Genomic DNA, 115,343 nt, shown 5'->3' on the forward strand with positions numbered 1-115,343 from the left:
TGGTGATGTTCCTTTCCTTGGTTTCCGGCCCGACCATCGGGCCTTACGGGAGCGATCCATCAGCCGCAAAGACGGGCTTCAGCCCATCGGCGGCATCGTGCCGCCGGTGCGCGCCGCAACCGTAAAAACGGAAGGTTCACACCTCGGGCAAACAGCGTTTGTGAAAGCCGTTTTTCCGGTTGCGGCGGGCGGATGCGGCTGTAGGTTCGCGGGAGTCAGGCCGTGGGCGGGGTGGATTGGTGGAGAGGAATCTCCGGCCTCAATGGGCACGGAGGCGATCGGCCCGGATGGGACTGGAAGCACGCGGCAAGCGGGAAGTCGCCACGTCATGCTTCCTGGCTGCCGCAATTGTGAAGAAGGAAGGCGGTGGGGAACCAGCGAATAGTTCGGGCCGAATGTCGAATCGGCGGGCTCCGTGCGACACGCCTGCCTGATGTTGCGCAGGCTGAAGCAGGCTCCGACAAGGTGGGTTACAAGCTCTGACAAAACCCCCTTGGCATAGGTTTTGCGCCATAGGCCGATAGCCCTTCACCGTGAGGACTATTGCTGTGGCCACCGCACATATGCCGGACGAATTCTTCGGCGCCGTCGCCCACCACTTGCCACCGGAACAGCCCGTCGGCCCCAAGGGCGGCCGACCCCGGGTCGGCCACCGAACCGTCCTCCAGGTGATGTGGTTCGTCCTGACCGCCGGCACCCGATGGGAGGACGTCCCCGAGGAACTGGGCTGCTCCGGCAGTACCGCCCATCGGCGGCTCCGAGCCTGGGAGGAGGCGGGCATCTGGGATCGGCTCCACGCCGACCTGCTCCGCCTCCTGAGGGAGGCCGGCGATCTGGAGTTGGACACGGTCATAGTGGACGGTGTGACGGTCCGGGTGTTCGGCGGCGGCGAGGCCACCAGCCCGAGCCCGGTGGACCGCGGCAGGAAGGGGACGAAGCACACGCTGATGGTCTACCCGTCTGGCGTGCCGCTGGCGATCCGCACGGCGAGGGCGAACGCCAGCGACCGCCACAGATCCTCCCGGTGGTGCTCAAGTTCCCGGAGGTCGGCGGCAATCTGGGACGTCACAAGCAGATGCCGGACGAGTTGTACGCTGACTGAGGCTACGACAGCGAGGATGCGAGGACGTTGCTGCCTTGGCTGGGGATTGAGCCGCACATCGCCAAGCGGGGTATGCTACACGGCAGCGGGCTTAATAAAGTGCGCCGGATGGTGAAACGGACGATCGGCCGGCTCAAGGGCCCGCGGCGGATGCGGGTGCGTTACGAGCGTTTAACGATCGTCCAGAATGCATGGACGACTCTGGCGGTCAGCGTCATCTGCTACCGCATTCTGCATCATGACACTATGTAAAAAACCATGGTTTTGTTAGGGCTTCTTGGGTTTTGGTCCAAATCCTTTGCCCTTAAAGTTCTGAGAATCTCGTCGCTGATAATCTTTCAGCCTAAACATCAAATCTGACAACTGTTGAGATGTATCCGAGTCGTCCATGGATAACAGATTCACAGATGTATCATCCAGTGACTCATCGTCGGTAATTACTACAATACCGTCTTCACGCACATAGAATTGCAAGCCAAAATGGCCTAAAACGAATCGAAGATAGGTACAGACCTCAACTTCAATTAGTCCTGATTGCAGTGGAAATTGGAGTGATTTCTTATCCTCTTTAAACCCAGACTCCTCTACCATAAAGAGAAGTCCACGCCGATTACTTCCAATATTCGCTACTGTGTCTCGAATAAGGGTAAGGAAGTTTGAGAGCGAGACTTCTTTTGGAAAGTCAAGTGTGATTTTCTCGCGAAGTAGTAGCCAGGTTTTTGCCTCCTCGAGAGTAACGGCTTTCGGAGATGAGCAGTCACTGCATCCAGAACTAATTATTACAATATTATCGCGCACGGTACAATAAAGAGACATCTGCCCAAAGAGAAGTTCCATATAAGAATAGACGCTCAATGGTTCGCTGCCAACGAATGGACTGCGGATCGGAGACGTCAAAGATATTTCCAGTGCGGAAAGGCTCGAGTTTTCTATAATTAAATTGATAGCATGTCCTTTAGTGTTTTCTTTGAGGCCTTTTTTGATTGTATTGAGAATCTCTTCAAGTGGAGTCTTGTCGGGCAAAGGTTTAATCTGAGTTTCCTGTAGTACAATCCATGTTGTTGCCGACCTAAGCGAAAGTGGCAGATACTGCCGCCAAGATGAAGATTGGGCCTTTGCGCTAAGAGTGGGGTTCTCTTTATCTTGAGCATTGCTTGGAGTGCATTGCAAGAAAATGAGGATCACAGCAAAATGTGTAAAGAAAAGCAGTTTTTGCATGCGATAATTCCTATTGCTTGAAAACCTGAATTATGACGAAAACCGCGTACACTTTTTAAAAAAATCATTTTTTTAAATTATATGTTTCCTCCCTGTCTTGTTTCGTCGCGAAGCTCGAACCTTTTTGGAAACACGAGCAGAAAATCTGTAATGCCTGCGTTCCGAGAACTAGCGTCTTCAGCAACACATGAATTGAGCCTGTAATCTTTTTCTCAATCTGACAACTGATAGAATATCCCTTCAATGTCCAAAAGAGCGTACCAACACCGAAACAATTTCTCAAATTTGTGGCATTGCCTTCCATAAAGGACGAACTCGCTTTAACCCTGGTGTCCCGAGTTGGAAGTTCGTTTAAGAAGTATTTTGCCCTCGGCCTCCTTGGGTTAGAGTTTTCCCGAAGAAGGCTCGCCATGCCCCGCGGACGATCCAAGGCCGAACTGATCCTCACCGACGACGAGACCCGGATGCTGAAGACCTGGGCTTCGCGCCCCAAGAGCTCGCAGCAACTCAATCAGCGGGCCCGCATCGTCCTGGCCTGCGCCGAAGGCCGAGCCGACCTGGTGGTCGCCGAGGAGCTCGGCATCACCACACAGACCGTCGGAAAGTGGCGAGGCAGGTTCCTTGACTATCGCCTCGACGGCCTCGTCGACCGGGAGCGGCCGGGAGCCCCCAGGACCGTCACCGACGAGGATGTCGAGGAGGTCATCACCAGGACCCTCGAGACCAAGCCCAGGTCGGCCACCCACTGGAGCACCCGCGGCATGGCCAAGGCCACCGGGCTCTCGCAGTCGACCGTCGGCCGCGTCTGGCGGGCCTTCGGCCTGAAGCCCCACCGCTGCGACACCTTCAAGCTCTCCGGCGACCCTTACTTCATCCAGAAGGTCCGCGACGTCGTCGGCCTCTACATGGCCCCGCCCGACCGGGCCATCGCCCTCTGCGTCGACGAGAAGAGCCAGATTCAGGCGTTGGACCGCACCCAGCCGATGCTGCCGATGCGACCGACACAGACCGAGCGGATGACCCACGACTACGCCCGGCGCGGCACGACCTCGCTGTTCGCGGCCCTGAACGTGGCCACAGGCGAGGTGATCGGGCGCTGCCTTCGCAGGCACTGGCATCAGGAATTCCTCAAGTTCCTCGGAGAGGTCGACGCCCGCGTGCCCAAGGCTCCCGGTGTGGAGATCCACCTGGTGATGGACAACTACGGGACGCACAAGGCTCCGGCGGTGAGGCGCTGGTTCCTGCGTCATCCCGAGTACCGCGTGCACTTCACGCCGACGAGCGGCTCGTGGCTGAATCAGGTGGAGCGGTTCTTCGCCGAGATCACCGAGAAGCGGCTCGGCCGGGGCGCGTTCCGGGGCGTGGCGGCTCGGGCGCGAATGATCAAAAAATGTCCGAATGTTCATAATAGCAATCCACGTCCGTTCGTGTGGACGGCGAGTGCCGACCTGATCCTGGGCCGGATCAAGGCAATTTGTCAACGAACTTCCGACTCAGGACACTAGCAGAGCAGAACGACGAATTCCTCATCACCCCGGAATCCGTTCTTGATCCTGCTCAGATATTCCGGCGCAAATATCCAAAGTTATGGTTACAGCAACATTGATACACGCGGGCCTAGCGTCATCTGCTTCCCTATTTTGGATCATGACATCATGAAAAAAACATAATGTTGTCAGGGCTTTTCGGGTGGATCATCAGGTATATCAAGATAATCTTCCATAACCCCGGGTCCATATTGATATGCAGACAGGCCGTCTGGGCCGATTACAAGGCCCGGCCACCCATGGCTTCTAGCAGTTCTTCTATCAGCAGGACTAGGAGTTCTGTTTCCAGGATTGGGATGGATATGATATGTGCCATAAACGATATAGCAAGGCAAAGGTTTCCCTTGATCGTCTCTAAAATCTGATGACATTGTTGGAGGTTTGGCTTCTAGGTCATATATCCTTGGTCCGCTTGCCCTAAAGGAGGTTTGAGCTCGATCGTCTCCAGATCGCCAACGGAAAAAAGATTTTCCTCCATGAGTTGGTTCTTTTGGAAAAGCTTCGTTAATTCCTTGATGTGATACAATGTAATCTTTTGTACATGGATTATAAAGTATGAACCCTCCGATCTCTTTTTTCTTGTTTGTTACTGGGATTTTCCTGTTCTTCTTTTGTAGCTCCCTATAGTCTTGAGTAATGTTGTCAAAAACATCTGGGTCGTTTATCGCCGATTGAAAGTTTGGTTCTTCATCTTGCGTTCCTTCGGGATCCACAAGGTTGACGGGGTTGTTTCCGACGTACCTGTAGAGGTTGGGGTCGCCGCCGGCGAAGCCGATCGGGTCCCGGCTGAGGAACCGCCCCGACGCAGGGTCGTACCAACGCGCCCGCAGCGAGTACAGCCCCAGGCCCGCCTCCTGCAGGTAGCCCGCCCCCCCCACGAACTTCAGCGGGTTCGCCGTCGTCCCCGTGCCCGCCACCACCTGCCCGAACCCGTCGTACGTGTAGGCGTCCGTCGCCGAGCCCGACGCATTTGTCAGGTTCCCCGCCGAGAGCAGGCCGTCGTAGGCGTAGAACGACGAGGCCCCCCCGGCTCGCCGCGACACCGCCCGGCCGAACTCCAGCGGCTGCGACGTGTACGAGGCCCGGATCACCCCCGAGCCGTCCGTCTCCAGCAGCAGGTCCCGGCCGTCCAGCACGTACTTCGTGGCCCCGGTGGCCGCGTCCCAGCGCTGCACCAGCCGGCCGTCGCCGTCGTACGTGAACGTGGTGATGACCCCCGCCTTGTTGTACGACGTGAGCCGGTCCTCGATGTCCCACAGCAGCGTGTCCACCTGCGACGCCGGCCCCCGCACCCCGATCCGGTCCCCGGCACCGTTGTAGGTGTAGGTCACGATCGACGCGCCCGTGCGTGCCCGCGTCATCTGGTCCCCCGCGTCGTACGAGTACGTCGTGATCGCCGCCCCAGACCTCTTGGACGTCCGGTTGCCCGCCGGGTCGTAGGAGTACGTGTTGGCGTACGCCGCCGCCCCGCTGCGGCGCTCGGCGATCAGCTGGTAGGCGGCGTCGTAGGCCCAGGTGACGATCGCCCCGCCCGCCTCCCGGACCCGGGTCCGCGTCCCGGCCTTGTCGTAGGCGTAGGCGTAGCTGGAGAGGGTCGCCAGGGTCGGGCCCAGGTTGGCCAGCCGCGTCAGGCGTCCGGCGGCGTCGTAGGCGTACGAGGTGCGCACCCCGTTGGCCATCCGGGCGCCCGTGACCCGGTCGGCGGCGTCATAAGACCAGGTGGTGGCCTCGCCGGCGGCGTTGGCCAGCCGCGTCATCCGGCCGGCGGCGTCGTAGGCGTAGGTGATGCGGCCGGGCCCGGGGTAGGCCAGCGAGGCACGCCGGCCGGCCCCGTCGTAGGCGTAGGTGGAGCGCAGCCCCGCCGGCGTCGCCGTCGCGACCACCCGTCCGGCCCGGTCGTAGGCGGTGGTGGTGCGGCCCGTCCAGTCGGCGATGGCCGTCCTGCGGCCGGCCCTGTCGTAGGAATACGTGACCCGGGTGCCGTCGATGTACCTCACGAGGGAGAGGCGGCCGGCGGCGTCGTAGGAGTACTGGGTGCGGAGGCTGCGGCCGTTGACGCGGTTGTTGAGGCGGTCGTTGGCGTCGTATCCGTAGGTGGTGCGGACGTTGAGCGGGTTGAGGACCAGGACGGCCCGGCCGGCGGCGTCGTAGGTGGTGGTGGTCCGGCGGCCGTTGGCGTCCACCACGGCCACCGCCCGGCCCAGCGGGTCCAGCACCAACGTCGTGCGGGCCCCAAGCTGGTTGATCGCACCCACGGCCCGGCCGGCCCGGTCGTAAATGGTGGTGGCCAGGCGGAGGTTCGCGTCCTTGATCGCGACTTGCCTGCCCGCGGCGTCGTAGGAGTAGCTGGTGCGGTTGAGCAGCGGGTCCACCATAGCCACGACCCGGCCCACGGGGTCGAGGATGTAGCTGGTCCGGGCCGCGAGGGCGTCCACCGTCGCGACCCGCCGCCCCGCCAAGTCGTAGGTCGCCGTCGCGATGGCGTTGAGCGGGTTGGTGGCCCGGACCGGGAGGTTGCTGGGGTCATAGGCGTAGGAGGTGCGCCGATTCAGCGGGTCCACCCGGGCGACGACCCGGCCCGCCCGGTCGTAGATCGTCGTCGTGATGCGCCCCGTCGCATCCTGGACCCGGACCGCCCGCCCCGCCCGGTCGTAGGCCACCGTGGTGCGCGAGGCCAGGGGGTCGATGGCCACGACCCGGCGGTCGGCCGCGTCGTACACGGCGGTGGTGACGTTGAGCAGGGGGTCCACGGTGCGGACCGGCCGCCCCGCGAGGTCGTACGCCGTGGTCGTCCGCGCCCCCAGCCCGTCCACCCACACGACCCGACGCCCCGCCGCGTCGTAGCCGTAGTTGTCCAGGTGGTTCAGCGGGTCCATGACGCTCACCAGGAAGCTGGCCGAGTTGTACGTGTAGCTGGTCCGGTTCAGCAGCGGGTCGATCGTCGCCACCGGCCGGTTGGCCGCGTCGTACAGCATGGTTGTCACGTTCAGCAGCGGGTCCACTGAGCGGACCACGTTGCCCGCACCGTCGTAGGCCACCGTGGAGCGGTTGCCCAGCGGGTCCGCCGTCGCGATCGGCCGGTTCTCGGCGTCGTACGACCGCCCCCAAGTCCGATCCTGGGCGTCGGTGGTCTGCACCAGGAGGCTGGCAGCGTCGTAGGTGTACGTGGTGCGGTTGAGCAGCGGGTCGATCGTCGCGATCGGCCGATCCGCCGCGTCGTAGATCGTCGTCGTCACCCGCAGCGCCGCGTCGGTGACCCGGACCCTGTTCCCGGCGGGGTCGTACCCGAAGCTCGTCCGGTGGCCCAGCGGGTCGATCGCCGCCACCAGACGCCCGTCACCGTCGTACACGTTCGTCGCGACGCCGCCCTCGGGGTCCTTCGTCGCCACCAGCCGGCCGTTCAGGTCGTACGCGAAGCTCGTCCGATTCCCCAGCGGGTCGATCGCCGCCGTGAGCCGGTTCATCAGGTCATACCGGTACGACGTCGCGTGGTTCAGTGGGTCCGTCTCCTGCGTCAGCTGCCCCTGCGCGTTGTACGCGTACGACGTCCGGCGCCCCAGCGCGTCCACCCGAGCCGCCACCTGCCCGGACCCGTCGTACACGGTCCTGCGCGTCCGCCCCAGCACGTCCGCCACCTGCGTTATCTGCCCCCCCGCGTTGTAGCTGTACGTCACCCGGCGGCCCAGGTTGTCGATCAGCCCCGTGCGGTTCCCCGACGCGTCCCACAGCAGGCTGGCACGCGACCCCCGCTGGTCGATGAGCCCCACCACCCGGTCCCCTGCGTACACGTAGGTGTAGCGGCCCGTGACCGGCTGGATCACCGCCGCCAGCTGCTGCGCCCCAGCGTGCTCGTCCTGTAGCGGAACGAGGTCACGTTGCCCTTGGGGTCCGTCTGCTGCACCAGCGCCCCCGACGACCACTGGTACTGGAACGTGTTGTTCAGCGGGTCCGTGACCGACGCGATGTTGCCGTCGGCCGTCTTGGTCCAGGTCGTGCGATGATTCCGCGGGTCGATGGCCACGGTGCCGCCGGCCGAGTAGATGAAGGTCCGCCGCGCCCCCGTGGGCGAGACCATCCCCACCACCCGGCCCTGCGAGTCGTAGGCGTAGCTGGTCCTCGCCCCTATCGGGTCCTCCCAGCGGACCAGCCGGTGCGAGGCGTCGTAGGACAGCGAGGTGACGCAGAGCTCGGGCGTGGTGATCCGCCGCAGGTCGAGGGCCGAGTCGATGGAGAACGTGGTGATCCGCAGGCCGGAGTCGGTGATCCTGACCAGCTTGGCCTGGGGCCCGGAGGTGTCGTAGGTGAACGAGGTGCGGCGCAGGAACGGGTCGACGAGCGCGACGTTGATATTGTCGACGTCGTAGACCATGGTCCAGAGCCGGCCGGCGGAGTTGGCCATGCGGGCCAGGTATCGGCCGCCTCCGGCCTGGTAGAGGAAGCTGAAGCCGTCGGGCTGGGTCTCGGTGAAGGTGCCGTCGGGGTTGCGCACCAGGGTGTTCTGGCTGCCGCCCGGGGGCGTGTAGGCGCCGCCGCCGGCGGAGGTGTAGCGGTAGCTGCCGCCGTCCCCCTTGTAGACGGTGACGGTGGAGAGGTCGGGGGCGACCGAGAGCTTGGCGGCGTAGAGGCCGAGCCAGCCGGCGCCGAAGCCGCTGGGTGCGGTGATGTCGCTGCGGTAGGTGAGGACGGGCCTGGGGTCGAAGGGGCCGACGAAGGGGGTGCGTACCCGGGCGACGAGGTTGCCCTTGATGGGGTCGACGCGGCAGGGGGCGCCGGCGTCGCCGCAGCCGCCGTCGGCCTGGACGGCGGGCGAGCCCTGTCCGGCGAGGACCTGGGCCATGGCGGCGGCGGCGTTGAGCGGGTTGAGGGCGTCGAGCTCGGCGGCGTCGGTGCCCGGCGAGGCCGTGCTAGCGGCGTAATAGAGCAGGCCGGCCGGCGAGCGCGGCGGGCAGGACGCCGGCTTGGTCTGGCCGCACGGGTCGGCCGGGGTGTGCTGCGCGGGGGTGCTGGAGCTCGAACTCGAGGTGGTATCGCAATCGCACGGGTTCTTGCTCGAGCTTGAGGTCGTGCAGAAGTAGCCGGTGCCGAACTGGGGCAGGATCGGGAAGGGAGGGAGGCTGCAGGGGCCGTCGTAGGGGGGGACGTAGGCGGAGGAGGACGAGGAGGATCCGGCCGAGCTGCCGCGGGACGAGGAGCCGGACCGCGACGACGAGCCCGACCGCGACGACGAGCCCGACCACGACGACGAGGAGCTGGACGACGGCCGGCCGCTCGCCGAACCGGAGCCCGAGGAGGAGCCCGACGACGGCGGCGGCCCGCCCGAGGAGCGAGAGGACGAGGAGCGAGAGGACGAGGAGCTCGAGGAGCCGCTGGGCTGCGCCGAGCCGGAGGACTCGAGCATCGCGAAGGGGCGGGGGCGCTGCGGCTCCATCGGCAATTCTCCTCGGCTGCGTTATATTAGTTAGCGAGTTAACGGATGCTCGACCGGCTAGGCGGCGGGACAGGCCCGCCCAAATCCCCGGCCGGGCGGATCAAGGGCATTCGCCTTGGCTGCGTCGGGGTGTCGAATGCTCAGATGCCATACGATATGAAGTTGCAGGGCCCCGACGGCCGGCGATCATGGTCTCGTCGGAGGGTGCTCGGATGCTCATCACACAAAAAAAGCAAGAAATATACGAGGGACATATGAATGGGGGGATAGCATTCCGGACGGAGATGACCTCCTCATCAAACACCATAATTGAGCGGAAGGCCGGGCGAAGTCAAGCATGGGGCCTGGATTTTCCGGCCCACACCGCAAGACACGGTGAGGTGCCTCGACTATAAGTAGCATGTCCGCAGAGGGTTTGCTGGAGGTCCTCGACGGGATCGGGCCCGACTCGGTTGATCGACAACCGGTAAACAATTCCAGCCCGTCGACCAAAGGGATACGACCTCATCGACTCGGCAGGATGACTTCTGTAACCCATGTCCGCGGTGTCAACTGCACCTGATGCATACCTGCTTATCGCAAATTGGCCCGTACAATTATATCCCTTGGGATGATGGGGCACCGAAGAGAAACCCGCGACTCCGGGCCAAGTCCCCCGGGGCCTGCGAGGGGGCGGCACTCTTTCGTGCCGCGGAGCTCGGGGCGGCGGGCTCCGGACCACAAGTGCGCTCGATACCTCGCGGAGACCTGCAACGCGCCCGAGTCGCCCGCATTCTCGCCGGATCGCACTGAGTCCGCCCCGCCTCTGCTCGAGTCCTCGTCCGGACCGGCCAATTGATGATGGTGCCCTTGCGGACGTAATGGCCGTTGAAAAATGTCATCGGGGTCGGCATGCCATCCCGACGATGCCTTCAATACGAGGCGATGATTGACGCAACAGTTCGAGCCCAGCGTGAACAACAGGAGTTGCTCTCGGATTTCTTCGGCCCAACGTCTTGATTCGATGAATTGGCCGAGGACATCATGTTTGGAAATTGCGACGGCCGCCCTCCCATCAAGATCTCGCCGACTCCGTCCTGAATACTGGGTGGAATCTTGAAAGTAAATCACGAACACACCCGGATCGGTGACACGATCCTCATCGAGCCGGCACTCGCCGCGTGCGCCGAGGCGGCCGGGCCGATCGACCTCTACGTGACGCCGAGGTATCGCGAACTCTACGAGGGCAACCCCGCGGTCCGACTCGCCGGGATCCCCCACGATGATCCCGACGTCGTCCCCTCCGCGGGCGAGGCGCTGGCCTACGCGATCGACAGGAACGTCCCCTTCGCCGCCGTCTACTTCCCCCAGTTCGGACTCGAGCCCCGGGGCCGGCTCCATTACGAGATCCACGGCGGCCCTTTCCAGGAGTCCCCCGAGCCGCTCAGGCTCAGGCGCATCCTCATCGCCCCCTACGCCCGCTCCTGCCATCGCCACGAGGGATCGGCGCCGAATCTCGAGCCCGACCCCGGGTGGTGGGACCCGATCCTTAGGTGCCTCCCGCTGCCCGCCTTCACGCTCGGGGAGGAGCACGACGCCACCCTGCCCAATACGCAGCCCATGAAGGGGCTGCCTTTGCGCGACGTCGTCTGGGAGATGAGGCGGTCTTCCCTCCTGATCTCCGTGGAGACGGGAATCTTGCACCTCGCGGGCGCCGCCAGGATCCCGAGCGTCTTCCTGAGCTCCGCGACGCCCGAGAACGTCTCGAGACCTACTTCAGATTGTCAGGTCATCAGGGCCCCGAGTCCGTCCTGGGATGCGGACGAGGTGATCGAGGCCGTCGAGAGTGCTTGCCGAGGGTGATCGCACACGGATGGGCAACAAGCAGGCTCATGACGTTTCACAGGTAATATATTAAGGATGTCGCATAGCGTCAGGATACATGGCACGGATACAGGCCCGAGGATCTCAGCTCGACTGATGCCGAAAGCTGACCCCTATGCCGCCGGGGCGAGGGCCCGGCAGAGCAACTCGCGTAGAGGGGCGGGGAGTTTCTCCGGGCCCGAGCCGAGCCCGGCCTCTCGAAATACCCCCTCGGACCACAACCTCAGCCGCACGGCGCACAGGGCATCCGAGGACGTCACGGACTCCTTGCCCGGCCGGTCGATCCCGCCGACACGGGCCGGCGTCGGCAGGGCGTCATAGAGCAACGCCACGACCGAATACACCCCGAGCAGGCACGGGGTGGCCCGCAGCACCGTCCGCCGGCCCTCAGGTTACCGCCGAAGCGGGCCCGCGAAATCGGCATCAGTCGAGCTAAAGTTGTATAGGTTCGGATGCAGCACCGAGATGGACTGGATTCTGCGACCAATCGGCCTTGATCGTCCAGCCTCGCTTCCTCAGCCTCGCGCAGTAGGCGATGTCATAATCGGGGGATTCCCCCGGGCCGCTCCCGAAGAGCTCGTCCCTCAGCGCCGCCCTCCGGATGAGGGTGCAACCGAACCCGGAGCCGCCGATCTCCTGCAGGCCCGAGCCTTCCGGGAGGTCGCGGGCCTCGTCGTCCCAGCATACAAATCCGCGGTGATAGCGGGAGACGTACGGGGCGACGACCATCGCCGTCCAGGGATCCATCCCCCGGAGCAGGCGTCCGATGACGTCCGGCTCCGGGATCACGTCATCCTCGACGATCATGGCCCAGGGGGTGGATAGCTCTCGGGCCATCGCCGCATAGATCCGGGAGCAGGCCAGCCGGACGGCCCCGGCATTCTCCGCCCTGGGCATGTCCGCAAGCCCGGGCTCGCCGACGCCGGCGGCGAAATATCGGGCGTCGGGATAGTCGAGCGAGGCCAAATCGCGGCGGACCATGGCGCCGAAGTCGCGGTCGCCGGAGGTGTCCATCAGGACGAGGCGGCATTGCCCGCGGGGCCAGGCCTGCCCGCGCAGCCACCCGAGGTAGGGTTGCCAGGCCGATCGCCGGCCCGACAGCGCCGTGAAGATGGTCACGGGCGCGAGCCGGAGCGTCGCCTTGTCGAAGTAGGCCTGATCCGCCCCCCCGGCGAGCATCGACCCGCCGTGCTTGCGGTAGCGGTAGGCCGCGGGCTGCTTGGCCCCGATCCATCCCCGGTCGGCCAGGAGCCTCCAGACGTACCAATCCGCGTGCGAGGGCGTCGGCGACGGCCCCCGGTACGCCCCGGACTGAACCAGGGCCGATCGCCGCGCGAGCGACCCGGCGTGCACGTAGTTCTCGCATTCCAGGTAGTCCGGGTCCCACTTCGGGAAGCGCACGGGGCCGGACTGGTCGCCGAACATCTCGAGGTCCGAGTAGGCGAAGCCGACCCTGCGGTCCTCGAACGAGGGCAGGCCGGACGCCAGGTAGTCGGGGGGGAGCATGTCGTCAGCGTCCAGGAAGCAGAGGAATTCCGACGCGGTGGCCGCCAGCCCCGCCGCCCTGGTCCTGAAGACGTCGCGGTGCTCGACCCGCAGGTAGCGGACCCCGCGCGACTCGTAGCCCCGGGCCACCTCGGCCGTCTGGTCGGAGCTGGAGTCGTCGACGACGACGACCTCCGCGGCGCGTGCCTCCTGCGCCAGGACGCTCTCGATCGCGTCCCCCAGGAACCGGCCGTAATTGTGGCAGGGGATCACGACGGCGACGGGCGCGGCGGGGGCGATGCGGGCGGGGGCACCCCCCGAGGCGCGGCCCGGCTTGATCCAGCACCCCAGCCCGTTGTGCTCGGGGATCTCCCGCTTCTCCCCCTCCAGGTTCTCGAAGAACCGGCGGACCCCCTCGCAGGACCGGGTGTCGTGGAAGAGCACGCACCCGCCCGGGCGCAGGGCGGGCAGCCAGGCGTAGAAGTCGCGCGCCACCGCGTCGAAGGAGTGGTCGTCGTCGATGTGGAGCAGGTCCACCGGGTCGCGGAAGAGGCCGCCGACCTTGGCGGTCGGGCCCTTGACGATCCGGGCGTTGGGGAAGAGGTGCAGGTGGGCCCGGACCCAGGCCTCGGCGTCGTCGTGGAGCGCGAATGTGCTCACCCCGAGCACCTCGGCATCGGGGAAGTCCTGGGCGAAGCGGAAGGTCGTGGCGCCGTAGTCCACGCCCAGGTCGACGACCCTCCGGATCGGGCCGATGTCGCCGATCAGCCCGCGATAGGCCCCCTCGAGGCCGGCCCACGCGCTCGGCTTCGCGTACGGGTCGTCGCTGGGCCAGGGGAACCCGAAGGCTCGGACGCCCGGGTCCGACCCGATCCAGAACTCCGCCTCGTACCGGTTCGCGGCGGGCAGGAGCCGCGGCGGCGTGAGCCGCCGCAGGTAGCTCGCGTTGGCCCACCAGAAGTTCCCCGAGAAGTGGGGGCGATGCTCGTCGAAGCCGATCAGCTTCCAGTCCCCGCCGCAGGCGTCGTGGCCCTCGAGGAGCTCGAGGCAGGCCTCGTGCTTGTCGAGGACGATGGCCTCCATCCTGTGCCTGTGCCGGTCGCCGGCCTCGATCCTGTGGGAGACCGCCTTGGTGTGGATGTAGAAGCAGGCGAGCCCCCCCGGCCCCCGGAGGGCCTCGTCGTGGAGCCACTGGAGCGTGGGGAATTCGTAGAGCGAGAGGGGGCCGAGGTGGCGGATCTCGGCGCGCCCGCCCAGCCAGTCGGCCAGGGGCGAGAGGTCCTCGCCGGGGTCGCCCACGACCCCGACCAGGATCCGGCCGGCCTTGGCGAGCAGCCCGGACTCGCGGAGGCGGCGGCACTGGGCCTCGGCCACCTCGCGCCAGGTGGGGAAGAGGGCCACGTGGTAGGCCCCGAGGATGTCGCGAACCCGATTCTGTCCCATGGCCTACACCCTGATTTCGGAAGACGGACGTTCGCTGAGATGGCCGCGCGTCCCGCATGCGGGCCCACGGCCGGACGACTGGCAAGGGCCGCGAGGGTCAGCCCTTGCGGAGCAGATATCCGCCCCCATTGAAGCTGAGCAGGAGCCGCTCGCAGTGCGGGTCGGCCTCCCAATCCGGGTTCCCGGCGAGGAAGTCGGCCACGGCCTCGAGCGGCCCCGGGCCGAAGTCCGGGAGGACGGGGTGGCCGTTGATGTTGGTGTCCTCGCAGATCATGTAGCACCCGGGGGTCACGAGGGGGGCGTAGGCCCGCAGCTCGGCGGCGACGTGGGCCTCCCTGTGGTCGGAGTCCAGGATGACCATCGTCCGCAGGCCCTGGCAGCGCCGCGCGATGCGGCCGACGACCGCCGGGTCGATCGAATTCCCCTCGATGAGCGTGACCCGCGGGTGCTCGGCCACCCGCGGTGGGACGAGGCCCAGGGTGACGTCGCAGGCGACGACCTCGCCCCGCCCCGCGAGGTCGCACAGGCTCGCGAGGTAGAGCGTCGAGCCCCCCTGGTTGACCCCGCATTCCACGATGACGTCGGGCCGGGTCCGGTGGACGATCTCCTGGTAGACCCAGAGGTCCAGGGGGCATTTCTGCACCGTCACCCCCAGGAATGTGGTCGTCATGAAGAGGTGGTTGCCGTCGAGGCCGTGGTAGAACATCCGGTGGAAGTCCCGGATCGTCGCTTCGTCGTCTGCCATGGGTCCCTCCCGGGTTGGGGCCCGCCCTCGGGCGGCCCTGTCTGTGGGCGAAGTCGCGTCAAACGTCCGGGCGGGGGCCTCCGCGGGAGCCGGCCCGCCGGCCGCGTCCAAAGGGGCCGGGCCTCGCGTGGCGCGTCCGCCCCGGCCCGCCGGCGGCCGCACGGGGGTCGCCCCGCTCGAGGGCCGCTCGCGCCATCCCTTTCGCCTCCCGCCGCGCGTCCGGCAGCATCGCCGCCGGGTCATCCCGCGGCCGTCGCGGGGCGACCGGCCTCAGGTCCCATCGCCGGCGCCCTGGTTGGGGTCGAGGTAGTCTGCGAGCGGGTAGGGCAGGCCCCAGGAATGCCCGAGGCGATGGTAGTCCTCGGGCGTGGCGGAGTCGTGCCAGAGGAAGCCCGGATACCTCGTGCAGCGGTCGGTGCCCATGAATGGCCAGGGGGCGAAACCGTCCCGGTCGCCCGGCCTCGGGCCGTGCTCGGCATCCCAGGCCGCGGCCCGCTCGCACCGTGAAATCGCCAGCCGCCTGGCCATGTTGTGCACGGCCCCCTCCACGAACGGCATCCCGGGGGCCGTCGCGAGGTGCGCCAGCTCGTGGTGGATCCGGTGCCCCAGCCAGGGCCGCACCGCCATCCCGACGCACTCCGAGCGGAAGCCGAAGCCGAAGGACTCGGTGTGGCTGCAGTAGGTGGGGTACTGCGACTCGAGGGCCAGGGCCGACAGGCCGGCCCCCCAGTCCTCCAGCGGCAGGAATCGCCGCGACATCTTGACCAGGAGGTCGACGCCGGCGCGGGGGGCCCAGAGCAGGCCGCCCAGGAAGGCGGAGACGTCGCCGATGCAGGGGGGCTGGCGGCGGTCGTTGACCTCGAACTCGCAGCCGTAGTCGTAGCAGAGGCCCCGCAGCTCATCGCCCCCGGGGCTGCCGTCGTCGTGGACCAGCAGCGGGATCCCGGGGTAGAACCTCCGCCGCGCCTCGAGCTGCAGGTGGACGTAGGGCACCGAGGCGAACGTGCCGATCACGAGGCCCGGGCTGGGCGGCCCCGGGAAGGGGGCCTCGTCCCGCTCGATCACGCCGGAGACCCGGTATCCCCCGCCCGCCGTCAGGATCTGGAAGTCATCGCTCGACATCTGGGCCCAATCCTCCGGAATCCTGTCGCCTCGTTCCGCCCCGCCGGGCACGCGCCGCGGCGTCTGCTCAGCCCCGCTCGCCCCCGCCCGTCATGCGGAGCGCGCCCCCCTCGTAGTACTGCTCGATCGCGCGGATGACGTCCCGCGACGCGATCATGTCCATGCACCTGGGGATGACGAGCCCGGGCCCCGCGGCCACGGGCAGGGGGCAAAGTTGCTCGGGGTCGTCCTTCTCGTCGCCGTCGCCCACCGGCTGGCAGCGCGACTTCCAGCAGCCGCCGTTGTCGCAGCAGGGCAGGGCCCCGTTGGTCTCGAGGAACCGGTGGTGGCCGTACTTCTCCCAGGTCGAGGGCTCGCGGCCCCCCGCGACGACCACGCAGGCCCGGTTCTTGGGGCGGCCGGGCCTGACCTCGACCGCGGCGGCCAGGTGCATGGCGAACGTCACGGGGCAGACGACCCCCGCGGCGTGGTACATCAGGCGCACGAACTCGCGGGCGTCGGTCCTGCCCACCAGGTCGATCGTGCCTCGGAGCCTGGGGTGCCAGTGGCCCGCGTCCCCGCACTGGACGAATCGGATCTTCCCCTCGAAGTGGTCGACGACCTCCTGGTATCGCGCGGGGCTCCACCACTTCGCCGTGAAGTCGTACTTGCCGCCGGCGATGATGATCCAGAAGTCGTCGCGCCAGCCGATCGGCTCCTCCTCGACCTGGGACATCCAGGACTTCTCCTCGCCGGAGAGGTGGATGTCCCCCTTGAAGCGGGTCACGGGGATGCGCACGCCGAGGGCGTCCTCCAGGTGCTGCACGTAGCCGTGGATGAAATGGTAGGCGCCCTCGTTGCTGCCCTGGATCAGGTCGTACTTCATGTCGATGACCTCGACGCCGGGCGCCCCTTCAGAGAGCGGGGTGATGTACGGGTTGTTCTCCCAGAGCGCCGGGACCGGGGTCCGCACGTCGGTGCGGAAGTAGCCGGGATAGGCGAGGTGGAGGTCGCGCACCGCGGCCGTGAGCATCACCACGTCGCCGGGGCTGAGCGGGCAGCGGAGGATCAGGTCGTAGGGCATCCCAGGTCGGCCCCTTTCGTCGGGCAATTGCGGCTGCTGGACGGCATCGGAGTCCCATGCGGCGGAGAGTCGCGGCCCTGGGCCCGCGAGGGCCGGCCGCGAGGGCGTCGCGCCATCGCGGATGGATACACGCCCGCGAGTCTCATCGGGTCGCGGGCCCCCGGCGTGATCGGGCCGCGGCCGCGTCGCGGAGCCCCTCCTCGGCGGCGGGGTCGCCGGGCGCGAGCGCAGGGCCCGCTCCCAGGCCGCGACGGCCTCGTCGAGGCGGCCCGCCCCCTCGAGCGCATGCCCCAGCTGGATCTGCGTCGCGGGCGAGTCCCGGCGATGGAGCAGCGACGCCTCGTAGGCCGCGACGGCCTCGCCGAAGCGCCCCGCACGCAGGTGGAGCGTGCCCAGGTTGTGGTGCGCCGACGCGTCCGCGGGGTCCGACGCGATCAGGCGCGAGAGCGCGTGCTCGGCCTCCTCGGGGGCGCCGTGCTCGAAGAGGAACTGGCAGAGAGAGTGGCGGGCCTCCGGATCGTCCGGCCGCCGCAGGACGGCGTGCTCGAAGGCCTCCCGGGCCGAGGTCAGGTCGCCCAGGGCGAGGCAGAGCCGGCCCGCCAGGATGCCGGCCTCGCACCCGAGCGACTCGTCGCCGCGCGCGTCCTCGGCGAGCCCGCGGAGCTCGCGGAGCTTCCCCTGGCGCAGCAGCGCGTCCCCCAGCCCGAGCCAGCCCGGCCGGTAGCGCGGGACCTCGGCCAGCACCAGGCGCCACTCGCGCTCGGCCGCCGCGTGGTCCCCCATGCCGGAGAAGGCGACGGCCAGGTTCTGCCTGGCCTTGAACCCGAAGATGCCGCTGTCGACGCTCGAGAAGTGCCGCCCCTCGCGGTTCTCCAGGACGTCCCGATAGGCCCGCACGGACTCCTCGTGGCGGCCGAGGTCGTGCAGGAGCACCCCCTGGCGGAACCGCAGCTCCGCGTCCTGGGGGAAGAGCGCGCGGGCGTCCCGGCAGGTGCGCTCGGCCTCGTCGAGCCGCCCCAGCTGCATCTGCGAGAACATGAGCAGGGCGTAGGCCTTGCGGAGGTGGGACTCGCCGGGCGACGCCGCCGCGATCCCCCGCGTCAGGAACCCGACGGCCTCCTCGTGACGCCCTCCGTCGCTGCAGGTCATGCCCAGGTTGAAGAGGGTGAAGGGATGCTCCGGGCGCTCCTCGAGCTCGAGGCGCAGGATCCGCATGTCGCGCCGCCTCTTGCGTTCCATGGCCTCGCGGCCGTGCTCGGAGCCGGAGTGCACGACGTGCAAATCGGTCCAGGCGACCTCCCCGCCGGCCTCGCGGATGGCCGGCAGGATCTGCTCGTGGATCCGGCCGTCGAAGCGCAGGTCGGGCCGATTGCGGAACAGCTTGACGTGGTCGACGGCGGTGAAGTCGTCGGCCCCGTCCTCGCCGCTGCCGGGGCAATGGACCCGGACGACGAAGCCCAGGATGGCCGGGTCCGCCTCCCCGAGGGCCAGCTCGCGGAGCCGGCGTCCGCAGTCGGGCGTGATCGTGTCGTCCGAGTCCATCCAGAAGAGCCATTCGCCGCGGGCGTGCCGCAGGGACTCGTTGCGTGCGGCCGAGAAGTCGTCGCACCAGGGGAAGCGGAAGAGCCGGCCCCCGAACGACTCGACGATCGCCGGCGTGTCGTCCTCCGAGCCGGTGTCGACGATGACCATCTCGTCCACCCAGGGTCGGATGCTCTCCAGGCAGGCCGGGAGCGTGCGCGACGAATCCCGGACGATCATGCAGAGGGACAGGCGGATCCGCCCCCGCCGCAGCAGCAGGCCGCCGCCGGGCGCCATGGCGACGGAGAATGGCCCTGCGGCGGCCTGGGGGGATTCGGGGGGGGCCGGGGCGTCGACGGCGGGCGGGGGGCCTTGCGGACCCCATTTCTCCCGGAAGCGACGCCCGTTGTCGCGCATGATCGCCCCGAAGTCGGCCCCGATGCCCAGGAACGTCCGGCCCCCGAAGTGGTGCACGAACGCGTCGCGGGCGATCACCGCCCGCCAGCCGGCCCGGCTGGCCCGCAGGCAGTAGTCGTCGTCCTCGAAGCAGCCGATGCCGAAGCGCTCGTCCAGCGTCCCGATCGCGTCCACCACGGCGCGGCGGATCAGCAGGCAGAAGCCGATCAGGCGGCCCGCGTCCTCGACCACGCGGTCATGGGCCTTGCCCCACTCCCAGGCGAAGCCGTCGAGCTCGGCCGGGTCGTCGTAGCCGGCCTGCACCTCCTGGTCGCCGCTCACGCGATTGGAGCAGGGGCCGACGAGCCCGATCCGGGGATCGCCGCGCATGGCCGAGAGCATCCGGTTGAGCCACCCCGTGGTCACGATCGTGTCGTTGTTGAGCAGGAGGATCTGCTCCCCTCGCGACGCCGCGATCCCCTGATTGACCGCGGCGGGGAAGCCCCGGTTCTCCGCATTGTTGATCAACCTCGCGCCGGGGATCGTCCTCAGGTAATCGGCGGTCCCGTCTGTCGAGGCGTTGTCGACGAAGATCAGCTCGTAACGCTCGTCGGTGAGCCGGCGGATGCTCTCCACGCATCGGAACGTGTACTCGAACTGGTCGTGGACCGCGATGACGATGGAGGTCAGGGGGAAATCCGGCCCGGCCGCCGGGGCCGCCTCGATCCGATAGCCTCGCGTGAAGAATTCCTCCGCCTCGCCGGGCGGGAGCCCGCCCACGCTGAGCGGCCCGACCTCGACGCGGCCCGGCCGGCCGTCGCGGGCCCATGCCTCGTGCCCGGGGCCCGGGGAGGGCGTCAAGGCCGGGGCCGAGAACCCGGCGCGGAACAGGAGCTTCTCGATCTCGCGCCGGGTGTAGAACCGGCACGGCGGCCGGCCGGCCTTCCCCGCGCCCCGACCCAGCGGCCCGAGATCAAGCCCTCCACCACCTCGAGCCGCCTGGCATTGGAGGCCGCGGCCAGCAATTGGCCCCCCTCGGCGAGCCAGCGGCGGAACCGCCTCAGGAGCCGGAGCGGGTCGCGGACATGCTCGAGGGCATCGGGGCACAGGATCGCGTCGAACGCGCCGTCCGGGAACTCGGGCCCGTCCCCCTCGTCGTCGGCCGCATGCACCTCGCCGATCTCGCGGGCCGCCGGCCCCCGGAGCGTGCCGTCCAGCTCGACGCCGACGAGGAGGGCCGGCCCCCGGCCGCGAATCGAGGCGCCCAGGCCGGCGATGCCGCGGCCGAAGAGCAGGATCCGTCGCCCGGCGAGCTGCACGCCGGAGAGGAATGCTCGCTCGTCGCCCGGGCCCGCATCGGAGGAGCCCGGTTCGAGGGATGGGCCTGCGGGGAGCGCCCCCCCCTCATCAACATCGCTTGGGAATCCGCCCGTTCCCGGGGGAGCCCCCGGCATCGCGGCAGCGGCCTCCTGGCGGCGATGGTAGGGCAGCCATCCCGCCGCGATCTCCGCCCGCACGATCCGGCTGCGCTCCTCCAGGTGAGTCGGCTTGCGTGACAGGGCGAACGCGTCGTCGCCCAGGGTCGCGCCGCGCAACGAGCCCCACAGGCTCCGGTCTCCCGGCGGATGCGGCGGGCAGAGGCTGCGAATCCCGGCGAGACGCCAGGCCCGGGCCGACAGCTCAATGTCCTCCCCGTTCGTGCCCGTGGCCGCCGGGGAGGCGAACAGGTGGCATGCCCATTCCCTCCGGAGGAACCAGGCATGCCCGACGAGGTCGACCTCGACCGCCTCCGCCCGGGGATCGTGCCAGCCGTGGACCGAACGCCGGCCGTAATCGGGGCCGCGGAGCCGCACGCCCGCCGCGCCCAGGATCCCGGGGGCCTGATCGAAGGTCGACAGGCAATTCTCCAGCCATCTCGGGCCGGGAACCGTGTCGTCGTCGAACACCGCCAGGAACTCCGTGCCGGCGGCCAGCCCCAGGGCGAAACGGGCGTGGACGTAGGCGTTGCGGTCGGAGGTGACCACGCGGTCCACCCCGACGCGTCCCAGGGCCTCGCGCATCGCCGGCCCGGGATCGTTGGCCCAGATCCAGATCTGCCGGGGGAGACGGGTCTGGGCGCGGATCGCCTCGACCTGCTCGGCCAGTACCTCAGGGCGGCGATAGGCCGTGAGGATCACCGTCACTTCGCTCATGCCCGCAAGTCCTCCGCCGCGTCCCGAGCCTGGGAGGGCCATCGCCCGCCGCCCGATGCGTCGCCGGCGATGCCGGCCCGGGGACCGGGCGCCGTGGCAAGGATATCCTCGCGCCCCCGGACCGTTGATCCTCCCGCGCTCGGCTCGACCGAGGCCTCGGGGAGGTCCGATTCGCGAGATGGCCTGTATCTGTTTTTCAATAAACCATTCATGGATATTGCCGAGATTTGCGGGACCTCGATCCGGGCAGGGGACGGGCCGCGTGAGTCTCGATCGCGGCTTCCGCCGTGGGGTCCGGGCATACCTGCTCCGCTCCGAATGGTTCGAGGGACGCTTCCGGGCCGGCGGATGATTGGACCGGAAGCCGAATTGCCCGAGGCAGGCGGCGCAAGCCCCGGGCGAAGGGCACCGCACGCCTTGGCCGCGGCGGAGGATGGGCCTCTCGACCGGCTACGGGGCCTCGTCCTTGCTCACGGCCCTCGCCGTCCAGAGGTATTGATAGACGAAGAACTCCTCGGCGTCCTCGGGGGGCATCTCGGAAATGTGCAGGGGGCCGGCCCGCACCTCGCCGGGGCATCCCTCGCTCCGCCACTCGTCGTGCCCCGGGCCCGGCACGATGCCGACCCGATCGACGCGGAACCCGGCCTCGCGGAAGAGGTCCTCCATGTCGCGACGCGTGAAGAATTGCAGGTGCGTCTCGTCCAGCAGCCCCGCGGCCTCATACGTCCAGTTGCCCCCGAGCAGGGCGTTGACGACGCTGTGATGGCGGGCATTCGGCAGGCTGGCGACCAGGACCCCGTCCGGGCTGAGCCAGCCCCTGGCCCGCCCGAGCATCCCGGCGGGATCGCGCAGGTGTTCCAGCACGTCGCCGCACACCACGCAGTCGAACGGGCCTTGCAGGGAATCCGGCTCGAGCCGCTCCGCGTCCCCCACGATCACCCGGTCGAGCCGCGGCCGCGCCGCGCCGCGGCCTCGGCCGAGAGCTCGATCCCCACCACCTCCGCCGCCTGCCTCGCCTTGAGCGCCTCCCCCAGCCGCCCGGCCCCGCAGCCGACGTCCAGGATCCGCACCGCCGAGGCCGGGATCAGGGCCATGAGCTCCGGGCGCGCGAACTCGTAGTAGCCGCCGGCGGGGCCTGGCCCCTGCACCCCCTCCGCCACCGCCGGATCGGCGTCGGCCGCCGGGCCCGCGGGCTCGACCGGCCAGCGGGCCGGGCCGACGCGGGCCGAGGACGCCAGCTCCTCCGCCCGCCCCAGCACCAGCTCCATCCTGAGGCGGTACGTGTGCTTGGCGAACGCCAGGGCCCGACCGGCCGCCGCGACCTTCTCGCGGGCGGCCTCGTGGGCCAGGTAATAGGCGACCTTGTCGATCAGCTCCTCCTCGCCGCCGTACGTCGCGAGGTGGATGCCGTCCCGGAAGAGGGTCGCCTGCCCGTTGCCCTCCAGGTCGTTGGTCGCCAGCAGCGACCCGCAGGCCAAGGCCTCGAAGACGCGCATGTTGACGTCGTCCCCGAGGCTGCGGTTGAAGACGACCCGCGAGGCGGAATACGCCCGCGCCATCTCCTCGAAGTAGGCCCTGCCGATCAGGGTGTCGGGGAATCGCCGCCCCAGGGCGGACAGGAGCTCGGAGCGGGGGCCGGGGAAGACGTTGCCGATGAAGGTGACGTCGCGGGACTTCTCGACGGCGAACTTGCGATGGATCTCCGGGTCGCAGGCCAGGGGGAGCCACTCCGCCGTCTCGACCCCCTCGGCCCGCAGCCGCTCGGCCCCGTTGCGCTGGGCCGCGAAGACCAGGTCCGCCGATCGGGCCCGCGACAGGCACCTGGCGAAGTCCAGGTGGGTGTCGATCGCCCACCAGGCCAGGGGGCGCAGGCCGTCGTCGAGCCGGTAATCCAGCCCGTCGTCGACGCCGAGGTAGAGGTCGAAGCCCCGTCGCGGGATCCGGCCCAACTGATCCGGCCGGAAGTGCACGACCTCGACGAGCGCCTCGAGCGCCCGCCGGCAGTAGCCCCCGGTCGTCTCCGGGCGGTCCCGGTCGTCATAGATCACGGCAACCCGACTTATGGTCATAATGTTTTCAAATTACCGATTAAATAATTATTGCCGTAGATCTTCGTCCGCGTGGCCTCGATCGCCCGGGGCGGGCGAGGGCCGAATGCGTCATCTCACGGGGGACGGCTTCGCGCGGGTGCATCCAGGAGCGGACGGTAGTATCGCTCGATCACGCCGCCCCAGGTGAACTCCTCCTCGAACCTCCTGCGCCCCGCGAGCCCCATGCGATGCCGGAGCGCAGGGTCGTCGAGCAGAGTGGCGACCTTGCGGGCGAGGTCCTCCGCGTCCCCCGGCTCGAAGAGCAGCCCCGTGGCCCCGTCGGCGACGGTGGACGGCAGCCCGCCGATCCGGCTGGCGACGACCGGCAGGCCCGAGGCCATCGCCTCGACCGACGTCCGGCTCAGGCCCTCCTGGGCGATCGTCGGGACGACGCAGATGTCCGCGTCGCGATAGTGGCGGGGGAGGCCCTCCTGCGAGGCCCAGCCGACGGAGCGGGTGAACTCGTCGATCCTCCCCGGGGGGTCGGACGTGACGACCAGCTCGAAGTCGTCGCGAGATCGACGTAGCAGGCGGCAGGCCTCGTGCAGGACGTGGGCCCCCTTGATGAACTCCTCCGCGACCGCCGCCATGAACAGGGTCGTCGGCCCGCCCCCGGGCCGCCCCGCCGGCCCGCGATCGATCGGCCCGGGGAATCGCGCCGGATCCATGCCCCAGGGGACGACCCGCACCCGGGCCGCGTAGGGGCCGAGCATCGCCTCGGTGAGCGGGTTGAGGACCAGCACCGCCTCGGCGTCTCCCAGCGCCCGCCGCAGGGCCCGGTCGTAGTCCGCCGTCCCGACCCCCGCCAGGTCCCGCTCGAGCCGGTGCAAGTCGCCCGAGGAGTGCCCCCGCTCGCGGACGCAACGGCGGCAAATCTCGGGCGAGGCCAGCTGATTCCGCGGGCACTGGGCGACGTCGTCGGGCCCCGTCGCCAGCAGCCGCAGGTTGTTGAGCGGGCAGAGGCACTCGAGGGCCTGGAACCGCAGGAAGTAGGGGTACCCCCGCATCGCCTCGGCGAGGTGGGGCTTCATGTTCCAGGAGTCGGTGATGAGGACGTGGCCGGGGGCGAAGGCGTCGATCGCGCTTCGGAACCGCCGCCGGATCTCCGGGACCTCCCAGCCCGGTCCCTCGAACGCGATTGCCTCGGCCGGGATCGGGAGCGTACCCGTCACCCGCCCCAGGCCCCAGGCGGGGAAGTCGGCGTAGAAGACCCGGGCCTCGTACCCGGCCTCGTTGAGGAACCGGCAGAGCTCGACCGTGTGGACGATCCCGCCGCCGGTCGAGGGCCAGTTGAACAGGAAGCTGAGGATCGCGACCTTCGGCCGCGGGGCGGAGGCGAGCCCTACTCTAGGAGGCCCTGGGATGGCGGCGACCGGAGGATCTCCTCCCGTGACGCCGGGGAGGGCTCCCGGGCCGCCGTAGGCGTCCTCAGCCTCCTCATCGGGAAGCATCTCGTGCCCGTCGGCGCGTAGCAAATCGGCGTTGAGCCGGGCGGGCTCGCAATGGGGATCCGCGGAGGCGGCCCGGCGCCAGGCCCGCAGGGCCTCGCGGTAGTCGCCGGCGATGGCGGCCAGCGTCCCGAGGTCGTTGGCGACGAGGGCCCGCAGGCGGGGCGTGTCGGCGGACCCCGCCAGCCCCTCGAAGGCCCGGCGGGCTTCGCCATATTCCCCCCGCTCGGCCATGCGGCAGGCGTGGAGGTAGGACGCGGGGAGTGCGGACGCCTCGCCGTCCATCGCACGATCATCGGACGGACGCGGCACGATCGGGCCGGGGCCTTCAGGCATCCTTCGCCTCGTTTCCCCCGGAGAGGGCGTCGCGCAACGCCAGGATCGCGAGGTGGGGGCCGTGGACCTTGTCGGGCGGGACCCCGTCGAGGGCCTCGATCAGGTCGGCCTCGGTCAGGGCGAGGCACTCGGCCACCGTCCGGCCCGCGACCATCTCCGTCAGCATCGACCCGGACGCGATCGCCGCGCCGCAGCCGTACGTCTGGAAGCGGGCCTCGGCCACTCGCCCCCCGTCGAGGCGGAGGTAGAGGATCAGGAACGGCCCCCGGCCGGGGGCGCCGGAGTGGCCGGTGAGGTGGGGCGCATCTAGGGTCCCCGAGTTGCGGGGCGAGGTGAAATGGTCCATCAACGTGTCGGAATACTTGCCCACGCCGACATCCTCGAGTTGACCTGCGATGAAAGAATCCCGCCCGGGATCGGATATAGCACTCAGGCGGCGTATCGGACCGTCCCTGGTCGAAGCCCGAGCCACCGCCCCCGGGAATGATATCGTCTCGGATTATCCACGGGAACAATCTCGCGGCCGATCCGCATGACATTTCGCCAGCGGTATGATTACCGGGTATGGTACGACACCACTACGGGCATCGCTGCAGATATAGCCGGACTCATCATAAATACAAAATCCGCCCGAGGCAACATGTCTCTCATGCCACCAAGTGATCCAGCGATTGGATCGACGGTTACATCCTGCACGGGCGGCCAAAGCCCGCTCGGAGGTGAGGATTACTCTATCGTGCCTTGCAACCCCTCCAGGATCCTCGTCGTGCTGCGTCCCTCCACGAGCGGGATGATCGCGACGCGGCCGCCCCACGACTTCACCAGCTCGCCGCCGACGGCCTGAGATTCCTCGTAGTCGCCCCCCTTGACGAGGACGTCGGGCCTGAGCCCCTCAATCAATTCGAGCGGGGTCTCCTCGTCGAAGAGGACGACGGCGTCGACGCTCGCGAGGCCGGCGAGCACCTGGGCTCGGTCTCCCTGCACGACGACGGGGCGGGTCGGGCCCTTGAGCTGCCGGACCGAGCGATCCGTGTTCAGGCCGACGACGAGCCGGTCGCCGCAGGCGCGGGCCTTGGCGAGCAGCGCGACGTGGCCGGCGTGGAGGAGGTCGAAGCAGCCGTCGGTGAAGACGACGCGATCGCCCAGGCCTTTCCAACTCCGGATCAGGTCGGCCAGCTCCGCGGCCTCGTACACCTTCCCCGTCTGCCCCGGGAGCTGGCCGTCGCGGACGGCGTCGCGGAGGTCGCGGCCTTGGATGGGGGCGGTGCCGACCTTGCCGACGACCACGCCCGCCGCCACGTTCGCCAGGCGCACGGTGTCGCGGAGGTCGAGCCCGGCAACCACAGCGGCCGTCAGGGTGGCGATCGCGGTGTCGCCGGCGCCCGAGACGTCGTAGACCTCGCGGGCGAGGGCGTGGAACTCCGACCAGCCGTCCTCATCAAGCAGCCGCATGCCCTCGCCGCCGCAGGTCACGAGGAGGAACTCGAGCCCGAGCCGCTCGCGGAGGTCGCCGCCGGCGCGACGGAAGGCCTCGGAGTCGTAGCCGGCCTCCAGCCCCGCGGCGACCTCGAACTCGCGGAGGTTCGGGGTCAGGGCGGTGGCCCCGGCGTACTTCTGGAAGTTGAACCCCTTGGGGTCGACGATGACCGGGATCCCCCGGCGCCTCGCCTCGGGGATGACCGCCCCGCAGACCTCGGCCGTGACGACCCCCTTGGCATAGTCGGAGAGGATCAGGGCCGACGCATCGTCGAGCTGCCCGAGGATCGCGTCGATCAGGCGCTTCACGTCCTCATCGGCGACCGGGCCGACCCCTTCCTCGTCGAGCCTGAGCATCTGGTGGTGGCCGCTGACCACTCGGGTCTTGGTCGTGGTCGGGCGATCCGCCAGCGTGACGCATCCCGACGGGGAGATCCCCGCCTGCTCGAGCATCAGGACGAGCTGCCGCCCGCCGTCGTCGTCCCCCACGAACCCTGACGCCGTGGCCGGCAGGCCAAGGCCGACGAGATTCAGCAGCACGTTGCCCGCGCCGCCGAGGGTCACGGTCTTGCGATTCAGGCGGACCACGGGGACAGGCGCCTCGGGGGAGATTCGACCGACGTCGCCCCAGAGGTAGGCGTCGACCATGAGGTCTCCTACCACCAAAACCGGCCCTTCGAGAGGGGGGCCTACAAAATTACTTTTGCACAAAAAACTGATAAAATTATTATAATTTTTCATATCAAAAATAAAAATATTCTCTCGACTGGAAGTCGGCGGGTTCGCGAGTCGGCTGAAAGCCCGATCATTCCACGAGCCAAGTCCTTCATGATCAAGCCTTCCTCGGCTCTGCCCCTTGATGCAGAGTTACTGGAGGGGGTTCTTATTCTGGCAGGGTTAGGATCGCTTTTCGTCGATTCGATGGCTCACGCCACGTATTGGAAGTGGCCGCCTGCCGTCGGGGCATCTTAGCTCTACGCCTACGGCTTCGTGCACCCGGCCAGCGGCCGGAACCTCGAGCTGCTGCTGCCGTCGGCGAACGCGGACTGGATGGGCCTGGCCCTGGAGGAGTTCGCCCGCTGGGCGGACCCCTCGGGCGAGAAGCTGCTGGCCGTGCTGGTGGACAACGCGGGGTGGCACGTGGCGAAGCGTCTGGTGGTCCCGGCGAACGTGGTGCTGCACCGGCTCCCGGCCTACACGCCGGAGCTGCAGCCGGCGGAGCCGCTATGGCCCCTGTTGCGCGAGGCGGTGGCGAACCAGGCGTTCGACGACCTGGACTCCTTGCAACAGGCCCTCGGGGAGCGATGCCGCTGGCTGTTTGACCACCCCGAAAAAGTACGCGGGGCTGTCGGGTTCCGGGGGGCCACCGACCACAATGCTCAATGATCCACAGGATTCGGTAAAAGACGGTGTACCAGGAGAGGGACGAAAAACTCGGGACGAAGACGGCGACGGCTTCTATGAGGTCCACGTGAACATGATGGAAGGCTTCTGGTCACTCTGGTGGTGTTCGCTCCGCCCGCACCTCAAGCTCCCGCGCGGAATCGCAGCCGGTCAATCTGGCTTTCTTCCGGTTCAGCCATAACGCCAGGGACTGTGAGAGAGCCCTCCTGGGGCACTATCGCCCATCTGCTCGCACCACCCTGGAATCGATCTTGAGCCTTCATAGTTTTACTCGCTTACTTGATACCAAGTAAAGGTGGAGGGCGTCGGCACTGACATCATGCAAGGTCACATTGACTTGTAATCATAAACAAGTGCAAAATCGCGTTCAAGAATATCAACGAATTTTGACAAGAAGCTATCGAAAGACGGCTCGAAGATCCGAATACGATCTTCCACAGCTAATGGTAAAACGGACCAAGCCAATTGGCCAGACGAATTCAAAAGAATTGAAGCCCCAGCTCCATCAGCATAAATAGGCACCGATTCCAACCATTCTAATTGTTTAGAAGAAGCATGTGCCATGTCATTCCAGCCATGGTCCTTGAACGGCTCCCATCTCGAAAGGGACCAAAAACCCTGCCCAATAAAGGGGTCTTCAAATCGAAAACCGTGGAAGAAGCGAAAAAAATCAAGCAAAGCTTCTTCTGACTTGATGTTAAAACGTTCGAAGGTCATGCGAAGGTCGTTTGACGAAGGAGGGGCCAGCAGATACAGGTTTGTATTGCAAAAGTCGGAGTTAGCAATCTTAAGAAGCCATTCGCCATTGGTATAAACGAGGGCCTCAGGGCGATATTGAAGCACAATGTCGCGGAGTCTAGCAACGACTGGTGATCGCACCGCATCCAAGCTTTGAGCGAACCAAAGGGTCAGTTCCTCGATTGGCTTGTTGATTGTCGCATCAAAAAAAGCGGGCAGATCCGAATGCCTGGGCAAGGCGTTACGCCCGACCGGGAATGGATACACGTCGATAGGTGGGCCGAACATTACCAACTCCTTATACTAGAGATACCGACATCCTGTGTTATTGCTAACAGTCTGATGAAATAACATATCTAGGGCAGGTCTTCCTTCAACAGATCGAATTTTTAGCGAATCCTGATTTAAGGACAAGGCATTTCAACGAATGGGTGCGCGTGGTTGTACGCGTGTATTGGCTCGCATCGAGTTGGCACTTCGAGCTGTCCTACCTGATGACACGTTCCTTCCGAATGGTGATGAGGTTCCCCTAAACATGCTTCCCCCTAATGCTCCGCTAACCAGAATTGGGAGGACGACATCATTCAATTCGTCTAGAAGTTCAGGGCCTGGGAGATCCATCTGACGCCGTCTGAGCGGAGGCACATCAGTTCGTTTGGGCGCCTTAATAGTACACTTCTCAGAACCGGAATATGGGCCTGACTCTCCACTCCATCCGTTGGTGAAGTATGGTGTTGGCGGACGACGACGGCGTCTTTTCTTGTCGTCGCAGACCCTGCTTTGAAGTCCCATTGGCATATCGCCTAAGAGATCGAGGGTGGTATCCGGCCGCGGCTGGCCAGGGCATTGGCGGTAAAGTGGAGGAATTTTGTAAAAGTCCGGAAATCTCTGTGCCTGTCTCCATGGTGTTGTTTGAAACTGGACGGGCATTTGCCCGTAAAACAACCCTTGCTTGTTGAGATTATTCCAGGTTATGGCAATCTGCTTAATCACCGCTCTCACTAGGCCACAACAAGCATCTTTGTCATTGGGACGGTCGAATTGATTAACAAGAACTGCAATTTCATAATCGTAAGTCGATCTATTGTGAATATAATCATGAGGCGTGCCTTCCTTGTTTGAGTTCATAGGAGTTGTATACATGTCAATGTTCAATTCTCCTTTACAAATACGATCGAACTCGTCTCTATGCTTTTGAGGAAACCAGTGATGATCCTGAATATCCCAATGTATACCCTTGCCTGCAAGGCCACTGGGATCGATGAAGTTAACAACGTTGTTTTCGGTATACAAGTAATAGTTCGGGAAAACATCATAGGCACGAATAGGATCCACTGACAAGAACCGCCCCGAAGCCGGGTCGTACCAACGCGCACGCAGCGAGTACAGCCCCGGCCCAGCCTCCTGCAGGTACCCCGCCCCGCCCACGTACTTCAGCGGGTTCGCCGTCGTCCCCGTGCCCGCCACCACCTGCCCGAACCCGTCGTACGTGTAGGCGTCCGTCGCCGAACCCGTCGCGTCGGTCAGGTTTCCCGCCGAGAGCAGGCCATCGTAGGCGTAGAACGACGAGGCACCGCCCGACCGCCGCGACACCGCCTGGCCGTACTCCAGCGGCTGCGACGTGTACGAGGCCCGGATCACCCCCGAGCCGGTCGTCTCCAGCAGGATGTTCTGCCCGTCCAGCACGTACTTCGTGGCCCCGGTGGCCGCGTCCCACCGCTGCACCAGCCGGCCGTCGCCGTCGTACGTGAACGTGGTGATGACCCCCGCCTTGTTGTACGACGTGAGCCGGTCCTCGATGTCCCACAGCAGCGTGTCCACCTGCGACGCCGGCCCCCGCACCCCGATCCTATCCCCGGCCCCGTTGTAGGTGTAGGTCAGGATCGACGCGCCCGTGCGCGCCCGCGTCATCTGATTCCCCGCGTCGTACGAGTACGTCGTGATCGCCGACCCAGACCTCTTCGTCGTCCGGTTGCCCGCCGGGTCGTAGGAGTACGTGTTGGCGTACGCCGCCGCCCCGCTGCGGCGCTCGGCGATCAGCTGGTAGGCGGCGTCGTAGGCCCAGGTGACGATCGCCCCGCCCGCCTCCCGGACCCGGGTCCGCGTCCCGGCCTTGTCGTAGGCGTAGGCGTAGCTGGAGAGGGTCGCCAGGGTCGGGCCCAGGTTGGCCACCCGCGTCAGCCGATCGGCGGCGTCGTAGGCGTACGAGGTTCGCATCCCGTTGGCCATCCGGGCGCCCGTGACCCGGTCGGCGGCGTCATAAGACCAGGTGGTGGCCTCGCCGGCGGCGTTGGCCAGCCGCGTCATCCGGCCGGCGGCGTCGTAGGCGTAGGTGATGCGGCCGGGCCCGGGGTAGGCCAGCGAGGCACGCTGGCCGGCGGCGTCGTAGGTGTAGGTGGAGCGCAGCCCCGCCGGCGTCGCCGTCGCGACCACCCGTCCGGCCCGGTCGTAGGCGGTGGTGGTGCGTCCCGTCCAGTCGGCGATGGCGGTCCGGCGTCCGGCCCTGTCGTAGGCGATCGTGACCCGGGTGCCGTCGATGTACCTGACGAGGGAGAGGCGGCCGGCCCTGTCGTAGGAGTACTGGGTGCGGAGGGCGCGTCCGTTGACGCGGTTGTTGAGGCGGTCGTTGGCGTCGTAGCCGTAGGTGGTGCGGACGTTGAGCGGGTTGAGGACCAGGGTGGCCCGGCCGGCGGCGTCGTAGGTGGTGGTGGTCCGGCGGCCGTTGGCGTCCACCACGGCGACCGGCCGGCCCAGCGGGTCCAGCACCTGCGTTGTACGGGCCCCGAACTGGTTGATCACTGCCACAACCTGCCCCAGCGAGTCGTAGACGGTCGTGACGAGGCGGAGGTTCGCGTCCTTGATTGCCACTTGCCGTCCGGCGGAGTCGTAGGCATAGCTAGTGCGCTGATTCAGCGGGTCCACTTGTGCGATCTGACGACCTGCCTGGTCGTAAATATAGGTAGTATAGTGGAACAGAGAATCCGCAACTGTCACGTTTCGCCTGGCGGCGTCGTAAGTATAACTAGTGCGATTGCCCAGTGGATCTGTTATGGCGATGCGATTGCCTACCTTATCGTAGGCATAGGTGGCGCGATTTCCTAATGGATCCGTAGTGCTAATTAGTCGACCGGCTGCGTCGTAGGAATAGCTGATGCGATTGAGTAGCGGATCTGTGACGCCGAGTTGATTATTCGCTTTGTCGTAGGAAAAACTAGTGCGATTTCCTAGAGGATCCGACTCGCAAATCAGCCGACCCACGGCGTCGTAGGTGTAGCTGGTGCGGTTAAGCAGCGGATCCACCACCGCAATCTGACGGTCAACGGGGTCGAGTACGTAAGTCGACCTTGCGTTGAGAGCATCGACCTTCGCGACAAGGCGCCCCGCCTTGTCGTAGACGTTCGTCGTAACAAATCCAAGGGGATTGGTGGATCGGATATGCAAGTCACTGGCGTCGTACGTATAGCTAGTGCGATTGAGCAGTGGGTCCAATTCGCCGATGATCCGACCAGCCCGATCGTAGATCGTCGTAGTAATGAAATTCCGGGAATCTACCGTCCGAACTTGTCGGCTTGCTCGGTCGTAGGCGAAAGTCATGCGGACGCCAAGAGAATCCACGGACACAATACTTCGATCCGCAGCGTCATAAATAAAGGTGCTGATACTCCCCAGCGGATTAATTGAATGAATGTACCGTCCCGCCAAGTCATAGGCCGTTGTAGTCCGTGCTCCGAGCGCGTCTACTGAGACAACGCGCCGCCCGGCCCAGTCGTAGCTGTAGGTTTCCTGATGGCTTAACGGGTCAGTGATCGTGGTTAAGCAATTACCTGTGTTGTAGGTATAACTGGTGCGGCGGCCCAACGGGTCAATGGCCACGACACGCCGTCCGGCCCGATCGTATATCATGGTGGCGACGTTCAGCAGAGGGTCCACCAGGCGGATCAGGTTGCCCGTCGCGTCATAGACCAGTGTGTTGCGGCTGCCCAGCGGATCCACCGTCGCCACCGGACGGTTCTCGGCGTCGTACGCACGGCCCCACGGTCGGCCCAGCGCGTCCGTGGTCTGCACGAGTTGGCTGGCGGCGTCGTAGGTGTACGTGGTGCGGTTCTGCAGCGGGTCGATTGTCGCGATCGCGCGATTCGCCGCGTCGTACACCGTCGTCGTCACCCGGCCCGACCCGTCGATGACCCGGATCTGATTCCCCGCGGGGTCGTACCCGAAGCTCGTCCGGTGGTTCAGCGGGTCGATCGCCGCCACCAGACGCCCGTCACCGTCGTACACGTTCGTCGCGACGCCGCCCTCGGGGTCCTTCGTCGCCACCAGCCGGCCGTTCAGGTCGTACGCGAAGCTCGTCCGATTCCCCAGCGGGTCGATCGCCGCCGTGAGCCGGTTCATCAGGTCATACCGGTACGACGTCGCGTGGTTCAGTGGGTCCGTCTCCTGCGTCAGCTGCCCCTGCGCGTTGTACGCGTACGACGTCCGGCGCCCCAGCGCGTCCACCCGAGCCGCCACCTGCCCGGACCCGTCGTACACGGTCCTGCGCGTCCGCCCCAGCACGTCCGCCACCTGCGTTATCTGCCCCCCCGCGTTGTAGCTGTACGTCACCCGGCGGCCCAGGTTGTCGATCAGCCCCGTGCGGTTCCCCGACGCGTCCCACAGCAGGCTGGCACGCGACCCCCGCTGGTCGATGAGCCCCACCACCCGGTCCCCTGCGTACACGTAGGTGTAGCGGCCCGTGACCGGCTGGATCACCGCCGCCAGCTGCTGCGCCCCCAGCGTGCTCGTCCTGTAGCGGAACGAGGTCACGTTGCCCTTGGGGTCCGTCTGCTGCACCAGCGCCCCCGACGACCACTGGTACTGGAACGTGTTGTTCAGCGGGTCCGTGACCGACGCGATGTTGCCGTCGGCCGTCTTGGTCCAGGTCGTGCGATGATTCCGCGGGTCGATGGCCACGGTGCCGCCGGCCGAGTAGATGAAGGTCCGCCGCGCCCCCGTGGGCGAGACCATCCCCACCACCCGGCCCTGCGAGTCGTAGGCGTAGCTGGTCCTCGCCCCTATCGGGTCCTCCCAGCGGACCAGCCGGTGCGAGGCGTCGTAGGACAGCGAGGTGACGCAGAGCTCGGGCGTGGTGATCCGCCGCAGGTCGAGGGCCGAGTCGATGGAGAACGTGGTGATCCGCAGGCCGGAGTCGGTGATCCTGACCAGCTTGGCCTGGGGCCCGGAGGTGTCGTAGGTGAACGAGGTGCGGCGCAGGAACGGGTCGACGAGCGCGACGTTGATATTGTCGACGTCGTAGACCATGGTCCAGAGCCGGCCGGCGGAGTTGGCCATGCGGGCCAGGTAGCGGCCGCCGCCGGCCTGGTAGAGGAAGCTGAAGCCGTCGGGCTGGGTCTCGGTGAAGGTGCCGTCGGCGTTGCGGACCAGGGTGTTCTGGCTGCCGCCCGGGGGCGTGTAGGCGCCGCCGCCGGCGGAGGTGTAGCGGTAGCTGCCGCCGTCCCCCTTGTAGACGGTGACGGCGGAGAGGTCGGGGGCGACCGAGAGCTTGGCGGCGTAGAGGCCGAGCCAGCCGGCGCCGAAGGCGCTGGGTGCGGTGATGTCGCTGCGGTAGGTGAGGACGGGCCTGGGGTCGAAGGGCCCGACGAAGGGGGTGCGGACCTGGGCGACGAGGTTGCCCTTGATGGGGTCGACGCGGCAGGGGGCGGCGGCGTCGTCGCAGCCGCCGTCGGCCTGGATGGCCGGGGAGCCCTGCCCGGCGAGGACCTGGGCCATGGCGGCGGCGACGTTGAGCGGATTATAGGCGTCGAGGTCGGCGGCGTCGGTGCCGGGCGAGGCGGTGACCGCCTCGTAAGAGAGCAGGCCGGCGGGCGATTGCGGCGGGCAGGACGGCGGCTTGGTCGGGTCGCACGAGTTGGCGGGGCTGTGCGGGGCAGGGGGAGTGGTCTTGCAGGTGGTGCACTGGCCCGGGGGGGGGGCGGTCTTTATCGGCGGGAGGATCGTCTTGCAGAAGTTGCCGATGCCGAGTTGGGGCAGGACCGGTGATGCCGAGGGCGTGCAAGGCTTATTTGACGGGGGGACGGCGTCGGAGGAGGAGGACGATGAGGCCCCGGCCGAGCTGCCGCGGGACGACGAGCCCGACCGCGACGACGAGCTGGACCGAGAGGAAGAGCCCGACCGCGACGACGAAGAACTGGACGATGGCCGGCCGCTCGCCGAGCTGGAACCCGAACCGGAGCTCGAGGAGGAGCCCGACGACGGGGGCGGCCCACCCGAGGAGCGAGAGGACGAGGAGCTCGAGGAGCCGCTGGGCTGCGCCGAGCCGGAGGACTCGAGCATCGCGAAGGGGCGGGGACGCTGGGGCTCCATCGGCAATTCTCCTCGGCTGCGTTATGTTAGTTAGCGAGTTAACGGATGCTCGACCGGCTAGGCGGCGGGACAGGCCGCCGGCCCGGGCATTGCCAGCATCAAAGGCCATTCAATCGGCAGGGCGAGCGAACCCGACGGCGATACAGGATCTCGCCGGGGCATTCGAAAAGTCGTTCACTAGAAGTACGGGAAATGCGAAAGCATATGAATAACGAGGATGACTTTCCCCGGTTGGAGACGACATCCTTCGCCGAAGGACATAATTAGGAAATCGGCCCGGCGGAGTCAAGCGCGGGCCGAGATTTTTCCGGACCCGCTCGGATTTATCGTACGGTGAGCCAATCGCAAACGACGCATCGGCAGGAAGTTGTGCTGCGAAGTGCAACCGAGCCTGGTCATCTCAGTCGCCCTCTGCGGAAAGCGATCCTCCCGCGATGTTTTCGTTTCTGCCGAAGAGACCCTTGGTTCGATGATAATCAGCTTAATTATGGCGGGAATGAGCAGCAGGGCGATTGCACCTTAAGTCATCTCGACAGAAAATCTTGCTCGAGGCATGCATCAGGGCCATCGCTCACAGCTTTGAGGACTGGGCGGTCTGGCGCGACTCTCTTCGGCTTGATATCCTGATATCGGCCGCTGTCGATGGCCTGTCTACCCTGGCTCGCGACGGCCGAGGCGGCCGATCTCGGGACTTCTCGCCATGCCCAAGCCCCTCGACATCGGCAACCTGGACTCCTACTTCGAGTCGCTCCGTTCCACGCCACTCAGGCAATCGCAAGCCTCTGCTGGTCGATATCGCCGTCTGCGGCGTCATCTGCGGCTGCAATGGGCCCACCGCCCTCCATCGCTGCCCTGCATAGTCGGCCGGTCTGTCGGATGCCACATCCGTCGGCCAGGTGCTCCACGACCCGATGGACTTCTCGTCCGCGATCTTGGAGTTGAATAATGGGGTCCCCTTGAACTCGGAGGAGTGGGCCTTGTACGCGCCGAGGCAGAGGAGCCTGTGGCCCTCCCTGGCGAAGCGGTCGCAGGCGGAGAGGTTGCCAGCCGCGCGTTTGCCGTCGTGGGTCCAACCGGATACTGGCAGCAGAAACGGCTGAGGTTGTCCGTGGGCATGGTTCACGCTGGCTTGATCCTCCTTGATGCTAGAATTTAGATTAAAACATGTTAATAAATAATAAATTACAATAATTGCCATTTACACAAGTTTTGTTCATGCTTCATCGTATTGCCTTGATTGCTCCTTTGGCTCTTCAGATTGTAGTCTTTTGAGATTTCCATTGCCGACTCTGGGCTCACGCTCGCGCCTCAGAGTTGGGAATCGTGGCGATTGGCTTTGCAGCCTCGCATGCCGTGAGACGTTTGCGACTCCGGACCTGGTTGGAGTTAATGGGGGTTGACCGCGCCGCCGGCCTCCGACTTGATCCGCTCGAGGGCCAGGGCGATGCGGGGCATGTACATGGGCGGCCAGTATCCGGTCGAGATCGAGAAGATCTCGCTCTCGGTCTCCAGTGTCCAGAGCGTGAGCGTCTGCCCGCCCAGCGAGGTGAGGCGCCTGCCCGCATCCAGGAAGGCGAGGGCTTCGATCCGCCGGCCCAGGTCGTTCATCTCCCGCACGAGGTGCCGCGATCGCATGTCCCACACTTTGATCCGCTTCCCGTCGACGGGGACCGCCAACAGGTCCTCGTGGAGGGCCCAGAGCGGATGCTTGTCTTCGGCCTGGAATTCCGCGGCGGCCTCGCCCGTCTCGGCGTCGTGGACGCTCACCCTGCCGCCCAGCTCGCCCGCGATGATCCAGCGGCCGTCGGGGCTGAAATCGATCCGGGCCACGCCCTTGGTCCCGAGCTTCAATTCGCGGATTTCCCTGCCTTGCTCGACGTCCCACAGGTGAATCGACGGTTCATTGCCCGCCGCCGAGATCAGCCGCTCGCCCCGGGCGTCGAAGGCCATGGATGCGGGGGAATGCCTGCCGCCGACCAGTGCCCGCACGGTTTTACCCGTCGCGATGTCGAGGAGGAAGATCACGCCCTTCTGCCGAAAATCTTGCGGGGCCGCCTCGGGCGGGCGCGTCCGGTCGCCCGCCATGTAGCGATCCATCATCTTATATGTCGGGTCGTCGGGCCCGCTGATCGCGAGGCGGGTGCCGTTGGGATTGATCGTGACGGCGCCCACGGGCATGGGTGAATCGACCATGCGCGGCCTCGCGTCGGGCCGGGCCAAGTCGTGGATTGCGAACGAGAATTTAGGGGGCACGCGTATGCCGGGGTGGCCGATCGGGGTCATCGAGACGCGGCATTCCCAGCGGCCCGCCGCGTAGACCGGCCCCGGCGCGGCGACCGCGGCGTACGAAGCCGGGAGGCCGGTGTTCTGCTCGCGGATCGGCCGGAGCTCCTGCGGGTCGAGCACGGAATCCCACACGGTGACGGCGTCCGGGCCGGCGGCCACGAGGCGGGGGATTGTCGGGCAGAAGGCGAGGCAGGTGATCTCGCCCTCGTGTCCGCGAAGCGGCATGCGTGCCCCGAGCTCCCCGGTGGGGAGGATGGCGGCAGCCGTGGCGCGGCCACCCTCCTGGGCGACGGCGAGCATCCTGTCGGCGAGCGCGGCGACCTTGACGTCCCCTCCCTCGAATGCAATCACCGTCATCGGGTTGGCGGCGGACCTGGCCCTCGGCAGTAGGCTCGGCCCGAAAGGCGACCGTCGCGACCGGTCCTCGAGGCCCTTAATGTTGAGGAGGCGCACCGCCTCCGGCGAGTCGTCCCTGGCCAGGGCCCACTTGCGATCGGGGCTATGGGCGAAGGGTATGTCGGCATCGGGCGTCCCGGGATCGGCCCCGGCGACCGGGCCTTCTCCCGGGCCGCCTCCGGAAAACGCATCTCCCGGCGGCCCCTCTGCGTCGATGGGATAGCTATGGGCGCCGGCGAGGACGTGCCTCCCGTCGCGGCTGAAGCTCACGGGACGCTCCCCGAGCCCCGCGTCGCTCGCCTCGAAGATCGGCTTGCCGGTCCCGACCTCCCAGACCTTGAGCAGCCCCTCGTGCCGCCCGGGGCGGATGAGCACGCAGGCCCCCGCCACCTTCGACCCGTCGGGGCTGAAGGCCACCCCTCGCTGCCCGGCCAGGTTGGCCGATTTGAGGATGGCGGATCGGTCGAGCTCGAGCAGGTTCGTCTTGCGCCCCAGGATGAGCGTGCGTTCCGGTCGGGATGCCGGGTACTTCCAGATCCTGACGCAGTACTCCTCGCCCTCGGTGAGCCCCAGGGCGGCCACCCTCGAGCCGTCGGGGCTGAGGCAGGCGGCGATCCCTTTGCCTTCGAACGAGAGCGAACGCACGCCGACGCCGAGCAGCCGGTCGAGGTAGAACCACTCGACGCCCCGCGTGTCGGCCAGGCCGGGGTTCGCCCCCGGCAGGTGCTGGGCGAGCAGCGACCGGGCCTCCCCCGGCCGGTCCTCCTTCCAGGCCTTCCAGGCGTCCTTGATCTCGACCAGGTATCGCGTGTGCAGCTCGCGCTGTTTCCGCGTCTCCGCCTCCTTGGACTTCCGATCGGCGAGTTCGACCGCTTTCCGCCTGCCTCCCTCGGAATCGCGGGACTTGGATCGCTCGAGCGAGACGACGATCCAGGCCGAGGTCGCGACGGCGGCGGCCAGGAAGAGGGAGGCCGAGGCGAGCCGCACGAGCGGGCGGTTGCGCCGCGCGAACAGGGCGATGCGGCGGCCGAGGGGCGGACGGCGAGAGAGGATCGGCTCGTGCCTCAGGAATCGCTTCAGGTCCTCGGCCAGCGCCGCGGCGTCCTCGAAGCGGTGATCGGCGTCCTTGTCGAGGCAGACCAGGCAGATCGTCTCCAGGTCGCGCGGGAGATTCGGGTTGACGGAGCGGGGCGGGGCGGGGCTCGCGGTGGCCACCTGCAGGGCGATCGCCTCCGGGGATTGCCCCGGGAATGGCTGTCGCCCGGTCAGCATCTCGTAGAGCACGACGCCCAGGCTGAACAGGTCGCTGCGGCCGTCGACGTCGCCGGGGGAGGCGAATTGCTCGGGGCTCATGTAGGCCGGGGTGCCGGGGGTGCCGGCCGTCAGCGCCATCCGCTCCTCGACGACGTCGATCGCGCGGGCCAGCCCGAAATCGGCGATGCGCGCCCGGCGTGAATTGCGGTCGAGCAGGATGTTGGCCGGCTTGATGTCGCGGTGCACCAGCCCCGCGCCGTGGATGGCGGCGAGCCCCGCGGCGACGTGCAGCGCGATGCCCGCCGCCTCGCGCGGCGGGGTCGCCCCCTTGCGCCGCAGGCGATGCTTGAGCGTCTCCCCCTCGATGAGTTCCATGACCAGGTACGGGAAGGGGAAATCCGCCGCCCCGGCCGAGACGTGGTGGATGGCGACGAGGTGGTCGTCCTTCACCCGGGCGGCCGTGTGGGCCTCGCGCTCGAACAGCTGCTTGAAGCCGGGCAGGGCGGCGAGCTCGGGGTTGATCACCTTGATGGCGACCGGGCGTCGCAGGCGGGTGTCGTGGGCGCGGTACACCGTCCCCATGGCGCCGCCGCCGAGCTCCTCCAGGACATCGAAGCAGTCGAGGCGGCCGATGGCGCCGGGCGCGAGCGGGGGCGGCAGCGTGGCCGTCACCGGCCGGGCGTTGCGGGCATTATGCCGACGCCACTCGCCCGCCTCCGTCGTGTCGCCCAGGCGCTCCAGGGCGGCCTGGCAGGCGCCGCAGGTCTCGACGTGGGCCTCGATCGCGGCGAACCGGCCCTCGGGGAGTTCGCCGTCGACCAGCTTGAGCAGGAGGTCGTCGGCCGGGCAGGCCCTCATCGGCCCGACTCGCCGTCGTAGGAATCGCCGAGTTCCGCCATCCGCTCCTGCATCCGCTTGCGCACGCGGCCGGTCGCCACGTGCACGGCGGCGATCGAGCTCATGCCGAGCTCGTCGCGCACGTCCTCGGCGGGCCGGCCTTCCAGGACCCGCCGGGTGAATACCTGCCAGTCCCTGGGCGACACCCCGGGCCTCACCTGCGTCATGGCCAGCTGCCGCAGGTCGTGCATGGCCAACTCCTGGAACTGCCGCTCGAGGTCGTCGCGGGCGGGGATGTCCTCGTAGAGCTCCTGGAAAACCTTGGGGGGTTTTCGCCTGTAGAAGTCCATGCAGGCGTTCCTGGTGACCGTCTTCATCCACTGCCGGAACGGACCCTTGCCGCGGTCGAAGCTCGTCGCCTTCATCGTGGTGCAGATCGCGATCAGGAGGTCCTGCGCCAGGTCGTCCGCGTCGGCTTCCTGGAGCCCGTATTTCCGGCACCATCCGGAGATGGCCTCCCCGTAGCGGATGAAGAACAGCGTCCGCGACTCCGCGTCCGCGGCATCGTTCAGGAAGCTGAATACGAGCAAGGTCGTGTCCGGCACATCCTCGGCCACCGCATCACCTCCGCTGCCCAGGGCCTGCGGGCCGCGCCGCCCGCCGAATGAATCGGGAATGTACTTATCTTGCGCGCGGACAGGTGGTCAATCCACGGCCATGCCGGAAATTTTTCTTGGGCGTCTTGTTAGTGGAGTCGGCCCCGGTGCGTACCCTCTCTGTAGCCCGGACTCGAGCCGAGAAGCTCGAGAGAGATCGAACAACATGGTCGGGCCGGGCTGCTCGAAATTCCCGCTCCCGGCGGCTTCATCGCCGACCGTCATCCCCCCTCGAGGGCTGGCCCAGGCCCTCACGCCGGGCAAGCACCGCGGCGGGCCACCAAGGCCGGCGGGAGATCCGCCGCCTTCGGGTTCGACGCCGGAGAGGCTGCGGAGGGACGATCCGGTGGAGGCTAATCTTATGCTTGCAGAATTATGGCCCGAGGTCGATCGCTTGATGTCAGCGGGACCGCCTCTCTTCCTCATCCATCCCGAGGGCCAAAGTGATCAGCCTGGCCGCGGCGTATTCGGCGCCGATTCGCCCCGCGGAAGTGTCCGGGAACGAGCACACCCAGCCGTGCCCCTTGTCCCGATCGATCCTCAGGCCCGAGGGCTTGCCGTCGATCTCCTTGAAGAGCTTGACGATCGCGAGGGCCTCGGGGTCGGGCCTGCTCTCGCCCGGGGCGAGCTCGAACTTGATGAAGACGCGCCCCCGGCCGCCCGCGTCGAGGCCCGAGAAATGCCTGAACTTGATCGGGAACCGGACCCGCTCGCTCCAGGTGCGTCCGGCACGCTCCCCGACTTCGGTGCCGCGATCGATTTTCGCGGCACTATGGCCTGCCTTCGCGTGCTCCTCATGATCCTCCGGCATAGCCACTCCTGCGATTTCAAGATTCAGTGCTCAATATTAAATGCTTTTATTTAACAAATCGTTAATTCCTTAACACCCGTCCCCTGCAAGCGTCACGCGGGCATCCTGCCCGCATCGCCCCGGCCGACCCGCGTAGGGCCGAGCCGCTTCGTCGAAGGTACGCCCCTTTCATACCGAGGAGATTTCCATGCCCGCCAATCACCGACAAGCCGGAACGACGGATTCACACGAAGGCGACGACATCCTCGCGCTGCTCGATTTCCTGCGGCAGCAGGGGCCGGAGGAACGCATCAGGATGCTCGGGGGCGGGGCGGAGCCCCGCGGATGCGGCCGGCCATCCGCCGCCCCGATCGAGGCCGCAACCCTCGAACGGGCGGTGTGCTCGGCCCTCGCGTCCCAGCCGCGTCCGGCGTTGGGGAGCCTCGTGGTGATGCTCAGCATCTGGACGGGCCTGGAGCCCAGGCGCAAGGCCCTCCTCCTCAGGACTTTGATGCCCGAGCTCAAGGACGGGATCGTGGCGGCGGCCTGCGGCGTCAACCGCAGCACGCTCTTCAAATGGCCGGAATATGCCCGCCTCAAGGCCTTCCAGAAGCATCCATCATCCGTCATGAGGGGCGAGCAGGACGAGGACGGCAACATCGAGGCCTGGCTCGACGCCGCCGGATGAGGACGGGCGGGCTCCGCTCGGCGGCCGCGGCCCCCATCAGGCCCGGCGGCGGCCGAGCGGAGCGGGCGGGGCGCATCGCGCCCGGGCCGAACATGCCGCCCGGCATGACGGGATGACGACGATGACGCGAATTCCGCCGTAACTCCAACCGAGAGCAGGAGACGACCGTGACGCAGCACCGGGACGATCACCATGACGCGAGGCCCGCTTCGCCCCGCACGCCCGTCGCCCACGGCGACCCGGATGGCGAGGGGGGATCGGAGCCGGTCCTCTTCAACGACCAATACGGCACGCCCTGGGCGCGGGTGCCCCACGGCGACCGGCTCGAGAATCTGCAGCTGCGCGGCCGAGCGTTCCGCAACTGGCTGATCCGCGGGATGCTGGACGCGGGCGAGCGGCCGACGCGCGGCAGGATCGCCGAGCGGCTGGATGAGTTCGAGGCGTACGCCGACCAGGATCGGAGGGCCCTGCACAACCGGAGTGCCTGGCACGAGGAAGGGCGTTCGCCGTGCATCGACCTGGCCGACGAACGATGGCGTACCGTCGTGGTCGGCGAGTCCGGCTGGGAGGTGGCGGCCGACCCCGGCGTGCTCTTCCGCCGGTTCGCCCATCAGATACCGCTGCCGGATCCCGACCCGTCCGGCGACCTGCGGGACCTCCTCCCATTCCTGCCCCCGCTGCGATGCGAGGCCGACCGCATCCTGGTGCTGACCTATCTCGTCGCGGCCCTGGTCCCCATGCCTCGGCCCATCCTCATGCCGGTAGGCCCCCAGGGGTCGGCCAAGAGCACCCTCTGCTCGCTGGTACGCCGCCTCGTCGACCCGTCGCGGGCCGAGCTACTGGGCCGCGACGCCCGGGCCGACCTGGTCCAGACGTTCTACCGCCACGCCGTCCCCGTCTTCGACAACGCGTCCGATTTCACGCCGGTGGAGGCGGACCTGTGCTGCCAGGCCGTCACGGGCCGGGCCATCGACCGGCGGCGGCTCTATACCGACGGCGAGGAATACTTGCTGAGCTTCTTCCGCGCGATCGTCGTCAATGGCATCCGCCCGCCGACGAACCGGCCGGACCTGCTCGATCGGAGCCTGATCATCGAGCTGGAGCGGCTCACCCACGACCGGCGCCGCTACCCGGGGCGGCTCGAGGCCGAATTCCGCGAGGCGAGCCCGCGGCTCTTCGGGGGACTGCTCAACGCGCCGAGCCGGACTCTCTCGCTATTGCCCTCGGTGCCCGAGGACGGCCTCTCCCGCATGGCCGACTTCCACCGCTTCGGCAGGGCGGCCGCCCTGGCGCCCGGATTCACCGTCGAGGCGTTCGACGCGGCGATGCGCGAGGCCGAATCCCGGCGGCGCCGCAACGCCACCGACAGCCCGCCGGTGGCGGCGCTCCTCCCGTTCGCCCGCAAGCAGGGGCGGTGGGCGGGCGACCCGACGACGCTCCTGGAACGCCTCGCCGACACCGCCCGCGCCCACCAGGTACGGCGCACGCCGGAGAGCTGGCCCGACACCCCGATCGGCCTGGGCCGCCAGCTCACCCGGCTGGCGGTGATACTGGCCGAGCACGGCGTCGCGCTCGCCCGCCCGCGCAAGGCCCGGGAGCGGCTGGTGAGCCTCGAATACGACCCGGCGGCCGACCTCTCCCTCGAGGGGTGACCTCGCTTAGGACGCTACCCGGTCTCCGGCATCCGGGGCCGCCCATCCGCCCCCGCAACGGCCCATGTGAGGCCCGATGCGGCAATCAGAGTCGCGCTGGATTTTCCTGAAATCATTTCCCGCCAAGTATTTCCGTCTCAAGTTGCCGGCGACCCGTCGCGACAGGCGTCCCGATCTATTGAGCGGCCGCGGGGGAGCCACCTTCGCGGCGATGCGACCGCCGGGCCTGGGGAACCGATCCCGCGTCCGGCAGCAACGCCGCCTCGCTCGGCGGCGGGAGGGTCTCCGCCCTCGCGAACCGAGGGCCGGTCGACTGATTGGCCAGTCAACTGATTGCAAGGAGTGATGGCATGAAGAAAATTCCGAGATTCGAGCCGCTCATCGAACTCGCCGGGAGGTTATTCCCGCGGGGCGTCCCCCATGCCACCGGTGGGGGGCGTGACGCGGGGGGGCGCAGGGACGCGGGACCGGGGCGGGGACAAGTCGGGCAGGGGGGCCGCACGGCGGAAAGCCCGGGCTCCACTTCGACAACAGAAAGGGGGTGCCCATGACGGGCCGCCTGCCGGATGTCACGAACGAGCCCGTGAGCCGATTCGCCGACCATCCGGAGAATGCCCGCAAGCATTGCGACCTCGACTCGCTCCTGCCGTCCATCGAGAGGGACGGGATCCTGCAGCCGATCGGCGCGATCGAGCTGCCGGATGATTGGCTGGGCCCGATCTGGGGCAACCGGAGGCTGGGCTGCGCCCGGATCCTCGGGCTCGCGACCGTCCCGACCCGGGTCTTCCGGGGGCCGATCCGCGCGGGCGACGTCGAGCGGCTGGCCCTGACGGAGAACCTGGCGCGCCTGGGCCTGCGCCCGTCGGAGGAGGCCAGGGGATTGCACGCGGCGATGACGTCGGGCCGGCTCACGGGCACGGAGCTCGCCACGCTGTTCGGCTTCAGCGACGCCAAGGTGAGCCGCAAGCTCGCCCTGCTCAAGCTGGTCGAGCCCCTGGTCGCGCTGATCGACGGCGGGACGATCCCCGAGTCCGCCGCGCCGGACCTGGCCAGGCTGGGCGAGGCCGAGCAGCTCCTCCTGGCGGAGTCGACCACGGGGCCCGTCGGCCGCGACGAGCTGAAGCGGGCGCTGGGCAGGCGGCCGGCGGGGCGCAAAGCCCCGAAGCAGCATCGACTCAGACGCGGGCGGCTCAGCGTCGTCTCGGCGAGCGAGGACCTCTCCGAGCTGCTGGGCGAGCTCGAGGAGATGAAGAAGTCCGTCCGCAAGGCGCTGGATCAAGGCTGGGACTTCCCCACGCTGGCCCGGGTGCTCGCGGTCTCGGCCCAACCGTAGCCCGCCGCCCCCCCTTATTGCAGTCCGATCATCCCCGCCGGGCGCCCGCAACGTGCGGGCGTCGAGGGGCGGGGGTACGCAAGCGGGATGCGGACTCGTCCGCAGACCGAATCCTGGCCCGGGGCCATCCCGGCCCCCGGGCACAACCCGAGGAATCGCCATCATGTCCAAGATTCGACACTGCGTCCGACGCGGATTCACCGCCCTGCTGTGCGCGGGGGCGTTGCTCGCTGGCCCCTCGCACTCCCTGCGTGCCGGCGACGCGGCCCCCCGGCCGCGGGGACCTCGCCCGCCGCCGGGCGGCCGGAGGGTGGCCCCGCGGGGGTCGGGGCGACCAAGTTCCGGCTGGAGAAGGCACTCGATCAGTATCTGGAGGAGACAGAGGAGAGGCTGCGCATCAGGATGGACGGCCTCAAGGGCTTCTTCGAGGCGCGCAAGGAGGGGGCGCCGCTCTTCGCGTCCGCCGTGCTCGACCTGGGCGCCAAGGGGCGGCTGGCGGGCTCCTTCCTGGAAAGTTTCGCCACGCAGGCCGGCCGGGCGCTGGGCCTGACCTCCGGCGGCGACGGGCCCGACGGCTTCACGCTCTTCGTCCGCCGGGCCTTCAGTGAGAACGTCCTCGACCGGGGGGCGGCCGTGCGGGAGATGCAGAGGGCGCTGGCCGGCTTCCGCGAGGACCTGGTGGAGTCGGAGGCCCGGCTGCTCGTCTCCTTGGGGGTCGACGTCCCCGACGACGCGATCGCTCGCGGCCTCGCCATGCCGGACCTGCGCCATGAGCTCGCGGCGCTCGATCTCTGCGATGCCATGATCGCCGAAGGGGTCGACGGTGCGAGCACGGATCTCGGCGCGTCGCTGGGCATGTTCGTCGTCTCGAACTTCCTCGGCGATCAGCTCGCCAAACGTGCCACGCCGGAGGATGCCTCGCGGCCTCGCCAATTCGGCACCAACATCGCGGCCGGCATCGCCGTGGAGGCGGCGCTGGGCGAGGGCGTCAAGGCTATGGGGTACGACCCCGAGAAGGCCCTCGCCAATCGCACCAGGGCCGGCATCGATAACATCTGCACCGCAGTCATCGAGGGCGATAACTCGATGGGCGCGATATACCCCACGCTCTCGATCTTCCGGAGGAGTCACCCCGACGCGGCGGTGCGACTTGCCTGCCAGCGGGCCGATGAGGCCGTGACGCGAGCTTCCAATCTCGGGCTGCGTGAGCGTCTGCGATGGATGCGCAACGAGCGGTACCGCAGCCTGTGGAAATCGCTCATGACGCACCTCATCGGGCCGGAGGCCGCGAGCTCTCCCTTGCTCATGTACATCCCATTGGACGCGGGCCGGTGCTCGCCGCCCGACCAGATCATCCGCTGGGCCGAGTCCATCGTCGGCGCGTTCGGGGCCTCGAACTGACATCTGGCCACTTCGATCCGGAGGGACGCCATGAAGAGGATCCTGTGGGCATGCATCCTGACGTCGATTCCCGCCTTCGCCACGCCGGCATACGCGGGGCTCGGCTCGCGGGCCGTGCGCGAGACCGCGGAATTCCTGATCGGGAAGTTCGGCCGTGAGGCGGCGGGGGAGGGCGCCGAGCGGCTGGCCGGCCGATTGGCCTCGGCGGCGGCCCGGCACGGCGACGGCGTCCTGACGGCCGTGCGCAAGGTCGGGCCCGGGGCGATCGGCGTGGTGGAAGGGGCGGGGGCGGAGGCCCCCGGGTGCTCCGCCTGCTCAACCGCCACGGCGACGACGCGCTCAGGCTGCTGAGCCGGCCCTCGGGCCTGGCGATGGTCTCCCGCCACGGGGACGACGCCGCGGCCGTGCTGATCCGGCACAGGGCCGTCGCCGAGCCGGTCCTGGAGGCGCTCGGCGAGCCCGCGATCGGGGCCCTGGGCGCCCTCGGCCCCCGCGGGGGCCGCAGGCTGGCCATGATGGCGGGCGAGCTCGCGGGCGGCGGCCGCGCCCCCGAGCTGCTGGCGGTGATCGCCCGCCGCGGGGACAGGGCGATGGATTTCGCCTGGGAGCACCGGGGCGTGCTGGCCGGGGGCGTCGCGCTCGCCGCCTTCCTCTCCGACCCCGAGCCCTATCTCGACGGCACGGCACGGCTGGCCGGCGCCGGGGGTGAGGCCGTCGCCCGGATCGCGGGGGCCGTGGCCGAGGAGGCCGTCAAGCCCGTCGCGAAGGCGGCCGGGGGCGTCGCCGCGGAGGCAAGGACTCACCTCGCCCGGGCGCTCCTCGTCGCGGGCCTCATCCTGGCCCTCGCCGCAGTCCTGCTCGTCAGGAGCGGCCTGCTCGGGTGGCTCCCCGTCCGCGTCGGTATCAAGGTCGCCGGCAAGCACATCGTCGCCGCCATGGGCAAGGGTCGCTGAACGAAACGCCCGGCGGCCCTGGGCACCGCGCCCCCGCCGGGCATCCCGAATCCTCGGAGGTCCCGCATGGAGACTCTGCTGGGATGGTCCTTGCTGCTCATCGCCGGATGCGTCGGCGGGTGGGGCAGCGGGATGCTCTACCTGACGCTATCGGAGGCCTGGGAGCGCAGGAAGCCCAAGGCCCGCCCCGACCACACGCTCACGCTCACCGGCCCGGACGGTTCGCCGCTCCGGCAGCAGAAGATGACGGCCGCGGGCGCCGGCCGGATCATCGCCGAGCTGGACCGCAGGCCCCAGGGCTACCGCTGAGCGCCTCGACCCCCTCCCGCGCGGCCGTCGGTCGGGCGGGAGGGACCCGGCCATGTCGCATCACCCCGGCCGGATTCCATCACGGCCGATCGGCACGTCGCTCGAAATCCCTTACCTAAACCGAGAGGTGATCATGCGACGCTTCGTCGCGCCGGCTTGCCGCCTCGCCCTGGGGCTGGCCCTCCTGGCCTTCGCCCTGCAGGCCGTGCTGCTCGGCCTGCGTTTCCCCTCGGTCGGGGCCGCCGCCCTGGCCGGGATCGCCTGGCGCATGAGGCGGCGGCGCCGCCGCCCCTCCGACGCCTTCGGCACGGCGGCCTTCGCCGGCTGGGGGACCTGGCCCGCGGCCGGCTACTGGGCGATCGCGGCCTGATCCTGGGCAGGCTCGGCAACATGCCCAGGCCGACCAGGATTCAGGCCGCCCGCGCGCTGATCGACCCGCGCGTGGGCTCGCAGAAGGCCTGCCGCGACTGGTTCGCGGCGTTCTTGGGCCGGCGGGCGGACGGCTTCATCCGGGTCGAGGACTTCGTCGGGCTGCTCACGGTGAGCCCGGCCGGCGGCGGCAAGTCGGTCAACAGCCTCGTGCCCAACCTCCTCTCCTACGGGGGCAATGCCGTGGTGGTGGACCCCAAGGGGGAGCTCTTCGCGCTGACGCACGCGCATCGCAGGGAGCATTTCGGGCACGAGATCGTCCGCCTCGACCCGGGATGCCTCTACGACGACCGCCACGGGCCTGGGGATTGCCTGAACGCGCTCGACTGGATCGACCCGAATTCCCCGCGCTTCATCGACTCCTGCCGGGACCTGGCGAATATGATCGTCGTGCGCTCGGGGATGGAGCACGAGCCGCACTGGAACGACTCCGCGGAGAACGTCATCGCGGCCCTCACGGCCTTCATCTGCGCCTGCGAGGGCAACCCGGACGAGCGCAACCTGCGGGGCGTTCGCACCTATCTCGCCTCGCGCCAGCTCTACGGGCAGGCGCTCTCGGCCATGCAGGAGCGTGAGGACTTCCGCGGCGTCCTGCAGCAGCTCGGCCACTCGCTCACCTGGCACGTCGACAAGGAGCTGGGCAGCGTGATGTCGCACACGCAGCGCCACACCAACATCTTCGACTCGCCTCTGATCGCCACGGCCACGCGGCGCACCACGTTCGACCCGCGCTCGCTCCGCGGCGGCAAGATGACCGTCTACATCATCATCCCGTCGGACATGCTCGCGGTGTGGGCGGCCGTGCAGCGGCTCTGGCTCGGCACCCTGCTCAGGGTCGCGACCCGCGGGGTGCCGACCGAGGAGAATCCGGTCCTCTTCATGATCGACGAGGCCGCCCACATCGGCCAGATGCGCGCGCTCGAGGACGCGGTCACCCTGATGCGCGGCATGGGGGTGCGCTGCTGGTTCTTCTTCCAGTCGCTCGACCAGCTCAAGCGGACCTTCGGCGACCACGCCTCCACCATCCTCGATAACCTGGCCACCAGGCAGTATTTCTCGATCAATTCCTACGAGACGGCCGAGGCCCTGAGCAAGGAGATCGGCGAAGAGACGATCGCCGTCCGGTCGGACAACGAGAGCGACAACACCTCGATCCCGATGGGGGGCGGCGGCCAGCCCCAGCCCGGCAGCCGCTCCTGGGGCCGCGGCAGCACGATTTCGGAGCAGGGCAGGGCCCTCCTGAAGCCCGAGGAGGTGCTCCGCCTCCCCGGCCACGTCTCCCTGCTCTTCCACAAGAATATGCGGCCGATCCTGGCCGAGCGCATCAGCTATTACTCCGACCCGGCCTTCCGACTCGGGCGGCGGGGCTACGGGACGGGGCTGACCCGGGGCCCGGGTCTCGGCAGCCTGGCGGGGGCCCTGGCCATCCTGCTCGCGGCGACGATCGGTGCGGCCGTCGCCGCGTGTCTCCCGCCCGCGGTCGAGCCCCGGCCGCGGGCATCACGCCCCGCCTTCGCCCCGGCATCGCCGGGCGACGACGACGATCCCTACGACAGCCGGCGGAAGGCCTATCGGCGCCCGGTGCGGCCGCGCTTCTGACCCGGCATTCAGGGTTCCAATGATGCATCCCGGCATCGTGCCGGGATGCCGATGACGCGGAGTTTCGACGAAAGGACGAGCGACATGGCAGCGGGGCAGGATCACACCCGGCAGGACGAGGTGATTTCGACGGCCAGTCCCGATCCGGGCGGGCGTTCGATGCTCGGGGCGGCCGCGGGGGCCATCGGCAGCGTCCTGGCCGCGGCCGCTTCCCTCGTATCGTCGGCCTGGGACGCGGCCATGGCGGACGGCACGCTCGCCGCCGCCGGGCGGCAGGGGATCGACGAGCTCGGGGAGGCGCTCAAGGCCTTCCCCGACGCGATCCAGGTGCAGGAGAGCGGCGCCCTCTTCAACCCGACCCAGGGCGAGATCGCGTCCGCGCGTTCGGAAAGCCACGCGGGGATCGCCGGCCACTCCTCCTATACCCATTCGGCGGGATCGCGCGAGGGCTGGCCGAGCGAGATCGCCAGGGCCGGCCGCTCGATTGAGGCGGCCCAGGATCACGGACACGACCACGGCGACGGGCACTCGATGTGAGGCCATGATCGAAGCTTCCCCGAGGGAGACCGGGCATGAAAGAGCCTCAGGAACCATCGAAGCGGGTCAGCTGGAAAGGGGCGGACCTGCGGGGGGTGAACTTCGCGTCGGTCGACCTCGAGGGGGCGGACCTGCGGGCGAGCGACCTGCGCGGCACCAACTTCACCGCCAGCAATCTCCGCTACGCCGACCTCAGGGGCGCCTAGCTGCAGGGGGCGAACTTCCAGAACGCGAATCTCTACGGGGCGAGGATGCAGGGCGTGGAGGCGGCCGAGGCCGACTTCCGCGGCGCCGACATGCGTCAGGCCAACCTCGGAGGCGCCTACCTGCTGGGCGCCGTCCTCCCGCCGCTCGCGGCCGGGCCGCCCAGCACCTGGCCGTCGGAGATCGCCAAGGCCGGCAGGGGCGCGTCCGCGACGCAGGAGTCGGTCAAGGGCGATGGGGCCGAGCAGGGGCAGGACGACGGAGACGGCCACTCGATGTGAGCATCGGGCGTCCACTGCCATCGCCGAGGGCGAATCGGTTTCAAGCGGATCCCACGAGTCAAATCAGAATATTAAGGGATTCTGACATGCCAGAACGAGGCGGAGAGGACCGGGCGCGCCGGGGCCCTCAACCGGCGAACGACGCGCGAGATACCGGCGAGTCGGAGGACCCGCTCCCGCCGGAGGGGCTGCAGCTCCTGCGGCTGATCCACCAGGATTTCTCGCTCCTGCGGGCGTGCGCGAGGGATCTCGTCGCGCCCTTCGGCGAATACGACGATTACGAGCTCCTGCGCCCTCCGCCCGATGAGCCCATCACATGGGGTTATTTCGACGGGGAGATCGGCAAGCTATTCGAAGCGATCCAAGGTCAGATCGCGGGCTTCAACGAGGTGGTGACGCGGGTGGAGGCGGAAGTGACCCGGCTCGCAGCGGCGTACGCCCACGCCGCGGGCCCCGAGCGGGTGCGTGAGCAGGGCTATGTCCGCATCATGGCCGACGGCCGCGAGGATTGGGAGGGGCCGCTGCTCGCCGAGCGGGCCGATCCCTACGGCGGCAAATACTGGGCCGAGCGGATCGCCCCGAGGGACGATCCGGACTCGGTCCGCGTGGGCGGCGTGCAGCACCTCCTCCTCGGGGAGCACGATCCTCCGCCGGGCACCCCGGGCGACGGAGGCGGGGATTATTACATCCGCTTCGACGACGGTCGATTCGTCCACGCGAAGAATGTCGAGCTGATCGGGCCGATTCCGCGGGAGCACAGGTTCACGCTCCGCGACAATGCCGATTTCCTCGACCGGGCATCCTGGGATGCTCTCCGCGTCGGAGGGGAGCGGCAGGCCACGGAATCCCGGGAACACGCGGCATCCGCCGGCCCGGCGCATCCCCGGCCGAGCGAGATCGCGCGAGCGTGCTCCCATCATCCTGCGGGAGGGGAGGAGACGGAGCCCGCCGGGCCGTCGCGCGGGGGCGACTATGGCGATAGTCATTCGGCCTGATCTCCGCCATCACCGACGCAGGGGAGGGTACGGTACGCATGAACGAGGACTTTCGTTACGACTGCGTCCTGGCGGCGGCGCTCGCGATCATGGACTTCCTGGACGCCTCGCCGCACGCGCCCAAGCACGAGCTGCTGTCCACGATCATCTTCTCGATGCTGCACGCGATGGACCGCTACGAGGCGGGAAAGGAGGCCATAAGTGTCGGATTCAGCGCCAACTGACGCGACGATCCACGACATGGCGGGGCGCATCGCCGTACGGTGCCGGCGCGTCGTGCAGGCGTGCCTCCGCGAGGAGGAGTGGGCCGACGCCGACCGCGAGTTCTACCTGATCATCCGCGAGGAGCTGCTGCGATGGAGGGGATCGAGGACACGCTGAGGCGCATGGAGGCGATGCTGCTCGTCCTGGTCGAGCGGCAGACGGTGAAGGATTTCTACACCACCGAGGAATTCGCCCGGCTGGCCGGCCGGGCGGAATTCACCGTGAGGGAGTGGTGCCGCCTCGGCCGGATCCACGCGCAGAAGCGCAGGTCCGGCCGGGGGGCCTTCCCCTCCTGGGTGGTCAGCCACGGCGAGTTGCAGCGGTATCAACGGGAAGGACTGCTGCCGGAGGTCAGCCGGGGGCGCCTTTGATGGGCTCGGGGCTGGACCGAGGGATGAGGGTGCCGGTCTAGCGGAATTGAGTCATCGGACCGGCGATTCACGAGATCGTCGATCATCCCTTAATTGAGCCCGAGTCCCGGCCGCTGCAACGGCTACTGCTTGATGCCTGCAATCGGCCAAGCGGCGGCGTCGGAGTCGCTGAGCAGGACGATTGCCGGGCGTAGCTACGCCCGGCGGCCTCCAAGGTCGGCCCGGTCGTACACTCGGCCTTTGCGCCGAGGCCCATCTTGGGCGGCAATCGGGCCCAACGCTCTCGCTTCATGCCCGGGCTGCGTGACGTCCGCAAGGCCTTCGGACGGAGGCCATCGCCGGACATCCGCTTGTCAATTGCATTTACTTATGTTATATTGGAGTATAATTTGAGAGTGTCCTATGCACCTTTCCACGTTACGCAGCGTCGGCGGCTCGGTCATGTTCGCCATCCCCAAATCCCTCCTGGAAGGGCTGGGCCTGGCCGCCAATTCCCGGGTCGGGCTCTCCGTGTCCGAAGGCCGGCTCATCGTCGAGCCCAATCCCAGGCTTCGCCACACGCTGGCCGAGCTGATCGCCGAATGCGATCCCGCCGCGCCTTTGACGGCCGAGGAACAAGCGTGGCTGGCGGACCAGCCCACCGGCCGCGAAGCGCTGTAATGGAACGTGGCGACATCTATCACGTCGATCTCAACCCGATCCAGGGGAGGGAGCAGGCGGGCCGTCGCTACGTCCTCATCGTCTCGCCGCGCGACTTCAATCGCCCGGGCACCCCGCTGGTCTGCCCGATCACCCAGGGCGGCGAGTTCGCCCGCAGCAAGGGTTTCGCCGTATCGCTCAGCGGCACCGGCACCAATGCCCAGGGCGTGGTGCTGTGCAACCAGCCGCGCGTCCTCGACCTGCAAGGACGGAAGGCTGCCTTCGTGGAAAAGGTGCCGCAGGCCGTGACCGATGAAGTCATCGCCAGGCTGCTCACCCTCCTCGAATAGCCCGGCGACGCGCAACTGGCCCCGGGTCGAGAAGCGGCGACGGGCTATTCCTCGTGGTGAGCCGAAGTAGCATCCTCGCCACCGAGTCTTGCTTGATCCGTCGGCCGCAACTTCCGGCTCGGTGCCTTTACCGCCTTACTGATCGGATCGCGATGAAGATTATGTCGGCTGTAGCAGAATCGAGGGCTGGAGCCGTACCCGAGCATCCCGCCCGGACGTCGTGAGTGGCGTGGATTTCGCGGCCTGCGGTTCAACTCCTGCCACACGGGCCATCCCTAAAACAGCCTCAACTGCGTCTCGTCCTCTCTCCTGCGTTTCGTCACCGCCTTCGCGTGGCCGCTCACCGGCCTCGCCGGCGCGGGCATCTTGAGGACGAGCGCGTCCTGCTCGGGGATCGGCTCCGGCTTCGCTTCGACCGGGGATTCCACCGCCGCGATTGGGGCGGCTTCCTCCGCCACCTCAACCGGCCGCAGCTTCCCCAACCGCTCCCGAATCCTCGCCGTAACCGGCTTCTCGGCCCTGACCGCCTTCCTCACGGCCCGCTCGGGCGTGGCTTCGACCGTCACCGACTCGCGCAGCGCCTTGATCTTCTCGGCCACCTCGGCGACCGGTCCGCATCCTTCCGGCGGCTTCTCCGACAGCCCGTGCCTGAGCTCATCGCGCAAGTCAGCCAACTGGCTTGCGTACTCTTCGTGCGCGAATTTGGTCCCCAGGCGGCTCTCATAGTCGCGAAGCTGCCCTTCCTTCAGGGCGATGTCGGCCCTCAGGTGCCGCATCTCCCACCCGTACCCGTCCGCCAGCCGTTCGAGGGCGTTCAGGACGGCACGGGGGCCGGGATTGTCCCGCAGGAGCTGCTCGCGGCACCGGACGGAGCCGTCGAGGTAGACTTCCGTGCCTCCGGGCGGATGCAGGATGATTCCCGCTTCCAGCCCGCGATAAGTCCCGAGCCTCGTTCGGTAGGTCTCGCTGACCTTCTCTGGCATGCGTTTCATGCGTTCTGCAATTCCCTCGACCGTCAAAGTGCCTGGATTCCCGGCGATGGTCGCCATATCGGCCATGAGACCCTCGACCCGTTTGGTCAGATGCCGGATCGAGTCGGGCAGATCGCGCAGATTCCGCCGGGCCAGATACTGCTCGTCGTGGTGGTTCTTCCTGAGGATGGCGAGCCGTTGCAGCTCGGCGTCGGACTCGGCCAGCGTGAGCACGGCCGGATTGCCCGAGGCGATAGACTTCACCTCGGCGTAGCTGAGTTCCTGATCGCCCACGTCCTCGGCCTTCCTGACCGCGCAGTCGCCGGACATGACCTGGGCGATGAACCGTGCCTTCGTCTCGAGCGCCTGCCACATAAAACTATCGAAGGACCCGGTGGTCACGTAACGATAGATCGCCACCTCGGGGTTGTCGTTCCCCTGGCGGAGGATGCGTCCGTCACGCTGCTCGACCTCGGCGGGCTTCCACGGCGCGTCGAGATGGTGGAGGGCCACCAGTCTTTTCTGGACGTTGGTGCCGGTGCCCATCTTCTGCGTGGAGCCGATCAGGACGCGTACCGTGCCCTGGCGGACCTTCTCGAACAGGGCCTGCTTCTTGGCGTCGGTGTCGGCGTCGCCGATGTCGGCGATTTGCTGCCGGGGGATGCCCGCCTCGACCAGCTTGCCGATCACCTCGTCGTAGGCCGAGAAGCCCCATGCCGTCGGGTTGACGCCCATGTCGCCGAAGATCATCTGCGTGCCGCGGGTATCGGCCGTGCGTCCCCAGATGCGGCGGACGTTGCGGGCGAGGGCGTTGATCTTCGACTCGGCGAAGTCCGGTCCGGGCCGGAGCATCCGGCCGTCGAGCGCCAATTTGCGGCCGTCGGTGGTGATCGCCAGGGCATTGTCCTCGCGAGGATCGACCTTCTCGTTGCGGAGCCGCTCGTAGCGTTTGACCAAGGCCGTCTGGAGATCGGCCTGCTCCTCCGACATCGGGCAGGCGACGGTGATCGGCTTGCCGCCTTCGAGCTTCGGCCTGGGCAGGTCGAGCATGTCCGCCGTCTGCACGTCGGCGAAGGAGCGGAACATCTGCACCAGCTCGGGCAGGTTCACGAATTTGGCAAAGCGGCTGCGGGGACGCAAGGAAGCTCCGTCCGGCGAGATCTCCATGGCCTCGACCACTTCGCCAAAGGTCGCGGCCCAGGCGTCGAAATGGTCGATGCCTCGGGAGCGGAGGCCCTCGGGGTCGAGGTAGCGGCATTGTGTGTACATCTCGACCATCGAGTTGCTGATCGGCGTCCCGGACGCGAAGACGACGCCGTGGCCGGGATGTCCCTGGCCTAGATAGCGGGCCTTCATGTAGAGGTCGAATGCCCGCTCGGAACCGCCGGTTTGGATGCCCGCGACGCGGTCCATCTTGGTGGGAGTCTCGAGGTTCTTGCCGGCCTGGCTCTCGTCGTAGAAGATCTGGTCGACGCCCAGCTCGTCGAAGACCAGGCCGTCGTCCTTCTTGTCCTCGGCCAGGAGGCGCTTCAGCCGCTCCTCGCGGTTGGCCTTCTGCTTCTCCAGCGTCTTGATGATGTTGCGGCCCTGCGACGCCTTGTCCACCAGCAACGACTCATATTCCTCGATCTGCTCGCGCAGGAACCGTTCCCGATAGCCGCGGCTAATCCCGATCCGCTCGAAGCTGGAGTGCGTCACGATGATCGCGTCCCAGTCGCCCGTGGCGATCTTGGCCGTCATCATCTTGCGGCGGTCCTTGCTGAAGTCCTCCTTGCTCGCCACCAGCAGCTTGGCGTTCGGGTAGAGCTGCATGAATTCGCGGCTGAACTGCTCGAGCATGTGGTTGGGGATCGCGATCAAAGGCTTCTTGATCAGCCCGGCCTGCTTCATCTTCATCGCGCCGGCGGCCATCTCGAAGCTCTTGCCCGCGCCGACGCAATGTGCCAGCAAGGTATTGCCGACCGTCATGCACCGCCAGACCGCGTCGACCTGGTGCGGCTTCAGCGTGATCGCCTTGCTCATCCCCGGGAAGTCGAGGTGCGAGCCGTCGAACAGCCTCGGCCTCAGATTGTTATATGTGTCGTTGTAATCGCGGACCAGGCGCTCCGTGCGGTCCGGGTCGGAGAAGATCCAGCCCTTGAACTTCTCCTTGATCAGCTTCTGCTTCTCCTTGGCCGACGCCGTCTCGATGGGGTTCAAGACCCGCTCGTCGCCGTTGGGACCGCGTACGATGTCGTAGATGACGGGCGATTTGAGGTTCAACGCCTGGGAGAGCAGCTCCGTGCCGTTGATCCTCGACGTGCCGTAGTCGGCGGTGGCCGCGACGGAGTTGATCGCCCGGTAGTCGGGCTCGACGCTCCACACGGCGTCCTTCTTCAGGTGGCCGACCTTGAACGAGTCGACGGGCACGTTGAACAGATCGGCCGCGAACGCCCGTATGTCTTGCTCGGGTATCCAAGGCGCGCCCAGGTTGGCGTCGATGTCGCCCGGCAGCACATCCTCGGGCTGGACCAGCCGCAACGCCTCGGCATTCCGTGCATACTCCGGCCCGGCCTTCTCAGCGGCCACCCACTTCGCCCGGACGTTGCCGGACAGGTACTCATCGGCGGTCTGCCACTCGAGGCTTTCCGGATCGCGGTAGATCAGGTCGCCGAGCTCGGCCACGATCGCAGCCTCAGGCTTGCCGTAAAGCTCGGCAATATAAGAAAGATCGATCACACCGCGATCGTTCAGCGATACGAGCAACCCCTCCTCGGCGCTCGTCACTCGCGTTATGGGCGGCTTCGGCCCGACGACATCCCGCAGGAGGATCGGGGCTTTCCCGGCCATGCCGGTGGCCTCGTCATACTCCTCGAGGGCCATGACCAGCATGGCGTCGGGGTCTTCCTTGAACTTCACCAGGTTCGGCATGCGGCGGATGGTGCCCGTCTTCGTTTCCGTGAATGTCGTCTTGTTGATCGGGCCGTGCTGGAAGACGAAGAGGTCGTAGGCCCGGTTCAGGTCACGGCGGGCGTCTTCGCGGTTCGCCTCCGGCCAGTCCTCGTTCTGCGATTGGAGGACGCGGCGCGCGAGGTCGCGGAGCTGGATCAGGGAGCCGATCTTGCGGGCCAGGGGCGTGCCGTCGGCCTTCAAGAGCACGCCGCAATAGGTGACCGGCTGGGCGTTGCCGTCTTCGACCTGGCGGATGACCTTGTCGTCGCCGACGAAGAGGGAGCCTTCGGTGATGTGGCGGAGCGGGGGAGGGGGCTGGAAGGCCGGCGGCGATCCGTGTTTGTGGGCAGGAATCGGCGGCGGATTCGGGCGCTCGGCCTCGGACTGGGTCGTCAAGGATTCCTTGACGCCCGGGGCCGCGATCCGCCCCACCGCGTCCTTGAGCTGGCTTGCCAGGCCGCCGTTCGACTTCACCGAGAATCCCGAGCCGTACAGCGTGTCCTGCCGACTCCAATCGCCCAGGACCATCTCGTGGTGATTGCAGAAATAGCGGTTGACCGGCAGGTCCGCCCCCTGGATGCCGAGCACGGAGGTTTCGAGCCATTCGGGGTCGGCATGATTCGGCTCCTGGCCCGGCGTCCGCTTCCGCAGGAACAGGATGTCGGTCGTCACCTGCGTCCCTTCCCGCTTGAACGCATCGGACGGGAGCCTGATCGCACCGAGGAAGTCGGCCCGGGCAGCGAGACGCTCGCGGACCGCCGCGTCCTGCTTGTCCAGCGTGTAGCGGCTGGTGACGACGGCGAGGACGCCGCCGGGCCTCAGCGAGTCGACTGACTTGACGATGAAATAGTCGTGGAGGGAGAGCTTATCCCCCTCGTATTCGAGCTTGATGTCGGCGAAGGGGACGTTGCCGATCACGGCGTCCAGTGGCGGGAGCCTCGAATCGCGGAAGTTCTCGATGCGGATATCGGCCCGGGGATGAAGCACGCGTGCGATGCGGCCGGAGATGGAGTCGAGCTCGACGCCGATGAAGCGCCGGCCGGGCTCGCCATGGGAGAGGAAATTCCCGACGCCGCAACCCGGCTCGAGGATGACGGCATCGTCGGCGACGCCGAGACGCGACAAGGCCTCGTGCATGGCAGCCATGACGATGGGAGGGGTGAAGAATTGGGAGAAGGTGGTCCGCTTGGCGGAGTCGTACTCCTCGGGGGTGAGGAGGGATTTGAGCTCGTCGCCCAGATATTCCCAGCCGGGGTCCTTGTACTTGCCGGTGACGGGGTCGGGGAAGATCGACAGGGCCACGGCACCGAAGCCGCCGAAGCGTCCGAGCTTCACGCGGTCGTCCTCGTCGGCGGGTCGATTCTCCCGCTCGATGGATTTCAGCGTGCGGACGGCCGCGAGGATGTCGCGGGCCTCTGCCTTCTCGCCGGTTGATGATGGTGATGATGAAATTTGGTCCATGGATTCTCCTGGCGTCCGAGGCCCCGCCGATCGGGGCCTTGCCTCGGAGCGATCAACCGACCCGGCGACGGACGGGTCAATCGAAGATGGGGATAGGGGCCCCGTCTGCAAGATTGAAGCGGACGGCCGGGGAGGTACGGTCGCGGAGACAGGCCCCGGCGGGGCCGACGGGAGGGGATGGACCGTGTGAGGAGGGGGCTCCGCGAATGGGAGTAGGGCCTGATTGCGAGCGGGCCGAACGCGCTCGGCGTGGGAAAGGGAGCGGTCAGGGGGGCGGAAACGGTCGGAAAACCTGCGGTCGGAAGCCATGCGTCAAGCTAGCAGGGCTTTATCCGAGAGGCGAGGAGATTTTCGCGGGTGATGGCGAGGAGGCGGATGCCGGGCGCTCCATGCGGCCCCGGCAAACGGACGCCGTCGGCAGTTTCTCGAGCCGGGTAGTTATTCATTGGCTGACGGCAACCGCTCGGCGAAGGAACTCGTCGTTCGTGATCGCCCGCAGCACCAGGTCCGCCACATTGGCCCGCGTGAGATCGCCGACATGGGGGAGGGTGCCGTCGTTGCCGACCCGGCAGTGCCCGGTGAGATCGCCATCCGTGAGACGGCCCGGCCGGATGACGGCCCAGTCCAGGCCGCTGCCGCGAATGACGTCCTCCATCGGCTGCATGTCGGCGTACTTATGACGGAGGAGGGACCTGAGAAGCCAGCGGTATCGGATGGGCGCCATCGGGTTCCTGAGGACACCCACAGACAACAGGACGACGAGCCGTCGGACTCCGCCCCATTGCATGGCGGCGACGATGGCCGCGGCGCTGTCGCGGTAGAATGTCATCGGCCGGAGGGACGCCAGGATCCCGGCGACGCCGAGGCAGGACAGGACGACGTCCTGCCCTGCGACACCGCGGTCGATGGAGCCGGCGTCGGACAGGTCGACCTGGGCCGTCCGGAATCGGCCGCCCGGACGCCCGAGGCGAGATGGCCGGCGGGCTGCGGCCGTCCCCTCGTGCCCGCCGGCGAGGGCCCGTCGGGGATGTGGGGCTCGATCGGGCCCCACTGCGAGTCGGTGACGTCACTGGGGTATCGGTGCGTACTCATCCCATCCTCACGACGTCCTGTGTCCTGGTGTTCACATTATGGGACAGGCTCTAAAAATCCGACACGCCAAAGGGCAAGATGTTCCGCGATCTTCTGCAATTCTTCTGCACTTGCTGGCCGAGCCAGCCCATCTCGGTTATAAGGCGACCGAAGGCAAGGATCAACGTAAAGCTTTGCCAACACTCAGAAATCAACGTCACTTAAGCCTCAGACCAACATGTTTTCTTGGCAGACGCGCCGGACTCAGAATCAGCAATCATGATGGATCCAAGCAACTATACCGCAATAGTTTAGGTCGTCTCGTGGCGAAAACTCACTCCGCTGGCAGACGCACTAGACATTTTTTTAGGACCGTGCGACTAATTCGATTCGAGCGCGGTCAGTGTCCAAGTCACTAATTCTTGTACTTACTCGACAGCGTTCGACGTTTCGGTCGACTAGACCGAAGCAGGTTACGACGTCTCGAGGCATGTGATCGAAGTTGGCATTCTGACTACAGTAATACGAGGTGCCGACATCGGCTCACGATGACATCTGTTGCCCCTCGTCTCGAACAAGTCTGCAACGCGTGGCCCGCGCTGCCGGAACACATCGTCCTCGCGATTGTCGCACTCGTCGACTCGGCCGGCGTAGTGGAGGCGGATCGCCTCCAACCTTCGTCTTGAAACTCTCACCGACTTCGGCCGCCGTCAGTTGCCCTCCGGACGGCCCAGATCCACGGGCGTTAGAGAAGATGAAGTTGATCGAGAAGACGCTGCGCAAGAAACAGTGAGCCACCTACACGAAGATGCTCGGTGAGCCATACGATGTGACCTCGATCAACGGGTGCCGTGGTGTGGAAAGGATGCCGCTGCGGAGCCGGCTGAGCGGAGTCCTGCGGGCACTCAGGCCAAGAAGTAGGTGAGCCGCCGCGGGAAGGTTGGACCGCCGAATAACACGCTTTGGTGGATCGCGTTCGATTTGTACGTGTCTGCGAAGGTCCCGGTACCTCCGGCGTGGGCCACGACAGCGACAAAGCCACTATCTGCTCAAGCTGGGAGACCGGTTCCGATCCTCGTTTCGAGAACTCGCACGGGTCCCCCCGAGCGGCTCAGGACGTCCCGGAGTATGCGTTCTCCGCGAAACCTTGTGCGCTTGCCGGACGGGCGAGCGGGATGGCTTACGTGGCAGCGATTTCATGAACTCGCGCGGAAGGGTGAACCGCCGTTGCCAGATCGACCACGTGCCGGTGATGGGTGAATAGTAACACCTGCGTTTTCGTCGCCAGCTCTCCGAGGCATTGCAACGTAGTGCGTGCGCGGTAGTCGTCGAAAGTCACGAGCACATCGTCGATGATTAGCGGAACCGGCTCACAGCTCTGAAGGTGCTGCTCGATCCCTGCGAGACGCAGCGCCAGGAATAGTTGATCGCGAGTGCCATCGGAGAGACCGCCGACCCGAACACTCGGAGTCCGATGTCCGGGGGCGCGGACGGCTGTGAGCACATCCTTGCCTTCATCGTTGTCGATATCGAGCGCCGCAAAGGCCTCATCCGTGAGCGTTTTGAAGAATGAACCAGCTCGATCGAGCAGCGAGTCCTGACGCCGAGCCCGATACCTCTCCTTGGCTCGGTCGAGCGCAACGCGGGCGAGATGTAGGGCTGCGTATTCGACAACTTGGCCATCCAGCCGAGCGAGAACCAACTCAGCCCGCTGCCGGGCTTCAGCGGCGGAATCAGATGCTTGCTGAAAGGCAGTTAGAGCTTGCCCCGCCCGAAGTGCCTCGGCCTCTGCGGCGGTGACGTCTGCATCAAGTTGTTGGGCTCGCTGGTCGAGGGAATCGATATCCCGGTCGAGCTGGCCTCTGTGCTCTAGCGCCGTGGCGATGAAAGCATCCAGCGACTCGCCACGGGTGTTCTGAGCGAGTGCCTTCTCTTGCTCTTCGACCTGTTGGGCAGCCGCGATTCTTTCGTTAGCTCGTTGCACGACGACGCTAATATCCTCGATTTCGACAACTCCGGCCTGCGCAGCAAGTGAATTGAGGGATGCCTTCGCTTCTTGCAAACTCTGGCTTACTGTTACGAGATCCGCCTTGATCCTCTTGAGTTGCTTGACACGATCCTCACGTTGTGTACGGGCGACGCGGGCGGCAGATACGGCGGCATTGACTTCATGGAAATCGGTGTCGAGCGTGCTGTCGTCGGAGCGACGTGCGGCTGGATTGAGGCGCTGGCGCACGGCGGTGAGGCGCTGCAACAGCAAAGACCGATAGTTCCTCCAGGAGGGCGGCCTCCCCTTCGCCGACGTCCTCACCGCCGACGGCCTCCACGAGGCCCTCCGCGAGGTCAAGGCGGCGTGGAAGGACCGGATCTACAGCCCGCTGGTGACCCTCTGGGTCTTCCTCGGTCAGGTGCTCAACGCCGACCAGTCCTGCCGCGCCGCCGTCGCCCGCCTGATCGCCCACCGCGCCTCGCAAGGGCTCGAGCCGTGCAGCTCCGAGACCGGAGCCTACTGCCAGGCGAGGGGACGCCTGCCCGAAGGGTTCTTCGCCGCGGTGGCCCGCCTCGTCGGGCGCAACCTGGACGGGTGGGTCGATCGGCGGTGGCTCTGGAAGGGCCGCCGCGCCTGCCTCTTCGACGGCTCGACGGTCTCCATGCCGGACACCCCGGAGAATCGGCGTGAATACCCGCTGGCCTACAACCAGGTCCCCGGGACGAGGTTCGCACCCGCTCGGATCGGCGCGATCATCTCGCTGTCCTGCGGCGCGATCCTCGACCTGGGCGTCTGCCGCTACGCCGGCAAGGGCCAGGTGGAGGTCAGCCTGCTGCGCCAGCTGTGGGACGTGCTCCGCCCCGGCGACGTGCTGCTGGGCGACCGCCTGATGTCGGGCTGGGTCGGGATGTATCTGCTGAAGCGGCGCGGGGTCGACACCGTCAGCCGCCTGGGGCCGCTCCGCACGGCCGACTTCCGCAAGGGGACCCGGTTAGGCAAGGACGATCACCTGGTCGTGTGGAAGAAGCCGACGTCGATCCGCTCGGTGGACCGGGCGACGTACAACGCGTTGCCCGACTCGATCACGGTCCGCGAGGTCCGCTTCCGCGTGGAGCAGGCAGGGTTCCGGACCCGATCGGTCGTCGTGGTGACGACCATCCTGGACCCGGGCAGGCGAGCGCGGCGGAGCTGGCTTCGCTCTACCGGGCCCGGTGGAACAACGAGCTCGATTTGCGCTCCATCAAGGTCACGCTGCAGATGGACACGTTGCGGTGCAAGACGCCGGAACTGGTGCGCAAGGAGATCTGGGCCCACGTCTTGGCCTACAACCTGATCCGCACGGTGATGGCGCAGGCGGCGGCCCGCGAGGGCGTCGAACCGCGGTCGATCAGCTTCAAGGCGGCGCTGCAGGTGCTGGAGGCGTTCCGGCCGGTGATCGCCGCCCAGGCCGACCGCGGCGTGGGGCGCCTGGCGGCGCTGTACGAGGAGCTGCTCCGGGCGATCGCCCTGCACCGGGTCGGCGACCGGCCTGACCGGTTCGAGCCCCGCATGACCAGGAAGGGGCCCCGGGGGTACGAAGAGCTGAAGAGGCCGCGGCGAGAGGTCAAACTCCAGGTGCTCAAACGAGCTAGCAAAATCTAAGTGCCATTCGTCGACCACACCGACGCGCGCAACGGCGACCTAGATTTTATGGAAATTCAAATCCATCGTTTTGGCCCGATGGTGGAACGTGCATTTCAACAGTCAAAGGATCCGACGGTCCTCCCGCAGAATCCCGATCACCTATAATGCAAGGGCGTGAGATCTTCACCACCCTATGAAGCAGTTGCCCCTGATCGTTGATAAAGACTGATCGCAAAACTCTATATCCTGAGTTTGGGATCACCGCAGCCAATGCTGGAGCGTCGGCGCATCGTCTGCATTTAAATTCGTCAAATTGATCGTTTGCCCACGATCCTTGTTGCCCTTGCAATACATTCTCGGCAATGGCATTCCACATCGTAATATTTGATGTGTGGTCGTCCTTGTCTACCTCCAGCAATGGTTGCATCTCCTTCTGGACCTTGGGCTCTTTCTTAGGATGCCCTTGAAGCGACCCCGACCTTTCAACGGTCGGGCCGACAATTTCCATCTCATCTACTTGATCTAGGTCTGCCAAGACGCCGGAGTCTGATAGGAAGCCAATCTCGACCTGCATTCCCATCTGGGAATTGGTTGGCTCGGGATAAGGATAATATTCCGCATGGCATTCAGGGCCGTTCGTGACGGCGCAGGGATGTGCGCAAACCGAGAATCCCTGCGAATCAACCGTCAAATCTTGAAAACGAGCACGAATTCTAAGTTGGCCGCTATGACTCGGCCGAGTTTGGGAGTTTCCTCGGAGCTGGATTTGGGCCGTTTCATCCAGCGAAACTGCCCCCTCTAGGATTGCTGAACCGTTATCATTCGATGAGTTGATCACCTCAATTTGGACCGGGCCGGGCAGGTCTAGGGGATCGCGGTTGATGGTCACTGTGATTGGGGTCGATTTGCGATACGGGATGCTGGGTGCCAATCCGGGTCCACGATGTGGAATTGCGATCTCGATATGCATGACGAGCGTCCAGACGTAATGCGAAGCCTCAATATGGACAAACAGGAGGATTGCCCAACTTGAATCGACTTGGCTGAATAGATTACCACCCGCCTCCGGGATAAAGACCGGATGGTCCTGGACCTTGCAGGTAATTCGATTGCCCCGGCGATTGGCTGGTATCGGTTTGAATGACGTGGCCACGAAGTTGGCCGAAATAATCAGAAATTTGTTTTACTTCTTTGAGTGACTTGTTACTGGTTTGCGGCTTCTTGACATCGTCCAGGAACGTCTTCGCAGCCCACCAAGCCGAGGTCAGGGATTGCACTGCCTCATTCCACAGTCCTTCGTAAGAAGCGTCTAGATCAGACGGAGATTTGTAGTCTAATGACCAATTCGTTTCCGCTGGAAGCGTCGATCGATGCTTTCCGTCGAGATATCGAGTATCAGAAACAGGATAGCCTTGGTCGGTGCCTATAGGAATGACGCGAGAGTGAATTAACTGAGTGCGACGCCCGTAAATATAAGAAATATATACGTGCGAACTAATTAGAAGTTCAATTCCCGCATCACGGCCCCTCAACGTGCTTCCTGGAAATTGTTCGAGTGCCTTGCCAAGGTTATCTACTGCAGCGCCAAGCGACCACCAAAACGCTGAGGTGGACGCTTGCAGCTTCAAGAGTGTCTCGCCGTCCTCCTGTGGGCCGCTTTCCGCGCAGAGGTTGTGGATCGAATGGCGAAATTCCAAAGCGTTATAGAGCCTAACAAGTGCCGTATAATGGCTCGCCGCGAACTTCAGAAGAAACTCGTCAACAAACTCGCCTGCGCCAATCCGGGCATGCAGAACGTATTTTGCCCAGATATGCGAGTATGGGACGAGCACGGACTGAAGCGCTTCCCCGGCGAGGCGGATGACCGCTTTTTCGAGTGGGTCGCCTGAGTGTGTGAGGTGGTCGAGGTCGCTCATGCCGGGTTCCTATCGCATAAAGGGCGTGGCCGCGACGCTACTTCCCCCTGATCTGCTTCGCGGACTCGGTCAGCAGATGAAGTACCTGCTTCCACTCTTTCTTTTGTTCCTTGCCAAAGCCCAGGCCAAACTCCGCCACAGAGTGGATGCGGACGTTGCTTGCGTTCCAGACTTCAAGGGCGGACATCCCCAGAGCGACTGGCGTCAAACTTTCTTTACCAGGCTTGCGGTCGGGTGGGTGAAGTATTCGGCTCTCGAGGTAGTCCCTGATCCGATAGCCCTCGTTGTCCCAACTGAAGTGGAAGAAACGGCTCGGCTTATCGCCCGTCATTCGTGAGTCGTCACTCAGGATCACGTAGACTTTCGACTTACCCGGAAGGAACGTCTTACGAAGTTGCTCCTCCGAAGATGGATCGTCGAGCGTAGCAATCCTGGCTGCGACCGCCACTTCCAGATCTATACGCTCTTCGCCTGTAACCGCCCGACCAGCTCCTGCGATTACCGTTTCCACCGCCTCGGAAACCGCAACTGTATCGGCCGCTTGCCTCTGGGCCTCTGCCAGCTCCCTGGCCTTGTCGCGCTCCGCCGCCCAATCCTGGAGCATCTTATCAAGCGCGTCGGTCCGCGTCTCGCCGATCAGCTTATCGAGGGCCACCTTGGCCGCCAGTCTTAGAAGTTTATTCGTCAGGCTCATGGCGGTCTCCTCGCTGCCCGTCATTATCGCCTCTGGCCAATCTCGGGGCAACGGAGGTCCTCGCACGCTTCGGTCCGCCAGACCGACGCTCTTTCGTCGCACCGAGCTCGAATTTAGCGGCGTGCAGAATGGTCCGTCATTCGGCGCGGCGGGATACAACGATCTAGCACTGGGTCCACCTCTCATACTCTTGACCCTGAGAGGCCGGGCTTGGGTCACCGTCCAAGCCCTCTAGCACTGGACGACGACAACGGACTCCGCCTCCCGGGACACACGCCACTCGTGGCGACGGCAGGTCCATTTCTCGACAGATGACCGCTTCGCCCTCGCGCTCTTCCGCCTCTGATCCATGGCTAGGAAGGCGTGGTCGAAGACCGAGAGCTATGGTCCGGCTCCGCCTGGGCTACCGCTATGCATGCATCCATTTAGGAACAATTAGGAACATAGCTGGCGAGATTAACCCAATGCGGCTACAATACTGGGAGAGAGCAGGACGGTGTAGTAAGTGACTTAATATCAAGGCCCTTAAGCGTCACCGCAAGTTGTTTCCAATATCCCGCATATGGCACACGTAGCGGACTCAAAATCCGGTGAGCTGACCACAGACAGCCCTTCGCTCATGCGACTCGCTGGTTAGGTTTGATCTCAAACCGACACTCCATCTTACCCAAATACGCTCTTGATCGCCTCGGCCTGCACGCTGGGGTAGAGGTGCATGTACCGCCGCTGCATCTCCGGACTCATGTGTCCGCACCACTCCTGCAGCATCCGCAAGTCGACGCCCTTTGAGGCGCAAGCGCTCACGAAGCTGTGCCGCAGGACATGATACCCCCTGACCACCTCCCATTCGCTGCCGACGAGCGTGTGCTTCATGTGGTGTCTGGCCTCGTCCTCGGTGAGCGGCACGATCTCCGGACGCTCCCGCACCCGGATGACCGCACGCCGGGCCTTCTCAGTCGTCGGGCGGTCCTTGCTCTGGTAGCCCGTCTTGGCGCTTCGCTTCTTGCTCCCTGCCACCACTACGGCCTGGGCGAACAGGTACGGGCCTCCGGGGTGGACCTTCAGCCATTCGGTCAGGATCGCCGTCAGCGCGGACGAGAGCGGTACGCGGCGTGTCGTCCGGCTCCCTTGGACTCGCTTCCTCTCGCGGATACTCACCACCCCGGCACCGAGGTCGACGTCGCTGACCCGCATCCGTAGCAGCTCGCCTCGGCGCGCCCCGGTGTGGGCGGCGGTCGCGATCATCGGGTAGATCCACGGATGGCCCGCGGTCGCCTTGACGTAGTCGAGGAGCCGTCCCACTTCATCGAAGGTCAGGTAGAGCACTTCCCAGAGTTCGTCGGCCTTGGCCTTCGGCAGGCCCGGGAGTTGCCGCTCGATCTCGGCCCGCGATTGGAACGGTGGCTTTTCATCCCCCTTGGCATAGCGGAGGCCGTCGACCGAGCATCGTCCCTCGACGATCCCCATCCGCACGCCCCAGTTCCAGGCGCCGCGGAGCGTGATGATCTCCTTCTTGATCGTGGCCGGGAGCAGGGGGCCCCGCCGCCCCTTGGCCTTGGCCCGCATGTCGACGTAGCTCTGTAGGTCGACAAGCTTCAGGCCCCGGATCGGGAAACCTTCGCCCAGGGCACGGGCGAGGTGGCCGAAGTGGCGGCGTATTCCCTTGAGCGTGTGGACCTCGAGCGTGCCGTTACCGTGCGTCTCCAGGTAACGGTCACGAAGGACGCCGAGGGTCGGTTCGGGCGGTTTTGGCGTGGCCGGGCCACGCTCTAGGGACGGGGCAGGAGGGTTGCCGTCATACCGGAGGAAGGTGACGATATCGACGCCCGCTGGCAGGGCGATCAGGCCCTGCTTGAGCCGCATCAGCAGGTAATCGACCTGGGCGGACTTTGCCTTGGCTTCCGCCTCGCCAACGCGGCCAAGGATGAGGACGTGCTGTTTGCCCTCATATCGGAATACCAATCTGTAACTGTGGTTTCGTTCCTGGACTGCGGCCATGTGGCTCTCCCCTCTCGGGCAATGCCACCGCAATGCGACATCGGGCCTGTTACCTTTTTGTTACCTCGGCGAGGTCACTCGGGCCAAACGGCCAAGTGGACACTTTCCGTATATCGAGGCCTATTTTTGAGATGCGAGAGGAGGGACTTGAACCCTCACGCCTTTTGGGCACAGGAACCTAAATCCTGCGCGTCTGCCAATTCCGCCACTCTCGCGATGCGGGGGTGAGATCCTTCAGAGGAGATTCGACGGATCTCATCCGCATTGATCTTAATCGACGCTCGTAATTCGGTCCACAACTCTCGGGTGGGTTGCAGTCCGATTCTGCAAATCCTGGTCGCGCAAGGACTTATTCGGCGTCGCGGAGTTCGGCGCGGAGCTTCTTGAGCTGGCGCTTCTTGGCGCTCAGGTCGGAGGAGCTCTTGAGGAAGGCATCCTCGGCGGCGGTGAGCTTCTCACGCACTTTGCGGAGCTCGGCCTTGGTGACGGTGCGGTCCCTGCGGGAGGCGTCGGGGGTGATGTCCAGGCCGAGGTCGGCGCTGCGGATGGCGGACATCATGGCCTGGAGGGCGTTGGCCTCGACCTTGTGGCTCAGGGTCGCCAGCTCGATCTCGGCCCGGAGGCGATCCGCCTGGGCATCGAGTTCGGCCTTGGGGCCAGGCGCGGAGCTAGCCTTCGCCTGGGGCTTGGACGGTTCGACAACCACTTCGACCTTGGGAGTCGTCGCCGGGGTGTCGGCGGGCTTGTCCTGGGTTTGAACCTTCGCGGCGGGCTTGTCCTGCACCTCGCCTCGGGCAGTGTTGTCCTGGGGCTCATCCTTGGTCTGGGGCTTGTCTTGAGACTCGTCAGGGGCAGAGGGCTTGTCCTGGGACTCGTCTCGGGAGGAGACCCTGGCCCGGAGCTTGGGCCTGAGGACGGGGCGGGCCGGGGACTCGTCTCCGGCAGGGGGGGTGTCCTGGGCCTCAGCGCCGTCCGCTGGAGTGTCCCGGGCGTCTTCGAAAGCGACCGACCGACGAGAGGGCTTCCATTTGACGGTGCCGGCATCGTCCCGGGCGGCGGGGAATGCCTGGGCTTCGTCCTGGAAGGGCGTCGCCTGCCTCGTCACGTGCAGCCAGGCTCGTTTGCCGGGATGCATCGAGGCCTGGACTTGCTCGAGTTCGACCTCGGCCTCGCGGAGTTGCTTGCGGAGGTCCTCGACCTTCCATTTCACCAGGGTGATCGTATTCTCCTTATCATCCTTCAAGCGAGACTCGCCGCGAAAGGCCCTGCTCAGGCCGTCGTCCGACGGCGCGAGCACGTCTCCGTCGATCTCGCCCGCCAGGGTCGACCCCATCGCCAGGAAGATCAGCACGCCCACGCCCGAGATCGCTCGCCGAACCATGATGGAGATCCTCCAAGCAAGATCCTTGAACCCGTCCGGTCCAACCCACGGAATTCGGATCAGGCGCTCAATCTAGCAGAATCCGACCTCCATGTCCCATGTCAACTTCCCCTAGGATGGGCCACCCGGCAAGATTTATGCGCAGCACTGTTCACAGCTCAACTTGATCATCTTCAAAGACTCTTCTTCAGGCATTTGCCCGGCTCACATAAGTGTGTCGTAACATCCTTGCCCTCGGCGGGGTGTCCGCCGATCGACCGCGCCTCGCGACGTTGCAGGCCGCGCCGATCCCCACTAGGTCGCAGATTCATCGAGTCGCCGCCAATGAGACGGTCCCCCTCGTCCCAACAACGCGCCGCGTTCACGCTCATCGAGCTCCTGGTGGTGATCGCGATCATCGCGGTCCTGATCGCCCTGCTGCTGCCGGCCGTCCAGGCCGCTCGCGAGGCCGCCCGCCGGATCCAGTGCACGAACAACCTGAAGCAGCTCGGCCTGGCTCTCAACAACTACGAGAGCACCAACGGCGCCTTGCCGCCGCAGCAGACGATGAAGCAGGTCGGGAACTCGCAGCCGACCTCGTACACGTCGTGGGGCATCAGCGCCCGGCTCGCCCCGTTCATCGAGTCGGGCCCGTTGTACAACGCGATGAACTTCACCCTGAAGTACAGCGACCCGACGAACACGACGGTCAGCTCGATCACCCTGAAATACCTGATCTGCCCGAGCGAAGTGAACACGGCGCCCAGCGGCACGGCCCCCGCCAAGCTCTTCGGCGTCTCGAACTACGGCTGGAACGTCGGCGACTGGTACGTCTTCGGCGGCGTCTCGGCCCCGCCGAACCGGGGTGCCTTCTGCGTCAACATCAGCCGTCCGCTCTCGGCCTTCACCGACGGCCTCAGCAACACGGTGGTCAACTCCGAGGTCAAGGCGTACCAGCCCCTGATGAAGTCGTGCGTGGCCGACGGCAGCGGCGGGACCTTGCCCGGCCTGAACAACATGAACGCGATCCCGAGCCCGACCGACTCGCTGGCCATCGTCATCGCCGCGGCCTCGCTCGGCTGCAAGATCGACACCGGCCACGTCAAGTGGTCGATCGGCTCGGCCTGCTACGACGGCTTCACCACCGCCTTGCCCCCGAACACGCGGACCCTCACCGGGACCCCGCAGCAGGACTACGACCTCGACTCGATCGACGAGAACAACGGCGGGCCGACCTTCGCCGCGATCACCTCGAGGAGCTACCACCCCGGCGGCGTCAACGCCCTCTTCGGCGACGGTTCGGTCCACTACATCAAGAGCAGCATCAACGGCGTCACCTGGCGAGCCCTCGGCACCATCGCCGGCGGCGAAGTCATCTCGGGCGACTCTTACTGAGCCATCGGATCGATACATCATCGATCGCCACGACCACGGCTCCTCGTCAATTCCAGCGAATCGGCGGGGAGCCTCGACTATTTCCCCCCATCGATTGCATCTCACACCATCCCACCGTCAGGACACCAGTCGATGTGCCTCTCGTCGCGACGGCTCGCCTCGATCGCCCCGGCCCTATTCCTCTTCATCGCCCCCGAGTCGACTTTCGCCGAAGGGCCGAAGCCTCCGGCGATGAGCCACCCCACCGCCAGGCGCGAGACGCCCGCCGTCCCGACGCAAGGGGACGCCGCCGATGACCCGGCCATCTGGATCCACCCCAACGACCCGGGCCGGAGCCTCGTCCTCGGCACGAACAAGAAGGGGGGACTCCATGTGCACTCGCTCGATGGCTCCGAGAAGCAGAGCCTCTCGCCCGACTCGAAGCCGAACAACGTCGACCTGATCTACGGCTTCAAGCTCGGCAACCGCGTGGTGGACCTCGCCGTGGCCTCGTCGCGAGCGGGGGGCAAGGGGAAGACGGGCTCGGGGCTTAAGGTCTGGACCATCGACCCGGCCAGCGGCCACGTCGATGAGATCGCCCCCGGCGTCACCGCCCCGACGTTCGGCGGCAGCGACGCCTACGGCCTCTGCACCTACCGGAGCCCCCGCGACGACAAGGCCTACGCGATCGTCACGAACCACGACGGCAAGGTCGAGCAATATCGGCTCGATGCTGGATCGAAAGGTCCCCTCGAGGTCGTGAAGGTCCGAAGCTTCGAGCTTGGCTCGCAGGCCGAGGGGTGCGTCGCCGACCGGGAGACCGGCAAGCTCTACATCGGCGAGGAAGACATCGGCATCTGGGAATACAGCGCCGAGCCCGACGCCGGCGATGCCCGCACTCTCATCGCCAAGGTCGGCGAGAACGGCCTGGCGGACGACGTCGAGGGCCTCTGCCTCTACTACGCCCCCGAGGGCAAGGGCTATCTGATCGCATCGAGCCAGGGGAACAGCCGGTTCCTCGTCTTCGAGCGATCCGGCCGACACGAGCACGTCCTGACCATCGACCCCGAGGCCGGCTCGTTCGGCGACATCGACGAGACCGACGGCATCGAGGTCAGCAACGAGGCCCTTTCTGGCCTCTTCCCCGACGGCCTCTTCGTCGTCCAGGACGGCAAGAACGACGGCGGGCAGAACTTCAAGTTCTTCGGCTGGAAGGATGTCGCCGGGGGCAAGCTCCTCATCGACACGACCAGCTCGGCCCGCAAGCCGAGCCCCACTCGCTAAGCCCAGGGCATCCAGCCCCTTGCTCGACGCGGACGCCACGCCTACATTCGATCCGAGTGGATGGCCGTGATCCTCTCCCTGCACAGGGGAGAGGGCCCGGCGGCAAGGCGTGAACATCAGCGAGGGGCTTGATCGGATGCGACGACGCCGGTTTCTGGAAGGTTGCGGCGCGGGCCTCGCGGCCCTGCTGGCGGCGAAGGATGGACGCTCCCTCGCGTGGGCCGCGCAGGGGCGCGAGATCAAGGCCGACCTCGCGATCGTCGGCGGAGGGCTCGGGGGATGCGCGGCGGCTCTCGCCGCCTTGCGGACCGGCAAGACGGTCGTCCTCACCGAGCCGACAGACTGGATCGGCGGCCAGCTCACGCAGCAGGCGGTGCCCCCCGACGAACACCCCTGGATCGAGAAGTTCGGCGGGAATGCCTCGTACTTCGAGCTCCGCCGGGGCATCCGCGACTATTACCGCCGCCACTACCCGCTGACCGCCGAGGCCCTCGCCCGACGCGACCTGAACCCGGGCAACGGCAGCGTCTCCAAGCTCTGCCACGAGCCGAGGGTCGCGCTCGCCGTCCTCACCGAGCTGCTCGCCCCCTTCGCCTCATCGGGGAAATTGCTCGTCCTGCTCGAGACCGCCCCGGTCCGCGCCGAGGTCCAGGGGGATCGGGTCCAGAGCGTCACCGTCCGCGACCTGAGGACGGGGGACGAGCGCGTCCTCCTCGCCTCTTACATCCTCGACGCGACCGAGATGGGGGACCTGCTGCCCCTGGCGGGGGTCGAGTTCGTCACGGGCTTCGAGGCGAAGTCGGAGACCGGCGACACGCACGCGCCGGAGGTGGCCCAGCCCGAGAATCAGCAGTCGTTCACATGTTGCTTCGCGATGGACTACCTCGAAGGCCAGGACCACACGATCGACCGCCCGGCCGAGTACGGATTCTGGCGTGATTACGTGCCGAAGCTTTCTCCCCCCTGGTCAGGCAAGCTGCTGGGCCCCGAGGCGACGCACCCCGTCACGCTCAAGGGGAGGCCGCTCGAGTTCGACCCGACCGGGGCGGGCAAGGGGTTCTGGGTCTATCGCCGGATCCTCGACACGAGGAACTTCGCGCCTGGGAGCTTCGCGGGGGGAACAACCCTGGTCAACTGGCCGCAGAACGACTACTGGCTCGGCAACCTGATCGGCGTCCCGGCCGAGGAGGCCGCGAAGCACGTCGCCAGGGCCAAGCAGCTCAGCCTCTCGCTCCTCTACTGGATGCAGACCGAGATCCCTCGCCCCGACGGTGGCAATGGCTGGAAGGGGCTCCGGCTCCGCCCCGACCTCGTCGGCACCTCCGACGGCCTGGCAAAACATCCTTATATCCGCGAATCCCGACGCATCCGCGCCGAGTTCACCGTGCTCGAGAAGCACGTCGGCACCGAGGCCAGGCGCAAGGCCCTCGGCCGCGAGGACGTGACGGCCGAGGCCTTCCCCGACTCCGTCGGCGTCGGCAGCTATCGGATCGACCTCCACCCGAGCAGCGGCGGCGACAACTACATCGACGTCAGCTCGCTCCCGTTCCAGATCCCGCTCGGAGCCCTGATCCCGCGCCGGGTCGAGAACCTGCTCCCCGCCTGCAAGAACCTGGGCGTGACCCACATCACGAACGGCTGCTATCGCCTCCACCCCGTCGAATGGGCCATCGGCGAGGCCGCGGGGCTCCTCGCCGCCTTCTGCCTCGGCAAGAACCTGACGCCCCGGGCCGTCCGCAACACGCCCGAGCGGCTCAAGGAGTTCCAGGGCTACCTGACCTCGCGAGGCGTCGAGATCGACTGGCCGCACCTCTCCCCGCGCTAGGATCTATGCATCGCCAGGGTCAGGGCGACCCAGACGACGAGGCTCGCGACCGCGAAGGCGTACAGCCCTCGCGTGCCCGGCCTCGGACTCGAGGGCTCGGGCACCGACCAGACCGGGCGCCATTCCTTGACGATGACAAACACGGCGGAGATCAACCAGAAGGGGAAGCTGAAGGTGGTCAGCATCAGGACGGCCTTAGCGACGTCGGAGATGAGCCGAGTCTCGGGAGCCAGTTCCCCGCCGCTCATCACCACGATCAGCGGGACGGGCGAATAGACGATGGCCGACCAGGCGATCGCGTCGAGCACGACCATCAAGACGGGAAAGACCGCCCAGGCCCTGAGCCCGATCATCAGCAAGGTCGCCCGCACGATGATGGCCACTCGCCAGGCCGAGACGATGGCCAGAATCCAGATATTCGCCTGAGTGGCCTGGAACGGGCTGAGCATCTTCTCGACCGGGAGCCCGTACAGCCAGGCGAGCGGGGCCGTCGTCCAGTAAATCGTCAGGAAGGCCAGATACGCGCGGGGGATACTCGGCACGCGTATCTTGCGGAATTCGGCGCACATGAGGATGAGGACGAACAGTAGGCCACTCGTCACGAGCGACGCCACGAAGGGGCCCACGAGCCGCCAGGGTTGCTGCCAGAGGATCGGCTTGTCGTAGTTCCTGGCCAGGCCCGCCGTGAAGACCAGGATCGCCATCGCGCCGATCGCGGAGGGCGTCGAGGCGATCTTGAGGATCGCCTCGCGACGACCGATCAGCAATCCGCCGAGCGTCAGGACGCTGATCGACGAGCGTTGGGCCTCCGCGATAACAGCCCCTTGGACGTCCTTCGTCGGATCATCGGGAGCCAGGAACGAGGCATCCATGAGTCACCCGCTCCGCATCGCCGGCCTGAATTCGCGGCCGCACGACAACTTCTTCCGCGACGACCCCTCCGGCAACCGTATGGTCGGCATCTCCTGCCAGGACCACATTGCCAGCCCCTTGGACATTTTCTCGCGATATATCTGGACGGATAGTATCCACCCCGTCTTCGCCGGCTTCTGTGACTACGGCGACCACATCGGCCACGCCATCCGAGACTGGCTCTATCTCTCCGACAGGGGATCTGGGTTCGACGTCAAATCCAGGTCGACTCCGATGACACATGGATGTCAAGCCCCTCATCACTTTCGTGAATAGAACACACGAAAATAACGAGAACCTTGACACCTACCATGCACTCACAGATGATTCCAGCCGTATAGAGGCAGAGGTAATCACCTCGTTGGCAAACCATATCCCGGGATCTTTCGGATTGATCGAGCGTGATCATCCCGATCCGACGGGGTGGTTTCGTGGTTGGGCCGGATCGACGCCTGCCTTCGTTGTCGCGCGACGGGTATGAACGCGCCATCGTTGCGCGCCGAGTTGCAGTGCGGGCCGCCGTCGATTGAATTCGAGATTCATTGAACTCAATAACTGTTTCGCTTTGCGCTCATGGCGCCGGCAGGCCGGTCCCAGGAGGATAGGCCGTTTGCGCGCCGAAGCAAAGCTTCTGGATCCTTCCCCCCTTTCGTTTCGTCGCTCAGGCGAGAGTCGAGTCGAGGTCAGCAACACGAGAGGACATCGCATGTCGACCATCTCAGGCTGGAAAGTACTACGTCGGGAAATTTTCGGGTCGAGCCGCCGTCGAGGCCGTCGTCGGCCGGGGTCATTCACGCCCGGGTTGAGCGTGCTGGAAGGGCGCATCGCGCTCAGTACGTTAGTTGTCACCGATACGAACGATAGCGGCGCGGGGTCGTTCCGCCAGGCCATCATCGACGCCCATGGCGGCGATAAGATTACGTTCGCGAATAGCCTGCGGGGGCACACGATCACCCTCACGAGCGGCGAACTCGAGATCGACAGGAACATCGATATCGAAGGCCCAGGCGCGGGACAGTTGACGGTCAGCGGCAACGGCGCAAGCCGGGTCTTCTTCGTCACGCCAGACGCCAGCGCGACGATCGCAGGGCTGACGATCACCGACGGCAAGGCGGGCGAGGGGGGTGGAATCCTCAACTACGGCAACCTCTTGTTGCAGAAGGCCACGGTCACGGCGAACCAGGCCCTCGGTGCTCTCGATGATTATCATTGGGCTCAGGGCGGCGGTATCTCGAATGGCGGGATATTGACGATCGTCCAGAGCACGATCACCGGCAATAAAGCGATCGGAAATGACGACATCGACGTGGGAGGACAGAGTTCGGGCGGTGGGATCTTCAATACAAACCTTCTCTCGATCACCGGCAGCACGATCAGCAATAATCTGGCGATCGGAGGTACCGGCAGCCAGTTTTCTGGGAGCAGCCTAGGCGGAGGAATCGCCGACCTCAGCGACCCGTCCCTCCCTGTAGCCTTGCGCATCGTCAACAGCACTCTGAGCAACAACCAGGCGATCGGGCAGGATGCCGGCGGGGGAGGCCCGTTCGCTTCGTCGGGCACAGGATCGGGCGGAGCCTTATTCCTGGGGAACGAGACCGCGATCATCTCCGGCTCATCCTTCATAGGGAACCGGGCAGTCGGAGGGGATGGAGGTATCAGCGGCGCTTATGGTGGCGCCATCGATGGTTCGGGGGTCCTCACCATCACCGGCAGCGCTTTCACGGCGAACCAAGCCATTGGCGGAAAAGGTATTGATGCGGCGCCCGGCTCGTTCAGCATTGGGGGGACGGCCGACGGCGGGGCCATCATGGTCTCCTCGCCCGCATTGACGATCACCGGCTCCACGTTCACGTCCAACATGGCGATCGGCGGGGATGGCGGGACGAGCGATACCTTCAGCTTCGGTGGGAACGCCAGCGCCGGAGCCCTCAGCTACGCGCAGGTGGGCGACACGGCGCCGGGTGCGACGATCACGGGCAGTCAATTTACGAATAATCAGGCAATAAGTGGGCGAGGCGATGAGGGCCAGGGGGGCCAGGCGAGCGCAGGTGCGATCGAGGTGAACGGGAGTTACGAGATCTCGTTCGGTTTCACGGGCTTCACGCTCCACCCGACGAACATGACGATCACCGGAACGACGATCACCGGGAACCTCGCCAGTGCAGGGGACGGGATGACGGGGGGACCGGCGTTCGGCGCCGGGGTGGCGGCCTCATTCGGGAACCTCGCGATCACGGGCTCGACGCTGACCAGCAACCTGGCAATCGGCGGGGATGGCGAACAAGGAGGCCTCGGCGGCCAGGCGCAAGGAGGCGGGCTCACGACGATAGGCGGCAACGCCACGCTCACCGGGACGCTCGTCGCCAATAATCAGGCCATCGGCGGCGCCGGGGGCAGCGGCGTGTCGGGAGGCGGCGGCGGAGGGGGCTCTGCTCAGGGAGGCGGCATCAGCATGGCACCGAGTTCCCTGGACCTGTTCGCCGGGTGGTTCGGCTTGTCCGTGCCCGTCTCCACCCTGACGATCAACGGGGGTGCCTTGACCGGCAACCTGGTTGAAGGCGGGGCGGGCGGCAAAGGCAACGGCTCAGGCGCCGGAGGCGTCGGCGGCACGGCGAGCGGCGGTGGCGTTTCCACGACCTCCAACACCGTCCTGACGATCAAGAATAGCCTCCTCTCGGGCGACGCGGCTCTGGGAGGCCTCGGCGCCCAGGGGGCTGCCACGGGAGGCGCGTACGGCGGCGCCATCTTCGTCGGGAACCCCCTCAGCTTTTCGCTCCCGCCCGGGACCCTCAACATGACCGACACCCTGGTGGTCGGGAACCTTGCCGACGGCAATCAGGGCCTCGGCGGCGGGATCTACTTCGACACCGGCAGCGTCTCGAACCTGACCCGGACGCTCGTCATCGGGAACCGGGCCTCGACGGCGGGCAACAACACGTACAACGCCTGACCTCGAACCTGTTGATGCGGACGAGTCCCCGGCGCCTGTCCATCGGGACGGGACGTCGGGGCCTTCCGCACTTCCCGGTGGGATCGCATTTCTTCAGAGAAAACAGTTTCAATACTGCATATGCAGCTATGACGTTGAGGGGAGGCCGCGTAGTGTCCGACGGCTGACCTGGCAATGCCGCGCGGGCCGGGGCGGACTTTGGCCGCGACCACGAAGTATTCGTCGCCGCGGTCGCGGATCACGTCGCGGATGATCGTCCGCGACTCGAGTCGGATCCAGGCCTCGAGCGAACTCGCCCGGTCGCCCCTCGCGTCGATGACGAAGCCATGATCGGCGGCGAACGGCCCGAGGAAGCCTCGGAGCCGCTGCATCAGAGTTTCGGCGGGCGGGTCCATGCGTCGCCACCTTTCCGGCTCGGCTCGAGCTCGAGGCCGGGGCATTGGCCGGGCGGGTGGCGTCAGGCTCCGCCGCCCGACGCGAGGTATCGGTCGTAGAGTTCCCCCGGTGCAGCTTGCTCGGCTCGGGCTCGCCGGAGGGGCCCTCGATCTCGTCGATCGACCCGACCTGGGCCTCGACGCCGAGGGAACGCAGCCAGTCGCTCAACTCGGCGAATTGCTCGTCGTCGAAGGTCATGGTGAGGACCGCCTCGGCGAAGGTACGGGCGATGATGAGGAACTGCCCCTCGTTGTCCAGCCTGACGATGGGGGAGTCGGCGAGGGGAGAGCGGTCGGGGCCACGCCAGTAGCCGTAGTATTCGCCGTCCTCGGTCGACGCGACGAACGCGATGAGCGCGCAAACGTCGGCGATCGCCCGCACATTGGCCATGATGTCCGGATTCTGGCGATCCGATTCGCTGAGATAACTGGTGTCGAGCCAGGGGGCCCAGCCTTCCTCGCCATTCAGTTCGAGGCCCGTATGCTCGATCAGTTCGCCCGCGTGCCCCAGGAGGATCTTCAGGTCGTCGGGGAGGGGGTCGCCCCCCAGGCGGTTGGCGGAAAACGTCTCCGACGCGATGTCGCTGCTCATCGATCTCGCCTCCTGTTTTCATCGCCGCGGGCACGAACCGACACCCGAACAATGGCTTCTCAAGCCTTGATTTAACCACGTCATCATTTTACGGCAGCTTGCCAGTCGTCAACCCCGCCCGGATGTGACCCCGGCCATCCGGCGCAGCATAAATCCTTCACATTCGAGATCCGGAGCACAGCAGGCGAGGCCGGGTCAGTTGCGCCCGATCTCGGCCGCAGGTGAGGAGCGATCGAACGTGATGCTCTCCTGGAGGTTGAGCCACCTCTGCAGGTCCGTGTCCGACGGGACGCTCATCGCGACGAAGGGCAGATCCGGGAATCGGTCGCGGATGGTGAGCTTGAGTCGATTCAGGCTCAGGGCGATCGACCTCGGCTCCTCGCCCGAGCAGGCCCTCTTCACGACGAAGAGCCAGCCTCCCCAGGAGGGGCCGAACATGCCGAGCTTGACGTGGTCGCGCTGGCGCACGACCCAGGCGGAGAGGAGCCCGGCCAGCAGGCTCCTCTCGCTCTCGCTGATGGAATCCATGGGATGGTTCTCATGACCGCCCGCCCCACGACGCCAATCCCGGGCTGTATGCGGAATCTTGTGCGCATGTTTTCAAAAATTCAGCAAACTCCGGGATACGGCGATCGGGCGAGGCGAACAGCATACAAGGGGGGGGGGGAAGGATTTTCAAATGCTCACATTCGCACCTAAATGGTCACGCTTCCGGCGGGGGAAACCTCGGGACGTTGCCGTCGATGAGAATCCCTTCCGTCGACCCGGATCGCGGGGAGCGGCCCGACTCGCAGCGCCTGGTTGCGGCACCCTCGAACGAATTATAAGCCGGGGTCCAGTCGTCGATCGATTAGCCGAGGCCACGAGTGACGTGAGCGCGGCCCATGAGCGGCTGCAGCGACTGCGGATCGAGCCATCGGGTCTTGCTCATTCCCCGATCACAGGATCCGAACCTAGCCCACCATCTGGTTGAGCTTCTCCTCGATCTCGCCGCGTCGGACCGAGATCTCCCAGGGCTTGCTGTTGGGCCCGCCCTCGATGGTGATCGTGACCCATGCGGTCTCGATGGCGCAATTTTTGGGGTTGCGCTTGATGGGCGTGACGCCCGCGATCTGGAAGCGGTGAGGCTGGATGGCCTGCCGGAATTGCTCCAGGGGGACCACGATCTCTCGCTTCGATTCCGAATCCGGATCCAGGTCTTCGTTTGTCGGGATTCGCATACAAAGATGGGCCTTGTCGCCCCTCACCGCGATGTCGAGGAGTCGAAGCTCGCCCTCGTAGGATTCCCCGTCGATGGTCTCGATCCTCATGAGCCCTCCTTACTTATATGACGAGCCACGTGGGACGAACGCCCAGCATCCTCGATCTGCGCATGCGTAGGCTCGTCACCTGGATCCGACCTTCCCCTTCGGAGGCCGCTCGGCCTCGGTGCGTCGGGCATAGCCCTCGTCGATGTCCTGCTTGGCGACGGCCCGCATCCGCTCGCTCAGGTACTCGGCCAGCGACATGCCGGAGAACGCGGCGGCGATCCGGCATTCGCCGACGGCGCCGGAATCCATCTTCACCGAGACGTCGGTGCGCTTCCCCATCGAAGCCTCCTGCGTTCCATTCGCATCCCCCGTCGCCAACTTCGGGGGCCATCGTAAAGGCTTGGTTCCTGGGTGTCAAAAACGCAATTCCTGACGAAGACGCAATTTCGCCCTATCGCCACTCAGTGGCAAGGGCGACCGAGTCTTCACCGTCTCCATTTGAGGCTCGTGGGGCGTTCGTCGATGGGTCGACGTGAGAAAGAAGAGCGGCGCGGGATACAACTCGCGTCGGCCTCCGGCCCCGAGTCGTCAAAGCGGTTCGTCCTCGACATAGCCCAGAAGATCCGGGAACTCCTCGAGGAATTTCGGGTGGACGTTCCTCAGCCAGATCGAAGTCTCGTTCATCTCCCGGGCGACGACCGTATGACTCACCGCCGCTCCGGCGAAGACGGCACCCGATAAGAACGCGAGGGCGGGGAAGAGGGCGTAATTCGACCAGGGTTGATTCGTGGGCGAGGCGGAGACGTAGAACATGAGCGCCGAGAGGAGGCCGAACAGCCAGGCTGCCCAGATCAGGTGTTTCCTGCGGGCTCGATGTTTCGGGCAAAGGCCGATGTCGATCTTCGCGGTCCAACCCTCGAGGGAAGCGATGAGGAAATGAGCCATTCGCATCAGGGCGAACGATGGCACGCCGAAGGTTGGGCGGTACGTAAGCCGGACAGACCGGCTGTATCCACGGGCCGGTTCGTTGCAGCTCACGCAGCGGTCCGGTAGCACGGCGAATCGCTTCATCCCCAGGATCGGGCCTTCCCGCCAGATCCGGCAGAGGTTGTCATCCGTCATCGCCTCGAATTCAGGAGGATCCAAGTAAGATTTGGACTTCGACACGAGGATTAATCGCATTGAGAAATAAAGCAACTTCTTCGGTATCAAAGGTGATCTTAGGTATTGATCCGCATCTCTTCGGACTTCAAGGGCGCATCGGCCGCGCGATGGGCCGGAGATCGAGGTGGCAGGGGGGCTCATGACGGATTTAGAATGGGGTGCGGTCCGACCATCCTTAGGAAAGACCTCAACGTCTCGAGTCGCGTCGATCCCGATCGGAGCCCGAATGAAGATCAGCCGAACCCACCACGTTGCGATCATCAGCTCGAACTACCAGGCGTCCAGGGCCTTCTACACCGAGACGCTGGGACTGGAGATCCTCTCCGAGGTCTTCCGCGAGGAGCGCAATTCGTACAAGCTCGACCTGCGCATCAACGACGGGGTCCAGATCGAGCTGTTCTCGTTCCCGAACCCGCCGAAGCGGCTCAGCTATCCCGAGGCCTGCGGGCTCAGGCACCTCGCGTTCGAGGTCCCCGACATCAAGGAAGCGGTGGCCCACCTGGAGAAGTGCGGGGTGAAGGTCGAGCCGATCCGGATCGACGAGTACACCGGCAAGCAGTTCACGTTCTTCGCCGATCCGGACGGCCTGCCGCTCGAGTTGTACGAGGCCTGAGATTCGGCCTGGGCGGGAATGAGGGTCGAAGGGCCTGTGGAAAAAGAGAAGGACCGCGTCCCGCCGGAATTCCGGCGGGACGCGGTCCTTGATTTTTTCGATAGCGATCGACGATCAATAGGGGTTGATGCTGGCTGTCCCCGTGACGTTGTTCAGGCTGTAGTTGCCCGAGTCGTTGCCCATGAGGGACAGGCCGTCGATGTACACCGTCTTGCCGGAGCCCTCGGTGATCGAGTCGAAGCGACCCGAGACGCCGTAGGTGTAGAGCGAGACGTCGTCACCGGGCAGGACGCCGACGAGGGACGCTCCGCTCGCGTCGACGGCGGCGTTGTCGAAGCCATCGAAGGGCTTATCCGCCACGAGGATCCCGGTGACGCCCAGCGCCAGCTGGGTGATGTCGGCCGTGGCGTAGCCGGCCGCCACGACGTAATTGTCCTTGTCCGCCCCGGTCAGGCTCAGGCCGCTGATGGTGACGGCCTTGCTATTCGCCGCGTTCTTGTCCGCGAACTCGCCGGTCTGGTTGATGTAATCGACCGTGACGTCGTCGCCCGCGATGAGGCCTTCGACCGTCGCGTTGGAGCTATCCAGGAAGGCCAGGGTGGTCCCGTCGTAGACCTTGTTGGTCGCGAGGATGCCATTGACGGTCAGAATGGCGGCGGTGATCTCGCCCGTGACGTTCGTCGGCTGGACGAGCGTGTAATTCTCCGCGTCGGCCCCGCCCAGGGCGAGCCCCGCCACCGTCACCGCCTTGTCCGCGCCGACGTTCTTGGAGTCGAAGGTCGCCGTCGTGCCGGTCGCGACCAGGGTCACCTCGTCGCCCTCGACCACGCCCGTCAAGGTGGCTTCCGTGGTGACGAGCGTGGCGTCGGTCGTGCCGTCGTACGTCCTGGAGCCCGCCGTGAGGCCGGTCACCTGGAGCGTGGCCTTGGCGATCACCAGCGAGCCCGTCGCTGTCCCCTGATAGTTCGAGTCGTTCACGGTCGCGGTGACCTGATAGGTCCCGGCCGAGGTCGGGCTCGCCACGACGTTGCCTTCCGCGTCCTTATACGTCAGAGCGACGGCCAGGTTGGGGGTATCCGTCGTGGCGGAAGCAGGCTTCGCAGTGCCGTCGTAGGTGTGTTCCAGGTCTCCCAGCGTCACGACGGCCTGGGCCTTCGCGATGACGAGGGTGCCCGTCGCGCTCCCCAGGTAATTGGGGTCGGTCACGGTCGCCGAGACCTGGTAGCTCCCCGCCGCGGTGGGATTCGCGACGGCGTTGCCGTTCGCGTCGGCGTAGGTCAAGGCGACGGCCAGGCCGGGGGTGCTCGTGTTGGCCGAGGCAGCCTTCGCCGCGTCGCTGTACGTGTGGTTCAGGTTCCCCAGCGTGACGTCGACCTGGGCCCTGGCGACGACGAGGTTCCCGACGGCGTTGCTCGCCTGGTAGTTCGCATTGCCGTCGAAGCGGGCCGTGACGACGTTGGCGTGGTCGCCGGCATTGATTCCGGTGAGGCTCACGCCCGAGAGGGTCGCGACGCCCTGGGCATTCGTCGAGGCGCTGCCGACGACCTGATTCTGGACGAGGAAGCTGACCGTCTGGCCGGCGAGCGGCGAGCCGTTCGCCTGGAGCCTGGCCGAGAGCGTCCCGGTGCTGCCGAAAGTGCCCGTGCCCGACACGGCGCTCATGGCGGTCGAGGTCTGGGTCGGGGCAGGGGTCTGGCCGACCGTCAACGTGCCCCGGGCGCTGCTGCGGCCGTTGCGAAGGTCGCCGCCGAAGACGGCCTGCACGGCGTTGGGGTAGGTCCCGTTCTGGAAGTTCCGGAGCCTGACGTTGCTGGCGACGGCCTTACCCTGGGCGTCGGTCAAGGCCACGGCGACGATCCGGCCACGGACTTGGAACCGGACGATCTTGCCTGACAGCGGCGAGCCGTTGCTCGAGAGCGTCGCGGTGAGGGTGGCCTGGCCGTTCGGCGTCGCGGTGCCCGAGACGTTCGACATCGCCGTGGGAGACCGACGGAGCCGGGCCGCCGCCGCGCTCACGCCCCCCTGCGGGGAGCCGGTCCGGAGCGCCTGGAACTGCGCCGAATGGACGACGGCCGCGCCTTCGGCGAGCGACTTGAGCGGGACCGTGCTGAGGAGCACACGCTCCTCGACCGCCTCGAGGATGGGAGACTTCTGGGCCCGGCGGCGACGCTTGACGGCCTCATTCAGGGCGGCGCGTCGCTCACCACGCTTGACGAAAGGAGTTTGCTTCCGGGACTGGAGCCACTCGTTTGCGAAGTCGAAGATCCGCGACATACCAGGCAATCTCCAAGGACATCAACCGTGGTGGGGGGAGCGACGGCGGTCAATGCGCGCAGAATCGACGCGCGTGCCGTCGAGCACGAGAACATCCCGATGGGCCTTCCGGCCATCGGCGTTCGGATACCAGAGATTCGCTCAAGGCCCGACAACCCGCGGACGGGGCCCCGACGCCGGAGCCCGGTTCTCGACGAGGCGATGGATCGGACCAGGAGCCCTCGTCCCGCGACCAATCCCGATGGCGGGCTTGAATTCAGAGGACTGCGACCGACCGCACGGAATCAGCCCGGGCGACGGGTCTCGAGGGAAGGATCAACGTGCCTCAATCTCCGTGGAAAGCCTCTACGCGGAAGATTGATCTTTGGGACACGAATAAATTTTGGGTGAGCATATTCACGATCGGCCGTTGCATGCTTCACGCGGATCGTGGCGGGGGAAGCGCGGACGAACGAGGGCGCCGACGCGAATCCGCCGAGACCACATCCCCGGGCCATCCGACCTCCGACGACCCCGCTGGAATCGACACCGCACGATCCCAACCCTTATTTCGGCCGTACGACCGCCTCACTGAAATTCGAACCTATCACAAATGCTGTCACACGTGCAAGCGGCCAGGGGATATGCATACGATGCAAGTCATCTCAATCTTCTGATCGACGTGTGAGTTGGCGTAGAAGACCCCATCCATCGGCCTCGCGACGCCGAAAATCCACAAAAAGCCCACAAATTCAAAGGTGTTGTACTTTTCGATTGAACCACAGATTGACATGACACTGGCAGCCCCAAAGGATGATGCTCACCGCGAGGAAGGAGGGGGTTGAAAGGGCCTGGTCTCGGATGGCTCGGATTGCCGGAGGACACCAGAGCCGGGGAGTCGGCCGAGGGCGAGATGAAATGCAAGAATTGAATGCAAAGACAAGGGCGTCGGCACGCACAAATCATGTAAACAATAGGCTCCGGGCGGCCTGTGTCGAGACGACCCGGCGCCGGAGCCCCGTTGTTGCCATGGCGGGAACCGAGGCTATTACACTTGCGCCCTTATTCCACCCGGGGAAGCGTCACGCCTGTCTGGTGCATGTACTTGCCCTTGCGATCGGCGTAGGAGACCTCGCAAGGTGACTCGCCCTTGAGGAAGAGGAACTGGCAGGCGCCCTCGCCCGCGTAGATCTTGGCGGGGAGCGGGGTGGTGTTGGAGAACTCCAGCGTCACCGTGCCCTCCCATTCCGGCTCCAGCGGAGTGACGTTGACGATGATGCCGCAACGCGCGTACGTGCTCTTGCCGACGCAGATGACCAGCACGTCGCGGGGGATGCGGAACCGCTCGACGGTCTCGGCCAGGGCGAACGAGTTGGGCGGGATGATGACCGAGTCGCTGACCGTGCGCTCGACGAAGCTATCCCGGCTGAAGTTCTTGGGGTCGACCACGGCCGAGTCGACGTTGTGGAAGATCCGGAAGGTGTTCCCCACCCGCGCATCGTAGCCGTACGACGACAGCCCGAAAGAGATCACGCCGTTGCGAGACTCGCGCTCGACGAACGGCTCGATCATCCCCTGTTCCGTCGCCATCCTGCGAATCCAGTGATCCGGAAGAATCATCGCCAGGCCCTCGGTTCCGTGTGCCGACACGGAGCCATCGAATCGGTTTCCGCCGCTTCGGTCAAGCGCAAACGGGCCCCCCGACGGCGCGAAAATGCGTCGGGGGCCCGTCAATCGATGCCTCGCGAGGAATTCCTACCTGATGGCCTGTTCGCGACGGATTTCACGCATCGAGGCCGCATCTTCGATCACCAGTCGCCCACGCTGCCGTCGCGGTAGAACGAGCGACGGAGGACTTCCTGTTCAAATGGGTGCTTCTTGATCTCTTCCTCGTCGAGCTCGACGCCGAGGCCGGGGAGCTGGTTCGGCCGGACGATCTGGCCCTTCGGCTCGACGGTGAAGCCCTCGCGGACGACGTCCTGGCGATAGGGGACGTCGTTGTGGACGGTCTCGCAGATGATGTACGAGGGCGTGGCGAAGCCGAACTCGATCGAGGCGGCCGTGCTCACGGGGCCTTGCGGGTTGTGCGGGGCCATCGAGACGCGATAGGCCTCGGCCATCGCCGCGATCCGGCGGGCCTCGGTCAGGCCGCCGCAGTGGGTGATATCCGGCTGGAGGACGCTGCACGCCCTCTGCTCTAAAAGGTCGCGGAAGGCGTGCTGCGAGATGAGCCGCTCGCCGGTGGCGATCGGGGTCGAGACGGCGCGCTGGATCAGGGCGATGTCCTGGATCGTCTCGGGCCAGCAGGGTTCCTCGAAGAAGTAGAGGCCGTAGGGCTCGAGGGCCTGGGCGAACCGCATGCCCATCCGGGGCGAGGGGCGGGCGTGGCAATCGACCATGATGTCGATGTCGTCACCCACGGCGTCGCGCATCGCCTTGACGCAGGCCTCGGCGTAGCGGATCGGGCGGAGGCCTTCCAGGGGCATGGTCTCGGGGACGGCCATCGACTTGAACGCGGTGTAGCCTTGCGCGACGGCCTCCTGCGCGAGCTCGCCGAAGCGGCGGGCGTCGGCGGGGTCCGTCTGATAGAAGTCCTCCATCCGGCCGCCGCCGAGGTGGCAGTAGAGCCGGATGTAGTCGCGGACGGGCCCGCCCCAGAGTTTGTGGCAGGGGACGCCGTGGATCTTGCCGAGGATGTCCCACAAGGCCAGGTCGATCCCGCTGATCGCCGTCCCCCTGACGATGCCGTTACCGTGCCAGAAGTGCTGGCGGTACATCATCTGCCAGAGGTACTCGATCCGGCGGGGATCCTCGCCGATGAGGAGCTGGGCGATGTCCTCGATCGCGCCGACCACCGCGCGGGTGTGCCACTCGAGCGTCGCCTCGCCCCATCCGTAGAGTCCCGCCTGGTCGGTCACGACCTTGACGAAGATCCAGTTGCGCATCCGGGCGTGGCAGACCAGGGTTTCGATCTTCGTGATCTTCATCGTTCGTGTCTCGGATCAAGTCGAATCGGATGGGGCGGCCGCGACGGTCAGAGGCCCGCGCTCAGGATGTCCTCGGTGATCTCCAGCGTCAGGTCGATGTCGGCCTCGGTGTGCGCGGTGGAGATGCTCCCTTGCTTCGTGGGGAGCGGAAAATGATACACGCCACGGTCGACGAGTGCACGGCGATAGCGGCCGTCGAAGTCCATGTCGTGATGCTGGGCGAGGTCGTACCAGTTGAGCGGGCCATGATCCATGAAGTAGGCGCAGAAGGCCGATCCCTGGCGCGCGACCGTCGCCTTGATACCGTGGCTGGCGAAGGCCTTCTCGAGCCCCGCCTGCATCCGAGCCCCGAGGGCCTCGAGCCTCGGATAGATCGTGTCCTTCTCGCGGAGGAGGATCTCCATCGTGGCGATCGCCGCCGCGATCGTGACCGGGTGGCCGTTGTACGTCCCGGCGATCAGGACGCGTTTGGAAGGATCGGGATGGTCGAAGTAGTCGAGCAACTCGGCCTTGCCGCCGATCGCGCCGAGGGGATATCCATTGGCGATCGCCTTGCCGAAGGTGGCGAGGTCGGGCCTGACGCCGGCAATCGACTGATAGCCCCCGAGGGCGTGGCGGAAGCCGGTCTTCACCTCGTCGAAGACGAGCACGACGCCGTGCTTGTCGCAGAGGGCCCGGAGCCCTTCGAGGAAGCCGGGGCGGGGCTTGACGATGCCGATGTTCTGCAGGATCGGCTCGGTGATGAGGCAGGCTACCGGGTAATTCTCGAAGACCCAGGCGACCGCCTCGAGGTCGTTGTACTCGACGACGTGGACCCTCGACTGCACCTGCTCGGGGATCCCGGCCGTGAGGGGCTTCCAGGGATACTCGCCCCCCGAGACCTTCGGCCCGAGGGCTTCGAGCGGGGTCATGACGTTGCAGGCGACCTCGTCATGCCAGCCGTTGTAGCCCCCTTGCATCACGACGATGTGGTCGCGGCCGGTATACGCCCTCGAGAGCCGCAGGGCGTGGTAGGTCGCCTCCGAGCCGGTCGTCGTGATCTGCACCTTATCCAGCGTCGGCACACACTCGCAGAGCAGCTCGGCCGCGCGGCCTTCCCAGGGGGTCGTCCCCGAGCCCATCAGCGTCCAGCCGTCGGCGATCGACTTCTTCACAGCCTCCTCGACCTCGGGGGCTCCGTGGCCGAGAAGGTAGGGGGCGAAGCCGGCGTGGTAGTCGATGTAGCGGTTGCCGTCGAGGTCCCAGACGTACGCCCCCGACCCTTTGACGAACGCGATCTCGGGCTCGACCCGGCGATTGAGCGAGACCATCCCCCCGGGGATGAAGCGGCGGTTACGGGCGAACAACTCTTTCGATTGCGAATGATTCATGCGAGACCTCGACGCTCCACCCAGACTCATTTTTGCAAAAGTGCTTCTGCCTGCATCTTCAACGTCAGACCCATTCCTGGATCTGATCGCCGATCGCCTCGGTGAGCTTTTCCAGGCTGCCGGCGGCGAGGATCGCGATGATTTCCTGGTAGATCGCCTTGCCGTACGTCGGCGCCGTGGGGAGATACCCGGGGCGCCAGTCGTCGATCAGGCTCATGACGACGATCGGCGTCGCGGGGAACCGCTTGCGCAGCTCGACTTGGAGGTACTGGTAATGCTCGCCGCCGATGGCCACCCAGAAGGCGTCGCCGGTCTTCCAGACCCGGACGAGGAACGGGTAATCCGGGCCCGGCGGGAGGTCGGTGAAGCGGGTGAGCTGACGATCCATCCGCTCGACCATCGCCCGGCACTTGGCCGCGTGGGCCTCGTCCCCCTTGCCGATCGCCTCTTGCAGCTCGCCCAGCCAACGATCGCGCTGGCGGTTCGAGGATTCGACCGTCGGCAGGTCGGGGCGATAGGGGAGCGGGACGATCCAGCCTTGCCTTTTCCACGAGGCCAGGTCCAGCTTCCTCGCCTCGTCGAGGTCGACGTGGTGCCAGGGGCCGAGCACCGCGCCCGACTCGACCGGCCCCGCGAAGGCGAAGCGGGTCAGCGGCGGCGGCAGGCTCTCCAGTGTCGAGAGCGCGGCGTATCCGAGTTGCCGACCGTTGCGGTCGGCGATCGCCGGATCCCCCACGAACCCCTCGCGAGGCCCGAGGTCGCCCGAGGCCCCTTGCAGGAAGACGCAGGGGGCTCCGGTCGCCTGCTCGACGACTTCGCGCGTCGCGCCGGGGAAGTCGGGGCTGATGAGCGTGTTCTGCCAGGCGAGGGTCGTCGGGTGGCAGGCGTAATTGACGAACGTCGCCAGCAGGCGGCCGTCCTCGGCGGTCACTCGGGCGACAACCACCGTGTCGTCGGAGAAGGCCCCGGGGTTGAACCCGCAGACGAAACGCCCGCTGACCTCGTCGAAGTAGTCGCGATGAGCCGCCAGGTTGCAATGCCCCGAGCCGTACGTGAACACGGCCGGCTGGGCACCCGCCTTCGCCTCGGCGATCAGGCCGACGATGGTCTCGGCCATGGTGTCGAGGTAGGGGGCGATCTGGTCGCCGCCGGGGAGGGTTACGCGATCGGGGTCCAGCAGGCCGGCGCCGTGCGTGTGGGAGAAGGCGACCATCAGGCGATCGCGCTCCAGGCCGGCGCGGGACGCGATGTGGTCGAGCAGCTCGGCGTTGGCCCGGCCCCAGAAGACGCAGTGGTCGATCGCGACGAGGGCGAGGCCGTCCTCGGGATTGTCGCGGGGTCCGATCCAGGTGGCCGTGGCGCGGAGCGGGCGATGGACGCCGGTCGAGACGTCGTGCGCGGCGGCCCCCCACATCCGATGGTACATGCCGACCGGAGGCGTGATGTCGCCTTGCGCCAGGCCGAAGCTGTTGAGCCCTTGAGGTGTCTCGACGACGTCAGGCATGTTCTCTCGCCGGTTGGGTAAGGGGACGGTCGGCATCGAACGCGACCCAGCACAGGGCCGCCGCCGCGTGCGTCGCGGCGAAGACGGCGACCACGGCACTCCAGGAGCCCGTCCGGGCGAGGAGCCAGGGGGCGATCGTCGGGAAGACGATCGAGCCGATCGCCCCCGACGTGTTCATCAGGCTGAAGACCTGGCGCGTCTCTCGCCCGCCCAGGTCGATGGTCAGAGCATAAGCGCAGGGCCCGGCCAGCGCCGCCGCGAAGGCGCCGAGGCTGAAGATCAGGACCGAGAGGAGCGGGTTCGACACGTACGAGGCCAGGACGATGCAGAACATGCAGCCGATCATGCTGGCCACGGCGATCCCTTGCCTGGCCAGGCGGAGGCTACCGCTCCTGGCCAGCACGTAGTCCGACAGGTAGCCCCCGGTCAGGCTGCCGGCCATCGTCGCCAGGTGCGGGAGGCTCGACAGCATGCCCGATTGCTGCACGTCGACGCCCCGCGTCTCCTGCAGGAAGGTCGGGAACCAACTCATATAAAACATCGAACCGAGGGCCCGGAAGAACTGCTGCGCGGCCAGGCCTAGCACGGCGCGTTGCTTCAGGATCGCCCAGGACATCGACCGGCCGTCACCCTTGGAGGGCGTCGCGGCGACCGAGGTCGACTCCACGAGCTTCCGCTCGGCCTCATTGACCCCGGGATGATCCCCGGGCGTCTCGCGGAAATAGCCGAAGAAGATGATCGACCAGAGGATCCCGGGGACGGCGTAGATGAGGAACATCCATTGCCAGGAGACGAGGCCAAGCATCATCCCCGAGAGCGCGGCCCCGACGGCGCCCCCGACCCCCATGAAACTGGCGAGGACTCCGCTCATCGACGCCCGCTTCGACGCCGGGAACCAGCGCCCGATCACGGCCGTCGCCGCCGGGAAAATCCCGGCCTCGGCCCCGCCCATCGCCAGCCTCGCCGGCAGGAGCACGAGCATCCCGGTCGCGAGGCCGCAGGCCGCGGTGGCCAGGGACCAGGCGACCGAGAAGAAGGGGATGGCCAGCCTCGATCCCCAGCGCCGGTCGACCATCGCGCCGGGGAACTGGAAGAGGGCATAGGTGATGAAGAAGGCGCTCATCGCCCAGCCCATCTGCGTCTTGCTGATCCCGAGCTCGTTGCGGATCAGGCTGTCCGCCACGCTGATGCTGCCGCGGTCGATGTAGGCGATCATCGTCGCGACGCAGAGCCAGCCCAGCACGACGTAACGCACCCGGGTCGGACGCTCGATGGGATCCGAGAAATCCGGGAGCGAATCGGCCGGTGCGGAGATCGCTCCGGGGTGCGTAGGCTCTCCAACCGCTCCCGTATTCGGGCTCATCGTCGAGTCCTCAGAAACGTGTGTTGGAGAGCCGAGGCGGAACCTCGGGATTGACAAAGTTTACCAATATGCTGAACCATCGAGGCCTGTCGTCAGGCGAGGATCGCCCGTATCGGCTGGCCGTGGTCGATGTCGAGGCGCTTGCGGCCTGGGATCTCGAGCTTGCGGGTGTCGAGCCCCATCAGGTGCATGATCGTGGCGTGGACGTCGGTGACGTAGTGGCGGTCTTCCTCGGCGTGGAACCCGATCTCGTCGGTCGCGCCGTGGACGATCCCCCCCTTGACGCCGCCGCCGGCCATCCAGACCGAGAAGCCGTAGACGTGGTGGTCGCGGCCGTCGCTCCCCTGCGTGCCCGGGGTCCGGCCGAACTCGGTTCCGAAGACGACGAGCGTCTCATCCAGCAGCCCGCGACGCTTCAGGTCCTTGAGCAGGCCCGCGATCGGCCGGTCGATCCGGAGGCAGTTCTGCGAGTGGTTGGCCCGGAGCGCCCCGTGGGCGTCCCAGACCCCGGCGCCCCCCGCGCCATCCTGGATCTGGATGAACCGGACGCCGCGCTCGACCATCCGCCGGGCCGCGAGGAGTTGCATGCCGAACGGCGACGTGACGGGGTCGTCGAGGCCGTAGAGGTTCTTGGTCTCGTTGGTCTCGCGGCTGAAATCGAGCACGTCGGGCAGGGACTTCTGCATCCGGAAGGCCAGCTCGTACGCCTTGATCCGCGCCGCGAGGGCCGGGTCGTCGGGGTACTCGACCGACCGGAGCCGGTCGAGCTTGTTGACCAGGGCGAAGCCCAGCCGCTGCTCGGCCTCGGCGACTTCCAGTTCGGGCCGGCCGTACTCGAGCGGATTGGCCGGGTCCACCTTCACGGGCACGGCGTCGTGCGCCGGGCCTAGGTAGTGGCCGTCCTTCTTGTTCCAGTACTCGCGGGCACCCATCGAGATATACTGCGGCAAGTTGTCATTGAGCGAGCCGAGGCCGTAGTGGACCCAGGCGCCCAGGTTGGGGAACTCGCCGTCGAGCATGTGCCGGCCGGAGTGGAACTGGGTCTGGGCACCGTGGTTGTCGTCGGTCGTGTACATCGACCGGACGATGGCCAGGTCGTCGACGCAGTTGCCGAGGTGCGGCAGCCAGTCGCTGACCTCGATGCCGCTCTGACCGTACTTCTTGAAGCCGACCTGGAGCGGGTAGAGCTTGTTGCGCTGCTGGCCGTTGGCGTCGTTGACGACGACGACCCTGGCCAGCGAGAGCTTCTTGGGGTCCTGCGTCCCCTTGTACGGGGTCTCGGCGATGGACTTGCCGCCGTACTTGTTCAGCTCGGGCTTGTGGTCGAACGTCTCGAGGTGGCTGACGCCGCCGTTCATGAACAGCCAGATGACCGACTTGGCCTTCGCGGGGAAGTGGGGGAGGCCGTCGGGGGGCGTCCAGATCCCCTCCGACGAGGCCCGCGCCACGCCGTCGCGATGGAGCATGGCGCCGAGGGCCAGGCCGGTGAAGCCCATGCCCATGTCGCTGAGGAACGCCCGTCGGTGCATGCCTCGTCCGCCCTGGAGTTGGTCGCGATCGAGATTGTCCGCCACCTGCCACCTCCTCGCGTCTGCCTGTCCGTTTCGTTCGCCCGGGGTCGCTTGAGGATCGACCGACGTCTTGCTTATCGAATCGTGATGAAGTCGTTGTGATTGAGGAGCGCCTGCACGAGGTCGTCGCGGGCCTTGCGGGCCGGGTCGGCCTTGCCGCCGGCCTTCAACAGGGCCGTGATCTCGGCCAGGGTCTCCTCGCAGGCGGCCTGCTCGGCGGGGCTGGGCGTGCTGTCCAGGATCGCCAGGAAGGCGGCCTTGGTGAACTCGCCGTCGGAGACCTTGCCCAGCCGCTCGTGCAGGCGTTCGCTGATCTTCGCGGCCATCGTCAGCGAGAACTTGCTGTTGGAGAGGGCCAATGCCTGCACCGGGACGATGCTCTCCGAACGCCTGTAGCACTCGAGCACGCTCGCGTCGTCGAAGACGTTGAGCAACTGATGATGCTCGTTGTGCGAGTGCGTGAAGTAGAGGCTCCGCCGGTTCGAGGCCTCGTCGTTCGCGGGGAGCGGCGGGCCTCCCATCCGGGTGTCGAGCATGCCCGCGAGCTTGAGGAGGCTGTCTCGGACGACCTGGGCCTCCATGCGCACGGGGTTCATCCGCCAGTACCACTTGTTCTCGGGGTCGGCGGCGAGGGTCTTGGGGTCGGCCCCCTGGCTCGCCGAGGTGCGTTGGTAGGCTTCCGACGTGACGATGAGCCGGTGCAGGTGCTTCATGCTCCAGCCGTGCTCGATCAGCTCGACGGCCAGCCAGTCGAGCAGGGCGGCATTCGTCGGGGCCGTCCCCTTGCGGCCGAGGTCGAAGATGGTCGGGACCAGCGGCTTGCCGAAGTGACGCACCCAGATATGATTGACCGCCACCCTCGCCGTGAGCGGGTGCCTGGCGTCGGTGATCCAGGCGGCGAGCGCCGAGCGTCGGCCGGTGCTGGTCGTCGGGAACGGCTTGCCCCTGGACGCCTCGGTCTCGGTGTTAGACTCGACCGTCTTCAACGAGCCTCGAAGCGGCGTGTAGACGTCGGTCGCGGTCTCGAGGTTCTTGCGGGCGGCGTCGAGGGCCGTCCTCGCCGTGTCGCGCTTGGTGCGCTCGGCATCCTTCTGGGGGGCGGCCGCATTCAGCAAGGCGAGTTCGGCCCGTGCGAGATCCTCGTCGGCCTTCGCGAGGGCGGCCTGGCGCTCGAGCTTGGCGGCGGTCGTCGCCAGGGCCTTGGCGTCCGGAGCGGGGGCTCCAGGGCGCGGGCGACGTCGGCGGCGGAGCGGGCTCGGATCGCGTCGGGCTGGGCAAGGGCCGTGGCCAGCGCCTTCTCGGCGACGACCATCCCGGCCTTCGCCTTCTCGACGCCCGACGCCAACACGGGCGCACCGGCGGGAGACTCGACCATCGCCACGTTCGGGGCCAGCGGCTTGAGCTCGAAGCCGGAAAACTCGGCCGTCGCCGCGTAGGTGATCAGCGAGAGGCCGCCGGGGTTCCTGGCGAACGGCAAGCGATAGGCGATGGCGTGCTCGCCGTTGATCGCGACGTTGACGAGCGTCCCGCGCACCCGGATCGTCATCTCATAGGCCTCGCCCAGCCTGACCTGACGACCCTGTGCGGAGTCGGGGGGATAGAGGTAGCCCATCCCTTGTTGGTAGGCCACCTGGAGCTTGGGCCCGCCGGCGTAGGCGCTCAGGTAGACGAGCACCTCACGATCGCCGACGACGTCGAAGCAGACACCCACCGAGCGCCAGGGGTCGCCGCCGGTCAGGGTCGTGCGGAGGGTCGCCTGGAAGTCGGCGGGATGATTCTTCTTGGAGCGGAGCACCGAGCGGGACTCGTCGCCGCGCTCCTGCATCATCTTGCCGTCGCGGTGCGTCCACTGGCCGGCGAGCGTCTCCCAGGTGTCCGGGCGAGCCAGGGCGAAGTCGTCTCGGATCAACGGGGTCGTGTCGACGGAGCCCTCAACCGACGCGACAGCGGGGGCCGGCTTCTCGGCCTCGGCCAGCTTCGCGACCGCCTGCGACAGCCCGGCGCGGGCGGTCGCGATCTGCGAGTCGGCCAGGCGGAGGTGGTCCTCCAGCACGAACGGACGCAGGCCGGGGGAGGCAGCCTCGGCGGGGAGCTTGACCGGCTCGATCTTGAGGTCGCCGAACGAGAGGAGCGCCGGCAGGCCGGGCTTCAGTGGGCGATCCTTGATCGGCTGGCTCTCATTGCCACGGACGAAGCAGTAGGTCGGGGTGTCGAGGTTGCAGTCGTAAGGGCGCGGGAGGCCGTCCTTCTCGAAGTCGGTCTCGCCGGGGAGCTGGTCGGTGCGGACCTGATAGGGCTCGAAGAAGGCCCGGAAGCGGTAGTAATCCAGCTGGCTGATCGGATCGTACTTGTGGTCGTGGCACTTGGCGCAGTTCAAGGTCAGGCCGAGGAAGGCCTTGCCGGTGTGCTCGACGGTGTCTTCGAGCCAGGTGTTCCGGTTGAACTTGAAGTAGTGGCGGGCGAGGAAGCCCGAGCCCCGGAGCTTGTCGAGGTCATTGGGGTACAGTTCGTCGGCCGCGAGCATCTCGCGGATCATCTGGTCGTACCCCTTGTCGGAGTTGAGCGACTCGATGATCCAGTCGCGCCAGTGCCAGATGTGCTTCTGGCTGTTCCGCAGGTCGGCCCCGAGGCCCCACCAGTCGCTGTAACGCCAGACGTCCATCCAGTGCCGGCCCCAGCGCTCGCCGTATTGCTTGCTGGCGAGCAGGCGGTCCACGACCTTCTCATAAGCGTCGGGAGAGGCGTCGGCCTCGAAGGCCTCGCGCTCGGCGTCGGTCGGCGGCATCCCGACCAGGTCGAGGTAGGCGCGGCGGAGCAGGAGCCCCTTGGGAGACCGCCCTTGCGGCTTGAGCCCGTGCTTCTGCATGTCGGCGTCGAGGAAGGCGTCGATCGGGTTCCCGACCGATCCCTCGGCGAGCTTGGGGACCTCCGGGCGAACCGGCTTGCGGAAGGCCCAGTGGTCGCGCGGGTCGGCCTCCGGCTTCTCGTCGGAGGGGGCGTCGGCCCCTTGCTCGATCCAGCGGCTGATGAGCGCGACCTCGGCCTCCTTGAGGGCCTCGCCGTCGCTCGTCGGCGGCATGCGGTCGGCCCCCTTCGCGGTGATCCTGGCGATCAGCTCGCTCTCGTCGAGCCTGGCGGCGACCACCGAGGGCCCGCTCTCGCCCCCTTCGCGGAGGGAGGCCGCCGTGTCGACGCGCAGCCCCCCTTTCTGCTGCAGGGCCCCATGACAGGCCAGGCAGCGGGCCGTCAGGATCGGCTTCACCTGCCGCGTGTAGTCCACGCGATCCTCGGCAATCCCCCATCGCGGCGCGACGAGGCCCGACAGGATCAGCAACGCTTTGAGGTATGGCCGCATCGCTGGACTACCTCCTCGATTCCCCGTCTCGACCGATCCGACTCGTTCCGATCCGAGACTCGTGACTCTTGGGACGCTGCAAGCTTCGCAGATTCGCTCTCGGCAGGGGCCGAGGCGGGCAGGGTGCATATCGAAGCCCGATCCTGGAAATCGGGCGGAAGGGCCGTTGTCGGCTCTTTTACTTTAACGTTAAAGAAAGTCTACCGGCAGTTCTTGGGCTGTCAACCCACTGTTAAACAGGAGGCTCTCAAGCCAGGGTATCCGCCGCCGGGAGTCTTGTCGAACGGATAAGCCCGTCAACTCCGTAGCTTCCCCGGAAATCCTGCCTCATCTCACCGACCAAGCGAAGCGCCCCCCGTTCCTCGTTGAGCGCGAATGTGGTGTCCCACCCGACGAAGCGGTGGTGGCCGGGCCGGGTGAAGACCCACACGAAGGGGCGTAGCAGCCCTTGCCAGAGGGGCCAGAGCATCGTAGCTTGCCGCATGGGGCGACTCCTGTTGCGATGCCAGCAGGATGTGACCAAACGGCAGGTCCCGCCTGGGAGACGCCCCTTTCAAGAGCAAGGGTACCCGCACCTTCGGGCGATACGTGAGTGCTAAGGGTCAGGAGAAACGACTTGCCATCGACTCGAGACCTATCGGCTCTCCCCGAGGCGAGCGGCCTTCGACGACTCTCGCAATCACTCGCCATGCTGGACGCGATCCTTTGCCCCGAGTGGGAATATCGATACCACTCGTTCAACGCGAACTGGGCCGTCGGGGAGGAAATGGCTTCGATGCGCAACGGCTGCGGCGACAGCTACTTCATCCTGTTCACCAAGGCCGGCGCAATCATGAAGGGGTTCGCTCACAGGTCCGAAGCCTGGCGGAGGACGTTGCAGCGGGGGCGACCCTGGGCCGGAATATTCGATGGCGTACCCGAGGAATTCGCGGGGTTCCTCAATGAGCCGGCCTTCTCGATCGCAGACACGACATTCTGCCTCTGGCGTCGGCCGTCCGATCCGGCCTGGCTTACAACTGCGATTGAAACCCTTGATGGCGAGGCCCCGGACGGGTCGGCCGAGTTGTTGCGGTTACTCGATGGTCACCCGGAAGCCTACCGGGATTGGGCCGAGGACTACTTCGAGACCGCGGTTGCGATTTCGGCCGTGAAGCATATCTTTGGTCACTGCCCACTCACAGAGGAGGTAGTCAAGGCCCTCAACCCGGAGTTGACCATGACTGACCTCGCGGAGGATGCATCCGAGATTGCATATCCGCTGATGTCGTAACGGATCGCCGTTGTCCAGAATTCTGGGAAACTTCGGCGTAAAACGACGACGCCCCCGGCCCGGCTCGAGAGGCTCGAAGCAGGGCGGGGCGACGCGGATGAGATTGGTCTGGATCCTTGAGGGTCAGGACCTGGAGGACGAAAGAACGTCCTCGGCGTGTTCCAGGAAGAGGTCGATGTCGTGCTCGGTGTGGGTCGCGCTGATGTGGACGCGCTTCAGGGCCATCGGCAGGACGAGGGAGCCGCGTTCGAGGAGGCCGCGGCGGAAGGATACGTCGGCGGCCATGTCGCAGGCGAGGAGGTCGGTGTAGTTGCGGGCGCCCGGCTCCTTGAAGTAGAGCAGGACGACGCTGCCGAAGCCCGTGGCCCAGGCCTTGATGCCGAGGCGGTCGACGATCTCCTGGAGCCCCTTGCGGACGCGGTCGCCCAGGGCGAAGGTGTGCCTGTAGACCTCACCCGATTCGAGGGCCTCGATCGTGGCGAGCGAGGCGGCCATCGCGAGGGGGTGGGCGTTGTACGTGCCGGCGAAGAAGACGTCGCCACCGCCGGTGGCGAAGCGGTGCATGTATTCCGACTTGCCGCAGAGCGCCGCGACCGGATAGCCGTTGGCCATGCTCTTGGCGAACGTGGAGAGATCCGGGGTCACGCCGCAGATCGACTGATAGCCGCCCAGGGCGTGGCGGAAGCCGGTGATGACCTCGTCGAAGATCAGCAAGGAGCCATGCTTCGTCGTCAGGTCGCGGAGGGCCTGCAAGAACGCCGGCTCGGGCATCACGCAGCCGATGTTGTGCGGGATCGGCTCGAGGATCACCGCGGCGATCTCCGATCCTTGCGTGCGGAAGGTCTCTTCCAACTCGTCGACCGAGTTGAAGGTGAGGACCAGGGTGTTCTCGATCGCCTCGGGCATCATGCCGGCCGAGCCGGGATCCGGCTTACCGATCTTGTCGGCGGGGGTGATGATGTTCATGCACAGGTAGTCATGCCAGCCGTGATAGCAGCCCTGGAACTTCACCAGCTTCTTGCGACCCGTCACGGCGCGAGAGAGCCGCACGGCGTTGTACGTCGCCTCCGAGCCCGAGTTGCAGAAGTGGACCGCCTCGGCCGAGGGGACGTGCTCGCGGAGCTTCCTCGCCAGGGCGATCTCCAGCTCCGTGGCGCCGAGGCCGACGATGTCGAGCTTGCCCAGGGTCTCGACGACCCTCGAATCCACCTTGGAATAGCAGTGCCCGAGGACGATCGGCCCGAAGGCCGCGTGATAGTCGATGTACTCCCGGCCGTCGGCGTCCCAGACCCGCGAGCCCGACGCCCGCTCGAAGACCATCGGCGGGTCGATCTTCCTCGTGCTCGAGTTGACCCCGCCCGGGATCAGCTTCCTCGCCTCGGCGTCCCACGCCCGAGAGCGCTCGGTTGAAACCGCATCGACGACGGACATGCTTGCGTTCCTTTCCTGGGATTTGAATCCTGAATCAGCCTGCTGAGAAAGCGACTGTGTTTGGTTTAGAATGCGAGGCTCGGCCATTCCTTCGCGGAATGACCGGCGGATTCTGCGATCCAGGACGCACTCAGCGAAGTCGACTAGGAGCCAGAATCGGCTATCCGATTTTGTATCCACTAATTGATAAACAAGGTATCCGGGGGATCGGGGTGCGTCAATCAAAATCCTCGGAGGGGGGCTTACGCCCATGAAAGAGAAGGCCGCGAAGGGGCACGAGGTCCCGGCCGTGAAGCGAGCCTTCACGATCCTCGACAGCCTCAACGAGAGCTCGACGGGCCTGACGGTGCAGGAGATCAGCCGGATCCACGACCTGCCGTACAGCACGGCCTTCTACCTGCTGGAGACGATGGAGGGGTGCGGCTACGTCCAGCGCGACGACGGGTCGAAGCGCTACAGCGTCGGCGCGAAGCTGCTCGCGTTCCGGGAAGGGAGCGCGGCGAGGCAGGGGCTCAACCTCCGGGCGCTCGCCCTGCCGCTGATGGAGGAGGTGACGCAGGTGAGCGGCCTCACCTGCCACCTGGCGACGCTCGAGAAGGACGAGGCGGTCTACATCGAGAAGACCGAGCCCTCGGGCTTCATCAGGCTCAACACCTGGGTCGGCAAGCGGAACATGCTCCACTGCACGGCGGTCGGCAAGGCCCTGCTGCTTCACCACAACGAGGCCGAACTCGCCGCGATCTTCGCGGGCGTCGGATTCCCGAGGCGGACCGACCGCACCATCGGCGACCTCGAGATGATGGCCCGTGACCTCAAGGAATCGCTCGAACGCGGATACGCGATGGACGACGCCGAGGACGAGGTCGACGGCCGCTGCGTCGCCGCGCCGATCTACGCCGCGCCGGGCAAGGTCGTGGCCGCGATCGGGCTCTCCGGCACCGCGACGCAGATCGACCTCAAACGCAGGGACGCCCTCGGCAAGCTCGTCCGCAACTACGCGAGGCAGATCTCAGCCCGGCTCGGCTCCGGAGAGCCCGAGGGTTCTGCGCCGAGGACGCCCTGATCGGGTTCCTCAGGCGCTGCCGCGAATCACCAGGGTGGTCGGGAAGACGACCTCGGGGACCTCGAAGCGGCTCTCCTTGAAGTAGCCGAGCAAGAGGTCGGCGGCGCGGCTGCCCATCTCGTAGCCGGGGACGGCGACGGTGCTCAGGGGCGGGTCGACGTAGGACGCGAACTCGACGTTGTCGAACCCGATGACGGCGAACTCCCCGGGCACCTCGCGCCCGAGTCCCTTCGCGGCCTGGACAGCCCCGAGGGCGAGGACGTCGGTGGCGCAGAGCAGGGCGGTCATGCCCGGCTCGGCCCTGAGGATGGCCTCGACGGCCTCGCGGGCGCTCTCGATGCTCTCGCGGCCGACCTTCCAGATCCGCGCGGGGGAGCCGCCATCGGCGACGACGGCCGCGGCATATCCGGCCTCGCGCTCCTCGACCGCCGGCCAGAGGCGGTCGGTCGCCAGGAAGCCGATCCGCGAGTGGCCGCGCCCCCGGAGATAGGCCACGGCCTGAGCGGCACCGCCGCGGTTGTCGGCGACGACACTCGCGGAGGTATTCGTCGAGACTCGTTCCTCGATGAGGACGAACGGGCAGCGGCTCTCTTCGAGTTGGCGGATATGCTCGGCCCGACGCTCGGGGGCTCCCGAGAGATGCACCACGGCGCCGTCGAATCGGCGGCGATGGACGAGCCGTTCGAAGGAGTCAACGGCCTGGTCGGGCTGGATCCCCTGGACGAAGAGGCTGTAGTCGTGGCCCCGGAGGGTGTCGACGAGGCCGCTGAGGATGGCGACGTGGAAGGGGTCGGCGAGGAACCGCGCGGCGGGGTCGATGGTGAGGAAGGCGACGGTGTTCGTGCGCTGGAGGCGGAGGCCGCGGGCCTGGGTGTTGGGCTGATAGTTCAGCTCGCGGATCGACTCGAGGATCCGCTGGCGGGTCTCCTCACGCATCTGCGAGGTCCGGCCGTTGAGGACGTTGGAGACGCTCTGGAGCGAGACTCCCGCCCGCTTGGCAACCTCACGCAAGGTCATCGCCGGCCCTCATCGCTGAACCACATTCTTCGGGAAACGCTTTCGAAACCAACGCGAAGAGGCCGGGCGAAGCATCAACCCATTTTGGGCGGATGCCGCTCCCGGCCTCTCTCCTATCTCAGGCATCTCGGACCAGGCACGGACCGATCAACGTCGGTCCTGGAGCTTGGAGAGGAGCCGCAGGATTTCGAGGTACAGCCAGACCAGGGTCAGGATCAGGCCGAAGGCCCCGTACCACTCCATGTAGCGGGGGAGCTGCGATTGGGCACCGCGCTCGACGAAGTCGAAGTCGAGCAGCAGGTTGAACGCGGCCAGGCCGACGACGAAGACGCTGAAGGCGATGCCGATCGGCGAAGCATCCCGGATGAACGGGATCTGGGCGCCGAAGAGGCTGGCGACGAACGAGACCATGTAGACCAGGGCGATCGCGCCCGTCGCCACCGTGATCCCCGAACGCAGTCGGTCGGTCACCCGGATCAGGCCCGACGCATAAGCGAAGAGCATGACGAAGAGTGTGCCGCAGGTCATCGAGACGGCCTGGATGGCGATGCCCGAAGGGACGCCCTTGCGAGTCTCGATGTAGTAGGAGAGGACGCCGAGGAAGACGCCCTCGAACGCCGCGTAGAGCGGGGCGGTCCAGGGGGCCGCGGCCGGCTTGAAGATCGTGATCATCGCCAGGACCATGCCGGCGATCAGCGAGGCCGGCAGGACGATGCCCTGGAGCGAGCCATTGCCCGCGGCGTTCCAGGACCAGATGGCGGTCGCCGAGAGGATGCCGAGCAGGGCGAACGTCTTGCCGATCGTCCCCTGGATCGTCATGACGGCGGTGCGCTGACCGCCGTAAGCATAGTCTTGGTTCGAGAATACGGCGTTATTGAACGCGGGGTTGCTGTTGGCCAACGGAATTCTCCCAAAACGGAGTGGCGTCGCCTCGAAGTCTCCTGTCGCGTCGCAAAACGGCGCCGCGAGGTCGGTCCGAAGGGGCGAAAACCTCCGCCGTCATCCACACGATTGTGACTCACCGATCGGATTTTTACAAGCAGAGCCGGATCCGCGGGCGCGTCACAACCCGAGGCCCGCCCGGTGGCGAACCTCGACACATACACTACTTCGTACGATGAGTCGATTTGGTTCGCTAGCGGTGCGATCCGGCGTGCGTCGTCGTCACCGGGGCACGCCTGGTCTCCTTGGCCGCCTGGACCACGGTCTCGTCGAGGGAGTGGTCGTGCAGGAGCCGTCGGATGCTGGCCCCGGAGGCGAAGATCCCCACGAGCTTCCCCTTGATCAGGGCCTCGGACCGGCCGATGCAAACCCCGACCAACTCTCCGTTTTCGAGGAAGAGGCCCCCCCCGGACCGCCCGTGCTCGGGGGCCTTGCCCGTGACCAGGAAGAGCCGGTCGTCGCCGCCCCCTTCGATCTCGAATCGCTCGACCTTGGCGACCCTCGTCGACCAGCTACTCAGCTTCGTCCCGAGGTCGATGCCCACCGACGTCACCACGCTCCCCTTCGTGGGCTCCTCGTTCTCGAGCCGGAGCTTGGCCACGTAGGGGAGGGCGATCATCTTGCGGACGCGGAGGACCGCCACGTCGGCCGCGCGATCCCTGGCGACGACCTCGGCGGGGACACGCCTGGGCCAGATCCCCTTGGCCGGGGACCGCTCGAGCCCGAGGTTGTAGCGGTGCAGCTCGATGGAGAGAGCCCCCTGGCCCTCGATCACGTGCGCGGCCGTGAGCACGAGCGTCTCGCCGGGGACCGAGGCGATCACCGTCCCGCTCCCCTGCGCCGAGCCCTTGCGGATCAGGACGGTCGGCCGGAAGGTCCCGGCGTCGCGAGCCTGCGGCCGGTCGGTGTCCTTCGCCTCGATGGCGGGCATCGAGGCGAGCGACAGCAGGGCGATCAGCAGCCCCGTAAGGATCGGGCGATTGGCCCCTTGCATGATCTCCATCCCACGACCGCTCCTGGTTCCTGCCCGACTCGGTGCCATCGATCCAGAGGGTCTCATAAAACCGAGCCCAAGGCTATCCATTTCCGGAAACGGTCGGCGAATGGGATGCCGAGCCCGAACGAAATCGGTCGGCTGCGGAATGGGCCAGCCTCGACTACTGGGCGCGATGCCTCGGGTCGAAGTTGCTCGGCTTCGTCGGGGCGGCCTCGTAGGCGAAGTCGTGGTCGGAGAAGGTGTAGCGATACCAGGGGGCGTCGTCGCAGCGGCCGAGTTCTGGGCGCAGGTTGCTGAAGGCCTTATAGAGGACGCGATACGGCTGGCCGTTGAAGTGCTCGAGGATCTCCTTCCAGGCCCTCGGCTTCTCTCGGATCAAGGCGGCCATGTCCCTGGTCAGTTCCTCCTCGGTCAGCGGTTTCACGTCCGCCGGGGGATCCGGCAGGATGAAGACGGTGCTGCGATCGAAGTGCGAGCGGACGAAGTTGGGCCCATGCGGGATCGTGCAGTCGAGGCCGATCTTCGAGCAGGTGCCGGGGGCGACGTCGGTTCCGATCATCGGATCGACGGTCATCGTGTTGCACTGGGGGATCGTGATGGTGTCGAGATGCGGCATGTACCGGAAGGCCATCGCGAACTGCACGGCGTTGTCATCCCAGATGTCGACGTCCTCGTCGAAGACCATCGCGATCTTGGGCAGGCCTTGCTTCGAGCAGGTGAGCATGAGCCCGAGCGCCTGCTTGGCGTCGCCGGCGCCGTGGGTCCGGATGCGGGCGTAGGCGATGTTCGAGAGGCCCCCCGCGGGGGCCCGGACCTCCAGCACGTCGATGCCGGCGCTCTTGAGCCCGCCATAGAGGTCGGCCTCGATGCCCGGCAATTGCAGCATGTTGTCGGTGTACCAGGGGTGCTGGCCGCCGATGGTCGCGTGCTGGTAGATCCCCCCCTTGCGGTAGGTCATCGCCTTGACGATGGCCCGGAAGTTGTGCTTGATGCCGCCGCCGTACATGCCGGTGAATTCGCCATACGGCCCCTCGTCGTGCGTGAGCCCCTCGGTGGCGAGGAGCACGCATTCGAGGACGATCTCGGCGTTGGCCGGCACGAGGACGTCGATCGTCTCGCACTTCACGAGCTTCGCCGGGTGGCCGTAGAAGCTGCCGAGGACCTCGAAGTCGTCGGTATCCGGCGGCACCGACGTGAGCGCGGCCACCTTGTCGACCAGCGGCCCGCCGATCACGATGGCGAGCTCGAGGTCCTGCCCCTTCGCCTGCGCCGCCTGGGCGTTGAGCCGCTGGCGGTGCGAGGTGCAGGTCATGTCGAAGTTCTTCTCGTTCACCCTCCGGAACATGCTCCGGTAGATGCCCCAGTCGTAGACTCCGGTATCCGGGTGCTTGCTGATGACCAGGTTGTCGTTCGTGAAGGCGTGGCCGTCTCGGTCGTGATGGAGGAAGAGGGGCAGGCGCGTGAGGTCGACGTCGTCCCCCTTCAGGATCACTTCCTTGCAAGGCGCCGTGGCCACGACCTCGGGCTTGATCCGCCCCTTGGCCGATTCGGTCATGATGCGGCCCGACTCGCTCTTGGGGCAGCCGAGGGCCCAGGCGGTCTGGTCCTGGTTCGAGTAGGCGTTGGCGAGGAACTGGAACTCGCAATCCTTCACGCGTTCGACGAGCACGGCCTTGAGCGGGTAATCCTCCATCACCTTCGGCAATTCGTCGACGCGTTTCTCCTCCTTGATCCGAACGAGCAATCCCCCGGCCTCCATCGCCGCGACGAACTCGGAGAGACTCTGCTGGGGCATGTTTGTGTACTCGTCGTGAGTTAGGAGAAGGCTGGGCTCGGGGTGCCGGTCTCGACGTACTGCCTGAGGTGGTGGAGCAGCACGCCCCAGGTCGTGTTGCACTTGCGGAAGTTGCCGTGAGTCCCTGGCCAGCCGGCGTGCTTCAAGGCGAGGAGCGTGCGGCAGTCGGGGGTCGATGAGATGTCGAAGGTCGCGACGGTGCCGACCGAGTCGCCGGGCCCCTGGACGCATTCCCAGACGATGCGGCGGGGCTGGTCGAGCGCCGTGACCTTCCAGCGGAACTCGGGGTGATCGGCGAACCGGAACTGCCAGGTATCGCCGACGGAGCCGGCCCCGGTCACGTCGCGATTGTGCCAGGCCCGCAGCCCATCGGCGGTCGCCAGGGCGGCGAAGACCTGCTCGGCGTTCGCGGACACGTTGATCTGGTGATCGATCTCGGGCATCGCGTGGCCTCCGTCTCTTTTAGTCGCGGTTGCGGAGCTCGGGGAGGTCGTACTCTTTCCAGCCGGGGACGTCGGCGATCTCGAAGAACTCGTGCCCCTTCTCGGCCAGGGACGGGCCGCAGGCCGAGCCGGCGGAGGGGACGTCGCCCGCCTTCTTCACGATCGAGCAGAACGGGAAGGTCGCGTCGATCCCGAGCGCCGAGCCGAGCCTGGCCTCGAGCGGGATCGAGTCGTCGACCGAGGGGTCGAGCGGCCCTGCCGGGAGGCGGTCGACGATGATGGCGTCGCGGGCCGGCTGCGAGCGGAAGGCCGTCGCCCACTCCACCTGCGCGGGGTCCTGCACGTCGATGTCCGGATCGACGACGATGACCGTCTTCGGCCGCAGGTTCGTCGACATCGCCGCGAGGAGTGCCGCGCGGGCCTCGCCGGCATAGCGTGGCTTCATCGACATCACCACATAGAACGAGACGCCTCCCGAGGCCGGAACCGCCACGCGTTCCAAAGTGGGGAACTGCGGCTTCATCATCGCGTAGAAGGAGGCCTCGAACGGGAGTTGCTTGAGGATGTGGTTTTCGGTCGGCGGGACGCCGGTGAGCAACGCCTGGAAGGTCGCGTCGTTGCGGTGCGTGATCGCGAGCGGACGGGCGATCGGCTTCATCGAGCCGGGCGTGTAATAGCCGGTGTACTCGCCGAGCGGCCCCTCGAACACGGTCGTCTCGAAGTCGATCTCGAACTCGATGACGAACTCGGCCCGCGCGGGGACTTCGAGGTCGATCGTCTTACAGCGCACGAGCTCGACGGGAGCCCCGCGGAGGCCCCCCGCCACGGCGAAGTCGTCGGTGTCGTCGGGGACCTGGATCGGCCCCGTGTAGGCGAGGATCGGGTCGACGCCGATGACGAGCGCCGCGCGGTACTTGGTCGCCCCGTTGGCCCTCGCCTTCGCGATGTGCTTGCCGAAGCGGTGGTTGGGCTGGGCGAGGAACGACATCGTCTGCTTGTCGATGATCTCGAACCGATAGTGGCCGACGTCGGGGATGCCCGTCTCGGGGTCCTTGCTGACGACGATCCCCGGCGTGATGTAAGGCCCGCCGTCGTCGGGGCTATATCGGGGGACGGGCAGGGTGGTGAGGTCAATCGCGTCGGCCAGGATCACGTTCTCATGCACCGGCGCGTTATCGACGACGACCGGCGGGATCCGATTCGCGAGCCCGGCGAGGATCTTGCCGAAGACCTCGGCCTCGGTCGACTCGAACGCGATGAGCGCCTTCGACCGCGTGTTGTAGACGCCCCCCACGAGGGGGAACTGCGTGCCGTTCTGCTTGAAGACGAGCGCCGGGCCGGAGACCGACGCGCACTTCCGCAGGGCCTTGCCGACCTCGAGCTCGAGCGCGACCGGGCGATCGATCTCCAGGAGTTCGCCCCGTTCCCGAAGCGCGGCCAGGAATTCTCGGAAGTCGTTGAATGCCATCGGCAGGCCCCTTCGCGTCTGTCGGTGGTAGTGCGATTGGCTCACCTTCGGGAGTGGTCGTCCCGAGTCAGGCCCCTTCGCCGGGGGGTTCGAGGTGCGCCTGGGTTTCGCCCGACGGCTCTCCCCAACGCCGCGTCGCCGGGGCGTCGAGGTCGAATAGGTCCAGCACGCGAGCGACCGTGTGGTGGACCACGTCGTCGAGCGACTGCGGGCGATTATAGAAGGCGGGGACGGGGGGTGCGATGATCCCGCCCGCCTCGGTCACGGCGAGCATGCTCTTGAGGTGCCCGGCATGCAGCGGCGTCTCGCGGACCATCAGCACGAGCCGCCGGCGCTCCTTCAGGCAGACGTCGGCCGCCCTCGTGAGCAGGGTGCCCGTCACGCCGGTCGCGATCTCGCTCAGGGTCCGGATCGAGCAGGGGGCGACGATCATCCCCATCGTCCGGAACGAGCCGCTGGAGATCGCCGCGCCCACGTCGGAGGCCCGATAGGTGACGTCGGCCAGCTTCTTCAGGTCGGAGGACGTGTGGGCCGTCTCATAAGCGCGGGTGAGTTCACCCGCCCTGCTCACGACGAGGTGCGACTCGATGTCGAGCTCGCGGAGGATCCGGAGCAAGTGGACGCCGTAGACGACCCCGGTCGCCCCGCTGATACCCACGATGAGTCGACGGCGCGGAGGACCGGAACCATTCTCGGACATCAGAACCCCTGAAAGCTCGACACTCGCGATTCCGGCCTTCGCCACCCCGAAAAGTCTAACCCTGGGCGGAGCCGTTAAGCAAGGAAGGACCGGGGCTTTGCGGGGATGTTCAACGGCGTCGGTAAATCCTCAGGCGATCACGGGTCCAGACCTGTTCGAACCAGCGGTCGTTGATCGCGTCAATCGCGGGGTTGCTGCCCCAGACGACCAGCGTGTCGATGGCGGGGAGGTGGTCGCCGACGAGGCGGGTCCAGGACTTGAGCCGGTCGGCCGCGTCCTCGGGATCGTCGAGCGTGGCGATGCGCTCCATCTCGTCGGCCGAGGGGCGATCCAGGCGATCGTCGAACTGGACGGGGAAGTAGTAGTGCCTCGTCTCGTAGTTGTTCCAGACGATGTTCCCGGTGCCGACGCCGAGCAGGTTGTCGGCGTGCCAGAGCGGGTTCGCGCGGAACTTGCCGCGGGTCTGGAGCAGCAACGTGGCGATCTTCCGCCCCTTGCCGACCTCGGGCCTGGCCTCGAGGAAGAGGCCGGCCGTCTCCTTCGAATAGAAGGCGTAATCCCAGATGAAGGCCGACTGCACCACCAGGGCGACCGTCAGCGCGATGACACAACCGGCGCTCGCGATCCCCTCGACCTGGAACGCGAGGCAGGGGACCAGGGCGACCAGGCCGAGCAGCGTGATGCGCTGCTGGAGGTAATTACCGTGGTTCACGCCGAGCGTGTCCGGCCCGAGGATCCCGCCAACCAGCAGCACGAGCCCGAGGATCCACCAGCAGCGTCGCCCCTCGCGTCGATGGCGGGTGAGCGTCGCGAAGGCGGCGAGAGCCAGCCCCACGGTCAGCCAGAGCACCGGGGCGAATGCAACGTTCCAGCGCGAGTTCGCGGAGCGAAAGGGAATCGTGAAACGGCTGGCGAGCGAGATCGGATCGACCCAGCCGATCTGCGCGAACCAGGACGAGAACGAGGTCGGGGGCACCAGGTGCTTCCAGACCGGCTCCATACCGCCGCCTTGCCGCGAAAGCAGTAGATACATGATCCCGAGAGGCACGAGCGGCACGAGCGAAAGCGCAGTGGCGATGAGCCTGCGTCCCCAGTTCGGCCCGGGGGCGAAGAGGGCCAGCGTCCCGAGCCCGACCACCGTCAGGCCGAGGCTCACGAGATGGCAGAAGTACCCGACCGTGACGAGCAGCCCGAGCACGAGCACCCGCCCCAGGCCGAGCCGTTCCCGCCCGGCCCACCAGTACCCGAGCGTGATCGGGAAGAGGCAAGCCCCGAGCAGGAATCCCGTGAATCCGAGGAGCCAGGTCACATTCAGCCCGAGTAGCACCGCGAGCAATGACGCGGACGCCATCCCTTTCCAGCCGCACACCCGCCAGCGGAGCCAGACGATCGAGGCCGCGAAGCCTGCGAGCGTCAGCGTCGTCACCGCCTGATCGGCGTACTCGGGCGAGACCTCCACGAAAGCGGCCGTGACGAGGTGACCCGCCCAGTTGGGCAGGGGCTGCCAGCGCATCTTATAGTAGTCGCGGAAGGGGGATTCGGGGCCGAACGAGCTGACCAGGATGTGCGCATTGTAGAGGTGAGCCGGGCCATCCTGCGTGACGAATCCGGGCACGAGCCAGACCGCCGCGAGGGCCGGGAGCAGGGCGGCGAGGAAGATTCTTACACCCCAGTGCCGCGATCGAGCCGAGGGACCCTCGGCCTCGTTTTGAAGGTCGGTACGTAGCAGGTCGAGCATCCCAGCAAAAGCCAACCCGTCCCCCCTCTTCCCTAAGGCCGAAGGGGGGCGGGCTCGGGTGCGTAACAACCGGACTGACGACCGTCCATCGTCCTCCGATTGCGTCTCCTGGAGAAGCACAGGGAGGTCGGGTCGCAGCCGCTGTTGTGCGGCAAGGTCCTAAATCACGCGGCGCTCACCGACATCGGGCAACGCAGGCCCGACCTGGCGATAAACAGACTATAACGCATGAAACCTCCGGCGCGCCAAAAATTCCTACCCCGGCCCCCACGCTTCCTCCCCCCTCCGGACGGAACAGAAACATGGTTGAAACCTTACGTCCTGAGAAGAATATCGGACTCGCTATGCCCCTCAGCCCGGCGCAAGGGCGTCGGGCTCCGGCACGAGGAAGCTCAGGTGGTGGGCGCAGTGAATGCAGTGAAGACGCGTCCACTGCTCGCGCGAGAGCGGCCCGAAGATCGGGTGATCGGCGAAGCCCTCCATGTGCGCGGCGAAGTAGTAGAGAGTCGCCCGCATCGCCTCGGCCTCGGCGCGGTCGTCGAGCCCGGTGTTGGGCCAGAACTTCTTCGGGAGCATGCGGCCGGGCTTCATGCAGCCCGCCTTGAAGATCTGCCGCAAGACGATCGGCCCGATGGCCTTCCGCACGATCCAGGGCGCGCGCCCGCCGAATCCCGCGACCGAGCCCTGGATCACCATCGTCAGATGGTTGCAGATCTGCCCGAGACTCCAGTTGCCGAGCTGGCGATAGCCGAGGAGCAGGTTGTCGATGTCGGGCATCACGCGATCCATCGTCGCGAACTTGAGGTCTCGGCGCCCGTCGGCCAGCATCGGCGTATCCAAGGTCGATGTCATGCCCCAGGCCCTTTCTTCAAGGTGGCGACCTCGCGTTCGCGCCGGAGCTTCCGGACCGTCGCCTCGTCCCAGTCGATCGCCTCGTTCTCGAGCCATTCGATGGCCTGCGCGCGCATCGCGTCGTCGAGGGGGACGCGGGCCTCGGCGTGGCGGACGACGACCCCGCAGTAGGCGAGCTTCTCGTCGTCGTCCCAATCTTCCATCGGATGGCCCACCTCGGCGCGGAGCGCCTCCAGGGCGTACGCGAGCGTCTCCGGCGAGGCGAGCTTGCCCTGGACCTCATCGAAACCCATCGGGTTCCGATCGTCCATCAACTCTTCGTACGCATCCCCGTGTGCTCGCTCGTAGCCGGCGTCGAGCGCATCGGCCGCCAGGTCATTCTCGTAACTCTTGACCCCCCAATGACCCATCATCTCGTGTCGCCCTTTCGGCGTTCGCCCCGCGACCCGACGAGGCTCGAGGAAGGCCGGGGCACCGCGGCCCCGCGCCCGGCTCCCCGATCTCGGGTCGCTCACATATTCATGAAAGTTTCTTACCGAGGCCGAGCCGGCCCCGGCTGGTGGTCGCCGGCCCGACCGGCTCGCCCGACTTGCCGAAGGCGGAGAGCCCGACGGAGTCGCACTCCATATAGATCGATTCGACCCGCTCGCGGGGCACGAGGTAGCTCTCGTGGTAGATCCCGAAATCCCCCCGGGTGCGGATCCGGGCGAGGGCGTCTCGCCACCAGTCGGAGTGCGGGGCCTGTCGCGACCAGGCCTCCAGTTCCTCGAAGCTCCGCCAGTACTGCAAGAGGCCGAAGTGGCCGCGGCCCAGGGTGAACCGCTCGGAGTGCAGGAGGCCGGTGTCCGCCTTGAGCGCCTCCGCGACGGCCCGGTCGATGGCCTTGCCGAGCTTCGCGGCGAACCAGAGGGCTCGCCAGCCGCGGGCCTGGATCCCGAGCCGGATCAGGGCGAGTTCCGAGACCGAATCCGGCAGCGTGGCGATGTTGCGGCGCATGCGTCCTCGGGCTCAGCCGGCGGTCTTCGGGGCGGGGGAGGGCAATTCGCGAGCCGCCGTCATCAGGGCCTTGAGCCGCTGCGGGGGCGCGACGAAGGTCGGCCGGGCGATCGGGGTGTTCGCGACCATCTCGGCCGGCGTCAGCACCTTGCCGTCGATGGTGCCGAAGCTGCAGCCGGCCTCGGCGGCGATGACGGTCCCGGCGGCCACGTCGTGCGTCGCCTCGCCGAGGAACGTGCAGGCCTGGAGCCGATTCGCCGTCACGAACGTCATCTCGCAGCAGGCGCTCCCGAGGTCTCGGAGCCGGCCGGGGACGCTCCTGGTGTCGATCGCCCGCAAGGCATTCGTGCCGATGCAGATGTTGTCCTGATTGTGGATCGTGGTCGCGTCGCGGACGACCAGGCGTTCGCCGTCGCGCCAGGCGCCCTGACCCTTGACCGCCCAGAAGAGCTCGCCGAGGGGCGGGATCGCGATGACGCCGAGGACCGGCTCGCCCCCGTCGACCAGGCCGATGCTGATGGCCCAGAGCGGGAGCCCGTGCACCATGTTGCCGGTCCCGTCGATCGGGTCGATCGACCACCAGCGCGAGCCGCTGCCCCCGGTCGCCTCGTATTCCTCGCCCGTCAGGCGGTCGTCGGGGAACCTGGCGCCGAGGCGCTCGCGGATCAGGCGCTCCAGGTCGTGATCCAGGTCGGTGACGAAGCTGTGGTTCGCCTTCTCCTGCGGCCGGACCCGCTTGGAACGCTCGATCGCCAGCGCGGCGGTCTCGCGCGCGAGGTCCTTCACAAACTCCAACTCGTCCGTCGGGCTCGACTGCTCGTTCATTGCGAGACACTTCCGTCGTGTGGGGCGACCGGGCAACGCTCTGCTCGTCCCAAAGGGTATGTCAGCGAGGGGAACCCACGCAAGGTGGTTTCCCCTCGGTTCGGCCCCGCGTCGAGGATCCGCGGTGCAAATCCAGGCTGGCGTTGGCATAATGGTTCAGGGTAAGGCGCAAGATCGAATGCAAGGCGCGGCCGGGTCGAGTAGGCCCGCCCATCTTCGCATGCCCTCGCCATCCCAACCGATCCGATTTTCGACAGACACCGCAGCTCATAGGTTGATGAGAGAAATGCCGATTCGTCTCGATAAACTGGTCGCCGAGCGATTCGGCATGTCGCGTCGGGCCGCGCAGGATGCGGTGCGTAACGGGCGGATCGACGTGGCGGGGGAGCGTTGCGACGAGCCCGGGCGCGAGATCGAGCCGACCGAACCCATCGAGTTCTTCCCCAACCGCCCGAAAGCCCGGACGGTCGCAGGCCGGCTCAAGATCCTCCACGAGGACCGCTACGTCCTGATCGTGGACAAGCCCCCGGGCGTCCTGACCCTGCCGACTCAGGAGCGCGAGTCCGACACCCTGATCGAGCGCGCGGGGCGATACCTCACGATCCGCCACGGCCGACGCAATCCTTATATCGGGGTCGTCCACCGGCTGGACAAGGATACGTCGGGGGCGCTGGCGCTGGCACGGAGCCCCGACGCCGTACGGGCCTTCCAGTCCCTCTTCCGCAAGCACGACATCGAGCGGCAGTACCTCACGGTGGTCGAAGGGGTCCCCGAGCGGCTCGAGGGGACGGTCGACCTGCCGATGATGGAGGGCCGCGTCGACATGCGCCGAGGGGTCGAGCGCCGGCCGGGGATGGGGAAGGTCGCCGTCACCCACTACCGGGTCATCGAGCGTTTCGGACCGGTCGCCAGCCTCGTCGCCTGCTGGCTCGAGACGGGTCGGACGCACCAGATCCGCATCCACATGTCGGAGATCGGCCATCCGGTCGTGGGGGACAAGGTCTATCGCCCGCGCACCCGGCCGCGCTGCAAGGCCCAGTTCCACCGCCAGGCCTTGCACGCCCAGACGCTCGGGTTCGTCCACCCGCTGACCGAGAAGTCGATCCACGTCGAGGCCCCACTGCCGGCCGACTTCAGCGCCCTGATCGTCGACCTTCGCAACCGCTACGGCATCCCCGGGGCGGGGGGCTGACGTCCGAAGGCTCCGATCCTCGCGGATCCCTCCCTCGCGCAATCCGCCGCAGAACCGGCAGGCTTCCGTGCTCAGGGCCGGTCCACGCTCTCCGCGAATCCGACCTCAAGCAACTTCTCGAAAGATTTTTTCGGGTTCGGTCCCGCAATTGCTCCTAGATCCTTTCGTCAGGGTGAACGACCCAGAACTCACTCAACGATCGGAGTCGAACCATGTCGGAAACCAAAGAGAAGATCAAAGACGGCATCGACGACGCCGCCCACGCCGCCAAGAAGGCCACCGAGCACACGGCCGAGGCCGTGAAAGACGCGGCCTACGAGACCGGCAAGAAGATCAAGGAAGCCGGCGAGAACATCAAGGAAGCCGGCAAGTAATCTCGTCTTGAAGTGAGCGAACCCAGGAACTATCCGGGTTCGCCTCCCGAGACGTCGCGCCTTAATCCGCCCTCGAGATCACACCCGGGACGAAAGCCGACGCGGTCACGACCACTCGACGAAACAACAAGCCGACGAGGCGCGAGTCGGGGGTCGAACCCGGCCCTTTCCCCTGAAAATCGAACCAAGGAGCTTGAACGATGCTGCGCTGGGCCGTCATGTTCGCCATCCTCGCGATCGTCGCCGCCGTCTTCGGCTTTGGCGGGATCTCGAATGATTTCGCCTTCTTCGCCAAAATTCTGCTGTTCGTGTTCCTGATCCTGTTCGTCGTCTCGATGCTGGCCGGCCGCCGCGGCACAAGTCCACCAGTGGTCTGACGACGCTTCAACCCGCCCGCTGGAACACGACGGCAGGCCCGCGACCTCGATTTGAGGCCTCGCACGGCGACTTGTCTTTATCATAGATGCAATCGACCCCGCGTTGGCGGCTTGCCCTGATCGGCAGGCCGTCAACGCGGGGTTGTTTTTGTATTCCTGAGAGCGTAACTCACCTTCCGCCATGCAATTGCCAGCCGATGTCACGATGCCGCGACATGGCAGCCGCCGTTCATCCCGCGGTTTCAAAACATTCCGGGTCGCCGAGAGTGTCCCAATCGCGGCGACCCAGGACGAGAGACCAAGCTTCATGGGAGAGGCCCGGCCCAGCCGTTGGCGAGATATGCCTTCTTCATTCCCGCTGGATCCTCGAGGATCACCCGGCGGACCAACAAGCTCGCTCAAAGGTCCAAGCAAACCCAACCCATTCCCAGAGCATTCGCTTTCTCAACGCAAGTCATCTGTAAAGGTCAGGAACGAAGCGTGAGGCGAACCGACGTGATTCGCGGTTCTCGATGCCCAAGAAATATGGGCGCAACGCCTCAGGACTGGACGCAGGAGCCTATTCACATCCGGGAAAACGCCTGCGCAAAGGACAAGACCCGAGGCGGCGAAGTCCCCGGGCTCAGGATCGCGTGACGAGCGAAGGGTTCTGCCACGATTCGCCCGAGTCGTTGCGCGTCAGACTGATCAGGCTCAGGAGGGAGGCGAGTTCCACCGGCTTGACGAGGTGGTGGTCGAAGCCCGCTTCCTGGGAGCGCCGACGATCCTCGTCCTGACCATAGCCGGTCAGGGCGACGAGGACGACCGACTCGCCCGTCGGCAGCTTCCGGATCGCCTGCGCGACCTCGTAGCCGTCCATGCCGGGGAGGCCGATGTCGAGGAGGATGGTCTGGGGCTGGAAGTTGACGAGTTCGGAGAGGGCGGCCTCGCCATGCTCGGCGGTCCTGACCTCATGGCTCCGCATCCGGAGGAGCCGGGCGAGGCTGTTGGCCACGTCCGGGTTGTCGTCGACGATCAGGATGCGCCGAGGCGTGCTCAGGCTTGCGTCTTCGGGTGCATTCACATCGGCCTCGACCGAGGCGTGCATCAGCGGGAGGGCGGGCAGGCGGATGATGAACTCGCTCCCCTGGTCCTCCCCCGCGCTCGACGCCTGGACGGTGCCCCCGTGCATCTCGACGAGCTGGCGAACCAGGGTCAGGCCGATACCGAGCCCCCCCTGGGAGCGGTCGAGCGACCGGTCGAGCTGCGTGAACAGGTCGAAGATGCTCGAGAGCATCTCGCCCGAGATGCCGATGCCGTTGTCGCGGACGAAGAAGACCGCCTCATCCCCCTGGCGGGTGACCTCGAGGGTGATCCGGCCCCCCTCTTTGGTGTATTTGGCCGAGTTGTTCAGGAGGTTCGAGAGCACCTGCGAGAGCCGCACGACGTCGGCGACAACCTTGAGCGGCTCCTGCGGGACCGCCACGGCCAGGTCGTGCCTGCGGGCGTCGATCAGCGGTCGGCTCGTCTCCACCGCGCGGTTGATGGCGGCGGTCACGTCGATCGGCTCCATGCGGAGCTGGATCTTGCCCCCCGTGATCCGGGAGATATCCAGCAGGTCGTCGACGAGCCGGACCATCTGCTCGACCTGTCGCGAGATGATGTCGTTCGCCCAGAGGAGCTCGGGATCGTTGAGGTCGAGCATCCTGAGGATCTGGACGGCGTTGCGGATCGGCGCGAGCGGGTTGCGGAGCTCGTGCGCGAGCATCGCCAGGAACTCATTCTTGCGCCTGTCGTTCTCCTGGATGTCCCGATAGAGCCGGGCGTTGTCGATGGCGAACGCCGCGCGATCGGCCAGATCCTCGAG

92 protein-coding genes, 1 tRNA gene and 2 pseudogenes (2 of these 95 only partly in view) are annotated in these 115,343 nt (G+C 66.4%); 36 read left to right on the top strand and 59 right to left on the bottom strand.

All coding sequences use genetic code 11. From position 1 onward, the window contains the following. On the bottom strand, position 1 holds a 1-nt sliver of the coding sequence (locus ACOYYX_RS36055) for a hypothetical protein (protein ID WP_422927489.1). It extends 272 nt beyond the left edge of the window; only 1 of the gene's 273 nt is visible here; its start codon straddles the left edge of the window (only 1 of its three bases is visible, at position 1); its stop codon lies off the left edge, out of view. A gap of 547 nt (positions 2–548) precedes the next feature. Here ACOYYX_RS36055 and ACOYYX_RS36060 point away from each other — a divergent pair. After that, the gene (locus ACOYYX_RS36060; RefSeq protein ID WP_422927490.1) at positions 549–1,217 is read left to right on the top strand and encodes a transposase; all 669 of its coding nucleotides are present in this window, start codon (positions 549–551) and stop codon (positions 1,215–1,217) included. A 152-nt stretch (positions 1,218–1,369) separates the two neighbouring features. Here ACOYYX_RS36060 and ACOYYX_RS36065 read toward each other — a convergent pair whose 3' ends face one another. Then, complete coding sequence (locus ACOYYX_RS36065) at positions 1,370–2,320, bottom strand: hypothetical protein (RefSeq protein WP_422927491.1); 951 nt, start codon at positions 2,318–2,320, stop codon at positions 1,370–1,372. Between the two features lie 410 nt (positions 2,321–2,730). Here ACOYYX_RS36065 and ACOYYX_RS36070 point away from each other — a divergent pair, with 410 nt between their 5' ends. After that, positions 2,731–3,825 (top strand): IS630 family transposase, encoded by a 1,095-nt coding sequence (locus ACOYYX_RS36070; RefSeq protein ID WP_422927492.1) that lies wholly within the window; start codon positions 2,731–2,733, stop codon positions 3,823–3,825. Positions 3,826–3,995: 170 nt separating this feature from the next. Here the strand turns inward: ACOYYX_RS36070 and ACOYYX_RS36075 are convergent, their stop codons facing one another. Beyond that, a complete protein-coding gene (locus ACOYYX_RS36075; RefSeq protein WP_422927493.1) occupies positions 3,996–7,688 on the bottom strand; it encodes an RHS repeat-associated core domain-containing protein in 3,693 nt (1,230 codons plus the stop codon). Beyond that, positions 7,685–9,295, bottom strand: coding sequence for an RHS repeat domain-containing protein (locus ACOYYX_RS36080; RefSeq protein WP_422927494.1), 1,611 nt, complete (start codon positions 9,293–9,295; stop codon positions 7,685–7,687). The genes ACOYYX_RS36075 and ACOYYX_RS36080 overlap by 4 nt, the downstream gene beginning before the upstream one ends. A 1,095-nt stretch (positions 9,296–10,390) precedes the next feature. Here ACOYYX_RS36080 and ACOYYX_RS36085 point away from each other — a divergent pair. Continuing rightward, positions 10,391–11,137 carry a hypothetical protein gene (locus ACOYYX_RS36085; protein WP_422927495.1) on the top strand — a complete coding sequence of 249 codons (747 nt, stop codon included), beginning with the start codon at positions 10,391–10,393 and terminating at the stop codon, positions 11,135–11,137. A 134-nt stretch (positions 11,138–11,271) separates the two neighbouring features. Here ACOYYX_RS36085 and ACOYYX_RS36090 read toward each other — a convergent pair whose 3' ends face one another. The 11 genes from ACOYYX_RS36090 to rfaE2 all read right to left on the bottom strand — a co-directional run bounded on the left by ACOYYX_RS36090 (position 11,272) and on the right by rfaE2 (position 27,123). After that, positions 11,272–11,532: a hypothetical protein gene (locus tag ACOYYX_RS36090; protein ID WP_422927496.1), complete on the bottom strand. Its 261-nt coding sequence runs from the start codon at positions 11,530–11,532 to the stop codon at positions 11,272–11,274. A gap of 58 nt (positions 11,533–11,590) precedes the next feature. After that, positions 11,591–14,086 carry a glycosyltransferase gene (locus ACOYYX_RS36095; protein ID WP_422927497.1) on the bottom strand — a complete coding sequence of 832 codons (2,496 nt, stop codon included), beginning with the start codon at positions 14,084–14,086 and terminating at the stop codon, positions 11,591–11,593. 97 nt (positions 14,087–14,183) lie between these two features. After that, positions 14,184–14,831: a CmcI family methyltransferase gene (locus ACOYYX_RS36100; RefSeq protein ID WP_422927498.1), complete on the bottom strand. Its 648-nt coding sequence runs from the start codon at positions 14,829–14,831 to the stop codon at positions 14,184–14,186. Between the two features lie 270 nt (positions 14,832–15,101). Further along, the gene (locus ACOYYX_RS36105; RefSeq protein ID WP_422927499.1) at positions 15,102–15,953 is read right to left on the bottom strand and encodes a hypothetical protein; all 852 of its coding nucleotides are present in this window, start codon (positions 15,951–15,953) and stop codon (positions 15,102–15,104) included. A gap of 67 nt (positions 15,954–16,020) precedes the next feature. Next, positions 16,021–19,794 (bottom strand): glycosyltransferase, encoded by a 3,774-nt coding sequence (locus ACOYYX_RS36110; protein WP_422927500.1) that lies wholly within the window; start codon positions 19,792–19,794, stop codon positions 16,021–16,023. Further along, positions 19,791–21,125, bottom strand: coding sequence for a methyltransferase domain-containing protein (locus tag ACOYYX_RS36115; protein ID WP_422927501.1), 1,335 nt, complete (start codon positions 21,123–21,125; stop codon positions 19,791–19,793). The genes ACOYYX_RS36110 and ACOYYX_RS36115 overlap by 4 nt, the downstream gene beginning before the upstream one ends. Before the next feature lie 450 nt (positions 21,126–21,575). Further along, positions 21,576–22,175, bottom strand: a complete 600-nt coding sequence (locus tag ACOYYX_RS36120; RefSeq protein WP_422931709.1) for a class I SAM-dependent methyltransferase — start codon at positions 22,173–22,175, stop codon at positions 21,576–21,578. Next, entirely contained in the window at positions 22,061–23,194 is a 1,134-nt protein-coding gene (locus ACOYYX_RS36125; protein ID WP_422927502.1) for a glycosyltransferase family protein, read from the bottom strand. The genes ACOYYX_RS36120 and ACOYYX_RS36125 overlap by 115 nt, the downstream gene beginning before the upstream one ends. 95 nt (positions 23,195–23,289) lie before the next feature. Continuing rightward, the gene (locus ACOYYX_RS36130) at positions 23,290–24,999 is read right to left on the bottom strand and encodes a glycosyltransferase (RefSeq protein WP_422927503.1); all 1,710 of its coding nucleotides are present in this window, start codon (positions 24,997–24,999) and stop codon (positions 23,290–23,292) included. Next, positions 24,992–25,369 carry an iron-sulfur cluster assembly scaffold protein gene (locus tag ACOYYX_RS36135; protein WP_422927504.1) on the bottom strand — a complete coding sequence of 126 codons (378 nt, stop codon included), beginning with the start codon at positions 25,367–25,369 and terminating at the stop codon, positions 24,992–24,994. Before ACOYYX_RS36135 ends, ACOYYX_RS36130 begins: the two co-directional genes overlap by 8 nt. 356 nt (positions 25,370–25,725) lie before the next feature. Continuing rightward, positions 25,726–27,123, bottom strand: coding sequence for a D-glycero-beta-D-manno-heptose 1-phosphate adenylyltransferase (gene rfaE2, locus ACOYYX_RS36140; RefSeq protein ID WP_422927505.1), 1,398 nt, complete (start codon positions 27,121–27,123; stop codon positions 25,726–25,728). A 342-nt stretch (positions 27,124–27,465) separates the two neighbouring features. On the opposite strand from rfaE2, the gene ACOYYX_RS36145 reads away from it, so the two are divergent. Further along, positions 27,466–27,861: a transposase gene (locus ACOYYX_RS36145; RefSeq protein WP_422927506.1), complete on the top strand. Its 396-nt coding sequence runs from the start codon at positions 27,466–27,468 to the stop codon at positions 27,859–27,861. A gap of 345 nt (positions 27,862–28,206) precedes the next feature. Here the strand turns inward: ACOYYX_RS36145 and ACOYYX_RS36150 are convergent, their stop codons facing one another. The 5 genes from ACOYYX_RS36150 to ACOYYX_RS36170 form a co-directional block, all read right to left on the bottom strand. Further along, a complete protein-coding gene (locus ACOYYX_RS36150) occupies positions 28,207–28,905 on the bottom strand; it encodes a hypothetical protein (RefSeq protein ID WP_422927507.1) in 699 nt (232 codons plus the stop codon). A 132-nt stretch (positions 28,906–29,037) separates the two neighbouring features. Next, positions 29,038–34,977, bottom strand: coding sequence for an RHS repeat-associated core domain-containing protein (locus ACOYYX_RS36155; RefSeq protein WP_422927508.1), 5,940 nt, complete (start codon positions 34,975–34,977; stop codon positions 29,038–29,040). Between the two features lie 1,386 nt (positions 34,978–36,363). Then, complete coding sequence (locus tag ACOYYX_RS36160) at positions 36,364–39,771, bottom strand: protein kinase domain-containing protein (protein WP_422927509.1); 3,408 nt, start codon at positions 39,769–39,771, stop codon at positions 36,364–36,366. Then, positions 39,768–40,367, bottom strand: a complete 600-nt coding sequence (locus tag ACOYYX_RS36165; RefSeq protein WP_422927510.1) for an RNA polymerase sigma factor — start codon at positions 40,365–40,367, stop codon at positions 39,768–39,770. Before ACOYYX_RS36165 ends, ACOYYX_RS36160 begins: the two co-directional genes overlap by 4 nt. 439 nt (positions 40,368–40,806) lie before the next feature. Next, the gene (locus tag ACOYYX_RS36170) at positions 40,807–41,217 is read right to left on the bottom strand and encodes a hypothetical protein (RefSeq protein WP_422927511.1); all 411 of its coding nucleotides are present in this window, start codon (positions 41,215–41,217) and stop codon (positions 40,807–40,809) included. A gap of 187 nt (positions 41,218–41,404) precedes the next feature. Here ACOYYX_RS36170 and ACOYYX_RS36175 point away from each other — a divergent pair, with 187 nt between their 5' ends. From ACOYYX_RS36175 to ACOYYX_RS36260, 18 genes are all read left to right on the top strand, one after another. Next, entirely contained in the window at positions 41,405–41,884 is a 480-nt protein-coding gene (locus ACOYYX_RS36175) for a hypothetical protein (protein WP_422927512.1), read from the top strand. 167 nt (positions 41,885–42,051) lie between these two features. Continuing rightward, positions 42,052–43,536 carry a hypothetical protein gene (locus tag ACOYYX_RS36180; RefSeq protein ID WP_422927513.1) on the top strand — a complete coding sequence of 495 codons (1,485 nt, stop codon included), beginning with the start codon at positions 42,052–42,054 and terminating at the stop codon, positions 43,534–43,536. A gap of 547 nt (positions 43,537–44,083) precedes the next feature. After that, positions 44,084–44,869 carry a ParB/RepB/Spo0J family partition protein gene (locus ACOYYX_RS36185; RefSeq protein WP_422927514.1) on the top strand — a complete coding sequence of 262 codons (786 nt, stop codon included), beginning with the start codon at positions 44,084–44,086 and terminating at the stop codon, positions 44,867–44,869. 87 nt (positions 44,870–44,956) lie between these two features. Continuing rightward, positions 44,957–46,270, top strand: a complete 1,314-nt coding sequence (locus tag ACOYYX_RS36190; RefSeq protein ID WP_422927515.1) for a hypothetical protein — start codon at positions 44,957–44,959, stop codon at positions 46,268–46,270. A gap of 30 nt (positions 46,271–46,300) precedes the next feature. Beyond that, the gene (locus tag ACOYYX_RS36195) at positions 46,301–46,621 is read left to right on the top strand and encodes a hypothetical protein (protein WP_422927516.1); all 321 of its coding nucleotides are present in this window, start codon (positions 46,301–46,303) and stop codon (positions 46,619–46,621) included. Further along, positions 46,573–47,223, top strand: a complete 651-nt coding sequence (locus ACOYYX_RS36200; RefSeq protein ID WP_422927517.1) for a hypothetical protein — start codon at positions 46,573–46,575, stop codon at positions 47,221–47,223. The genes ACOYYX_RS36195 and ACOYYX_RS36200 overlap by 49 nt, the downstream gene beginning before the upstream one ends. Positions 47,224–47,289: 66 nt before the next feature. Continuing rightward, complete coding sequence (locus tag ACOYYX_RS36205) at positions 47,290–47,532, top strand: hypothetical protein (RefSeq protein WP_422927518.1); 243 nt, start codon at positions 47,290–47,292, stop codon at positions 47,530–47,532. A gap of 133 nt (positions 47,533–47,665) precedes the next feature. Then, positions 47,666–47,902 (top strand): hypothetical protein, encoded by a 237-nt coding sequence (locus ACOYYX_RS36210; protein WP_422927519.1) that lies wholly within the window; start codon positions 47,666–47,668, stop codon positions 47,900–47,902. Positions 47,903–47,922: 20 nt separating this feature from the next. Then, on the top strand, positions 47,923–49,560 hold the full coding sequence (locus ACOYYX_RS36215) for a type IV secretory system conjugative DNA transfer family protein (protein ID WP_422927520.1): 1,638 nt from the start codon (positions 47,923–47,925) through the stop codon (positions 49,558–49,560). A gap of 84 nt (positions 49,561–49,644) precedes the next feature. Further along, positions 49,645–50,097, top strand: coding sequence for a hypothetical protein (locus ACOYYX_RS36220; RefSeq protein WP_422927521.1), 453 nt, complete (start codon positions 49,645–49,647; stop codon positions 50,095–50,097). A 35-nt stretch (positions 50,098–50,132) separates the two neighbouring features. Beyond that, the gene (locus ACOYYX_RS36225; RefSeq protein WP_422927522.1) at positions 50,133–50,303 is read left to right on the top strand and encodes a pentapeptide repeat-containing protein; all 171 of its coding nucleotides are present in this window, start codon (positions 50,133–50,135) and stop codon (positions 50,301–50,303) included. A 54-nt stretch (positions 50,304–50,357) separates the two neighbouring features. Then, entirely contained in the window at positions 50,358–50,582 is a 225-nt protein-coding gene (locus ACOYYX_RS36230; protein ID WP_422927523.1) for a pentapeptide repeat-containing protein, read from the top strand. 86 nt (positions 50,583–50,668) lie between these two features. Further along, positions 50,669–51,577 carry a hypothetical protein gene (locus ACOYYX_RS36235; protein ID WP_422927524.1) on the top strand — a complete coding sequence of 303 codons (909 nt, stop codon included), beginning with the start codon at positions 50,669–50,671 and terminating at the stop codon, positions 51,575–51,577. Positions 51,578–51,615: 38 nt separating this feature from the next. Continuing rightward, positions 51,616–51,801, top strand: coding sequence for a hypothetical protein (locus ACOYYX_RS36240; protein WP_422927525.1), 186 nt, complete (start codon positions 51,616–51,618; stop codon positions 51,799–51,801). Positions 51,802–51,817: 16 nt separating this feature from the next. Continuing rightward, positions 51,818–51,958, top strand: coding sequence for a hypothetical protein (locus tag ACOYYX_RS36245; RefSeq protein WP_422927526.1), 141 nt, complete (start codon positions 51,818–51,820; stop codon positions 51,956–51,958). Next, on the top strand, positions 51,934–52,212 hold the full coding sequence (locus ACOYYX_RS36250) for a hypothetical protein (RefSeq protein WP_422927527.1): 279 nt from the start codon (positions 51,934–51,936) through the stop codon (positions 52,210–52,212). Before ACOYYX_RS36245 ends, ACOYYX_RS36250 begins: the two co-directional genes overlap by 25 nt. A gap of 402 nt (positions 52,213–52,614) precedes the next feature. Continuing rightward, the gene (locus tag ACOYYX_RS36255; protein ID WP_422927528.1) at positions 52,615–52,872 is read left to right on the top strand and encodes an antitoxin; all 258 of its coding nucleotides are present in this window, start codon (positions 52,615–52,617) and stop codon (positions 52,870–52,872) included. After that, positions 52,872–53,201: a type II toxin-antitoxin system PemK/MazF family toxin gene (locus tag ACOYYX_RS36260; protein ID WP_422927529.1), complete on the top strand. Its 330-nt coding sequence runs from the start codon at positions 52,872–52,874 to the stop codon at positions 53,199–53,201. Before ACOYYX_RS36255 ends, ACOYYX_RS36260 begins: the two co-directional genes overlap by 1 nt. 275 nt (positions 53,202–53,476) lie before the next feature. Here the strand turns inward: ACOYYX_RS36260 and ACOYYX_RS36265 are convergent, their stop codons facing one another. The 3 genes from ACOYYX_RS36265 to ACOYYX_RS36275 form a co-directional block, all read right to left on the bottom strand. Continuing rightward, the gene (locus ACOYYX_RS36265) at positions 53,477–58,564 is read right to left on the bottom strand and encodes a hypothetical protein (RefSeq protein ID WP_422927530.1); all 5,088 of its coding nucleotides are present in this window, start codon (positions 58,562–58,564) and stop codon (positions 53,477–53,479) included. Between the two features lie 442 nt (positions 58,565–59,006). Beyond that, the gene (locus tag ACOYYX_RS36270) at positions 59,007–59,615 is read right to left on the bottom strand and encodes an NAD(P)-dependent oxidoreductase (RefSeq protein ID WP_422927531.1); all 609 of its coding nucleotides are present in this window, start codon (positions 59,613–59,615) and stop codon (positions 59,007–59,009) included. Between the two features lie 1,200 nt (positions 59,616–60,815). Continuing rightward, positions 60,816–61,895 carry an ATP-binding protein gene (locus ACOYYX_RS36275; protein ID WP_422927532.1) on the bottom strand — a complete coding sequence of 360 codons (1,080 nt, stop codon included), beginning with the start codon at positions 61,893–61,895 and terminating at the stop codon, positions 60,816–60,818. 97 nt (positions 61,896–61,992) lie between these two features. On the opposite strand from ACOYYX_RS36275, the pseudogene ACOYYX_RS36280 reads away from it, so the two are divergent. The 3 genes and pseudogenes from ACOYYX_RS36280 to ACOYYX_RS36290 all read left to right on the top strand — a co-directional run. After that, a pseudogene (locus ACOYYX_RS36280) lies at positions 61,993–62,733 on the top strand (IS4 family transposase); the annotation flags it as partial. Further along, positions 62,643–62,897, top strand: a pseudogene (locus ACOYYX_RS36285) (hypothetical protein); the annotation flags it as partial. The pseudogenes ACOYYX_RS36280 and ACOYYX_RS36285, both read left to right, overlap by 91 nt. A 45-nt stretch (positions 62,898–62,942) precedes the next feature. After that, positions 62,943–63,266, top strand: a complete 324-nt coding sequence (locus tag ACOYYX_RS36290) for a hypothetical protein (protein ID WP_422931722.1) — start codon at positions 62,943–62,945, stop codon at positions 63,264–63,266. A gap of 46 nt (positions 63,267–63,312) precedes the next feature. Here ACOYYX_RS36290 and ACOYYX_RS36295 read toward each other — a convergent pair whose 3' ends face one another. From ACOYYX_RS36295 to ACOYYX_RS36320, 6 genes are all read right to left on the bottom strand, one after another. Continuing rightward, positions 63,313–64,218, bottom strand: a complete 906-nt coding sequence (locus ACOYYX_RS36295; protein WP_422927533.1) for a hypothetical protein — start codon at positions 64,216–64,218, stop codon at positions 63,313–63,315. An 82-nt stretch (positions 64,219–64,300) separates the two neighbouring features. Next, complete coding sequence (locus tag ACOYYX_RS36300) at positions 64,301–65,164, bottom strand: hypothetical protein (protein WP_422927534.1); 864 nt, start codon at positions 65,162–65,164, stop codon at positions 64,301–64,303. Between the two features lie 37 nt (positions 65,165–65,201). Further along, positions 65,202–65,858, bottom strand: coding sequence for a hypothetical protein (locus ACOYYX_RS36305; RefSeq protein ID WP_422927535.1), 657 nt, complete (start codon positions 65,856–65,858; stop codon positions 65,202–65,204). Positions 65,859–66,521: 663 nt separating this feature from the next. Next, a complete protein-coding gene (locus ACOYYX_RS36310; protein WP_422927536.1) occupies positions 66,522–67,856 on the bottom strand; it encodes a site-specific integrase in 1,335 nt (444 codons plus the stop codon). A 132-nt stretch (positions 67,857–67,988) separates the two neighbouring features. Next, positions 67,989–68,071, bottom strand: a tRNA-Leu gene (locus ACOYYX_RS36315). Positions 68,072–68,205: 134 nt separating this feature from the next. After that, the gene (locus ACOYYX_RS36320; RefSeq protein WP_422927537.1) at positions 68,206–69,237 is read right to left on the bottom strand and encodes a hypothetical protein; all 1,032 of its coding nucleotides are present in this window, start codon (positions 69,235–69,237) and stop codon (positions 68,206–68,208) included. Positions 69,238–69,561: 324 nt separating this feature from the next. Between ACOYYX_RS36320 and ACOYYX_RS36325 the strand changes: the two genes are divergently transcribed. From ACOYYX_RS36325 to ACOYYX_RS36335, 3 genes are all read left to right on the top strand, one after another. Beyond that, complete coding sequence (locus ACOYYX_RS36325; protein WP_422927538.1) at positions 69,562–70,611, top strand: DUF1559 domain-containing protein; 1,050 nt, start codon at positions 69,562–69,564, stop codon at positions 70,609–70,611. A gap of 132 nt (positions 70,612–70,743) precedes the next feature. Next, on the top strand, positions 70,744–71,874 hold the full coding sequence (locus tag ACOYYX_RS36330) for a phytase (protein WP_422927539.1): 1,131 nt from the start codon (positions 70,744–70,746) through the stop codon (positions 71,872–71,874). A gap of 136 nt (positions 71,875–72,010) precedes the next feature. Continuing rightward, positions 72,011–73,699: an FAD-dependent oxidoreductase gene (locus ACOYYX_RS36335; RefSeq protein ID WP_422927540.1), complete on the top strand. Its 1,689-nt coding sequence runs from the start codon at positions 72,011–72,013 to the stop codon at positions 73,697–73,699. On the opposite strand, the gene ACOYYX_RS36340 is transcribed toward ACOYYX_RS36335, so the two are convergent. After that, the gene (locus tag ACOYYX_RS36340; protein ID WP_422927541.1) at positions 73,696–74,571 is read right to left on the bottom strand and encodes a hypothetical protein; all 876 of its coding nucleotides are present in this window, start codon (positions 74,569–74,571) and stop codon (positions 73,696–73,698) included. The genes ACOYYX_RS36335 and ACOYYX_RS36340 overlap by 4 nt on opposite strands. On the opposite strand from ACOYYX_RS36340, the gene ACOYYX_RS36345 reads away from it, so the two are divergent. Beyond that, positions 74,570–74,887 (top strand): hypothetical protein, encoded by a 318-nt coding sequence (locus ACOYYX_RS36345; protein ID WP_422927542.1) that lies wholly within the window; start codon positions 74,570–74,572, stop codon positions 74,885–74,887. The two genes, ACOYYX_RS36340 and ACOYYX_RS36345, sit on opposite strands and share 2 nt — an antisense overlap. A 430-nt stretch (positions 74,888–75,317) precedes the next feature. Further along, entirely contained in the window at positions 75,318–77,561 is a 2,244-nt protein-coding gene (locus ACOYYX_RS36350) for a beta strand repeat-containing protein (RefSeq protein WP_422927543.1), read from the top strand. 126 nt (positions 77,562–77,687) lie between these two features. Here ACOYYX_RS36350 and ACOYYX_RS36355 read toward each other — a convergent pair whose 3' ends face one another. The 5 genes from ACOYYX_RS36355 to ACOYYX_RS36375 all read right to left on the bottom strand — a co-directional run bounded on the left by ACOYYX_RS36355 (position 77,688) and on the right by ACOYYX_RS36375 (position 80,959). Further along, the gene (locus ACOYYX_RS36355; RefSeq protein ID WP_422927544.1) at positions 77,688–78,587 is read right to left on the bottom strand and encodes a hypothetical protein; all 900 of its coding nucleotides are present in this window, start codon (positions 78,585–78,587) and stop codon (positions 77,688–77,690) included. 195 nt (positions 78,588–78,782) lie between these two features. Then, positions 78,783–79,115, bottom strand: coding sequence for a hypothetical protein (locus ACOYYX_RS36360; RefSeq protein WP_422927545.1), 333 nt, complete (start codon positions 79,113–79,115; stop codon positions 78,783–78,785). Positions 79,116–79,540: 425 nt separating this feature from the next. After that, positions 79,541–79,897 carry a hypothetical protein gene (locus ACOYYX_RS36365; RefSeq protein WP_422927546.1) on the bottom strand — a complete coding sequence of 119 codons (357 nt, stop codon included), beginning with the start codon at positions 79,895–79,897 and terminating at the stop codon, positions 79,541–79,543. 75 nt (positions 79,898–79,972) lie between these two features. Then, positions 79,973–80,176, bottom strand: a complete 204-nt coding sequence (locus ACOYYX_RS36370) for a hypothetical protein (RefSeq protein WP_422927547.1) — start codon at positions 80,174–80,176, stop codon at positions 79,973–79,975. Positions 80,177–80,425: 249 nt separating this feature from the next. After that, positions 80,426–80,959 carry a hypothetical protein gene (locus tag ACOYYX_RS36375; RefSeq protein WP_422927548.1) on the bottom strand — a complete coding sequence of 178 codons (534 nt, stop codon included), beginning with the start codon at positions 80,957–80,959 and terminating at the stop codon, positions 80,426–80,428. 268 nt (positions 80,960–81,227) lie between these two features. Between ACOYYX_RS36375 and ACOYYX_RS36380 the strand changes: the two genes are divergently transcribed. Then, positions 81,228–81,614: a VOC family protein gene (locus tag ACOYYX_RS36380; RefSeq protein WP_422927549.1), complete on the top strand. Its 387-nt coding sequence runs from the start codon at positions 81,228–81,230 to the stop codon at positions 81,612–81,614. A gap of 114 nt (positions 81,615–81,728) precedes the next feature. On the opposite strand, the gene ACOYYX_RS36385 is transcribed toward ACOYYX_RS36380, so the two are convergent. From ACOYYX_RS36385 to ACOYYX_RS36430, 10 genes are all read right to left on the bottom strand, one after another. Further along, positions 81,729–83,888 (bottom strand): YDG domain-containing protein, encoded by a 2,160-nt coding sequence (locus ACOYYX_RS36385; protein WP_422927550.1) that lies wholly within the window; start codon positions 83,886–83,888, stop codon positions 81,729–81,731. Between the two features lie 1,041 nt (positions 83,889–84,929). Further along, positions 84,930–85,487, bottom strand: coding sequence for a dCTP deaminase (gene dcd / locus ACOYYX_RS36390; RefSeq protein ID WP_422927551.1), 558 nt, complete (start codon positions 85,485–85,487; stop codon positions 84,930–84,932). A gap of 188 nt (positions 85,488–85,675) precedes the next feature. After that, entirely contained in the window at positions 85,676–86,854 is a 1,179-nt protein-coding gene (gene dgoD / locus ACOYYX_RS36395; protein WP_422927552.1) for a galactonate dehydratase, read from the bottom strand. A 47-nt stretch (positions 86,855–86,901) separates the two neighbouring features. Next, positions 86,902–88,224: an aspartate aminotransferase family protein gene (locus ACOYYX_RS36400; RefSeq protein ID WP_422927553.1), complete on the bottom strand. Its 1,323-nt coding sequence runs from the start codon at positions 88,222–88,224 to the stop codon at positions 86,902–86,904. A gap of 64 nt (positions 88,225–88,288) precedes the next feature. After that, the gene (locus tag ACOYYX_RS36405; protein WP_422927554.1) at positions 88,289–89,728 is read right to left on the bottom strand and encodes a neutral/alkaline non-lysosomal ceramidase N-terminal domain-containing protein; all 1,440 of its coding nucleotides are present in this window, start codon (positions 89,726–89,728) and stop codon (positions 88,289–88,291) included. Continuing rightward, on the bottom strand, positions 89,721–91,091 hold the full coding sequence (locus ACOYYX_RS36410) for an MFS transporter (protein WP_422927555.1): 1,371 nt from the start codon (positions 91,089–91,091) through the stop codon (positions 89,721–89,723). The genes ACOYYX_RS36405 and ACOYYX_RS36410 overlap by 8 nt, the downstream gene beginning before the upstream one ends. Positions 91,092–91,183: 92 nt before the next feature. Next, positions 91,184–92,620 carry a DUF1501 domain-containing protein gene (locus ACOYYX_RS36415; RefSeq protein WP_422931710.1) on the bottom strand — a complete coding sequence of 479 codons (1,437 nt, stop codon included), beginning with the start codon at positions 92,618–92,620 and terminating at the stop codon, positions 91,184–91,186. A gap of 116 nt (positions 92,621–92,736) precedes the next feature. Further along, positions 92,737–93,777 (bottom strand): DUF1553 domain-containing protein, encoded by a 1,041-nt coding sequence (locus tag ACOYYX_RS36420; RefSeq protein WP_422927556.1) that lies wholly within the window; start codon positions 93,775–93,777, stop codon positions 92,737–92,739. After that, complete coding sequence (locus ACOYYX_RS36425; RefSeq protein WP_422927557.1) at positions 93,771–96,017, bottom strand: DUF1549 domain-containing protein; 2,247 nt, start codon at positions 96,015–96,017, stop codon at positions 93,771–93,773. The genes ACOYYX_RS36420 and ACOYYX_RS36425 overlap by 7 nt, the downstream gene beginning before the upstream one ends. A gap of 247 nt (positions 96,018–96,264) precedes the next feature. Then, positions 96,265–96,501: a hypothetical protein gene (locus tag ACOYYX_RS36430; RefSeq protein ID WP_422927558.1), complete on the bottom strand. Its 237-nt coding sequence runs from the start codon at positions 96,499–96,501 to the stop codon at positions 96,265–96,267. Between the two features lie 204 nt (positions 96,502–96,705). On the opposite strand from ACOYYX_RS36430, the gene ACOYYX_RS36435 reads away from it, so the two are divergent. Continuing rightward, positions 96,706–97,287: a hypothetical protein gene (locus ACOYYX_RS36435; RefSeq protein ID WP_422927559.1), complete on the top strand. Its 582-nt coding sequence runs from the start codon at positions 96,706–96,708 to the stop codon at positions 97,285–97,287. 123 nt (positions 97,288–97,410) lie between these two features. Here ACOYYX_RS36435 and ACOYYX_RS36440 read toward each other — a convergent pair whose 3' ends face one another. Continuing rightward, positions 97,411–98,718 carry an aspartate aminotransferase family protein gene (locus ACOYYX_RS36440; RefSeq protein ID WP_422927560.1) on the bottom strand — a complete coding sequence of 436 codons (1,308 nt, stop codon included), beginning with the start codon at positions 98,716–98,718 and terminating at the stop codon, positions 97,411–97,413. 250 nt (positions 98,719–98,968) lie between these two features. Here ACOYYX_RS36440 and ACOYYX_RS36445 point away from each other — a divergent pair, with 250 nt between their 5' ends. Further along, positions 98,969–99,781, top strand: coding sequence for an IclR family transcriptional regulator (locus tag ACOYYX_RS36445; RefSeq protein WP_422927561.1), 813 nt, complete (start codon positions 98,969–98,971; stop codon positions 99,779–99,781). A gap of 9 nt (positions 99,782–99,790) precedes the next feature. On the opposite strand, the gene ACOYYX_RS36450 is transcribed toward ACOYYX_RS36445, so the two are convergent. From ACOYYX_RS36450 to ACOYYX_RS36505, 12 genes are all read right to left on the bottom strand, one after another. Then, positions 99,791–100,798, bottom strand: a complete 1,008-nt coding sequence (locus ACOYYX_RS36450) for a LacI family DNA-binding transcriptional regulator (protein WP_422927562.1) — start codon at positions 100,796–100,798, stop codon at positions 99,791–99,793. A gap of 147 nt (positions 100,799–100,945) precedes the next feature. Beyond that, positions 100,946–101,698: a Bax inhibitor-1/YccA family protein gene (locus tag ACOYYX_RS36455; protein ID WP_422927563.1), complete on the bottom strand. Its 753-nt coding sequence runs from the start codon at positions 101,696–101,698 to the stop codon at positions 100,946–100,948. 235 nt (positions 101,699–101,933) lie between these two features. Next, the gene (locus tag ACOYYX_RS36460; RefSeq protein WP_422927564.1) at positions 101,934–102,743 is read right to left on the bottom strand and encodes a S1 family peptidase; all 810 of its coding nucleotides are present in this window, start codon (positions 102,741–102,743) and stop codon (positions 101,934–101,936) included. Positions 102,744–102,897: 154 nt separating this feature from the next. Next, positions 102,898–104,532: a UbiD family decarboxylase domain-containing protein gene (locus tag ACOYYX_RS36465; RefSeq protein WP_422927565.1), complete on the bottom strand. Its 1,635-nt coding sequence runs from the start codon at positions 104,530–104,532 to the stop codon at positions 102,898–102,900. Between the two features lie 20 nt (positions 104,533–104,552). Further along, the gene (locus ACOYYX_RS36470) at positions 104,553–104,975 is read right to left on the bottom strand and encodes an SRPBCC family protein (RefSeq protein WP_422927566.1); all 423 of its coding nucleotides are present in this window, start codon (positions 104,973–104,975) and stop codon (positions 104,553–104,555) included. Between the two features lie 19 nt (positions 104,976–104,994). Then, on the bottom strand, positions 104,995–106,443 hold the full coding sequence (locus ACOYYX_RS36475) for a UbiD family decarboxylase (RefSeq protein ID WP_422927567.1): 1,449 nt from the start codon (positions 106,441–106,443) through the stop codon (positions 104,995–104,997). Between the two features lie 67 nt (positions 106,444–106,510). Then, entirely contained in the window at positions 106,511–107,143 is a 633-nt protein-coding gene (locus ACOYYX_RS36480; RefSeq protein ID WP_422927568.1) for a UbiX family flavin prenyltransferase, read from the bottom strand. Between the two features lie 109 nt (positions 107,144–107,252). Beyond that, positions 107,253–108,896: a hypothetical protein gene (locus ACOYYX_RS36485; RefSeq protein ID WP_422927569.1), complete on the bottom strand. Its 1,644-nt coding sequence runs from the start codon at positions 108,894–108,896 to the stop codon at positions 107,253–107,255. Positions 108,897–109,232: 336 nt separating this feature from the next. Further along, a complete protein-coding gene (locus ACOYYX_RS36490; protein ID WP_422927570.1) occupies positions 109,233–109,733 on the bottom strand; it encodes a DUF1569 domain-containing protein in 501 nt (166 codons plus the stop codon). Then, entirely contained in the window at positions 109,730–110,146 is a 417-nt protein-coding gene (locus tag ACOYYX_RS36495; protein WP_422927571.1) for a hypothetical protein, read from the bottom strand. Before ACOYYX_RS36495 ends, ACOYYX_RS36490 begins: the two co-directional genes overlap by 4 nt. Positions 110,147–110,252: 106 nt before the next feature. After that, positions 110,253–110,729 (bottom strand): phenylacetaldoxime dehydratase family protein, encoded by a 477-nt coding sequence (locus ACOYYX_RS36500; protein WP_422927572.1) that lies wholly within the window; start codon positions 110,727–110,729, stop codon positions 110,253–110,255. Between the two features lie 12 nt (positions 110,730–110,741). Next, complete coding sequence (locus ACOYYX_RS36505; protein ID WP_422927573.1) at positions 110,742–111,554, bottom strand: inositol monophosphatase family protein; 813 nt, start codon at positions 111,552–111,554, stop codon at positions 110,742–110,744. 286 nt (positions 111,555–111,840) lie between these two features. On the opposite strand from ACOYYX_RS36505, the gene ACOYYX_RS36510 reads away from it, so the two are divergent. From ACOYYX_RS36510 to ACOYYX_RS36520, 3 genes are all read left to right on the top strand, one after another. Further along, positions 111,841–112,746, top strand: coding sequence for an RluA family pseudouridine synthase (locus ACOYYX_RS36510; protein ID WP_422927574.1), 906 nt, complete (start codon positions 111,841–111,843; stop codon positions 112,744–112,746). A gap of 212 nt (positions 112,747–112,958) precedes the next feature. Next, positions 112,959–113,120, top strand: coding sequence for a hypothetical protein (locus ACOYYX_RS36515; protein WP_422927575.1), 162 nt, complete (start codon positions 112,959–112,961; stop codon positions 113,118–113,120). 200 nt (positions 113,121–113,320) lie between these two features. Then, the gene (locus tag ACOYYX_RS36520; protein WP_422927576.1) at positions 113,321–113,497 is read left to right on the top strand and encodes a DUF1328 domain-containing protein; all 177 of its coding nucleotides are present in this window, start codon (positions 113,321–113,323) and stop codon (positions 113,495–113,497) included. Positions 113,498–114,119: 622 nt separating this feature from the next. Here ACOYYX_RS36520 and ACOYYX_RS36525 read toward each other — a convergent pair. Further along, on the bottom strand, positions 114,120–115,343 hold the 3' portion of the coding sequence (locus ACOYYX_RS36525) for a response regulator (RefSeq protein WP_422927577.1). It continues 963 nt past the right edge of the window; 1,224 of the gene's 2,187 nt are visible here — the last part of the coding sequence; its start codon lies off the right edge, out of view; its stop codon occupies positions 114,120–114,122.

The sequence above is a fragment of the Singulisphaera chitinilytica genome (assembly GCF_049331405.1).
Taxonomy (GTDB): domain Bacteria; phylum Planctomycetota; class Planctomycetia; order Isosphaerales; family Isosphaeraceae; genus PoT.

Bases quoted from the DNA above. Each gene is read 5' to 3' on its own strand.
- ACOYYX_RS36065 (WP_422927491.1), bottom strand. From the start codon at position 2,320: ATGCAAAAACTGCTTTTCTTTACACATTTTGCTGTGATCCTCATTTTC.
- ACOYYX_RS36070 (WP_422927492.1), top strand. From the start codon at position 2,731: ATGCCCCGCGGACGATCCAAGGCCGAACTGATCCTCACCGACGACGAG.
- ACOYYX_RS36080 (WP_422927494.1), bottom strand. From the start codon at position 9,295: ATGGAGCCGCAGCGCCCCCGCCCCTTCGCGATGCTCGAGTCCTCCGGC.
- ACOYYX_RS36095 (WP_422927497.1), bottom strand. From the start codon at position 14,086: ATGGGACAGAATCGGGTTCGCGACATCCTCGGGGCCTACCACGTGGCC.
- ACOYYX_RS36100 (WP_422927498.1), bottom strand. From the start codon at position 14,831: ATGGCAGACGACGAAGCGACGATCCGGGACTTCCACCGGATGTTCTAC.
- ACOYYX_RS36105 (WP_422927499.1), bottom strand. From the start codon at position 15,953: ATGTCGAGCGATGACTTCCAGATCCTGACGGCGGGCGGGGGATACCGG.
- ACOYYX_RS36115 (WP_422927501.1), bottom strand. From the start codon at position 21,125: ATGAGCGAAGTGACGGTGATCCTCACGGCCTATCGCCGCCCTGAGGTA.
- ACOYYX_RS36125 (WP_422927502.1), bottom strand. From the start codon at position 23,194: ATGACCATAAGTCGGGTTGCCGTGATCTATGACGACCGGGACCGCCCG.
- ACOYYX_RS36130 (WP_422927503.1), bottom strand. From the start codon at position 24,999: ATGCCTGAAGGCCCCGGCCCGATCGTGCCGCGTCCGTCCGATGATCGT.
- rfaE2 (WP_422927505.1), bottom strand. From the start codon at position 27,123: ATGGTCGACGCCTACCTCTGGGGCGACGTCGGTCGAATCTCCCCCGAG.
- ACOYYX_RS36150 (WP_422927507.1), bottom strand. From the start codon at position 28,905: ATGTTCGGCCCACCTATCGACGTGTATCCATTCCCGGTCGGGCGTAAC.
- ACOYYX_RS36155 (WP_422927508.1), bottom strand. From the start codon at position 34,977: ATGGAGCCCCAGCGTCCCCGCCCCTTCGCGATGCTCGAGTCCTCCGGC.
- ACOYYX_RS36160 (WP_422927509.1), bottom strand. From the start codon at position 39,771: ATGAGGGCCTGCCCGGCCGACGACCTCCTGCTCAAGCTGGTCGACGGC.
- ACOYYX_RS36170 (WP_422927511.1), bottom strand. From the start codon at position 41,217: ATGCCGGAGGATCATGAGGAGCACGCGAAGGCAGGCCATAGTGCCGCG.
- ACOYYX_RS36175 (WP_422927512.1), top strand. From the start codon at position 41,405: ATGCCCGCCAATCACCGACAAGCCGGAACGACGGATTCACACGAAGGC.
- ACOYYX_RS36185 (WP_422927514.1), top strand. From the start codon at position 44,084: ATGACGGGCCGCCTGCCGGATGTCACGAACGAGCCCGTGAGCCGATTC.
- ACOYYX_RS36190 (WP_422927515.1), top strand. From the start codon at position 44,957: ATGCGGACTCGTCCGCAGACCGAATCCTGGCCCGGGGCCATCCCGGCC.
- ACOYYX_RS36195 (WP_422927516.1), top strand. From the start codon at position 46,301: ATGAAGAGGATCCTGTGGGCATGCATCCTGACGTCGATTCCCGCCTTC.
- ACOYYX_RS36205 (WP_422927518.1), top strand. From the start codon at position 47,290: ATGGAGACTCTGCTGGGATGGTCCTTGCTGCTCATCGCCGGATGCGTC.
- ACOYYX_RS36210 (WP_422927519.1), top strand. From the start codon at position 47,666: ATGCGACGCTTCGTCGCGCCGGCTTGCCGCCTCGCCCTGGGGCTGGCC.
- ACOYYX_RS36215 (WP_422927520.1), top strand. From the start codon at position 47,923: ATGCCCAGGCCGACCAGGATTCAGGCCGCCCGCGCGCTGATCGACCCG.
- ACOYYX_RS36220 (WP_422927521.1), top strand. From the start codon at position 49,645: ATGGCAGCGGGGCAGGATCACACCCGGCAGGACGAGGTGATTTCGACG.
- ACOYYX_RS36225 (WP_422927522.1), top strand. From the start codon at position 50,133: ATGAAAGAGCCTCAGGAACCATCGAAGCGGGTCAGCTGGAAAGGGGCG.
- ACOYYX_RS36235 (WP_422927524.1), top strand. From the start codon at position 50,669: ATGCCAGAACGAGGCGGAGAGGACCGGGCGCGCCGGGGCCCTCAACCG.
- ACOYYX_RS36240 (WP_422927525.1), top strand. From the start codon at position 51,616: ATGAACGAGGACTTTCGTTACGACTGCGTCCTGGCGGCGGCGCTCGCG.
- ACOYYX_RS36245 (WP_422927526.1), top strand. From the start codon at position 51,818: ATGGCGGGGCGCATCGCCGTACGGTGCCGGCGCGTCGTGCAGGCGTGC.
- ACOYYX_RS36250 (WP_422927527.1), top strand. From the start codon at position 51,934: ATGGAGGGGATCGAGGACACGCTGAGGCGCATGGAGGCGATGCTGCTC.
- ACOYYX_RS36255 (WP_422927528.1), top strand. From the start codon at position 52,615: ATGCACCTTTCCACGTTACGCAGCGTCGGCGGCTCGGTCATGTTCGCC.
- ACOYYX_RS36260 (WP_422927529.1), top strand. From the start codon at position 52,872: ATGGAACGTGGCGACATCTATCACGTCGATCTCAACCCGATCCAGGGG.
- ACOYYX_RS36265 (WP_422927530.1), bottom strand. From the start codon at position 58,564: ATGGACCAAATTTCATCATCACCATCATCAACCGGCGAGAAGGCAGAG.
- ACOYYX_RS36295 (WP_422927533.1), bottom strand. From the start codon at position 64,218: ATGCATATCGAGATCGCAATTCCACATCGTGGACCCGGATTGGCACCC.
- ACOYYX_RS36300 (WP_422927534.1), bottom strand. From the start codon at position 65,164: ATGAGCGACCTCGACCACCTCACACACTCAGGCGACCCACTCGAAAAA.
- ACOYYX_RS36305 (WP_422927535.1), bottom strand. From the start codon at position 65,858: ATGAGCCTGACGAATAAACTTCTAAGACTGGCGGCCAAGGTGGCCCTC.
- ACOYYX_RS36310 (WP_422927536.1), bottom strand. From the start codon at position 67,856: ATGGCCGCAGTCCAGGAACGAAACCACAGTTACAGATTGGTATTCCGA.
- ACOYYX_RS36320 (WP_422927537.1), bottom strand. From the start codon at position 69,237: ATGGTTCGGCGAGCGATCTCGGGCGTGGGCGTGCTGATCTTCCTGGCG.
- ACOYYX_RS36325 (WP_422927538.1), top strand. From the start codon at position 69,562: ATGAGACGGTCCCCCTCGTCCCAACAACGCGCCGCGTTCACGCTCATC.
- ACOYYX_RS36330 (WP_422927539.1), top strand. From the start codon at position 70,744: ATGTGCCTCTCGTCGCGACGGCTCGCCTCGATCGCCCCGGCCCTATTC.
- ACOYYX_RS36335 (WP_422927540.1), top strand. From the start codon at position 72,011: ATGCGACGACGCCGGTTTCTGGAAGGTTGCGGCGCGGGCCTCGCGGCC.
- ACOYYX_RS36345 (WP_422927542.1), top strand. From the start codon at position 74,570: ATGAGTCACCCGCTCCGCATCGCCGGCCTGAATTCGCGGCCGCACGAC.
- ACOYYX_RS36340 (WP_422927541.1), bottom strand. From the start codon at position 74,571: ATGGATGCCTCGTTCCTGGCTCCCGATGATCCGACGAAGGACGTCCAA.
- ACOYYX_RS36350 (WP_422927543.1), top strand. From the start codon at position 75,318: ATGTCGACCATCTCAGGCTGGAAAGTACTACGTCGGGAAATTTTCGGG.
- ACOYYX_RS36355 (WP_422927544.1), bottom strand. From the start codon at position 78,587: ATGAGCAGCGACATCGCGTCGGAGACGTTTTCCGCCAACCGCCTGGGG.
- ACOYYX_RS36360 (WP_422927545.1), bottom strand. From the start codon at position 79,115: ATGGATTCCATCAGCGAGAGCGAGAGGAGCCTGCTGGCCGGGCTCCTC.
- ACOYYX_RS36365 (WP_422927546.1), bottom strand. From the start codon at position 79,897: ATGAGGATCGAGACCATCGACGGGGAATCCTACGAGGGCGAGCTTCGA.
- ACOYYX_RS36370 (WP_422927547.1), bottom strand. From the start codon at position 80,176: ATGGGGAAGCGCACCGACGTCTCGGTGAAGATGGATTCCGGCGCCGTC.
- ACOYYX_RS36375 (WP_422927548.1), bottom strand. From the start codon at position 80,959: ATGACGGATGACAACCTCTGCCGGATCTGGCGGGAAGGCCCGATCCTG.
- ACOYYX_RS36380 (WP_422927549.1), top strand. From the start codon at position 81,228: ATGAAGATCAGCCGAACCCACCACGTTGCGATCATCAGCTCGAACTAC.
- ACOYYX_RS36385 (WP_422927550.1), bottom strand. From the start codon at position 83,888: ATGTCGCGGATCTTCGACTTCGCAAACGAGTGGCTCCAGTCCCGGAAG.
- dcd (WP_422927551.1), bottom strand. From the start codon at position 85,487: ATGATTCTTCCGGATCACTGGATTCGCAGGATGGCGACGGAACAGGGG.
- dgoD (WP_422927552.1), bottom strand. From the start codon at position 86,854: ATGAAGATCACGAAGATCGAAACCCTGGTCTGCCACGCCCGGATGCGC.
- ACOYYX_RS36400 (WP_422927553.1), bottom strand. From the start codon at position 88,224: ATGAATCATTCGCAATCGAAAGAGTTGTTCGCCCGTAACCGCCGCTTC.
- ACOYYX_RS36405 (WP_422927554.1), bottom strand. From the start codon at position 89,728: ATGCCTGACGTCGTCGAGACACCTCAAGGGCTCAACAGCTTCGGCCTG.
- ACOYYX_RS36410 (WP_422927555.1), bottom strand. From the start codon at position 91,091: ATGAGCCCGAATACGGGAGCGGTTGGAGAGCCTACGCACCCCGGAGCG.
- ACOYYX_RS36415 (WP_422931710.1), bottom strand. From the start codon at position 92,620: ATGCACCGACGGGCGTTCCTCAGCGACATGGGCATGGGCTTCACCGGC.
- ACOYYX_RS36425 (WP_422927557.1), bottom strand. From the start codon at position 96,017: ATGCGGCCATACCTCAAAGCGTTGCTGATCCTGTCGGGCCTCGTCGCG.
- ACOYYX_RS36430 (WP_422927558.1), bottom strand. From the start codon at position 96,501: ATGCGGCAAGCTACGATGCTCTGGCCCCTCTGGCAAGGGCTGCTACGC.
- ACOYYX_RS36435 (WP_422927559.1), top strand. From the start codon at position 96,706: ATGCTGGACGCGATCCTTTGCCCCGAGTGGGAATATCGATACCACTCG.
- ACOYYX_RS36440 (WP_422927560.1), bottom strand. From the start codon at position 98,718: ATGTCCGTCGTCGATGCGGTTTCAACCGAGCGCTCTCGGGCGTGGGAC.
- ACOYYX_RS36445 (WP_422927561.1), top strand. From the start codon at position 98,969: ATGAAAGAGAAGGCCGCGAAGGGGCACGAGGTCCCGGCCGTGAAGCGA.
- ACOYYX_RS36450 (WP_422927562.1), bottom strand. From the start codon at position 100,798: ATGACCTTGCGTGAGGTTGCCAAGCGGGCGGGAGTCTCGCTCCAGAGC.
- ACOYYX_RS36460 (WP_422927564.1), bottom strand. From the start codon at position 102,743: ATGGAGATCATGCAAGGGGCCAATCGCCCGATCCTTACGGGGCTGCTG.
- ACOYYX_RS36465 (WP_422927565.1), bottom strand. From the start codon at position 104,532: ATGCCCCAGCAGAGTCTCTCCGAGTTCGTCGCGGCGATGGAGGCCGGG.
- ACOYYX_RS36470 (WP_422927566.1), bottom strand. From the start codon at position 104,975: ATGCCCGAGATCGATCACCAGATCAACGTGTCCGCGAACGCCGAGCAG.
- ACOYYX_RS36475 (WP_422927567.1), bottom strand. From the start codon at position 106,443: ATGGCATTCAACGACTTCCGAGAATTCCTGGCCGCGCTTCGGGAACGG.
- ACOYYX_RS36480 (WP_422927568.1), bottom strand. From the start codon at position 107,143: ATGTCCGAGAATGGTTCCGGTCCTCCGCGCCGTCGACTCATCGTGGGT.
- ACOYYX_RS36490 (WP_422927570.1), bottom strand. From the start codon at position 109,733: ATGACATCGACCTTGGATACGCCGATGCTGGCCGACGGGCGCCGAGAC.
- ACOYYX_RS36495 (WP_422927571.1), bottom strand. From the start codon at position 110,146: ATGATGGGTCATTGGGGGGTCAAGAGTTACGAGAATGACCTGGCGGCC.
- ACOYYX_RS36500 (WP_422927572.1), bottom strand. From the start codon at position 110,729: ATGCGCCGCAACATCGCCACGCTGCCGGATTCGGTCTCGGAACTCGCC.
- ACOYYX_RS36505 (WP_422927573.1), bottom strand. From the start codon at position 111,554: ATGAACGAGCAGTCGAGCCCGACGGACGAGTTGGAGTTTGTGAAGGAC.
- ACOYYX_RS36510 (WP_422927574.1), top strand. From the start codon at position 111,841: ATGCCGATTCGTCTCGATAAACTGGTCGCCGAGCGATTCGGCATGTCG.
- ACOYYX_RS36515 (WP_422927575.1), top strand. From the start codon at position 112,959: ATGTCGGAAACCAAAGAGAAGATCAAAGACGGCATCGACGACGCCGCC.
- ACOYYX_RS36520 (WP_422927576.1), top strand. From the start codon at position 113,321: ATGCTGCGCTGGGCCGTCATGTTCGCCATCCTCGCGATCGTCGCCGCC.